The organism is Mycolicibacter sinensis (genome assembly GCF_001667375.1).
Classification (GTDB): domain Bacteria; phylum Actinomycetota; class Actinomycetes; order Mycobacteriales; family Mycobacteriaceae; genus Mycobacterium; species Mycobacterium sinense_A.
This window is the reverse complement of sequence record NZ_LZIN01000033.1, coordinates 56,694-169,609: the sequence shown is the minus strand read 5'-3', so window position 1 is coordinate 169,609 and position 112,916 is coordinate 56,694. Positions and strand designations below refer to the sequence as shown.

The window sequence follows — 112,916 nt, the reverse complement described above, 5'->3', positions numbered from 1 at the left end:
GGTGGCGGTCATCGATGTGAAACCGAATGATCACGAGGAGCTGGCCTTCGCGGCCGACGTCACCGACCGCGGACAGATCGACGCTGCCTTGACGCAGATCCGCAAACAGCTGGGGCCGGTCACCATCCTGGTCAACGCCGCCGGAAAAGACGGCTTCAAGAAGTTCAGCCACATCAGCTTCGAGGACTGGCAGCAGATCATCGACATCAACCTCAACGGTGTCTTCCACACCGTCCAAGCGGTGCTGCCCGACATGGTCGAGGCCGGCTGGGGACGCATCGTCAACATCTCCTCATCGAGCACACACTCCGGCACCCCCTATATGGCGCACTACGTCGCGGCCAAGTCCGCGGTGAACGGACTCACCAAGACCCTGGCGCTGGAGTACGGGCCGAGCGGCATCACCGTCAACGCCGTACCGCCGGGCTTCATCGACACCCCGATGCTGCGCAACGCCGACCGCCAGGGATTCCTCGGCAACATCGAGGACAACATCGCCAAGACCCCCGTGCGCCGGATGGGCAGACCCGAAGACATCGCCGCGGCGTGCGCCTTCCTGATCTCCGAGGAGGCCGGCTACATCACCGGGCAGATCCTGGGCGTCAACGGCGGTCGCAACACCTGACATTCGCCGCACCGAGGCATTCGATAACGAAAGGAACAGCTGTGGGACGCGTTGCCGGAAAGGTCGCATTCATCACGGGGGCAGCCCGCGGGCAGGGCCGCAGCCACGCGCTGCGGCTGGCCGAGGAGGGCGCCGACATCATCGCCGTCGACCTGTGCCAGGACATCGAGACGATCGGCTATCCGATGGCACGGCCCGAAGACCTCGAGGAGACCGCCAAGCTGGTCGAGAAGACCGGTCGCGGCATCGTCACCGCGCAGGCTGACGTGCGCGACGCGGCAGCGCTGAAGAGCGCACTGGACGCCGGGATCGCCGAGTTCGGCAAGCTCGACATCGTCGTCGCGCAGGCCGGCGTGGCCGGCATGAAGGGAAATCCGCCCCTGCAGGCCTGGATCGACGTCATCAACACCAACCTGGTCGGCACCATCAACGGCATCCAGGTCGCACTGCCCCACCTGGGCGAGGGGGCGTCGATCATCGCCACCTCGTCGGCGGCGGCGTTGATGGACGCCCACCAGAAGGCCAATCCCGGTAACGACCCGGGCGGCATGGCCTACATGACCTCCAAACGCCTTATCGCGCAGTACGTTCACGATCTGGCCACCGAGCTGGCGGTGCGCGGTATCCGCGCCAACGTCATCCACCCGACCAACTGCAACACCGACATGTTGCAGAGCGAGCCGATGTACCGATCCTTCCGCCCCGACCTGGAGCACCCGACCCGTGCCGACGCCGAACCGGTGTTCTATGTGCAGCAGGCGATGAAGGTCCCGTTCATCGAACCCGAGGACATCTCCAACGCGGTGCTCTGGCTCGCCTCCGACGAGGCCCGCTACGTCACCGGGATGCAGTTGCGGGTCGACGCAGGCGGATACCTCAAGTGGTACGACTACCACGTCTGATGCGGCGCCGGAAAATTCGGCACGTTCGATAGGAGCAGCATGAAAGTTTGGGTTGACCCGGAGCGCTGTCAGGGCCACGGCCTGTGCAAGATGATCGCGCCGGATTCCTTCGACCTCGACGACATCGACGGTCACTCCACGGCCGCAAACGAGGTCGTCCCCGCCGACCAGCAAGACCTGGTACGCGAAGCGGTCCGGTCATGCCCGGAGCAGGCCATCATCCTCACCGACGACGACAGTTAGTAACAAGGGAGACAATGCCTTGAGCATCAACGAAGCCGTCACCAACAGTGCTCACAAGAAGGAACGGGCCTACCACTTCGACCGGCACACCTCGGAGTATCGGCTGAACTTCCAGGCCATCACCGAAGAGATGCACGCCAAGTGCCCGATGGCGTGGACCGAGACCTACGACGGCCACTGGGTCGCGGCCGGCGCACAGGAAGTCTTCGAACTGGCCCGGTGCCCGCATGTCTCCAACGACCACGACGTCAACAACGAACGCAAAGGCTACAAAGGGATCTCCATCCCGCCGGCCAAACGAGCCGTCGGGGTACGTGGCGGCATGCTGGAAATGGACGGCGAGGAACACCGCTTCTACCGCAACGTGGTCAACCCGTACCTGTCCCCGGCCGCCATCAAACGCTGGGAACCCTTCATCGACGACATCGTGCGCGCCTGTATCAACGAGAGGATCGAGGAAGGCCACATCGACTTCGTCGATGACCTGGCCAACATCGCGCCCGCGGTGTTCACGCTGGCGATGCTCGGCATCCCGCTGAAGAACTGGACGATCTACTGCGAACCGGTCCACGCGGCGGTCTACACGCCCGAGCACGACCCCGACTCGGTGCGGGTCGCCGAACTGCACCGGCAAATGGGCATCGACCTCCTCACCAATTACTTTGAGATCAAAGAGAACCCGCGCCCGGGCATCGTCAATGCTCTAGCCACCGCCCGGATCGACGGCGAACCGGTTCCCGACATCGATGCCCTCGGCATGGTGGGGCTGGTCATCGGCGGTGGTTTCGACACCACGACGGCGCTCACCGCGCACTCACTGGAATGGCTCTCGGAGAATCCCGACCAGCGAGAGCTGCTCAGCACCAAACGCGACACGCTGCTGGACCCCGCCACCGAGGAGTTCCTGCGTTACTTCACTCCCGCCGCCGGCGACGGGCGCACCTTCTCCGAAGACGTCGAGGTGGTGGGAACCCCATTCAAGGAGGGCGAGCGACTCTGGCTGTCCTGGGCGATGGCCAACCGCGACCCTTCGATATTCGAGGACCCCCACAGCATCATCATGGATCGTAAAGGGAACCGGCACTTCAGCTTCGGCCTCGGTGTGCACCGCTGCATCGGCTCCAACGTGGCCCGCACCGTGTTCAAGTCGATGCTGACCGCGGTCCTGGACCGCATGCCCGACTACCGCTGCGACCCGGACGGCACCGTGCACTACGACACCATCGGTGTCATCCAGGGCATGCGGCACCTGCCCGCGACATTCACCCCGGGCAAGCGGATCGGACCGGGGCTGGAGGAGACCTTGGAGAACCTGCAGCGGATCTGCGACGAGCAGCAGTGCGCGCTGCCGATCACCGAGCGCAAGGAAGCCGTCGTTCTCGACTGAATCCTCGGTCAATTGTTTACGACACACGAAGGGGCGTAGGCGGCGGTGACGACACGGTGCTCCGGGAAGGTAGCTCTGGTCACGGGGTGCAGTCGCGGTCTGGGCAAAGCGATCGCCCAGCGCCTGGCCGATGAAGGCGCGACGGTGGTGCTGACCGCCCGAACCGCTCAACCCGATCCCAAGTACGACGGTTCGCTGGCGCAAACCCAGGCTGAGATCTCCGACCGCGGCGGTACCGCGATCGCTATCGCCGCAGATCTGTCCAAGGCCGCCGACCGCGAACGGCTGTTCGCCGAGACAGCGGCGCAGGTCGGCCCGCCCGACATCCTGGTCAACAACGCCGCCGTGACGTTTCTGCGCCCGCTGGATACCTTTCCCGAGCGGCGAATTCAGCTGATGCTGGACATGCACGTGCTGGCACCCTTGCATCTGGCGCAACTCGCGATCCCCGGCATGCGCGAGCGCGGCCGAGGCTGGATCCTCAACATCACCTCGGTGGGAGGCGACTTGCCTTCCGGCCCGCCGTTTTCCGAGTTCGACCGCACCGCCGGCTTCGGGATCTACGGCATGGCCAAAGCCGCCTTGAACCGACTGACGAAAAGCCTTGCCGCCGAACTGTTCGACGACGGGATCGCGGTCAACGCCGCAGCCCCCACCAACCCGGTGGCCACTCCCGGAGCCGGCAGCCTCGACCTGGCGAAAACGGATACCGAGGACATCGAACTGATCACCCGTACGGCCCTGCTGCTGTGCACCGCCGACCCGGCCACCATGACCGGCCGCATCGCCCACACCCAGTCGTTCCTGCGCGAGATGGGCGCGCTGAGCTGAGTGCCGATGTTCTCGCCGGCCTGCAGCAGCGGCTCGCTCCTATCTCGGATCTGGTGGCGCTGGCCGGCGGGGCGTCGAGCCTGACGTTCGCCGGTGCGCTCGCCGGACGCCGGGTCGTGGTCAAAGTCGCCCCACCCGGCCTGCCGCCGGTCGCCCACCGTGACGTGTTGCGCCAGGCCAGGATTCTTCGCACGCTCAGGGGCACGGCAGTACCGGTACCCGAGATCCTCGCCGAAGACCACGGCGATCCACCGGAAGTACCGCCGCTGTTCGTAATGTCCTTCATCGATGGTGCGGCGGCCGAGCCGCTCTTCGACGCCGTCGACGCGGGTCCCGCTGAGGTGATCGCGGAACGGTTTCAGCACGCCGCGCAGCTGCTGGCGGCACTGCATCGGCTGGTCCCGGCGGAACTCGGGCTGGACGATGAGCCTGTGGTGGCGCCGAGCGCCGAACTCGACAAGTGGTGCCGCAGCCTGACCACCGTGCCTCAGGAACTGGTGCCGGATTGGCAACGCGTCGCCGCGGCGCTGCGCTCGACGACTCCGGCCGCCGGTACGCCGGCACTTGTGCACGGCGACTTCCGATTGGGCAATCTGCTGTCCGTCGGCGGGCGCATCACCGCCGTCGTCGACTGGGAGATCTGGTCGGTGGGCGATCCGCGCGTCGACCTGGGCTGGTTCCTGATCAACGCCGACCCGGACACCTACGGCCGGGTCACGCCGTACCGCGGGCGCACTCCCCCGGTGCACGAGCTGGCCGCGCACTACCGGCGCGCCTTGGGGCGCAGCGTGCCCGATCTGGGCTGGTTTGCGGCACTGGCCTGTTTCAAGTCGACGGCGACCTGGTCGTTGATCGTCAAACACAACCGTCGCCGCACGACACCGGACCAGGAGCTCGAGAAGATGGCCGCGGCGCTGCCCCGGCTGCTGGGCAGGGCGCTGGACCACCTGGCGTGCTGAGTGTGCAGCGCAGCGCTATTCGCGCGGGATACCGGCGAGCTTGTCCGCGAACTTGGCTTCAGCGGCTGCCCGCAGCCGCAACAGGTGCTCGCTGGGGAAGACGTCCGGCGCCGGCGTGGTGTCGGCGAGCAGCAGCCGTGCCAGCGTCACCTTGTGCACCTCGGTGGGCCCGTCGGCCAGCCCCAGTACGAAGGACTCGGTCAGATACTGGACGAACGGCATCTCGTGCGAGGTGCCGAGCGAACCGTGGATCTGCAGCGCCCGCGCCGAGACATCATGCAGCACCTTCTGCATCATCGCCTTCACCGCGGAGATATCGGCGCGTACCGCGCGGTAATCGTTGTGTTGATCGATCTTCCACGCCGTCTGCAGGGTGAGCAGGCGGAACGCCTCGATCTCCATCCACGAGTCGGCGACCATCTCCTGGACCAGCTGCTTGCGGCTCAGCGATTCGCCTTGGGTGTAGCGCGAGACCGCCCGTTCGCACAGCATGTCGAAGATCCGCCGGACCAGGCCCACGGTGCGCATTGCGTGGTGGATGCGCCCGCCGCCCAGCCTGGTCTGTGCCACGGCGAAAGCTCCCCCGCGCGGGCCGAGCATGTGATCTGCCGGCACCCGGACATTCTCGTAGCGGACGTAGCCCTCCCGTCCCCCACCGCCGAGCGGCTGGTAACCCAGTCCGACATCGCGCAGCACGTTGATTCCCGGCGTTTCGGCCGGCACCACGAACATCGAATGACGTTGGTAGGGGGGCGCATCCGGGTCGGTCACGGCCATCACGATCAGAAACGACGCCATCGACGCGAACGATGAATACCATTTCTCACCGTTGATCACCCAGTGGTCCCCGTCGGGGACCGCGGCGGTGGTGAACACCTTAGGGTCGGCGCCGCCCTGGGGTTCGGTCATCGAGAAGCAGGAGATGATGCGGTTGTCCAGAAGCGGTTCCAGGTAACGGGCCTTGAGTTCCGGGGTGCCGTAGTGCGCCAAGATCTCGCTGTTGCCCGAATCGGGCGCCTGCGACCCGAACACGATGGGCGCGCATTCCGACCGGCCGAGGATCTCGTTGAGCAGAGCCAACTTGACCTGGCCGTAGCCCGGGCCGCCGAGGTGCGGACCCAGGTGAGTGGCCCACAGCCCGCGCTCCTTGACGATTTCTTGCAGCGGTGGAATCAGCGCCTGGCGCACCGGGTCGTTGAGGTCATGGGATTCCTTGACGATCAGGTCGATCGGCTCGCATTCCACACGGACGAATTCACTCACCCACTCCAGTTGCTCCGCCCACTCCGGATCCGTGGAGAAATCCCATGCCACTGAATCAATCCTCTCGCTACCGCTGTGTCCATTCACTGCGACGGGCACCGGCATCCTCGGTGGCGTGGCTGAGGACCTGGTTGCGGTTCTCCAGTTCCAGTGCCGCGCGCAGCCCGCCGGCATCGATATTGACCTGCAGGGCCCGCTTGGTCAGCTGCACTCCCAACGGCGCCAATCCGGCAACGTGCCCGGCGATTTCCAGCGCCCGGTCCATCAGCTCCTCCGGGCCGACCAGCTGGCTCACCAGCCCGCGCCGATCGGCCTCCTCCGCCGACACGGTGCGCCCGGTGAGCATCCAATCCGCCGCGACCGAGGCGCCGACAATGCGGGGCAGGTGATAGCTCATGCCCATCTCCGCCCCCGAGAGCCCGAGCAGGATCGCGGCGTTGCCGAACGTTGCGGCGGTGGAACACAGCCGGATATCGGCCGCCAGGCACATCGCCAGGCCGGCTCCCACGCACGGGCCGTTGACCGCGGCGATCACCGGCTGCGGCAGGGCGTGTATCGCGTGCGCCAAGCCGGCCATGGCCTCCTGGAAGCGCAGCCGGTCGATCGCCGGATCATCGGCGTCGAGCATCCCCGGCCCGAAGTCGCGCATATCGATACCGGAACAGAATCCACGGCCCGTCCCGGTGATCACCACCGCCTTTACCGCGGCATCGGCGGCGATATTCGCCAGTGTTGCCGTGATCTCGTCGCGCATGGTCTCGTTGACGGCATTGAGCCGGCTCGGGCGATTCAACCGCAACACCAGCACACCGGGAGCCGGGGACCCGATGTCGAGGGTTTCGGCTGTGGGCGTCATCAGATTCGCTCGATGATCGTCGCGGTGCCCATGCCGGCGCCGGTGCACATGGTGACCAGACCGGTAGCCAGGTCACGGCGCTCCAGCTCGTCGAGCAGTGTGCCGATCAAGATGGCGCCGGTCGCGCCGATCGGATGCCCCAGCGCGATGGCGCCGCCGTTGACGTTGACCCGTTCCGGATCCAGGCCCAGATCGCGAATCGTCTTGAGCGGCACCGCGGCGAACGCCTCGTTGATCTCCCACAGATCGATGTCTGCGACATCCATTCCCGCCTTGGCCAGGCATCGCTGCGCCGCAGGGCCCGGAGCGGTGAGCATGACGATCGGCTCGCTGCCGATCGCCGCGGTGGCCCGGATCCGGGCACGTGGGGCAACGCCGTGCGCGTTCGCCCAGCTGTGCGAAGCGATCACCGCCACCGCGGCGCCATCGACAACACCCGAAGAGTTGCCGGCGTGGTGAACGTGGTCGATCCGGTCGATTCCGGGGTAGCGGTTCACGCAGATCTCGTCGAAGCTCAGCTGCTCGCCGGGGACTCGGGCACTGCCGGCCTGCTCGAACGCCGGCCGCAGCGTCGCGAGTTTGTCCGCGGTCGTTCCCGGCCGCGGGTGTTCGTCGACACCGGCGATGATCTCACCGGACTCCGAACGGACGGCGATCAGCGACTTGTCGAAGTACCCTGCCGCGATGGCCTTCGCCGCGCGTTGCTGGCTCGACGCGGCGAAAGCATCCACGTCGGCTCGGGTGAAACCTTCCAGCGACGCGATCAGATCCGCCGAAACCCCTTGCGGAACCGTCGGGTACATCGCACGAAAGGACGGGTTGGCGCCGTCGATGGTCGGTACGCCGACGGTGACATCCCACCGGGACATCGATTCGACACCGCCCGCCACGACCAGATCCTGCTGCCCGGCGGCGATCCCGGCGGCGGCCACGGTGATGGCCTGCTGGCCTGATCCGCAGAACCGGTTCAGCGTCATTCCCGGCACGGTCTCCGGCCAGCCGGCCAGCAGCAGCGCCAATCGGGCGATGTCGTCACCGTGCTCACCGGCCATGATGCCATTGCCGGCGATCACGTCGTCGACGTCGGTCGGCTCGAAGCCCACCCGGTCGGCCGCCGCGGTGAGGCATTGGGCCAGCAGGTCCTGGGGATGAACACCGTGCAGCGCGCCGTCGGGACGGCCCCGGCCACGCGGTGTGCGCACCGCGTCAACGATTAGTGCATCCAAGATCTCCCAATCCTTCCCGTAGCGCAGACTCCCGCGGTGTCACAGCGGAAACCTAGTGCTAATACCGTTGAAGCGCTCCCACATCAGTGCGCGGCGCTCGGCCACCGTGACCCGCGCGGTATCGCGGGGCAATACCGCGCCGAGGTTGGCGTGTCTGACCAGCCGGGTTTCCAGCGGCACCGGGTGACCGGCCAGCATGTGCCGGTAGGTGAGGTTGCCGCGTTCGAAACCCTGCGTGTCGAGCCAGTTGCGCACACCCGGGTCACGATGCGCCAGCACCAGGCGCACCTTGCCGTCGGAGTCAACCGAGGCGCGGCTCGGGGTGTAGCTCACCGGCCGGTACAAAAAGTCCATGCTGGTGAAGAACACGCCCATGTTCGTCACCATCCACAGGCCTTCGTGGGCGTCGAACTCGACCACCAGCGCCTCGTCCGGCGCCAGCTCCCAGTACATGTTGGCGGCCGCACGACCGCGTTTGGCGTCCGCGTCCGTGGTGGTGATCTCGGGGAATCGGTTCGGGCGGGTCTCGTCGACTCCGCCGTAGGTGAAGGGGAACTCGGGCCAGTCGGCCATCGCCCCGGTGATGAACTCCGCCGCCCATCCCATCGCCTCGATCAACGCCTCGGGGCCGGGCACCGGTTTCGGTGCGGTCATGTCCACCCGCTCGATGCGCAGGCGCGCGGGCTGCTCATCCCAACGATCGAAGCCCTGGCGGATGAACAGTTTCCGCGTCTCCGGAGTGGTCGGCAGCCAGTTCGGCGCACGTTCGGCTCCACCGAGGTAGAGCTCGAAGGTGCCGTCCGGTTCGGCGGTCAGCTGGTGGCCGAAGAGGTTGGCTTCCGGCACATCGCCGAACGGCTCGTGGAGGACGCCAGGACCCGGCGGCCGCTGCCCCTGCACGGTGATATTGAAAAACGGTGCGGTGCCGCGGGTTCCGCTGATCCGGTAGGTGGATTCACCGTCGATCCAGGCTTGCTGGTAGGTGAAGTCGGCGCAGTCGCCGCCCAGTTTGCGGATCGGGTTGCAGAACGTGTGCAGCATCGGATAGCGGGTGTCGCGGGTCTCCAGCGCCAGGTCGAACGCCTGCCCGAGGTTCTGGGTGAGGAATCGGAACGCGTCGGCTCGCTGCACGCCGGCGGTCGCGTTGTAGTCCTTGAAGGCTTGGCGACCGGCCACTTTCAGCTGGTCGCAGAACCGGCGCCACGCCGCATCGAGCGCCACATCGTCGGGACCGTCGCCGAAAGCCATCGTCGAAATTCCTTCCTCAGCAGCCCAGTTCGGCGAGCATCGCGGTGACCGTTGTCCCCGCCCGCTGCGCAGCGGCCAGCGGTCCTTCGCGGTCGATTCGCGGCCCGAGCAGCTCGAGGTCGAACCCGAACGGGTAACCGGCGGCCAATGCTTGCGCCAGCACCGGCCGGATCGGAATCGCGCCGTCGCCGGGGACGGCGCGGGCCGGAAGCGCACGATCGCCGAGCACGTAGTCGCTCAGTTGGATCAGCCGGGTCCGGGGCAGCGCCCGGGTCAGCAGCCCGCTCAGCCCGGCTTCGGCCCAGCAGTGGAACAGGTCCACACAGATGCCCAGGCCCGCCATCTCGGCCAGGGTGATCGTGTCGCGCAGGCTGTGCCCCAGATGAAGGTCGGCGTACAGGCTTGACGCGTTCTCAACCGCGAGGTCGACACCGGCCGCCCGCGCGTGCCGGACACAGGGTTCGATTGCGGTGCTGAAGCGCTCGGCGGCCTGCTCCCAGGTGAGTTGGCCGCGGCCGCCAGTGAGCAGGTAGATGCACCGGGCCCGAGCGACTGCGGCGGCGTCGACCAGCCGCGCCAGCTCTGTTCGGGTGGTGCGGATCTGCTCGGCGTCCACCGGTACCCGGCCACCGCCGAACAGGTGATAGACCGCCTCGATGCGGTAGCCGCCGGCGGTGACCAAGCCGGTGAAGCCGCGATCGAGCAGTTGCGTATCCAGGATACTCAGGCGCCGCACCCCGAGCGTTTCCCAAAAACCGCGCAGCTCGGCGGGACTCGCGCCCAAAAAGGTGACGCTGTGCACCGACAGCCGCTCGTGCATCACCAACTCACTCGCGCTTCTCGATACGGACACCGAAACGTTCCCGGAACAGCGCGAATTCGTCGTGCAACGCGTCGAGGTCCTCCCCGATGTCGGTCAGCACGCTGGTCGAGTAGTGGAACTTGCCGTGCCGGTCGCCACGGTTGTGGGCCAGATAGTGGCGCATCGCGGTTTCGGCCTCGCCGGTCAGCGGCCGGCCGCAGAACCGGTAATAGCGTTGCACGGTCGCAACCGGGTCGGCGATGAAGTCGGTGTAGGGGACGTGCAGGATGCGCGGGTCGTCGACCAGGGGATGCGACATCGTGTTGGCGATGCCGGCCCGAGTCATTTCCAGGTGCTTTTTGGCCTCGACCGCCAGGTCGACCGGCCCCGCGATACCGTCGAGGATGTCGGCCATCATCATCGTGCGTGATGCCGCGACCTGTACCGGGTCCCGGTGCAGCCATACCAGGTTCGCATCGGGATAGGCGGCGAACAGCTCAGTGAGCCGAAAACCGTGGAACCCCTTGAGGACCCAGTACTTGTGCGGCCGGGCGTACTGGAATTGCTGCAGCATGGCCTTGTGCAGGCGGTACTGTGCCGCCGCGTCGACGGGCAGACCACCGACCACCGCCGGCATCGGCACCCGCCACCACGCCGTCGGGGTCATCACCCGGAAGTCGAACGCCCAGGTGCGTTCGTCCTCGGGCAGGCCGTCGCCGAGCATGTCGTTGTAGGGATGGCTGTGCAGCCACTTGGGCAGCCGGGCGTTGATCTCGCGCCAGTCCGCATCGGCGCGAGCACGGCGCGGGTCATCCGGCCCGGCCAGGCCCGGCGGCGGCGAGGGGTACATCACCTCCCAGAACCGCAGTGCGCGGGCGTTCGGATCCACCGACATCAGCGCGTGCATCAACGTGGTGCCCGAACGCGGTTCACCGGTGACGAACATCGGCCGGTTGATGACTTCCTCGGCGATCGGGTGCCGGCCGCGGTCGGCGATCAACTCCAGCCGGGAGGTGAGCAGCCAATGACAAACCTGCCGGGCTTGTTCGGCGCCGTCGGCGTCCAAGCCGAAACCATTCAACTGCGCCACGGCCACCGAGAAGCGCTCCGGCAGCGACAGATCGCCGTAGTCGTCACATCCGGTCTCGCGTTGGGCCCGGTCAAGCATCGCGGCGGCATCGAGTGTGCTCATGCGGTCCGGCCTTCGCACAGCGCCGCGAGTTCGTCTTCGGTCTGGCGGACCCGGGCCGCGGACGCGGCAGCGTAGTCCAGTCCGGCCATCGCCGAGTAGTCCAGGATCTTGGGCACCCGCAGGCCCGCATCGACGTAGCTCTTGATGATCCGGGCGACATCTTTGGATGTGCCGTGCGGCACGATCGCCAGCAGCGCCTCCGGCTCGAACCGATCCAGGAAGCCCAGAATGCGCTCACGCGTCAGCGCTGCCGGGTCGATGTCGTGGAAGCCGCCCCAGTCCTCGCCCATCGGATGATCGAACCCGAAGCGCTGCAACACCTTCGCGGACACCTGCAGCAGAAAGGACGCCACCAGCGGCGTCCGGGCGATCTCGGCAAGCGCGTCGTCGTCGTCGCCGATGAGACAGACCTGGACGAAGCACGGCGTGATCGCCATCGGGTCACGGCCGGCGCGCTGCGCCGATTCGCGCACTGCGCCAAGCATCTCGCCGTACTGCTCGGGGGTCCACGCCCCGGCCGGCCACCATCCATCGGCGTAGCGTCCGACGATGTCGAGCATCCGCGGGCCGCTGGCACCGATCCAAATCGGTGGGACACGCCCATCGTGGGGCTCGGTGTCCATTCGGGCACGGTCCAGGCGGTAGAAGGCGCCCTGGAAGTCCACCGGTCCGTCGCTGTCCCAGAGCAGCCGGATCACCTGCAGCGCTTCCTCGAAACGGCTCACCGGCCGGTCGAAATCGAAGCCGTACGGCACGATGTTCTCCCGCTCACCGCTGCCGAGTCCGAGGATGAAGCGGCCGCCGGACAAGTGGTCGATGGTCAGCGCGCTCTGGGCCAGCGATGCGGGGTGGCGGCGCACGGTGTCCACCACACTGGTGGCCAGGGGCACCCGCTCGGTCAGGACGGCTGCTGCGGCCGCGACTGCCAGGGCATCGAGATGGCGGTGCGGCGAAGGCGAGACGGTGGCCAGATCGGTGAATTCCGGTGTCCACAAGGCATCCGGCCAGAAGCTGACCATATGGTCGGGCATCCAGACGGAATGGTATCGGCCGGTGTCGAACTCGGTCAGCGTCGACAGGTCCAGGGGGAGGGTGGTCCGCAGGAACGCGGCCGGCCGAACGCATGACATCGGCGTCCTATCGCGTCAACCGCGGGGCAGGCCCAACACCTGCTGGGCGACGATGTTGCGGTGGATCTCCGAGGTGCCGCCGGCGATGGTGCCCGAGAAACTCCGGGCGTGCCGTTCGAACCAACTGGCGAAGTAGCTGTCGAGGTTCATCGGCGCATACGGCCCGGAATTGGCCGGATGGATCAGACCCGATGACCCCGCGGCGTCCAGTGCGTAACCGGTGGCGTACATCTCGGCTTCGGAGCCGAGCAGCTTGAGCACCGACAGGGCGGGCACGTCCTCCTCGCCGCGGGCGGCCCGGGCCAGCGCCCGGGAGCCGAGCAGGCGCAGCGCCTGATAATCCATGACGGCCGTGGCGAACTGGTCGCGTTCCAGCGCACCGTCGGGGCGAAAATCGGCGATCACATTGTCGAGTCGGTCGGCGAAACCCAGCCACATCATGGTGCGTTCGTGCCCGAGGGAACCGTTGGCCACCCGCCAACCGCCGTTGAGCGGGCCGACGAGGTTCTCCCCAGGCACCCGCACATCGGTGAAGAACACCTCGTTGAAGTCTTTGTCGTCGATCCCGCAGATGGTGGGGAACGGGCGGCACACCACGCCCGGGGTGTCGGTGGGGATCAACAAGACGCTGATGCCCTTGTGCTTGGGTGCATCGGGATCGGTGCGCACGAACGTCAGCAGCACATCGGCATCGTGAGCACCCGAGGTCCACACCTTCTGGCCGTTGACGATGAAATCCTCACCGTCGCGGTCCGCCCTGGTCCGCAGCGACGCCAGGTCCGAGCCGGCGCTCGGCTCGCTCATCCCCAGCGACGCGGTGATCTCGGCACGCAGAATCGGCACCGCCCAGCGCCGCTTCTGCTCATCGCTGCCGAACGAAAGCAACGACGCCGCAATGATATTCACACCCTGTGGATTGAAGCTGTGATAAATCCGGCGCCGACACAGTTCGTCGGCGTGGACGAACTGCTGCAGCAGGGTGGCGTTTCGGCCGCCGAACTCCGGCGGATTGCCGGGCAGCAGCCAGCCGTTGTCGAACAGCAACCGCTGCCAGCGGCGCGCCCACTCCGGCATGTGCGACACCGACCGCGGCCGCTCCAAGGTGTCGGCCTCGGCGGGCAGATTGGCGTCGAGGAAGGCCGCGAACTCGGCACGGAACTCCTCGACCTCGGGATCAAACGTGAGCTGCAAGGTACTCCTCTGCGATGGCCGCGCGGTGCTCTGCGGCACCACCGAGCATCAGCTCACCGGCTTTGGCCCGCTTGAGCGCGAACTGCAAGTCGTTCTCCCAGGTGAAGCCCATCGCGCCGAACAGCTGCAGCCCGTGCCGGAAGACCACCGACTGACATTCCCCGGCCGCCGCCTTCGCCATCGCCGACGCCATCCGCCGCCGGGGGTCGTCGGCCGCGATCGTCAGCGCCGCGAAATACGCCAACGCCCGGGCACGTTCGATCGCCACGTGCATGTCGGCCGCCTTGTGCTGGACCGCCTGGAACGAGCCGATCGGCACCCCGAACTGCTGACGACCGCGTACGTGCTCGAGTGCCAGATCGAGGATCCGCTGGCAGGCGCCGACCATCGTCATCGCCATCCCGGTGAGCGCGACATGGCGGGCCCGCTCGACGTCGACGCGCATCCGCGCGGTGTCAGGCACCTCGACTCCGCTGAACGACACGTCGGCCACGTGCAGCGTCGGGTCGAACACCGAGGCCGTCCGCGTCGTCACCGCGGCGGCGTCGACCAGAAACACCCCGGCATCGGCGACCACCGCCAGCCGTTCAGCCCGATCACCATCGAGCACGTTCAGCGCGGTTCCGTCCAGCACCCAGCCGGCGGCGTTGCGGTAGGCGCTCACGCCGCGGTATACCGCCGCGCCGGCCGAACCGTCGCCGCGATGGTGCTCACCGACCAGGGGGGCGAACTGGGTCATGGTCGCCAGGAACGGCGTGGGGTCGGTGGCGCGGCCCAGTTCTTCGAGGACGATCGCCAGCTCTACCGCGGTCTCCGGCTCGTGCAACTCGGTCCAGCCCAGATCGACGTAGACCTTCCACAACGAGTCGATCGCATCATCCGAGCCGGCCACGGTCTCGGCCACACCGCGCACCAGCGAGGGCGAGCATTGCTTGCCCACCACGTCGCGCACTGTGCCCTGCCACAGTCGCTGATCCGCATCGAACTCCAACAGCATTGCGTCACCTCCTCCACGCGCCCGTCGAGAATAACATTCTCGTTAGCGAATGTAACGATCTCAACCTGAGATACCGTGCTGTCACGCCATCGCGGGCTGGCAGCGGTCGCCGTGCCTGCTGGCTGCACCGACGGACCGTCCCGCGGATGAGAATCCAGTTCTTGCAAGCAAAGAATACAGCTATACAATGGGGTCCGGCTCGTGGTGACTCCCCGCAGCACGCTCCGTGGCGGGCGCAGGGTCCGGCGAATGAAGGGCGGAGTTGATGATCGAACACCCGGACGGCACCGGGACGCCCGTCATCGACGCCAGCGTGCACATCTTCGCGGCGTCGAACAAGGATCTGCGCAACTACCTGCGCGAGCCGTACCGCAGCCGCGGCTTCCCCGACTACGAGATGGACTGGTATGGGGCGCCGGGCGGCGAGTACGCCCCCGGCACCGAGGGCGCGGAAGGCCAGTACCCGGGCTCGGACCCCGACGTGGTGGCCCAGCATCTGTTCGCCGACCGCGGTGTCGACGTGGCGGTGCTGCACCCGATGACGCGCGGAATCATGCCCGACCGGCACCTCGGGTCGGCGATCGCCGCGGCGCACAACGAGATCCTGGTGTCACGCTGGCTGGACCACCCCGAGCACGGCGAGCGCTTCCGCGGCACGATCCGGGTCAATCCCGACGACATCGCCGGCGCGCTGAAGGAGATCGACCGGTGGAAGGACCACCCGCGGGTGGTGCAGATCGGCGTCCCGTTGCAATCCCGTGAGCTGTTCGGCAAGCCGCAGTTCTGGCCGCTGTGGGAGGCGGCGATCGACGCCGGCCTGCCGGTGGCCGCGCATATCGAGGTCGGCTCGGGCATCGCCGCCTCGCCGACGCCGTCCGGTGTCCCGCGCATCTATGAGCACTACGTCAGCTTCATGGCGTGCAATTACCTGTACCACCTGATGAACATGATTGCCGAGGGCGTCTTCGAGCGGATGCCGGCGCTGAAGTTCGTCTGGGCCGACGGCGGCGCGGATCTGCTGACCCCGTTCATCTGGCGGATGGACACCTTCGGCAGACCGCACCTGGAGCAGACCCCGTGGGCCCCCGAGATGCCCAGCGACTACCTGCCCGAGCACGTCTATTTCGTCCAGGGCGCCATGGACGGTCCCGGGGACACCGAGTTCGCCGGGGAATGGCTCGGTTTCACCGGCAAGGACGACATGGTGATGTACGGGTCGAGCTATCCGCACTGGCAGTCCAACGAATTGGCGGTGCCGAGCGCGTTCAGCGCCGAACAGCGCGACAAGCTGTGCTGGCGCAATGCCAGCCGGCTTTACGGGATCGACGTTCCGGCCGCCGCGGGCGCACACTAGAGAACAGCTGGGATCAAGGGAGAGCACCATGACCGTGACAGCCACAGAGCGCAAGCCGGCGGCCGAGCGCGTTGCCGTGCGATGCGTGGACTCCGACGTCCATCCGGTGCCGCGGCGCGGGGAGCTGACCCCGTACATCCCCGAGCCGTGGCGTAGCAAGTACTTTCTGACCCGCCGGGTGGGCGAACAGATCTACTACGACGCCCCCGACTACGCGCACGCGTTCGCGATGCGCGTCGATGCGTTCCCGGCCGACGGCGAGTTCCCCGGCAGCAGCCCGGAGTTGGCGTTCAAACAACTGATCATGGAGGCGGGCTCCGACTTCGCGATCCTGGAGCCCGCCGCCTACCCGGCGCGGATCCCCGAAGCCCAGCACGCGATGTCGTGTGCGCTCAACGACTGGCAGGCCAACCACTGGCTGGACAGCCACAACAACTGGCATCAGCGGTGGCGCGGGTCGATCTGCGTCGCGATCGAGGACCCCTCCGGCGCGGCCGCCGAGATCGAGAAGTGGGCCGGCCACCCCTACATGGCGCAGGTCCTGATCAAGGCCGAGCCGCGCCCGTCGTGGGGCGATCCCAAATACGACCCGATCTGGACCGCGGCCACCAAACACGACATCACCGTCAGCTGTCACCTGTCGCGCAGCCACCACGAGGAGCTGCCGATGCCGCCGGTGGGGATGCCCAGTTACAACCACGACTTCATGGTCACCTACTCGCTGCTCGCGGCGAACCAGGTGATGAGCCTGGTGTTCGACGGCGTATTCGACCGGTTCCCGACCTTGCGCATCGTGCTCGTCGAACACGCCTTCACCTGGATCCTGCCGCTGATGTGGCGCATGGACGCCATCTACGAGGCGCGCAAGTCGTGGCTGGACATCAAACGCAAGCCCAGCGAATACGTCAAGGACCACATCAAATTCACCACCCAGCCGCTGGACTACCCGGAGGACAAGACCGAGCTGATGCGCGCTTTCGAGTGGATGGAGTGCGAGAAGATCCTGCTGTACTCCTCGGACTACCCGCATTGGACGTTCGACGACCCGCGCTGGCTCGTCAAGCACCTGCCCAAGGCGGCCCGCGAAGCGGTGATGTTCAAGAACGGCTTGAAGACCTACCACCTTCCCGACACGGTCCCGGCCCTCGAGGGTCAGGTACGGGTGTTTTAGAATGAGCCACGACGACCAGCGGCCCCGGCTGGCCCAGGGCCGCGAGCACATCGTTGCCACCGTCGACGAAATCCCGCCCGGCACCCATAAACTCGTGCCGATCGGGCATCACGGCGTGGGCGTGTACAACATCAACGGGACGTTCTACGCGATCGCGAACTTCTGTCCGCATCAAGGCGGACCGCTGTGCTCCGGGCGGCTGCGCGGTCGCACCGTCGTCGATGAGACCGCGCCGGGAGACGCCGCCATGGTCCGAGACCTGGAATACATCTACTGCCCCTGGCATCAGTGGGGTTTCGAATTGGCCACCGGCACCACCGCGGTCAAACCCGAGTGGAGCATCCGAACCTACCCGGTGCGGGTCGTCGGCAACGACGTCCTGGTCCAGGCCTAGCACACAGGAGTATTCGGTGCCCGCTGTCGAAATCAACGGTGGAAACGTCGTCTACGAGATCCTCGGTAACACAGGCGATCTGATCGTCCTGACCCCCGGCGGCCGGTTCTCCAAGGAGATCCCCGGGTTGCGCCCGCTGGCCGACAAACTCGTCGAGGGTGGCTACCGGGTGCTGCTGTGGGACCGCCCCAACTGCGGGGCGTCCGATGTGCAGTTCTACGGCCAGTCCGAATCGCATATGCGCGCCGAAACGCTGCACGGACTGCTCACCGCCCTGGACACCGGACCCTGCATCATCGCCGGCGGCTCGGGCGGTGCCCGGGACTCCATGCTGACCACCATGCTCTACCCCGAGCTGGCCACCAAGCTGGTGCTGTGGAACATCGTCGGCGGCGTGTACGGCTCCTTCGTGCTGGGGTCCTACTACGTGGTGCCCAACATCCTGGCGGTACGCGGCGGCGGCACCCAGGCGCTGGTGGGGCTGCGCGAATGGCAGGAACGGATCGAGGAGAACCCGGCGAACAAGCAGCGACTGCTCGAGCTGGATTCCGACGAGTTCCTCAAGGTGATGCTGCGCTGGCTGAACGCCTTCGTCTCCAAGCCGGGGCAGACGATTCCCGGCGTCGACGACGAAATGTTCGACCGCATCACGGTTCCCACGCTCATCATCCGCGGCGGCGAGAACGACTGGGACCACCCGAAACGCACCTCGCTGGAGGTGAGCTGCCTGATCAAGGGGTCCGAGCTGATCGACCCGCCGTGGCCGGAGGACGCCTGGGAGCGGGCCGGCGAGGAGCGTGCCGCCGGAAAAGTCAGTCACTTCAACATGTTCGACACCTGGGTGCAGGCCGCCCCGGCCATCCTGGAATTCCTGGGCCGCTGATGACCTCAGCGGGTGTGGATATGGACCTCGCAGTTCAGCGAGGCCTCCAGCGCGGTGTGGATGCGACTCTCGCCGACGCGCTGCAGATCCGGTTCGGCCAACGTCACGTGGACGACGTCCAGACCGTTCGTTCCCGGCGTCCGGCCGATCTCGCCGGTCAGTCCCAGCCCGGCCAGCACTCCGTGCACGTCATCGTCGGTGCCCCTGCTCACGTAGGTCACCACCCCGGGCGTCGGCGCGGTGCCGAACGCGCTGGCGCACAAGCGTGTTCCGATGTCGACGATGTCGATGTCGGCCCCGCTGATCAGCAGCCGGACCTGGCGCCGGCCCACCGGCATGGCCGCAACATCGGTCTCCACCAGCTCGACACCCGCTTGCCCGGCCAGGTCACGCAGCGTCGCCATGCCGGCCGTCAACTGCTCAGGTATCAGCTGACCGGTCGGGTCGACGTCGACACGCACCACCGCTGTTCTCACGTCCGCGAGCCTAGCCAAACGAGGTGGCAATGACGACAACTGCCGCGCGACCGGATATCACAGTCGCCGCCTGGCCGGACTGTGCACTGCGCCTGCTGCGTGACGGCGTCGAGGACGGTGCAACCTACATCGCCGAGGGCGGCTACCGTGCGCTTGCCGACGCCGACGCGTTCCTTCAGGAGGTGGAACGCAGCGGGCTGCTCGGGCGCGGGGGCGCGGGCTTCCCGCTGGGAGTCAAGCTGGCGTCGGTGCGCGCCGCCGCCGCCCGCCGCGGCCGGGACGCCGTAGTCGTCGCCAACGGCGAGGAGGGCGAACCGGCGTCGGTCAAGGATCGCTGGCTGCTGCGCAACCGCCCCCACCTGGTGCTCGACGGGCTGCGACTGGCGGCCGCGGCCGTGGCCGCCAGCCGCGCCTACGTCTACGTCTCCGACCCGGCGGCGGCCCGCAGTATCGAGCACGCGCTGGCCGAGGTCGGCACGGAAGTCTTTGCTGGGATGGCTATCAGCGTGTTCACCGTCGACGCGGGTTATGTGGCCGGTGAGGAGACCGCGGCGGTGCGGGCGATCAACGGCGGACCGGCCAAACCGACCGACAAGCCGCCGCGCCCCTACCAGCACGGGGTGGCGCAGCGACCGACACTGGTCTCCAATGTCGAGACGCTGGCGAACCTTCCGTATCTGCAGCAGCACGGCGCGGCGGCGTTCCGCTCGGCCGGGACCGCGTTGTCACCGGGAACGTTTCTGGCGACGGTGACCGGCGGTGGCCGGCCGCCCGTGCTCTACGAGCTGCCGCACGGTATCGCGGTCTCCGAACTGCTTCAGCTGCACGGGATTCCGCTCGACCAGGTCCGCGGGTTGCTGATGGGCGGCTACTTCTCCGGCCTGCTGAACCGCGAAGCGCTGGACGCCACGCTGGATCACGAGACCCTGCGTGCCGGCGGCAGCGGCCTGGGCTGCGGGGCGATGGCGGTGCTCACCGACGACTGCCCGGTCGCGGTGGCGGCTTCGGTGCTGGCCTATTTCGGGCGGGAGAACGCCGGCCAGTGCGGGTCGTGTTTCAACGGCACCGCCGCGCGGGCGGCGGTCGCCGAGGCGCTGCGCGATGGTGCCGCGACCGCGGAGGAGGTCGAGCGGCTGCAGCGCTGGGCCGGGGTGCTTCCCGGGCGCGGCGCCTGCGGCACGCTGGACGGCGCCACCAATGTGGCGGCGAGCCTGTTGATCCGCTTCCCGGAATCGGTGGCCGAGCACCTCGACGGCGCCTGTGCGACCTGCCGTGGCGGCGCCTTCCGGGCCGAACGTCCCTACGCGGTCGAGGAGGCGACGCCATGAAGGTCCGGCTGGATCGCACCATGTGCGACGGATTCGGGTTCTGCGCCAAACACGCACCGAAGTACTTCTCGCTGGACGACTGGGGCTATGCGTCCCTGACCGGCGACGGCACGGTGGACGAGGCAGACGAGCATGACGTCATGCGGGCCCTGCTGGACTGTCCGGTGCACGCCATCATCGAGATCGATGCGGAGGACGACGATGTATGAGAAGCCCCGTATGAGCGCACCGGGCCGACCACTGCCGGCGATCACCATCGAGAACGAATTCTTCTGGACCGCAGGCGCCGACGGGGTGTTGCGACTGCAGGAGTGCCGGGACTGCGCCGCGCTCATTCATCCGCCGCAACCGGTGTGCCGGTACTGCCACAGCACCGAGATGGGCGTGCGTGAGGTCTCCGGGCGGGCCACCTTGGCCGGTTTCACCATCAACCACCGGTTCAGCCTGCCCGGCATGCCGGCGCCCTACGTAGTGGCGCAGGTCGTGATCGACGAGGATCCGCGAGTTCGGCTGACCACCAACATCATCGACTGCGATCCGGACCAACTGGAACTCGGCCAGCAGGTGGAGGTTGTCTTCGAGAACATCGAGGACGTGTGGCTGCCGCTGTTCCGCCCGGTGCCGGACAGTCCGGAAATCAGACCGCTGCCCACCGACGAGATCGCCCCCGAGGACTTCGCGCAGCACGTGCGCCCGATGGCCAGCACCGAGAAATTCGAGGACAAGTCGGCGATCACCGGGATCGGCGCTTCACGACTGGGCCGTCGGCTCATGGTTGCACCGCTGGCGTTGACCGTGGAGGCATGCCAGGCGGCCGTCGCCGATGCCGGGCTGACCTTCGACGACATCGATGGGCTCTCAACGTATCCGAGCTTGGACGTAGCCGGCATGGGCGAAGGCGGCGTTACGGCGCTGGAGGGCGCGTTGGGATTGCGCCCGACATGGATCAACGGCGGCATGGACACCTTCGGGCCCGGCGGCTCTGTCATCGCCGCGATGATGGCCGTTGCCACCGGACTGGCTCGCCATGTGCTGTGTTTCCGAACCGTGTGGGAATCGACATTCAGCGAGCTGCTCAAGGCCGGTAAGGCCTCGCCGCCGGGCGGAAAGCGCACCACCGGCTGGCAGATTCCGTTCGGGGCCACCTCGGCGGCGCACACCTTGGCACTTAATGCCCAACGGCACTTCCACCGCTACGGCACCACCCGCGAGACGCTGGGCTGGATCGCGTTGAACCAGCGAGCCAACGCCGCGCTGAATCCGACAGCGATCTACCGCGACCCGATGAGCATGGACGACTATCTGTCCGCCCGGATGATCACCACCCCGTTCGGGCTCTACGACTGCGACGTCCCCTGCGACGGCGCCGTGGCGGTGATCGTCTCCGCGATCGACACAGCCCGCGATCTGGCCAAGCCACCGGTCCTGGTAGAGGCGGTCGGCACCCAGATCATCGAGCGCACCGACTGGGACCAAAGCACCTTGACCCACGAACCGCAGGTGCTGGGCCAGGCCGCGCACCTGTGGTCGCGGACCTCACTGCGTCCAGCCGATGTCGATGTCGCGGAACTCTACGACGGGTTCAGCTTCAACTGCCTGTCCTGGATTGAGGCGCTGGGTTTTTGCGGCATCGGCGAGTCCAAGAGCTTTCTGGACGGCGGCACCAACATCGCCCGGGACGGCGTGCTTCCGCTGAACACCCACGGCGGTCAGCTCTCCCATGGCCGCACTCACGGGATGGGGCTGATCCACGAAGCTGTCACCCAGTTGCGCGGCGAGGCGGGCAAGCGTCAGGTGGCCGGCGCCCGGGTCGCGGTGACGAGCAGCGGCGGGCTGACCCCCAGCGGGGTCATGTTGCTGCGGATGGACACATGAGCCCAGCAGTTCGCCCGCGCACGGTCAGCGCCGACGGCATCCCGATGTCGGCGCTGTTGGCCGAAGTTTCCGAGCCGCGCGCCGTCGTGGTCGCCCTGCACGGCGGCGGCACGACGTCGGCGTATTTCGACTGCCCGGGCCATCCGCACCTGTCCCTGCTGAGAGCCGGTGCCGCGCTGGGCTTCACGGTGGTCGCACTGGACCGCCCGGGGTACGGCGCTTCGGCGCTGTATCCGGAGTCGGTGGACGCCCCGGAGCAGCGCGTCCGGCTCGCCTACCGGGCGCTCGACCGGATCCTCGGCGATCGGGACCGGGGCGCCGGACTGTTCGTCCTGGGCCACTCCAACGGGTGCGAACTGGCGTTGCGGATGGCCGTCGATGAACGCGGCGACGAATTGCTCGGCCTGGAACTGGCCGGCACCGGGCTGCACTACCAGGCCGCCGCGCGCGACGTGCTGAGCAAGGCCGGTCCCGGCCAGCGACCGGTCGGCCTACGCGAACTGCTCTGGGAGCCGGCATCGTTGTATCCCGACGCGGTGCTGCGCGGAATCATCCACGCCTCTCCCGGTGCAAACTACGAGGCCGCCATGGTGGCCGCTTGGCCGCGCAGCGCCTTTCCGTCGCTGGCCGGCCAGGTGCACGTCCCGGTGCGCTTCACCTTCGCCGAACACGAGAAGATCTGGGCTGCCGACCCGGCCGCGCAACACGAGATCCGCGAAATCTTCACCGCCACACCGCGCTTCACCAGCAACGACGAGCCCGGGTCCGGGCACAATCTCAGCGTCGGTTTCGGTGCGCAGCGCTACCACGAGTCGGTGCTGGCATTCGTCGAGGAGTGCGCCGCAACCGCCGGCGCCGAACAGGATTCGGAGATCAGCTGATGCGCGTCGGTTTCATCGGACTGGGCAGTCAGGGCGCGCCGATGGCGCGACGCATCGTCGAGGGCGGCTATGCCATGACGCTGTGGGCTCGTCGGCCCGAGTCCCTCGAACCCTTCGCCGACACCACGGCCGCCGTCGCCGACACCCCTGCGGAGCTGGGCCGGGCCAGCGATCTGGTCTGCCTGTGCGTGGTCGGCGACGCCGACGTCGAGGAGGTGATCCACGGCGAGAATGGCGTATTGGCCGGGTTGCAGCCCGGCGGCATCATCGCGATCCACAGCACGGTACACCCCGACACCTGTCGCCGGTTGGCCGAACACTGTGCTGATCACGGCGTTTCGGTAATCGACGCACCGGTCAGCGGTGGTGGGCCGGCGGCCGAAGCCGGAACGCTGCTGGTGATGGTCGGCGGGGACGAGGACGTGGTGCAGAAGTGCCGGCCGGTGTTCGACACCTACGCCGACCCGGTCGTGCATCTCGGCGGGATCGGATCGGGGCAAGTAACCAAGTTGCTCAACAACCTGTTGTTCACCGCGAATCTGGGCACCGCCGCCACCGCTCTGGCGCTGGGCGAACAGCTCGGGGTGTCGGCGGGCCGACTCGCCGAGGTGGTGTGTCGCGGCAGTTCGAACAGTTTTGCGCTCAACAGCATCCGTGGCTCCGGTGGCAGCCTGGATCGTCTCGCCGGAATGGCCGGGGCGCTGTTGCGCAAGGACGTGCGACTGGTAGCCGATTTGGCGCAGCAGGCCGCGGCAATGCCCGGCGCGGTTCTCGACGCCGCCGACGCCGCACTGTCGCTGATGGATCATCCGCGATGATCGCGCGACTTTGGCGAATAACCTTCCGGCAGCTACCCGTATGTCTTACAGTTGGACCTACGGTCTGACGGCCGGTCACGGCGCTTTATCCAGCCGCTTCTTGCCGCTGAGGAGGATTCAATGACCAAGCCGAAGCTCGTCTTCGACCCGTTCTCCGAAGAGTATTTCAACGATCCGTTCGACATCTATCGGCGAATGCGCGCCGAAGCTCCCCTTTACTACAACGAGGAAGAGGACTTCTATGCGCTGAGCCGCCACGAAGACGTGGCGGCGGCGCTCAAGGACTTCGAGACCTATTCGTCGGCCCGCGGCTGCGACCTGGCGATGGTGCGGTCGAACGAACCCCCACAGAAGTCGATCATCTTCATGGACCCTCCGGATCACCGGCACATGCGCAGCCTGCTCAACAAGGCATTCACTCCCCGCGCGATGCAGGCGCAGCGCGAGACCATCATCGGGCAGGTCGAACGGTTCCTCGGCGCCGCGGACCCGGATCGCTTCGATGTGGTGCAGGACTTCTCCGGGCCGTTCCCGGTGGAGGTCATCACCAGGATGGTCGGGGTGCCCGACGAGTTCCGGCAGCAGGTGCGGCACTGGATGAACATCTCGCTGCACCACGAACCCGGGCAGATCGAAATAAGCGAAACAAACATGCAGGCCAACATCGATACTGCGATGTACTACTACGGGTTGGTCCAGGAGCGGCGGGTCAACCCGCAGGACGACATGCTCAGTAGGCTGATCGCCGCCGAGATCCCCGGCGAAGACGGTCAGCCGCGCCGGCTCGACGATATCGAGATCACCGGCTTCGCCGCGCTATTAGGGGGCGCGGGCGCCGAAACCGTCACCAAGCTCGTCGGAAACGCGGCGGTGCTCTTCGCCCGATACCCGGAGCAGTGGCGGAAACTGCTCGACGACCGCAGCAAGGTTCCCGCTGCCGTGGAGGAGCTACTGCGCTACGAAGGCCCGGTGCAGTACAACGTTCGCTACACCCTGAAGGAGGCGCACGTCAGCGGCGGCACCATCCCGGCGGGCAAGCCGGTGTTCTTGCTGAACGCCGCGGCGAACCGGGACCCGGAGGCATTCACCGACGCCGATACCTTCGATATCGATCGGGATCAGACCGAGGCACAACACCTCGGCCTCGGCTATGGGATCCACAGCTGCCTCGGAGCGGCCCTGGCCCGGATGGAGAGCACCATCGCGCTGGAGAGGTTGTTGGACTTCATGCCTCGCTACGAGGTGAATTGGGACGGCCTGCAACGGGTTCACATGCAAAACGTGGCCGGCTGGCAGAACGTTCCGGTCCGGGTCCTGCGGTAGGGGTATCAATGGCCAGACGACGGCAAGTGGTAGTCGATTACGGGCTGTGCGAGGCCAACGCGATCTGCATGGGCATCAACCCCGAGGTGTTCGACCTTGATGACCAGGACACCCTGCACATCCTCAAGCCGGACATCACCCCGGAGACCGAAAGCGATGTCCACGAAGCGGTCCGCAGGTGCCCCCGGCAGGCGCTGTCGATCGTCGAGGAAGGCGACTAGCGCGCCGGGAAGCCGGAGAGGATGACCGCGTTGCAGTCCGCGGCGGCCTGGCGCAGCTTCGCGGCCTGCTGGTAGCCCTCGGAGTGATACCAAGCCCGGGCGGCTTCCACCGATTCGAACTCCAAGACCACGGTCTGGTTGCCGTGCCAGTCGCCCTCTACCACCTCGGGCTGGGTCTCGACGGCCAGGATCGTCGCGCCACCCGAGGCCATCGTCGGCTGGGCGGCCTTACCGTAGGCGACCATGCCCGACGGGTCGTTGATGGCCTCGGTCAGAATGACATATCCCTTGGGCCCGTTGGACATCAGTTCTCCTCTTGCGAATCGGTGACTTCGTCGATGGCGTGTTCGGGGCACTGCTTGATGGCATCGCGAACCGCGTCCTCGAACTGCGGCGGCACCTCGTCGACGGTGACCTCCGAATACCCGTCGTCGTTGATGGCGAACACCTCGGGGCAGATCGTGGTGCAGATACCGTGCCCGGCACAGCGGTCCGGGTCGACCCAGGCCTTCATCGCGCGGCCTTCGCGGCGGGCGTGAACTCCAGGTTCAGATCGATCAGACCACGCAGGATGTAGGTCGGAATGTAGCTGAACCGCCGTGCGTCGGGCGGACCGTGCCGCTCTTCGGAGATGCTGATCTCGGCGGTGCGATCCAGCAGACGCTCGATCGCGATCCGGGTTTCGGCCCGGGCCAGCGGCGAACCGGGGCAGCTGTGGATGCCGCGTCCGAAAGTGATGTGCTGGCGGGCGTTGGTGCGGGCGGGATCGAAGGTGTCGGGGTCGGTGAAGCGGCGCGGATCCCGGTTCGCGCCGGCGCTGATCACCATCAGCGTTGTGCCGGCGGGGATGTCGACTCCGCCGACCTCCGTGTCGACCCGGGAGAGCCGGAAATCGCCCTTGACCGGGCTTTCGAAGCGCAGCACCTCTTCGATGAAGTTCGGGATCAGGCTGCGGTCGTCGCGCAGCCGCTGCTGAATCTCGGGCTGCTCCCCGATGATCCTGAGCGCGGAGCCGAGCAGGCGCACCGTGGTCTCCTGGCCGGCCGAATAGACGTTGGCGGCCACCCGGGCCACATCCATCGGGTCCGGGACGGAGCCGTCGGGGAAGGTCGCCTCGGCCATGCCGGTGAGTACGTCCTCGCGCGGCGTGCGGCGGCGATCAGCGATGTAGTCGGCGAAGGTGGCGTAGAGGAACTCCAGCGGACTGTGTGCCAGCGCTTTGGCATCGGTGCTGCCGATCCCGCCGCCGACGTTGTGATGCATGTTCTTGACGAACTCGTCCCGGTCCTCGTCGGGGACGCCCAGCAGGTCGGCGATGACCAGCAGGGTGAACGGCGCCGCGAAGCCGCCGATGAACTCACCGGCACCGGGCGCGAGGAATTCGTCGAGTACCGCATCGGCGAGCTCCCACATGGCGTCCTCGTTCTCCTTGAGGCGCTTGGGAGTGAGCAGCCGCATCAGCAACGCCCGATGGTTGGTGTGCGTCGGCGGGTCCAGCGTCGGCAGCTGGTCACTGAACGGCAGTTCATCGCGGTGCTTGTCGATCAGACCGGACACCGTCGCACCGCCCAGGTCACCGTCGAGTGGCACCGGGAAGCCGGGGAACGGGCCGGTTACCGCGATGCACGAGGAGAACACCTCGGCGTTGCCGGCCACCGCGCAGGCCTCTTCCCAACCGGTCACCATCATCACGTTGTGGTGCGGCTCCCGGGTGACCGGCGAGCGCTCCCGCAGTGCGCGCAGGTACGGGTAGGGATCGGCCACCACCGCGGCGTCCTGAAAGAAGTCAATCGTGTCTGGATCCATCACGAGCCGGCTGCACTCCCTCCAAGCAACACTCTCATATCCGAGAATGCGATTCTCACCTGTGGTCAACAGACTTTCACACGGGCGGGTGCCCGTCAACGTCGGCCCTGCTCAGCTGTTGGACCGCGCGGCGTCCATCAACGCGTTCGCCTGGCGGTCGCCGTGCTTGTGCTGGCTGAGCGCGCGAATCTGAACGTCGTGCCCCTCGGCGGCTTTGCGCAGCGCGCCCACAGTGGCCTGATCGCGGGCGATGTGGGCGAAGGGGTCGAACGAGTACCAGCGCATGGCGTTCTCGTGGGTCATCTTGTTGATCTCGGCATCGGTGGCGTTATTGGCCGACAACACGTTCCACAGCTCCTCGGGCGCGCCCGGCCACATCGAATCGCTGTGCGGGTAGTCGGCCTCCCAGGCGATGTTGTCGATGCCGATCTCGTGGCGAAGCTTGACCCCGACCGGGTCGGAGATGAAGCAGGTCAAAAAGTGCTCCCGGAACACTTCGGACGGAACCTTGCCGCCGAAATCCTGACCCGTCCAGACCGAGTGCATCTCGTAGGTGCGGTCCACCCGCTCCAGGAAGTACGGAATCCACCCGGTGCCGCCCTCAGACAGCGCGATCTTGAGATCCGGGTATTCCTTGATCGGCCGGGACCACAGCAGGTCGGCTGCCGCCTGGACGATGTTCATCGGCTGCAGGGTGATCATCACGTCCATCGGCGCATCGGGTGCGGTGATAGCCAGCTTTCCCGACGACCCGATGTGCACATTGAGCACGGTGTTGGTGTCACACAGCGCCCGCCACAACGGGTTCCAGTATTCATCGTGGAAGCTCGGGTATCCCATCGCCGCCGGGTTCTCGCTGAAGGTCAGGGCGTGCACGCCCTTCTTGGACACCCGCCGCACCTCCTCGGCACACTTCTCGGCGTCCCAGATCACCGGCAGCGCCATCGGGATGAAGCGCGCGGGATACGCCCCGCACCACTCGTCAATGTGCCAGTCGTTGTAGGCCCGCACCAGCGCCAACGAGAAGTCCGGGTCGTCGGTGGCGAACAGCCGGCCGGCGAAGCCGGGGAACGACGGAAAGCAAATCGAGCCCAGGATGCCGCCGGCGTTCATGTCCTTGACCCGCTCGTCGACGTTGTAGCACCCGGGGCGAATCTCATCCAGGCCTTGGGGCTCCAGGCCGTACTCCTCCTTGGGACGCCCCGCGACCGCATTGAGCGCGACATTGGGGATCACCACGTCGCGGAACTGCCAGGTGTCGGAGCCGTCGGCGTTGTGCACCAGCCGCGGCGCGTCATCGAGGTACTTGCGCGGAAGGTGATTGGCGAACATGTCCGGCGGCTCAACGGTGTGGTCATCGACGCTGACCAGAATCATGTCGTCCTTGTTCACGGCCATCCTCCGATCCGGGCCGGCGCGGCCGGCCGACCCCACGACGTCTCTAATGAAAACTAGCTTCCCGTTTTCGGAGAATCAACCTTCTGGGCAATCCGGCGGTTCGGGACGCCCGCGCGGTCAGGCGACACCCGAGAAACAGCCCTCCGCGCGGTCCTACCTGCATCGACGGCGCAGTGTTGACCAATCGCGGGAAACATGGAAATCTGTTGGTCAAATATGAGAATGTGATTCTCGCATGCGAGGAGGAACGATGCGCTTGACTCCGCTGTCGGCGTCCCAGTGGGACGACGAGGAGGTTCAGCGTGCTCTCGCCCAGGTGCTGACCGCGGATCGGCGCAACTCGCGCGACGCCGGCTCAGCGATGACCATGCTGGTCCATCATCCGAAGCTGGCCAGGGCGTTCCTCAAGTTCAACGTTGAGCTGCTCTACCGCGGGACGCTCCCCGGCCACTTGCGCGAACTCGCGATCCTGCGCACCGCTCACCGCCGCGGCTGCGAATACGAGTGGGTTCACCACATCACGATCGGCAAGCAAGCCGGCCTCACCGACTCCGACATCGAAGACCTGCAGCACGGCGCCGGCCGCGACGAACTGCACCAGGCGGTGGTCAACGCCGCCGACGAACTCGACGAGGCCTCGCGGCTGTCCCCCGCCACCGAGGCCGTCCTCACCGAACACCTGGACGAGCACCAACTGATGGAACTCGTCTTCACGGTCGGCTGCTACAGCATGTTGGCCATGGCCTTCAACACTTTTGGCGTTGAACTCGATGAAGAACCCGAATCAGGGAGGTAATTTCCGTGGCACATTTCCCCAAGCCGGCGGCCGGTAGCTGGACGCAGGCCTATCCCGAACTCGGCACTGAGCCGGTCGATTACACCGACTCGTTCGACCCGGCGCATTTCGCCGACGAGCAGGAGGCGATCTTCAAGCGCACCTGGCTACAGGTCGGGCGAGTCGAGCGGCTGCCCAAGACCGGCAGCTACTTCACCCGGGAACTGCCCTCGGTGTGCAAGGGCACCTCGATCATCGTCGTCAAGGGCAAGGACGGCGTGGTCCGGGCGTTCCACAACATCTGCCGCCACCGCGGAAACAAGTTGGTGTGGAACGACTTCCCCAACGAGGAGACCGAGGGCACCTGCCGCCAGTTCACCTGCAAGTACCACGCCTGGCGCTACAGCCTGGACGGCGACCTCACCTTCATCCAGCAAGAGGGCGAATTCTTCGACGTCGACAAGAGCCAGTACGGCCTGGTCCCGGTGCGCTGCGAGGTCTGGGAAGGTTTCATCTTCGTCAACTTCGACGACAACGCCGGCCCGCTCAACGAATACCTCGGTCCGCTGGCCAAGGGCCTCGAGGGCTACCCGTTCGGCGAGATGACCGAGGTCTACTCGTACAAGTCCGAGATCGGCAGCAACTGGAAGTTGTTCCTCGACGCGTTCGTGGAGTTCTACCACGCACCGATCCTGCACCAGGGCCAGTACACCAAGGAAGAAGCCGCCAAGATCCAGAAATTCGGCTACGAAGCGCTGCACTACGAGCTGGCCGGACCACACAGCCTGCAATCAACGTGGGGTGGTCAGTCGCCGCCGGCCGACCTCAACATGGTCAAGCCGTTGGACCGGGCGCTGCGCAGCGGACTGTTCGGCCCTTGGGACAAGCCGGATCTCATTGCCGACCTCAAGGAATTGCCACCGTCGGTGAACATCAAGCGAGTGCCGCAGTGGGGCATCGACTCGTTCGTGTTCTTCCCCAACTTCATGATTCTGATCTGGGAGCCGGGCTGGTACCTGACCTACCAGTACTGGCCGACCGCTGCCGACAAGCACACCTTCGAAGCAAGCCTGTACTTCGTGCCGCCGCGCAATGCCCGGGAACGTCTGGCTCAGGAACTGGCCGCGGTGACCTTCAAGGAGTACGCGCTGCAGGATGCCAACACCCTGGAAGCAACCCAGACCATGATCGGCACCAAGGTCGTGGACAACTTCTTGCTGTGCGACCAGGAGGTCCTGATTCGACACCTGCACAAGACCGCCCGTGACTACGTATCCGAGTACAAGACCAAGGAGCACGCCAATGGCGCTACCGTCTGACTTCGCTGACCTGCAGCCCTACGCCGACTGGGCGCTGGCGACCGAACCGGAGCGCTACGCCAAACGGCTGGCCTCCACCATGCCGCAGATGCAGGAGTTCTACGACGCGGCGTTCGGGCGACTCGAGGACGCCATCACCTACTTGGACAAGTTCGATCTGAATGACCTGCCCGACGACGCGCGGTCGTTGATGCACCTCATGCAGTCGCTGGTGATGGTTTCCTTCCCGATCGAGGCCTGGAAGCAGCCGCGCGTGCCGGACAGCGGCGCGGCCTGGATCGACTGCATCAAGGAACCGGTCGTCTAAAGGTGCTGACGCTCAAGGCAGCCGGGCTGCTCGACGTCGACTCCGGTGAGATCATCCGGCCCGGGGTCATCCGGGTCGAGGGCGACAAGATCGTCGGCATCGGCGGATCCCCGGCGTCCGGTTCGGACGACGAGGTGCTGGATCTGGGCGACCTGATCCTGCTGCCCGGGCTGATGGACATGGAAGTCAACCTGCTGATGGGCGGCCGGGGTGAGAACCCCGGCCTGTCCCAGGTGCAGGATGATCCACCGACCCGGGTGCTGCGTGCGGTGGGCAATGCGCGCCGCACGCTGCGGGCCGGCTTCACCACGGTGCGCAACCTCGGGTTGTTCGTCAAGACCGGCGGGTACCTGCTCGACGTCGCACTGGGCAAGGCGATCGACGCCGGCTGGATCGAAGGCCCGCGGGTGGTGCCGGCCGGCCACGCGATCACCCCGACCGGGGGCCACCTGGATCCGACGATGTTCGCGGGTTTCATGCCGGGCGTATTGGAGCTGACCATCGAGGAGGGCATCGCCAACGGCGTCGACGAGATCCGCAAGGCGGTCCGCTACCAGATCAAGCACGGCGCGCAGCTGATCAAGGTGTGCTGCTCGGGCGGTGTGATGTCGTTGACCGGAGAGGCCGGCGCTCAACACTATTCGGACGAAGAGCTGCGCGTCATCGTCGACGAGGCGCACCGGCGCGGCCTGCGGGTGGCGGCGCACACCCACGGCGCCGAAGCGGTCAAACACGCGGTCGCCTGCGGGATCGACTGCATCGAACACGGGTTCCTGATGGACGACGAGGCGATCGCCATGCTCGTCGAGCACGACCGCTTCCTGGTCACCACCCGGCGCCTGGCCGAGGCGATGGACGTCTCCAAGGCCCCACCCGAACTACAGGCCAAGGCGGCCGAGATGTTCCCCAAGGCCCGCACCTCGATCAAGGCCGCCTACGAGGCGGGGGTCAAGATCGCCGTCGGCACCGATGCGCCGGCGATCCCGCACGGCCGCAACGCCGACGAACTGGTCACCCTGGTCGACTGGGGCATGCCGCCCGCCGCGGTGCTCAAGGCGGCTACGGTGACGGCGGCCGAGCTGATCAACGCCGCCGACCGCGGCCGGCTGGCCCAGGGACTACTCGCCGACATCATCGGGGTGCCGGGAGATCCGTTGTCCGACATCAGCGTTACCCAGAACGTGAGGTTCGTCATGAAAGGCGGTCAAGTGTATGTCAACAAGAACTGACGAGCTCGTCGAGATCCAGCAACTACTCGCCCGCTACGCGGTGACGATCACCCAGGGCGACATCGACGGGCTGGTGGGGGTGTTCACCCCGGACGGCACCTACAGTGCTTTCGGCGAGACCTATTCGCTGGACCGGTTTCCGGTGCTGGTCGACGCCGCCCCCAAGGGCTTGTTCCTGACCGGAACCCCGGTGATCGAGTTGGACGGCGACACCGCGACCGGCACCCAACCGCTGTGCTTCATCGACCACGCCAGCCACGACATGCGGATCGGCTACTACAACGACACCTATGTGCGCACCGCGGACGGTTGGCGGTTGAAGACCCGGGCGATGACGTTCATCCGCCGCAGCGGCGTACACGACTCCGGCCGGCCGCACGCGATCGGTCGCCCGTCATCGAAATGAATGTCTCTGAATTCCAAGCAGATCTGCGCGCATGGCTCGACGACAACGACCTGACCCCGGGTGCGGATCACTCCCTGGAAGCCCACATCAAACAGTTCGGCCGGGTCTGCGCCGCGCTGTATGACGCCGACTGGATGCGGTACGGCTGGCCGGTCGAGGCCGGCGGCCTGGGGGGTCCGGTGATGCTGCGGGCGGTCGTCGGTGAAGAGGTCGTCGGCCGCGGGCTCGCCGAGCCGGGCCCCTACTCGATGCTGGAAGTGCTGGCGCCGACCATGATCGACTATGCGCCGCCGGAACTCGCCGCGGAGATGGTGCCCCGGTTGCTCTCCGGCCGCGAACTCTGGTGCCAGGGCTTCTCCGAGCCGGGCTCCGGCAGCGATTTGGCATCGCTGTCCACCCGCGCCACCCCCGACGGCGACAACTGGATAATCAAGGGCCAGAAAGTCTGGACCAGCTTCGCCCAGTATTCGACGCGCTGCGTCCTGCTGACCCGCACCGCTCCCGGACATGACGGCATCACCGCGTTCTTCGTCGACATGGACACCCCCGGCATCACCGTGCGCCCGCTGCGGACGATGCACGGCGTGGACGAGTTCTGCGAGGTCTACTTCGACGACGTGGTGGTCCCCGCCGAGCGCATGCTCGGCAAGCCCGGCGACGGCTGGCGGCTGGCGATGGATCTGCTGCCCTTCGAGCGCTCCACCTGCTTCTGGCAGCGAATCGCCTACCTGTACTCGCGGATGGATCGACTCATCGCCGAGACGACCGAGACCGATGATGCCGAGTTGGGCGAGGCCTACCTCGCACTGCACACGCTGCGCTGCCGGTCCCGCGCCACCCAGCACCGGCTGGACGGCGGCACCCGGCTGGGCCCGGACACCTCGATCGACAAGGTGCTGCTGGCCACCGCCGAACAGAAGCTCTTCGATACGGCGCGCGGCATGTTGCCGGGCGCCATCGAGCTCAACGATTCATCCTGGCGCACCGAGTTTCTTTACTCCCGCGCGGCGACCATCTACGGCGGCACCTCGGAGATCCAGCGCAACATCATCGCCCGCCGACTGCTCGACCTCGGGAAGGAATGACGATGGCCACCGGGATGGACACCGCTTCGGTCGCTCTGCTGGAAGACGCCCTGCGCAAGACCATGGCCTCGTGCTCCGGCGCCGAGCTGGACCAGGCCCTCGCCGAACTGGGTTGGGCCGAAATGCTTTCCGAGGATCCGGACCTGGCCATTCCGCTGGTGTTCCGGCTGCTCGGCGAAACCGGGGCACACGCCTCGGTGCTCAACGACGTGATACTGGAGACCATCGGCGGCCTGCCCGGCGGTACTCCCCCCATGCCCTACGCCGGCGGCAGCTGGGTGATCTGGGAACGGAGGGAAGGCGAGGGCAATCCCGGCGATCCCGTTCTTGGCGGGCTGCCACTGCGCGTAGTGCCCGGCGGGGAACTGATGCGCGTGGGTGAGGCACAGCGCGCGCTGGGCTGGTGGCTGGTCGGCTCGGCGCGGGCAATGCTGGCGCTGGCCCGCCAGCACGCGCTGGACCGGGAGCAGTTCGGTAAGCCGATCGCCTCCTTCCAGGCCGTCCGGCACCGGCTCGCCGAAACCCTGGTCGCCATCGAGGGCGCCGAGGCCACCCTCACCGTGCCCGTCAGCGAAAGCCCGGACCTGACCTCCATGCTGGCCAAAGCCGCCGCCGGCAAGGCCGCGGTGACCGCGGCCACGCACTGCCAGCAGGTGCTCGGCGGCGTCGGATTCACCGCGGAACACGAGCTGCACCGCCACATCGAGCGCGTGCTGGTGCTGGACGGATTGCTCGGCAGCGCCCGGGAATTGACCCGCCGGGTCGGCGGCGGACTGCGCGCCCGCCGCTCGGCGCCGCGACTGGTCAATCTCTAGCCTCGAGCGCTGGTTTTACCGCGGGAGCCCGAGCACCCGCTGCGCGATGATGTTGCGCTGGATTTCCGAGGTGCCGCCGGCGATCGTCCCGGAGAAGCTGCGCAGGTAGCGATCGAACCAGCTCGAGGTCGCGTAGTCCTCGTTCATCGGCGTGTAGGTCCCCGAGTTGGCCGGATGCGTCAGGCCGCTGCTGCCGGCCGCGTCGAGCGCGTGCTCGGCGGCGGACTGCACCGCCTCGGAGCCCAGCAGTTTGAGCACCGAGAGCGCCGGGACGTCCTGCTCGCCGCGAGCCGCCTGCGCCAAGGCCACCGAGCCGAGCAGCCCCAGCGCCTGGTTGTCCATCAACAAGGTGGCGAAGCGGTCGCGGTTGAGCGCACCGACCGGCCGCAGGTCATGGATCAGGTCGCGCAGCCGGTCGGCGAAGCTCATCCACAGCAGGGTGCGTTCGTGTCCGAGTGAGCCGTTGGCCACTCCCCAGCCGCCGTTGAGCGGACCCACCAGGTTCTCGGCGGGCACCTGGACATCGGTGAAGAAGACCTCATTGAAATCGACGTCGTCGTGGCCGCATGCCGAGGCGAAGGGCCGTCGCACTACTCCCGGGGCGTCGGTCGGTATCAGCAGCACGCTGATGCCCTTGTGCTTCGGGGCATCCGGGTCGGTGCGGACGAACGTCAACAGTACGTCGGCGTCGTGGGCACCCGAGGTCCACACCTTCTGGCCGTTGACCACGAAGTGGTCGCCGGTCAGCACCGCGCGGGTCTGCAATCCGGCCAGATCCGAGCCCGCGCCGGGCTCGCTCATGCCCAAGGAGGCGGTGATCTCGGCCCGCAGGATGGGAACGGCCCACCGCCGCTTCTGCTCCTCGGTGCCGAACGACAGCAGGGACGCCGCGATGATGCCGACCCCTTGCGGGTTGAAGCTGGGGTAGATCCGCCGGCGGGAGAGCTCCTCGGAGTGCACGTACTGCTGCAGAATGCTGGCGTTGCGGCCGCCGAATTCGGGCGCGTTGCCGGGCAGCAGCCAGCCGTTGTCGAACAACAGGCGTTGCCAGCGCCGCGCCCATTCCGGGACGTGCGAGCACGACCGGGACCGCTCGAGCGCCTCGGCTTCGGTCGGCAGGTGCTCGTCGAGGAACGCCGAGAACTCGGCGCGGAAACTCTCGACGTCGGCATCAAAGGTGAGTTGCACCGGCACTCCTCGACTCGTGCGCCCGGGGTCTTCCGCTGGCGGACCGGCTCGGATCTTGCGAGTCCGCTTCCATAGACGCACCGATGAGAATATCATTCTCGAATGGAGAAGTTGCGATCTCTGAATCGTCATCCCCTAGTCGGTGGCCTGCGGCGCCGGCAGGTTACCGTCCAGTACAGTTGCGCTGTGCCTCGCCTACCGCACACCAGGCCGGAGCGCCGGTGACCAGCCCGAGCGAAGAACCCGCCTGGAAGCAGCGCGCGGTCGAACGCTCGATCAAAACCGCGAAAATTCGTGCGGCCCAACGTGTCCAGCGCTTTTTGGATGCTGCGCAGTCAATCATCATCGAAAAGGGCAGCACCGACTTCACCGTCCAGGAAGTCGTCGACCGCTCGCGGCAGTCGCTGCGCAGCTTCTACCTGCAGTTCGACGGCAAGCACGAGTTGCTGCTGGCGCTCTTCGAGGACGCCCTGAGCCGAGCGGCCGAACAGATCCGCGCCGCGACGGCGAACTATCCCGACCCGCTGGAACGCCTCAAGGTCGCGGTCGAGCTGCTGTTCGAGTCGTCCCGCCCGGACCCTGCCGCCAAACGGCCGCTGTTCACCGATTTCGCCCCGAGCCTGCTGCTGACCCACCCCGCCGAGGTCAAGGTCGCCCACACCCCGCTGTTGGCGTTGCTCGCCGAGCTGACCGAGCAGGCGGCGGCCGCCGGGCAGCTGCGCGCCGGCCCCAACCCCAGGCGGGTGGCCGCGATGATCATGCAGACGGTCATGTTCAACGCCCAATCCAGCCCGGCCTCAACGGATCCGGCGGTCAAGCCGCTGACCGCTGACGAGGTCTGGGACTTCTGCGCACACGGCTTCGCGCGCAGCTGAGCGGCCGCCCCCGCACGCCCGTCGGCGCCGCCGCTGATGCCGTCCGGCGGCCCCGAGACTATCTTTCCCCGACGCTGCTTCGCGGCGCACCGCCAACCCTGGACTTCCCATGCCGAAACGCATAACCTCATTCTGCAAACGTAATTATCGCTGAATGAGAAGGTGATTATCCATGTCGGTGCGCACGGTGTTGGACGACATTCGGAAGGTCCCCGGCACCGGTGACGTGATTCCGATCATCGACCCGGCCACCGAAGAACAGCTCACCGAGTTCACCGACTGCGGTCCCGAAGCCGTCAACGACGCCGTCGCCCGCGCCAAGGCCACCGCCGAATCCGGGGTGTGGTCGCAGATGGCCGACTACGACCGGGCCAAAGTGCTGTGGCGGATCGCCGACCTGATCGACGAGAACGCCGAGATCCTGGCCGAACTCGAGTCGGTCAACGCGGGCATCCCCGCTTCCCAGGCCGCGATCATCACCAAGGTCGGATCGGAGTGGTTCCGCTACTACGCCGGCTGGTGCACCAAGATCGACGGGATCGCCCGCGACGTCAACACCGGCGGCCTGACCGGCATCGAGTCACATCAGCACGTCTACACGCTGCGCGAGCCCTACGGCGTGGTGGGGCTGATCTTCCCGTGGAACGGTCCGGTCTTCAACTTCTGCGCCAAGCTGGCCCCGTCGCTGGCCGCCGGCTGCAGCAGCGTCGTCAAGCCCGCCGAGGAGACCCCGCTGTCTGCGCTGGTCTTGAACCGGATCCTGTCCGAAGCCGGAGTGCCCGACGGCGTGGTCAACATGGTGCTCGGCTACGGCCACACCGCCGGCGCGGCGATCACCGCCCATCCCGACGTCGAGAAGGTCGCCTTCACCGGATCGACCGAAGTCGGCCGGGAGATCGTGAAAGCCTCGGCCGCAACCAATCTCAACAAGGTGACCCTGGAACTCGGCGGAAAGTCGCCGGTGCTGATCTACGACGACGCCGACCTGGACATGGCCATCACCATGGCGGCGTTCGGCACCTTCGTGCACTCCGGGCAGGCCTGCGTCTGCGGGTCGCGCATCTTCGCCCAGCGCGGCGTCTACGAGCGCGTCGTGGAGGGCATCGCCAACATGGCCAACAGCATGCAGCTCGGCGGCCCCAACGACGACGGCGTCATGGTCGGGCCGCTGATCAGCCAGAAACAGCTCACCCGGGTGCTGGGCTATCTGGAGCAGGGCAAGGCCGACGGCAATGAGCTCGTCACCGGCGGGCACCGGCTGGACCGCAAGGGCTACTTCGTACATCCCACCGTCGTCACCGGCGTCGACCCCGACTCCAGCCGGCTGTTCCAAGAGGAGATCTTCGGGCCGGTCGTCACGATCCTGCCGTTCGATGACGACGACGAGGCAATCGCGTTGGCCAACAACAGCACCTACGGTCTGGCCGCCACCGCGTGGACGTCCAACCTGGGCCGGGCCCACCGGCTGGCCAAGCGGCTCAAGGCCGGAACGGTTGGCCTGAACTGCCAGATGCAGTTCGACCACTCGATGCCGTTCGGCGGCTACAAGCAGTCCGGCTGGGGCTACGAGTCCGGCAAGGCCGGCATTGAAACCTACCTCCAGACGAAGATCGTCTGGGCGCAGATGTAGCGAAGGCCGAGAACACGAGGTGATGCACATGCCCACTGTCCCTTACCGAATCGTCCAATGGACCACCGGAAACGTCGGGAAGAGCTCCGTCCGGGCGATCGCGGCCAATCCGGATTACGAGCTCGTCGGGCTCTTCGCGTGGTCGGACGACAAGGTCGGTCACGACGTCGGCGAGCTGGCCGGCATCGACCCGCTCGGCGTCGCGGCCACCAACGACACCGCGGCGCTGCTGGCGCTGAAACCCGACTGTGTCGTCTACAACCCGATGTGGATCAACGTCGGCGAACTGGTCGAGATCCTTTCGGCGGGCGTCAATGTCGTGACGTCGGCATCGTTCATCACCGGCCGCAATCTCGGCGAGGATCGAGCCCGGCTCGACGAAGCGTGCCGCAAGGGCGGGTCCACCCTGTTCGGTTCCGGGGTCAGTCCCGGCTTCGCCGAGCTGCTGGCGATCGTGGCGGCCACGGCCTGCGACCGGATCGACAAGATCACCATCACCGAATCGGCCGACACCACGCTGTATGACTCCCCCGACACCGAGCGTCCGGTCGGCTTCGGCGTCGCGATCGACGACCCGGAGCTGGCGCCGATGGCCGCCAAGGGCACCGCGGTGTTCGCCGAGGCGGTGCAGCTGGTCGCCGACGCGATCGGCGTCGAGCTCGACGAGATCACCTGCGTCTCCGAGTATGCGCAGACCACCGAAGATCTGCCGATGGCGTCGTGGACCATCCCGGCGGGCCATGTCGCGGGGGTGTTCGCCAGCTGGCGGGGAATCGCAGGCGGCGAGACCGTGGTCGACATCAACGTGCGGTGGCGCAAAGGCCAGACGCTGCAGCCGGATTGGGAGATGGACGGCGACGGCTGGAAGATCACCATCGACGGCCGCCCGACGGTGAACATGCAGGTCGGCTTCACCCCGCCACCGGACATGATCGCCGCCGCCAAGTCCATCGACGATTTCTTCGAGCTCGGCCACATCATGACCGCGATGCCGCCGATCAACGCCATTCCGGCCGTGGTGGCCGCCGAGCCCGGCATCGCCACCTACAACGATCTGCCGCTTCCGCTGCCGCGCTGGTCGGCCCGCAACCGGTCGTAGAACTACTCGCCGCCGGGCGAGAGCAGCCGCTCGGCCGCCGAGTACGGGTCATCGCTTCCATCGACGACCAACTCGGCGAGCCGGTGCAGCGCCGGGTGGGTCCGCAGCCGGGTCTGGGCCAGCGACAGGATCTGTGACCGCGCCCGTGCCAGCCGGCGCTCCCGGCTGTCGGCGCGGTGGTGGGCCTCGATGGTGTCCACCAGCTCACCGACCCCCTCGCCTCGCGCGGCGATCAGCGTGAGAATCGGTGCGCCGGTGTGCTTCAGCTCGACCCGCAGCTCGCGGACGGTCTGCTGGGCACCCTCGCGGTCGGCCTTGTTGACCACCACGATGTCGGCCACCTCCAGCAAGCCGGCCTTGGCGGCCTGGACCGCGTCGCCGGCACCGGGATTGAGCACGACGACCGTCGGGTCAGCGATCGCGGCGATCTCGATCTCGGATTGGCCCACCCCGACCGTCTCCAGCAGCAGCACGTCGTAACCGAGTCCGGCCAGCAACTGAAGGGCCGCGGGCACCGCTTCGGCCAGACCGCCGAGGTGGCCGCGGGAGGCCACCGACCGGATCAGCACCGCCGGATCGTTGATGTGCGCGGCCATACGGATGCGATCGCCGAGCAGCGCGCCGCCGCTGTAGGGCGAGGACGGGTCGACGGCGAGCACCCCGACCCGCAGCCCGCGTTCCCGATACGCCCCGACCAGTGCGGCGATCGTGGTGGACTTGCCCGCGCCCGGCGGCCCGGTCACCCCGATGACCCGGGTGGTGGCCGGCCCGACGGCGGACAGCACCTCGACCCGCCGGCCGCTTTCGACCAGGCTGAGCAGCCGCCCCGTCGCCCGGACAGATCCGTCACGCGCGGCGGCGAGCAACTCGGCGATCGTCATCGCAGCATCAGTTCTTGTTCGCGGTGAGCCGATCGATGATGTTGTTGAAGTCCTCGGTCTTGAACGACTGGTCTTCGGCCATGTTCGCGAAATCCAGGGTGGCCAGCACCGAACGCTCCAGGTGGATGTTGAGCAGCCGTTTGGTGCTCTCGACTGCCTGTCGGGGCAGTTCGGCGATGCGCTTGGCGCACGAGATCGCTTCGGCCAGTGGGTCTTTTACGACGTGGTTGGCCAGGCCGAGCTCCGCCGCCCGCGCGGCCGGGATGCGGGCCCCGGTCAGCGCGTACTCCTTGGCGTGCAGCAGGCTCATCTGCAGCGGCCAGGTCAGCGGGCCGCCGTCGGCGGCGACCAGACCCACCTGCACGTGCGGGTCGGCGAGATAGGCGGATTCGGCCATGTAGACGATGTCGCTGAGTGCCACCAGGCTGCAACCCAGCCCGACGGCGGGACCGTTGACCGCGGCAATGACCGGTTTGCGGCAGCGGGCCATACCCAGCACGATCTCACGGCCGTGCAGGATCGTCTTGGCGCGCATCTTCTCGTCGCCGCGCAGCTCGTCGAGGTAGGCGAAGTCGCCGCCGGCCGAGAATGCCCGGCCACTGCCGGTGATCACCGCCGCTCGGGCGTCGTGGTCTTCGTCCAACTGCGCCCAGATCTTCGCCAAGCCGGTGTGCAACGCGTCGTTGACGGCGTTGAGTGCGTCAGGGCGGTTGAGCGTGATGATCCGCAGCGGGCCGTCGGCGCGCACGTCGATTTCGTCAGGAAGGTCATACATTTCAAACTCCTTCAATAGTCGTGATCCGCTTCACCCGGGCTTCGCCCGCGTTCGCGATCACTCCCTAAATCCCAGGATTCGGCCGGCAATGATGTTCTTCTGGATCTGCGAGGTCCCGCCCATGACACTCTGGGCCCGACTGTAAAGATAGGCGCTGAGCAGGTCGGGATCGTCGACACCGCCGACCGCCAGCGCGGCGTGGCCCACCGACTGCTCCACCCAGGTCATCAGCAACTTGTCCAGCGAGCCTTCCGGTCCGTGCGAGAGCCCGTCGAGCTGTTCGGAGAGCCGACGGCGCACATGCAATCGCAGCATCTCTGTTTCCACTGCCGCCCAGGCTAATTCCTCCGGAACATCGCCCCCGGCACCCTCGACGCGCGTCGCCATCTGGCGGACCAGCTTGCCGTAGCGGGCGGAGTACCCCAGGGTGGACGGCTCGCGCTCATGGCCGACCACCGTCATCGCCAGCGCCCAGCCCTCCCCCGGCGCGCCGACCATCTGACTCGCCGGGACGGTGGCACCGTCGAAGAGCACCTGCCCGAATTCGGTGGTGACGCCGTTGATCATCTTCAGCGGCCGCTGTTCGATGCCGGGCTGGTGCATGGAGATGATGAACGCCGAGATACCGCGGTGCCTCGGGGCTTCCTTGTCGGTGCGGGCCAGCAGCAGACACCAGTCGGCGACGTCGGAGTAGCTGGTCCAGATCTTGTGTCCGTGAATGACGTAGTTGTCGCCGTCGCGGGTCGCGGTGGTGGTCAGCGACGCCAGATCCGAGCCGGCTCCGGGTTCGGAGAAGCCCTGGCACCAGCGCTGGGTGCCGTCGATCATGCCGGGCAGGAATCGTTGCTGTAGTTCGGGACTCGCGTGCCGGCCCAGTCCGACGACCAGGTAGCCCAGGCTCGGGCGCGGCGCAGCACCGGCGGCCGCCAGCTCCTCGTCGATGATCACGTCATAGACCGGCGGCAGCTCCTGGCCGCCGTATTCGCGCGGCCAGGACACCCCGAAGAATCCGGCGCCGTAGAGAGCCTGATGCCATTCGCCTTGGCGCGCCCAGTACTCGTCGTCGCCGGCGGCGGGGAAGGTGCCGGCCCGCTCGCTCAGCCAGGCCCGAAGCCTGCTGCGGAACTCGGCTTCGGCGGGCGAGTCACGAAAGTCCATCAGCGATCTCCCTAATCGTCACGGGCCACAGGGCCGTCGAGGTCAGTGCCCGCCGCAGGTACACGTGCGCCAGGCATTCCCAGGTGTTGCCGATACCGCCGTGCACCTGAATCGCGGTCTCGCAGACCGTCCGAGCGCTGCGGGCGCAATAGATCTTGGCGATACGGGCGGCGCGCACCGCCTCGGCCGCCTCGGCTTCGTCGACCGCCCAGGCGGCGTGGCGCAGCACGCTCACCGAGCCTTCGATCAGCGCCAGCCCTTCGGCGAGCAGGTGGGCGATCGCCTGAAAGCTCCCGATGGGTTTGCCGTACTGCTCCCGAATCTTGGCGTAGTCGCACGCCACGGCGTGTGCGCCGCGCGCGGTGCCGACCAGATCGGCGGCGGTCGTCGCCAGTGCCAGCGCCTGCCAGCGCAACGCGTCCTCGGCGCCGAGCTCGCCGGTCTGCTGCAGCGCACCGGCCAGGTCGGCCCCGGTTCGGGTCAGGTCGGCACCGCTGCGCGGGGCACCGACCGGGGCGGTCAGCACCGCGTGCTCGCGCAGCGTCACGGCGCGCGCGGCGCCGCGGGCGTCGATCGCAACCTCGTCGAACGCGACGGTGGTCGGCCCTTCCCCCAGGGGTACGTGCCGGCTCAGATCGTCGGCGAGCACCGGCCCGAGCAACGGCACGTCGACCAGGCCGCGCCCGAACTCCTCGGCGACGATCACCACCTCCACCCCCGACGCGCCGTCGGAGCGCAGCGAACGCCAACCGGTCTGGGCGACAGCCTTTTCCAAGCGTGCCAGCCGAGCCGCGTCGTCGAGCTCGGCAACCGAGCCCGGCCCCAAATCGTCGGCGAGTTTCGCTGCGGCATCCCGCAGTTGGCGCTGCTCAGCATTCAGCCGGACATCCATAGGCGCTCCTTCAATAGTCGACGCAACAGCTTTCCGGACGGCAGCCGGGGAATCTCGGGCACGACCACCACCCGGCTGAGTCGTTTGTAGGACGCCAGACGCTCACCCACCAGCGCCGCAAGCTCGGCTTCGTCGACCGGCGCGCGCAGGGCCACCACCGCGACGACGGCCTCTCCGCCGGCGGCATCGGGCACCCCGAACACGCCGCAGTCGACCACCGCCGGATGCTCGTGCAGCACCGCCTCGATCTCGGCGGGAGCGACCTGGAAGCCGCGCACCTTGATCATCTCCTTGCAGCGGTCGGTGATCCGCAACCAGCCGCCGGCGTCCAGATAGCCGATGTCACCGGTGTGAAACCAGCCGTCGCGCACCACTTCTGCGGTCGCGTCGTCGGGAAGGTAACCGGCCATCAGTGAATCGGAGCGGGCGCGGATCTCACCTGCGACGCCGGGCGGCAGCGGCTCGCCGCTCTCCACATCGACCACTTCCAGCTCGACCCCGGGCACCGGCCGCCCGACGGTGTCGAGGCGCGCGGTATCGGTCGGACCGCAGGCGAGCACCGGCAGTTCGCTGGTGCCGTAGGCCGGCACCCAGCCGACCCCGGTGCGCCGGGTGACCTCCTCGGCGACCGCCGCGGTGACCGGGGTGGCGCCCCACATGATGAAACGCAGCGACGACAGGTCGAACGCCTCCAGGTCCGGATGCCCGGCGATGGCCAGCGCGATCGGTGCGACCGCCATCTCCACGGTGATCCGGTCTTCGCCGATCGTTGCCAACATCACGTCGATGTCGAAACGGCGATGCAGGCGCACCCGCGCCCCGACACTCAACGCGGTCAGGATGTTGAGCAGACCGAGGATGTGCGACGGCGGCGTCGCGACCTGGATCCGGTCGTCGGCGGTCAGTCCCAGCGCATCGCGCCAGTGCCGCACCGCGGCGGCAAGCGAGGCGTGGGTGTGCCGCACGGCTTTGGGCAGCCCGGTGGTGCCGGAGCTGAACACCAGCAGTGCGTCAGCGCCGGGATCGGCCGGCGACGGCCCGGCGGCCGGGGCGGCAGAGACCGGTTCGTCCAGGTGCCGCATCGGCATCAGCTCGGCGAGCACCGGATGGTCGCCGAGCGCGTGGCCGGGTTCGGCCAGGGCCAGGGCGTGCGCCACCTCGTCGCGCTTCCAGGCGGGGCTGATCAGGGCGGCGACCGCCCCCAGCCCCCAGATGGCGCGCACGGCGATGACGAACTCGGGCCGGTTCGACGCCATCAGTGCCACCCGGTCGCCGGGGCGGACACCGTCGGCGGCCAGGGCGGCTGCCAGCGCATCGGCGCGTGCGCCGAGCTCCGGCAACGGCCACTGCCGGTCCTCGAACGCGAGCACCGCCGTGGATGGCGCAGGCAACCCAGACAACATTTGAGAAGATCCTATCGGTTTGAGAGAATAGTATTCTCTGTAACGAAGAACGCAAACCGGAAGGGGTGGTCATGGCGGTCACTCATGTTTTCCAGCGGGCAACCGTGACCCGCATCGTCAAAGAGACCTCCGACGCGTACACGTTCGTGCTGGCGCCGCACCAGACTCCGTTCGCCTACCGAGCCGGCCAGTACGCGACGTTTCAGGTCAACGTCGGCGGCGAGGAGCTCTACCGGTCCTACTCGATGTCGAGTGCGCCGGAGACTGACTCCGAGCTGATGACCACAGTCAAGCGGGTCCCCGGCGGGAAGGTGTCGAACTGGCTGCTGGACAACGTCGCCGAAGGCGACGAACTGACCATGACCCGCGCGGCCGGCACCTTCTGCCTGGATTCCTCGGACGCTCCGCTGCTGGGCTTCTCCGGCGGCAGCGGGATCACCCCGATCCTGTCGCTGGCCAAGAGTGCGCTGGCCGGCACCGAGCGCACTGTGCGGCTGCTCTGTGCCGACCGGGACTCCTCGTCGGCGATCTTCGACGATGCGCTCAGCGAGCTCGCTGACCGCTACCCGGGCCGGCTCTCGGTGCAGCGCCACCGCGACGACACCGACGGACTGCTGGATGCGGCCGCCGTCGCCGCGTTCGTCGGCGACGACACCGGCGCCGACTGCTACCTGTGTGGCCCGGAGGGCTTCATGGCGGTGGTGCGGGGGAACTGGCCGGGACCGGGCCGGCTGTTCGTCGAGGACTTCGACACCACGGCTACACCGGAGACGCCGGCTACCGAAAGCTCGAGCGACATCGCGGCCGAGGTGAGCGGGACGGTGACGATTCACCTGGGGCGCAAGCAGGCGTCGGTGCCCCGGGTCGCCGGCGAGACCCTGCTGCAAAGCGCCCGGCGGGCCGGGCTGGCGCCGCCGTTCTCCTGCGAGGCCGGCAACTGCGGAACCTGCATCGCCCACATCAGCGAGGGCTGCGCGAAGATGATCGCCAACACCGCGCTCGACGACGACGAGGTCGCCGACGGCTACATCCTGACCTGCCAGGGCGTGCCCGAAGGCGGCTCGATCACCGTGCACTACGAGTGATTTCGGGCCTCAGCCCGCCGCGGTGCCGCACCCCAGGGTGCTCTTGATCTCCAGGTACTCCTGGAACCCGGCGTCGCTCCATTCCCGGCCATTGCCGCTGCGCTTATAGCCGCCGAACGGCGCGTTCATGTCGAAGGCGTGGTTGATGGTCACCCACCCGGCCCGGATCCGCCGGGCCACCGCACGCGCGGTATCCGCGTCGGCGCCGGAGACGTAGCCGGCCAGACCGTAGTCGGTGTCGTTGGCGATCTCCACCGCCTCGTCCACGTCGTCGTAGCCCAGGATGCACAGCACCGGCCCGAAGATCTCCTCGCGCGCGATCGTCATCTGGTTGTTCACGTGCGCAAAAACCGTCGGTTGGACGTAGTAGCCGGTGTCGAGGCCGTCCGGACGCCCCGCGCCGCCGGCGGCGACCGTCGCGCCTTCGGCGATGCCCTTCTCGATCAGACTCTGCACCTTCTCGAACTGCGTCCGGGAGGCCACCGGCCCGATGGCGCGCGCATCGTCGGGATCGCCCACCTTCACCTGTCCGGCCACCGCGTTGGCGATCGCGATCGCCTCGTCCATTCGCGAGTTCGGCACCAGCATGCGCGACGGCGCATTGCAGCTCTGCCCGGAGTTGACCATCATGTTCACCACGCCGGCGGTGACGCTGTCGACGAACGCGTCGTCGTCGAGCACGATGTTGGGACTCTTCCCACCGAGCTCCTGCGTCACCCGTTTCACCGTGGGCGCGGCGTTCTCGGCCACCGAGACCCCGGCCCGGGTCGACCCGGTGAACGACACCATGTCGATGTCGGGGTGCTGCGCCAGGGCCACCCCCACGCCGGGGCCGTCGCCGTTGACCATGTTGTACACCCCGCCCGGAACGCCTGCGGCGGCCATGATCTCGGTGAAGATGTAGGCGGAGAACGGCGCCACCTCCGAGGGCTTCAGCACCATGGTGCAGCCGGTGGCCAACGCCGGATAGACCTTCACCGCGATCTGGTTCAGCGGCCAGTTCCACGGGGTGATCAGCCCGCACACGCCGATCGGCTCCCGGGTCACCAGCGTGTCACCGCGCTGTTCTTCGAAGGAGAAATTCTTCAGCGCGTCGATGGCGGTGAGCATGTGGCCGATGCCCAGCTGCACCTGAGCTCCGGCGGCCAACGCCGGCGGAGCCCCCATCTCCTCGTGCACCGCGTCGGCGAGATCGGCGCTGCGGCGCTGGTATTCGGCCAGGATCGCCTGCAGCAGATCCAGCCGCTCGGTGCGGCTGGTCTGCGACCAGCTCGGGAAGGCCCGGCGGGCCGCGTCGACCGCGCGGTCGACGTCGGCGGACGAACCCAGTGAGATCGTGCCGCAGCGCTGCTCGGTAGTGGGGTTCTCCACGTCGAAGGTCTTCGGCTCGGCCGGGTCCACCCATTGCCCGTCGATGTAGAACTTGAGGTATTGGCGCATCACTACTCTCCTTCGACTACTGGGTTTGCTCGGGCTGAGGTCGGCCGGCGTGCGCCAGACCGAAGCTGTAACGGATGTGGTCGGCGTGACCGTCGGGCACCACCGGGAAGATCACCGGGGCACCGACATCCCGGATCTCGTCGATCCGTTCGCCGACCTGGTCGATGGTCCACGACGGCTGGTACACGCCGGGACTTTCGGCCACCACCGCCCGGGCCACCCGGCCGGCCAGCGCGATCAGCACTTCGCCGGTGACCGAACAGGATTCGTGCGCAAGCCAGCCCACCACGGGTGCGACCAGCTCCGGTTGCATCGGCGGATAGCCGGAGGTGTCGATGCCCTCGGCCATCCGCGTCACCGCCGCCGGAACCACGACATTGCACCGGACCCCGGCGGGTGCGCCCTCCAGAGCCGCAACGTTGCTCAGCCCGACCACGCCGGCCTTTGCGGCCGCATAGTTGGCCACGCCGCAGTTGCCGTAGAGGCCACCGATCGAGGAGGTCAGCACGATGCGACCGTAGCCCGCATCGCACATCACCGGGAAGGCCGGGCGCACGACATGGAACGCGCCCCGCAGGTGCACGTCGAGGACGGCGTCGAAATCCTGGTAGCTCATCTGCCGCAATGAGCCGCGGCGGACGTTGCCGGCGTTGTGGATCAGCACGTCGAGCCGGCCGTAGTGCTCGATTGCGGCGGCGATGATGTCCTGCCCGCCTTGCGGTGTCGCGACCGAGGCGGTGCACGCGATCGCGTCGCCGCCGGCCGCCCGGATCTCCTCGGCTACCTCCTCGGCCGCCTCGACCCGCACGCCGTCACCGGTGAGATCGGCGCCGGTGTCATTGACGACGACGCGGGCGCCCCGCTCGGCCAGCAGTTGCGCGTAGGCGCGCCCCAGCCCCCGCCCGGCACCGGTCACGACGGCGACGCGGCCGTCGAAACCGGGCTCGTGAGGTCTGCTCAAGCGAACGGTTCCTCGCCGGCGAGCTTGGTCCGGTGCAGCATCCGGCCCGAGGCGGGATCGTAGGGGCGGGCCCGGTGCAGCGTCCCGGTGTTGTCCCACATGACCAGGTCCCCGACCGACCACTGGTGCCGGTAGACGAACTGCGGATGGGTGGCCCAGTCGCGCAGCCGGACGAGGGTTTTGGTGCTCTCGGAGTACTCCATCCCGACGATGTGGCTGGCAGTGCAGCCCAGGATCAGCGACTTGCGCCCGGAGCGGTGCGTCCAGACCAGCGGCAGCTCGCACTGGCCGATCGCCATCATCTGTCGCAGCGTAGCGGCTGCCGGCTCGGGGTCGTAGTACAACAGTGAGTTCCACGCCGAGTGCATCGCCCGCAGCGAAGCCAGCTGCTGCTTGTCCTCCTCGGGCAGCGCATCGTAGGCGGCGTAGGTGTTGCAGAACTCGGTGTCACCGCCGCCGCCGGCCGGCAGCACCTTGCTCGAGAGTAACGACGCGAGGATCGGCACCTCGTTCATCGTGCCGTCCAGGTGCCAGTAGAAGGAGCCTTTAAGGTAATCGGCCTGCTTGTTGACATTGGTGTCCAAGGTGACGTCGTAGACGGCCTCCCCGTCCCGCTCGGGTGCCAGTGTGCCCAGCGTTTCGGTGAAGGCGATCTGTTCGGCGTCGGTGAACCCGATCTGCGGGAACACCAGCACGCCGCGCTGTTCGAGAAGCTCGCGGATCGCCCCGGCATAGTCGCCGGACAGCAGCGCTTCCTTGTCGGCGCGGACCTCGGTGGCGATGTGCTCGGTGAGGTCCCGTGTCGGCAACGTGGTCGTGGTCTTCGATGTCACTGCAGTTCCATACCTTTCAGGTCGCCCGCCTCGCGCCAGTGCTTCAACAGATCATCGAAGGCGTAGAAGCCCGGTGAGTACACCTCGCCCAGGAACGAGCGGCTGGCGTCGCCGAATCCCCGGCCCTCGTTGTTGTAATAGCCGGGCGTGCACGACAAGTCGAACGCCGAATTGTCGAACGCCAACTCCCGGATGGTGTTCACCCAGGCGTCCTGCCCCTCCTGACTGGGCTCGACGACCGTCGCTCCCCGTTTGAGAGCCTCGGCGATGATGTAGGCGATGTGCTCGGCCTGCTGCTCGAACATCGCGGTGGTGTTGGCAGACACGCCGCCCTGGATGAAACCGGTGTGGAACTGGTTGGGGAACCCGCGGCTGGTCATCCCATGCAGGGTCTGGAACCCGTCGCGCCAGTGGTCGAACAGCGATACCCCGTCGCGGCCCTCGATGACGTCCATCGCGTACCGACGGCTGATCTCCGTGGAGATCTCGAAGCCACTGGCGAAGATGACGCAGTCGACCTCGTACTCGACCCCGCCCGCGACAATGCCCCTTTCCGTAAGTCTTTCGATGCCCTTGGATTCAGCCACGTCGACCAGCGTGACGTTGGGCCGGTTGAACGCGGGCAGGTAGGTGTCGCTGGAGGTCGGGCGCTTGCACATGAACCGGTAGTACGGCTTGAGCGCCTCGGCGGTCTGCGGATCCTCGACGATGTCGGCGATCCTGCGCCGGAGCCGCTCCATGATCCTGTAGTCCTCCTCCTCCCGCATCGCCATGATCTCCTCGACGCCCAGCGCCGTCGGGTCGGGACTGGCGCCGATGCGAGCGGTCAGGTTGCGGCCCAACTCGGTCCAGAAGTCGCACACCATATCGGGGGCGTCGAACACCACGCCCTCGAACGGCGACCAGCGATGAAAGTTGCGCTTGCGTTCGGCCTGCCAACCCGGCTGCAGCGACGCGGCCCACTGCGGGTCGGTGGGCTCATTGCCCCGGAAGTCCACCGATGACGGTGTTCGCTGGAAAACGTAGAGCTGCTTGGCATCCCGCCCCAGGTGCGGGACCAGCTGCACACCGGTCGCGCCGGTCCCGACCAGTGCCACGCGCTTGTCGGCCAGCTTGTCCAACCCACCATTGGCGTCACCGCCGGTGTAGTCGTAATCCCAGCGGGCCGAGTGGAAGACATGGCCGCCCGCGGTCATGAAGTCCTTGATGCCTGCGATACCGGGCAACTTGGGCCGGTTGTAGGAGCCCTGCGCCATCACCACGAAACGCGCCCGCAGGTCGTCGCCCCGGTTCGTCGTCAGCCGCCAGCGCTTGATCTCCTCGTCCCAGCGGACGGTACGTACCTGGGTCGAGAAGATCGCCCCGTCATAGAGGCCGAAGTGCTTTCCGATGTTCTGGCAGTGCTGAAAGATCTCGGCGCCGTCGGCGAACTTCTTGGACGGAATGAAGTCGAGCTCTTCGAGCATCGGGATATAACAGTAGGCGTCATTGTCGCACTGGATTCCGGGGAAGCGGTTCCAGTACCAGACGCCGCCGAAGTCACCGGCCATCTCGATGACCCGCACCTCGGCCACGCCGGCCTTCTTCAGGTAGGCGCCGGCCAGCAGTCCGGCGATGCCACCGCCGAGGACCACGACCTCGATGTCGGCATCGATGGGTTCGCGCGGAGTCACCGCGGTGTGCGGATCGACCTCGGCGAACTCCACGAAATCATCTTTGAGTTCAAGGTACTGACTCGAACCGTCGGAGCGAATGCGTTTAGCCCGTTCGGCGGCGTACTTGCGCCGCAGTGCTTCGATGTCGACGTCGTCCGGCGTCTGGGTCGGCGGGCAGTCGGTCATCGGTGGTTTCCTGTCGGGAGTTCTCGGGGCGCGCCGGCCCCCATATACTTCGCCAACTGGTGGTGCAGGTTGACGATGGCGCGTTCCCGATACGGGTTGGGCCTGGCGCCTTGGTAGCCAAGCGATTTCATACCCTGCTGAACCGCGGCCATGTTGGAGAAATCCTGCGGCAGCACCGAACGCCAGCCCGGATCGCCCACCGGGGTGTACTCCCATTGTGTCTGCGGCTCTTCGCCTTTTCCGAACAGCTCGAAGACCGAGACCTCGAAGATGCATTTGTCGGGGTTGTAGCTGGGGTGCGGCCGAGCGCTGTAACACAGTGCGCTGGTGAGGCCCTGGCCGATCTGGAAATTCGGGAAGATCTGCCACGCGGTGCCGGCCTGGCCGAGCACGTCGGCCGGGATCGTCGGCCAGATGACGCCGCGGGCCTCGTCGTCGCGGCGTGCCGAGGCCAGCCAGTGTTCGAGGACCTTGTCGGCCGGGGTGCCCTCGGGAAGCTCGTCGACCAGCCGCTTGGCCGCGTTCACCAGGGTCGCCGTGGTGGTGGCGTTGGTCTCCTCCATGGTGTAGATCTGCATCTCCGCGGTCGACACCCGGGGGTCGGCGCCGGTGCCCAGCCGGATCTTGGACTTGGTGGTCTCCAGGTCGTCGGGAGCGTCGTAACCGATGTTGCTGTGCTTGCCCTGCACTTTGGCCCAGCCCTTGAATTCGCCGAACTTGTTGAACTCCGGATGGGTCGTATAGACGTGGTAGGTCTCGTTGAAGGCCTCCATGGCGACCTTCCAGTTGCAGTCGAATTCCAGCCACTTGCGCCACTTGTAGCGCATGTTCTCCAGGCCGAACGGGTCGAGGATCTTGGCCGCCGGGAACAGGTAGTCGGCCAACGATTCGCAGTCGGGATCCATGTTGATCCACACCCAGCCGCCCCAGGTGTCGACGCGCACCGGTCGCAGATGGGTGTTCTCCGGTGTCAGCGCGCCCTGCCAGTCGTCCTGTTCGCGGATGTGGGTGCACGCGCCGTCCAGGCTGTAGGTCCAGCCGTGGAAGCCGCAGACGAACGACTTGCGGGTGCGCGCGCAGGCGTTCTTCGCCCCGGCGGGGGTGTCGACCAGTCGGCGACCGCGGTGCATGCAGACGTTGTGGTGGGCTCGAAAAGAGTCCGAGCCCGAGTTCGACCCGGTGCGCACCACGATGATCGAGTCGTCGAGGATGTCGTAGGTGAGGTAGCTGCCCACCTCCGCCAGCTCCTCGACCCGCCCGACCTGCAGCCAGACCTTGCGCCACAACTTGTCCCGCTCGGCGCGGGCGTAGTCGCCACACGTGTAGGCCTCGACGCCGATGGTCATCGGTTGCGAGAGTTCTTCGGCCGCTTGTGGATCGGTCATCACATCCTCCTCATCGCCGCGCGGAAGGTTTCGTCCTTGAGGAACAGCGAGGTGTTGTCGGCGGCGAGGTGGCTCCATTTGAGGTCGAGCCCGCCGTCGACCAGCAGCGTCTGCCCGGTGATGTAACTGGACAGCTCGGACAGCAGAAACAGGATCGGGCCGGCCTGCTCCTCGGGCCGCCCGCGGCGCCCCATCGCGATCGCCTGCCGGTCGCGGTCGGGATCGTCGTCGACATAGGTCCCGGACGCCGCCGTCTCGGTGACCCCGGGGGCCACCGCGTTGACCCGGATTCTCGCCGCGGCGAGCTCGAGCGCCATGGTGCGGGTCATCGCGACCACGGCGGCTTTGGCGGTGCCGTAGGCGATATGGAACGGCGCGGTGTTCATACCGCTGATCGAGGAGATCGACACGATCGAGCCCGGTCGCTGCCGGGACACCAGCTCGGCGGCGACCGCGCGGCTCATGAAGAACGCCGTTTCGAGGTTGTGCGCGAAGATCTCCCGCCACTCCGAGCGCGCCACCCGGGTAGCGGGCATCCAGGTCGACGGCGCGGCGCCACCTGCGACGTTGACCAGGCCGTAGAGCTCACCGTCGGCGCGGCGTGCCGCATCGAGCACCGCGGCGATGCCCTCGTCGGTGGCGGCGTCGGCGGCCACCGGCAGCACCGGCAGGCCCTGGGCGGCCAGCGGCGCGACGTGTTCGTCAAGGTTGTCCGTCGAGCGGCTCACCGCGATCACCGTGGCTCCGGCGCGTGCCGCCATCGCGGTGATCGTCGTGCCGATGCCCCCGCCACCGGCTCCCGACACCACGATGACGCGACCTTCAAGGCCCAGGAGGTCCACGTGGCCCAGGAGGCTGGAGTGATCCGCCATGACCCGCTTTCTCCTGGCACCGACCGCAGATCCGCACGCACCCGGCGGTCTCAGGCACCGGATATGCGGATTTGTCCGGACAACATACGTGATTCTTCGTTCTGAAGAACACTATTCCGCAGCAGTGTGCGCGTAGTCAAGGGCGCCAGCGGGCCACCCGGCGGTTTTATTGTCTGGACTAACGCCGTCCGCGAGCCGCTGCCGGCCGGCGCTGCGCCCGTCGTCTCGCTGAGCGCGCGGCAAAACATCGGACGTAACCGCCGCACCGGCGACTACGATCGTTGGCTACATGGACCTTTAGGAGATTGAAGTGCCGTCCGGTCAACGCCGGGGCCGTTGGTCTGGGGTCCCACTGGAAGACCGTCACGCCCTACGCCGTGACGAATTCATCGCCGCCGGCGTGCAACTGCTCGGCGCCGAAAGCGGGCCCACACTCACCATCCGGTCGGTCTGCCGCGCAGCCGCGCTGACCGAACGCTATTTCTACGAAAGCTTCGCCGACCGTGATGAGTTTGTGCGCGCGGTGTACGACGACGTGTGTGGGCGGGCCATGGCGGCACTGCTGTCGGCCCACACGCCGCGCGAAGCCGTGGAAGGCTTCGTCGCCTTGATGGTCGACGACCCGGTGCGCGGTCGGGTGCTCCTGTTGGCCCCAGAGAGTGAGCCGGTGCTGACCCACTCCGGGGCGCGCTGGATGCCCAACTTCATCGAGATGCTGCAGCGCAAACTCACCCGGATCGCCGATCCCGCGGTGCAGAATATGGTGGCGACCGGGCTGATCGGCGCCCTGACCGCGTTGTTCACCGCCTATCTCAACGGGCGGCTCGCGGCCAGCCGCACGCAGTTCATCGACTTCTGCGTCGACATGCTGCTCAATACCGGCCGGCCCGATGATGCCGATGTGTGACACAACACAGGCTTGCGAAACTTGCTGCTACCGACATACACAGATATATTGCCTGCAACTAGCGGACACAGATACTCAGGAGCTGTTATGACGCGTGAGTGGACCGACCTGGAGTTACTGCACGAACTCGAGCCGGTCGTCGAGAACGCGGTCAACCGCCACTTCTCCATGACCAAGGACTGGAATCCCCACGACTACGTGCCGTGGTCGGAGGGCAAGAACTACTACGCCCTCGGCGGCCAGGACTGGGACCCCGAGCAGTCGAAGCTGTCCGAGGTCGCCCGCACCGCGATGATCCAGAACCTGCTGACCGAGGACAACCTGCCCTCGTATCACCGCGAGATCGCGATGAACTTCACCATGGACGCCCCCTGGGGCACTTGGGTCAACCGGTGGACCGCCGAGGAGAACCGGCACGGCATCGCGCTGCGGGACTACCTCGTCGTCACCCGCAACTGCGACCCGATCGAACTGGAAACCTTGCGGATGGAGACCGTCAACCGCGGCTTCAGCCCTGGGCAGAACCACCAAGTCTCCGGCGACCTGTTCGCCCAGAGCCTGTTCGACTCGGTCGTCTACGTGACCTTCCAGGAGCTGGCCACCCGGATCTCGCACCGCAACACCGGCCGGGCCTGCAATGATCCGGTCGCCGACCAGCTGCTGGCCCGCATCTCGGCCGACGAGAACCTGCACATGATCTTCTACCGCGACATCAGCGCGGTCGGCTTCGACATCGCCCCGGAACAGGCGATGTACTCGCTGCACCGGGTGCTGGCCAACTTCCAGATGCCCGGCTACGTGGTGCCCGAATTCCGCCGGAAGGCGGTCATCATCGCCGTCGGCGGCGTCTACGACCCGCGCATCCACCTCGACGACGTGGTGATGCCGGTGCTGAAGAAGTGGCGCATCCTCGAGCGCGACTTCACCGGCGAGGCCGCCCGCTACCAGGACGAGATCGGCAAGATCGTCACCGAGCTGGAAGAGACGTGCGATAAGTTCGAGGTGGCCAAGCAGCGCCGGCTCGAGCGGGAGGCCAAAGTGGCCGAGAAGCGCGCCGCCAAGGCCTCCACGAAGGTGCTGGAGCCATCAGCGCCGTAGCCGACGTGGCAGCGCGGCCTGCGCTGCGGATCGGTTCGATCGAACTCGCCAGCCCCGTGGTGCTGGCCCCGATGGCCGGTGTCACCAACGTCGCATTCCGCACGCTCTGTCGCGAGCTGGAGCAGTCCCGGGCCGGAACGGTCAGCGGACTGTACGTGTGCGAGATGGTGACTGCCCGGGCGCTCGTCGAACGCCACCCGGCCACTTTGCACATGACGACGTTCGCGCCCGAGGAGTGCCCCCGCTCGCTGCAGCTCTACACCGTCGACCCGGACACCACCTACGCCGCGGCCAAGATGATCGCCGACGAAGGCTTGGCCGATCACATCGACATGAACTTCGGCTGCCCGGTGCCCAAGGTGACGCGACTGGGCGGCGGGTCGGCGCTGCCCTACAAGCGCCGGCTGTTCGGCAACATCGTCGCGGCGGCGGTTCGCGGCACCGACGGCACCGACATCCCGGTGACCGTGAAGTTCCGGATCGGCATCGACGACGCCACCCACACCCATCTCGACGCCGGGCGGATCGCGGAATCCGAGGGCGCCGCGGCGGTGGCCCTGCACGCCCGTACCGCGGCCCAGCGCTACTCCGGCACGGCCGACTGGGAGCAGATCGCCGCGCTCAAAGCCCAGGTGCGCTCGATCCCGGTGCTCGGCAACGGGGACATCTTCGAAGCCGGTGACGCGCTGGCCATGATGGCGGCCACCGGCTGCGACGGCGTCGTCATCGGCCGGGGTTGTCTGGGGCGGCCCTGGCTGTTCGCCGAGCTGTCCGCGGCCTTCGCCGCCCGCCCGGTCCCCACCCCGCCCACGCTGGGCGAGGTCGCCGATGTCATCCGCCGCCACGGCGAGTTGCTGGCCTCGCATTTCGGCGAGGACAAAGGCATGCGGGAGATCCGCAAGCACGTCGCCTGGTACCTGCACGGCTTTCCGGCCGGATCGGAGTTGCGCCGCGCGATGGCCATGGTCACCACGCTGGCCGAACTCGACGTACTGCTCGAGCAGCTCGACGGGGCGGTCCCGTTCCCGGCGGCCGCGACCGGGCCCCGCGGCCGACAGGGCTCACCGGCCAAGGTCGCGCTGCCCGACGGCTGGCTGGCCGATCCAGACGATTGCGCGGTGCCGGACGGGGCGGACATTATGCACTCGGGTGGCTGAAATGAGACGTTCTCGACATCGCGTGTCTGGAAACTTCTCAGTAGAATAAGTAGTTTGTTGTCCCAGGTGGGGTTGTCCCCTGCGGGGGCGGAACAGGTACGGAGACTCAACGGTGATCATCCGTGCCGCGCTGACGTGCGATCGACGCCGTCAGTCCCGAAGACTCGGAGGCCCGTGAGGACATGAGTGACGGCGACAACGCCACTCCGGGCCGCTGGGCGCCAGACGGCCGAGACGACGGGACTCATCAGCTGCTGACGATGGCGGCACCCGGTCCCGCACCGTGGGAGCGGTGGCAGAGCCCCGCCCAGGACGCCGCCCCGGCCCCGCGTCGTCCGGTCGCGTCGCGCCGCCGCAGCGGCGGTGACGGCTCGGTGAGTGTCGCGGACCTGATCGCCAAGGTCAACGGCGGCGTTCCGCCCTCTGGCGGCCGCAGCCGGCGTCGTGCCGCCCCGGAGCCGGAAGAAGACCTGACGCCCGAAGAGCGGGAAGACGAATCCACGCCGGAGCCAGCAGCCGAATCCCGGCCGGCCTTCGACGTCGTGGACGCACCGGATTTCGAGGCCCTGGAGGACTCAGCGGCCTTGGAAGCCACCGACATCGCGAAGGTGGCCTATCCCTCGGAGCTGCCCGACCTCGACCTGATTCACGGCACGCAGCCCGACGGCGCGGCCGAGCCCGATTGGGCGCACTGGGACGGATTCGAGCCCACCACCGAACTGCCGGACGTGGCACGCGAGATCCTGCGCATCGACCCGCCGGGCGGCGATTACGAAGCCGAGGTCGCCGGCGACGAACCGCCCCCGCACAAGACCCGCCGTCGGGCCATGGTGGCCGGCCGGATGGTGGCGGCCATGATGGCGGTCCTCGCCCTGGTGCTGACCGGTTCGGCCTGGGAGTGGAGCACGTCGAAGAACCGCAGCCTCAACCACGTCAACGCGCTGGACCCCAACTCACAGGACATCCTCGACGCGGCCGGTCAGTACGGCGACGAGAACTTCCTGATCGTGGGCGCGGACACCCGCGCCGGCGCCAACAGCCAGGTCGGCGCGGGCACCACCGCGGACGCCGAGGGCGCCCGATCCGACACGATCATGCTGGTCAACATCCCGGCCGACCGCCGACGCGTGGTGGTGGTGTCCTTCCCGCGCGACCTGGCGATCACGCCGATCAAGTGTGATGTCTGGAATCCCGAGACCGGTACCTACGGCTCGATCTACGACGCGGATACCGGCACCTACAGCGCCGAGACGGTCTACACCGAGACGAAGCTGAACTCGACGTATGCCTTCGGCGGGCCGAAGTGTCTGGTCAAGGAGATCCAGAAGCTCTCCGGGCTGGCGGTCAACCGGTTCATGGCCGTCGATTTCGTGGGCTTCGGCAAGATGGTCGACGCGCTGGGCGGCGTCGAGGTGTGCACCACCAGCCCGCTCTACGACCTCGAGTTGGGCAGCGTTCTGGAGCACAGCGGACGCCAGCGGATCAATGGGGGGACCGCGCTGAGCTACGTGCGGGCCCGCAACGTCACCACCGAGGACAACGGCGACTACGGCCGCATCAAACGCCAGCAGCTGTTCCTCTCGTCGCTGCTGCGCTCGCTGATCTCCACGAACACGTTCTTCTCGCCGACCAAGCTCAACAACGTCGTCAACATGTTCATCGGCGACAGCTACGTGGACAACGTCAAGACCAAGGACCTGGTCAACCTCGGGCAGTCGCTGCAGAAGGTGTCCGCCGGGCACATCACCTTCGTCACCGTGCCGACCAGCGAAACCGACGAGAACGGCGACGAGGTCCCGCGGATGGACGACATGCGGGCATTGTTCGACGCCATCATCAACGACGACCCGCTGCCCGGCGAGAACGACCACAACGCCACGGCGGTCTCGACCACCACGGCCAACCCCACCACGCAGTCCCCCGCCCAGTCCTCGGCGACCCCGGCCGGGCCGGCCGCCAAGCCGCCGAGCGAGCAGGTGCCAGCGGTCGCCACTGCCCCCGGCGACGTCACCGTGCGGGTGTCCAACGCCACCGACGTCTCCGGCCTGGCCGCCTCCACTTCTGAAGGCCTGCAGCGGTGGGGTTTCGACGTCGACAGCGCCGACGACTACCCGGGTACGGTCAAGGCCACCAAAGTGCTGTTCTCCCCCGGCAACGAGCAGGCCGCCGCCACCGTGGCTTCGGCCTTGTCGGGCGCGCCGATCGAACGGGTCACCGGCTTGGGCAGCATCGTGCGCGTGGTCCTGGGGTCGGACTTCCGTAGCGTCACCAAGCCGGCCGCCACCGGCGCCCAGCTGAACGTGCAGCTCAACCGCGGCGCCAGCGTCGAGCCGACCGAGCTTCCCGACGATCTGACGGTCACCAACGCAGCCGACACCACCTGCGAGTGATCGCCGCGGCGGCTGCCGGAGCGAGGCCATCGGGCGCGAGCCCAGGTTAGTCTTGAGGGCATGCGTACCGCCTACCATGAGCAGCTCTCGGACCTCGCCGAACAGCTCGGCACCATGTGCGGCCTGGCAGGAAAGGCCATGGAACGTGCCACGCAGGCGCTCTTGCAGGCCGACCTCGTGGTGGCCGAGCAGGTGATCAGCGACCACGAGAAGATCGCCGCGATGAGCGCCCGCGCCGAGGAGAGCGCCTTCGTGCTGCTGGCGTTGCAGGCGCCGGTCGCCGGAGACCTCCGGGCCATCGTGAGCTCCATCCAGATGGTCGCCGACATCGACCGGATGGGCGCGTTGGCCCTGCACGTCGCCAAGATCGCCCGCCGCCGGCATCCGCAACACGCACTGCCGGAAGAGGTCAACGGATACTTCGCCGAAATGGGCCGGGTGGCAGTCGATTTGGGCAACAGCGCTCAAGAGGTGCTGCTGTCCCGCGACCCGGAGAAGGCCGCCCGGATTCGCGAGGAAGACGACGCGATGGACGACCTGCACCGGCATCTGTTCTCGGTGATGATGGACAAGGAATGGCGACACGGAGTGGCGGCGGCCGTCGACGTGACCCTGCTCGGCCGGTTCTACGAGCGGTTCGCCGACCACACCGTCGAGGTCGCCCGCCGGGTGATCTTCCAGGCCACCGGCAAGTTCCCGGACGAGAACACCCTGCCCTCACCCGAATAGAGCGGCTAGCGCCCGCCCGGTGTATGCATATCCTGTTAGTCTTCTCCACAGCCCGTGCCGTACCCGAATTTGTGGTTTCGCGGCCGGGCCGATCCGGTGATACAGCGGGTGTGTTCATCAACCCTGACTTCGACCGAAAGGCCCCGAGATGAAACTGAACGGTTACGGTGCGGCATTGGGAATCCTGGCTACCAGCACGCTGGCATTGTCCGGCTGCGGCAGCGACAGCAACACCACTTCCCACGGCAGCGCCTCCTCCGGAAGTTCCTCGGCCAGCAGCGACTGCGGCGGCGCCAGCACGTTGAAAGCGAGTGGATCGACGGCCCAGCAGAATGCGATGGCCAGGTTCGTCAAGGCGTTCATCGCGGAATGCGCCGACCAGACGGTGAACTACACGGCCAACGGGTCAGGCGCCGGTATCCGCGAATTCGTCGGCGGCCAGACCGATTTCGCGGGCTCTGACGTGCCGCTCAAGCCCGAGGAGGCCGCCGAGGCGGAGCAGCGCTGTAAGTCCCCGGCGTGGAACCTTCCGGTGGTTTTCGGCCCGATTGCCATCACCTACAACGTCGCCGGTGTCGACGACCTGATCCTCGACGGCCCGACGGCGGCAAAGATCTTCAACGGCGCGATCACCAGTTGGGATGACCCGGCGCTCAAGGCCCTCAACCCCGACGCCGCACTGCCCGCCGCGCCCATCCATGTGGTGTTCCGCAGTGACGAATCCGGTACCACCGACAACTTCCAGCAGTACCTGGACGGCGCATCGGACGGTGCGTGGGGCAAGGGCGCCGGCAAGACGTTCAACGGCGGCGTCGGCGAAGGCGCCAAGGGCAATGACGGTACCGCCGGCGCGATCAGCACGACCGACGGTGCGATCACCTACAACGAGTGGTCGTTCGCCCAGGCCAAGGATCTGCGGACCGCGAAGATCGTCACGTCCGCCGGCCCGGATCCCGTCGCGATCAGCACCGAATCGGTCGGCAAGACGATCGCCGGGGCCACCATCGCAGGTCAGGGCAACGACCTGGTGCTGGACACCGCGTCGTTCTACAAGCCGAGCCAGGCCGGTTCGTACCCGATCGTGCTGGCAACCTACGAGGTGGTCTGCTCGAAGTACCCCGATGCCGAAGTGGGCACCGCCGTGCGGATGTTTTTGAAGTCGACCATCGGGCCCGGGCAGTTCGGTTTGGATGAGAACGGATACGTGCCGATCCCGGACGCTTTCAAGCCGCGCTTGTCAACCGCCGTCGACGCCATCGAGTGACCGTTCGTCAACGGTCACCTCGGGATGGAGGCCGTTTTCGCCGGACTGACGACAACTCGAACTCGTCGTTACCCGAAGTGGCCGGCAGGACGAGCGGGTCCCTGGGGGAACGGATCTTTCGGGCGATCGCGGTGGCGGCCGGTTCGACGGTCGTCGTCGCGATCGCTCTGATCGCTGTCTTCCTGCTGATTCGCGCCGTGCCCTCACTGCGCGCGAACACCGCGAATTTCTTCACCGCCGCCACTTTCAGCACCGGCGGCGCCGGCGGTCTGGCGTTCGGGATCCGGGACCTGCTGATGGTGACGGTATTGAGCTCGCTGCTCGCGTTGGCGCTGGCGGTGCCGGTCTCGGTCAGCATCGCGGTATTCATCACCCGGTATGCGCCGCGCCAACTGTCGCGGCCGTTCGGCGTGATGATCGACCTGTTGGCGGCGGTCCCGTCCATCATCTTCGGGCTGTGGGGGATCTTCGTGCTGGCGCCGATGCTGTATCCGGTGGCGCGATTCCTCAACAATCATCTGGGCTGGCTGCCCCTGTTCGCCAAGGGCAACGTGTCCCTGGCCGGCGGCGGCACGATTTTCACCGGCGGAATCGTCCTGGCGGTGATGATCCTGCCGATCATCACCTCGGTAGCCCGCGAAGTGTTCCGACAGACGCCGACCGCACACATCGAGGCGGCCCAGGCACTGGGCGCCACCCGGTGGGAGGTGGTGCGGATAGCAGTGCTGCCCTACGGTCGCAGCGGCGTCATCGCCGCGTCGATGCTGGGGCTGGGCCGTGCCCTGGGCGAGACGATCGCCATGCTGATCATCCTGCGCGCGGCGCCGCGCCCCGGGAATTGGTCGCTATTCGACGGCGGGTACACGTTCGCCTCCAAAATCGCCTCCGCCGCCTCCGAGTTCAGCGCCCCCCTGCCGACCGGCGCCTACATCGCCGCGGGCTTCGCCCTGTTTGTCCTAACATTCGTCGTCAACGCCGCCGCCCGCGCGGTGGCCGGAGGCAAGGTCAACGGATGAGCACCCCCGCACTGGAAAGGCCGGCCAAGGTCCGCGAGGCCAGCCACATCAGCCTGCAGCGCCGGATCAAAGACCGATTTGCCGCGCTGATATTCCTGGTCTCGTTCGCCATCGCGACCGTGCCGCTGATCTGGCTGCTGTGGGTGGTGATCGCGCGCGGCTGGCGGGCCATCGTCCACACATCCTGGTGGACCCACTCGCTGCGCGGCGTATTGCCCGATGAGTTGGCGGGCGGGGTCTATCACGCGTTGTACGGAACGCTGGTGCAGGCCGGGGTGGCGGCCCTGCTGGCGGTACCGCTCGGCCTGATGACCGCGGTCTACTTGGTCGAGTACGGATCCGGCCGGTGGGCCCGGCTGACCACGTTCATGGTCGACGTGCTCGCCGGAGTGCCCTCCATCGTGGCGTCGTTGTTCGTCTTCAGTCTGTGGATCGCCACCCTGGGTTTCGAGCAGAGCGCGTTCGCCGTGTCCCTGGCCCTGGTCCTGCTGATGCTGCCCATCGTGGTGCGATCCACCGAGGAGATGCTCCGACTGGTCCCCGACGAGCTGCGCGAGGCCAGCTACGCGTTGGGCGTGCCGAAGTGGAAAACGATCATCCGGATCGTGATTCCGACCGCCTTGTCCGGGATCGTGTCCGGAACCTTTCTTGCCCTGGCCCGCGTCGTCGGTGAGACCGCGCCGGTGCTGGTTCTGGTCGGCTACAGCCGCTCGATCAACTACGACATCCTGCACAACAACATGGCCTCACTACCGTTGCTGATCTACAGCGAGCTGGCCAACCCCGAAGCCGCCGGCCACGCCCGGGTATGGGGTGCGGCGCTGACCTTGATCCTGGTCGTCGCGTTCAGCGCCGTGCTGGCGGCGGTGGCGACCCGGCTCACCTCGGTCCGGCAGCGCTAACCGACCCGCCTACCGCGGTGGTCACCGGTTCGCTATGAGCCGGGGACCAGCTTGACCACCCGGTTGTTGCCGCGGTCAGCCACGAACAACCCGCCGTCGGCGTCGACCACCACCTGCAACGGAGTGTTGAGGCCGCTGAACGGCAGCTTGGTCTGGTTGTTGGTGCCGGCGTCCAGTTTCAACACCTTGTGGTTCTCGTGGTTGGTGACGTAGACGTTGTCGCTGCGATCCACCGAGACGCCCCACGGTGAGGCCAGTTCGGTGAACGGCAGGTCCGTCTGGGCGTCCGACCCGGCGTTCAGGCGCACCACCCGGTCATTGTCGGTGTCGGTGACGTAGACGTTCCCCGCGCTGTCGACGGCGACATCGTCCGGGTTACGCAACCCGGTGAAGGGCAGCACGACCTGCGCGGCGGACCCGGCCGGCAATTTGAGCACCCTGTTGTTGCCGCGGTCGGCGACGTAGACGCTGCCCTGGGGATCCACCGTCACGCCCTCGGGGTAGTTGAGGCCCGCGAATGGCAGTTCGGTCTGCTCGCCGGTGTCCACCACCAACTTCACCACTCGGTTGTTGAAGTCGCTGACGTACACCGAACCGTCGGCAGCGACGGCCACCCCCTGCGGCTCATAAAGGCCGGTGAACGGCAGCACTTCCGGGCTGTTCGATCCCGGCGCCAGTTTCAGCACCCGGCCGTACATGCTCTGATTGGTGATGTAGAGGTTGTCATTGCGGTCCAGCGCCAGGCCCCCCGGGGAGAGCCGAAAACTCAGCCCCTCCAACGGCACAACGCTCTGCCCGTTCGCCGAGGCCACCTGAGCCGGACTCGACTCGCGAGTGAGCGCGTATCCGCCGGCCAGGCCCACGACGGCCAGCACCGCCGCGGCTGCCGCGGCAGGCAGCAGCCACTTGGGTCGGCTCTTGCGCCGGGCCGCCGGGGCCAGCGACTGGCGCTGGAACCCAGCGGGTGCCGGATGACGTTCGGGTGCCGGCCGCTCCCGCCACGAGTCGTCGGCCACCACCGGACGGGCCATGGTCGGGTCGAATTCGCCGGTGTGACCGGGTTGCCCGCGGAAACCACCCGAGGGCCGATCGGATCTGCCGGCGACCGCGATACCGGCGACGCTGACCGCACGGTTGGCTTCCTCGCCCTGCCGCACGATCATGGCGGCCCGATGCTGCTCCGCCACGGTCAGCGCGTCGTGCGCCGCGTGAGCCAGATCGCCGGCGCTGCTGTAGCGGTCCCACGGGTTTTTCGCCATGCCTCGGGCGATCACCTGGTCCAGGGCGATGGGCACGACGCCCGGCCGCAGCTGGCTGGGCCGCGGCGGGGGCTCCATCAGGTGGGCGGTGATCAGCCGCTCGACGCTGTTGGACCGGTACGGCGGCAGCCCGGTCAGGCACTCGTTGAGCACACAGGCCAGCGAATAGATGTCGGAGCGGTAGGTGACCTCCTCAGCGCCGAACCGTTCCGGGGCCATGTAGTTGTAGGTGCCCACCGTGGTACCGGTCTGGGTGATGCCGGGATCGCTGGCGGCGCGCGCGATCCCGAAGTCGACAAGGTAGGCGAAATCGCGGTGGGTGATCAGAATGTTCTCGGGTTTGACGTCGCGGTGCGTCACCCCGTTGTCGTGGGCGGCGTCGAGCGCGGCGGCCACCTGATCGATGATCGCCACCGCTCGGGCCGGATTCAGCGGGCCGGTCCGCCGCAGCACGGCGGCCAGATCCTCCCCGTCGACCAGCTGCATCGCGACGAACATCTGCCCGTCGATCTCGCCGTAATCGAAAATGGGAATCACATGGGGTTCCCTGAGCTGGCCGGCGGCATCGGCCTCTCGTTGCATGCGGGCCCGAAATAGCGGATTCCCCGACAACGGCGGCGAGATCAGCTTCAGCGCAACCGACCGACGCTTGCGGGTGTCTTCGGCTTCGTAGACCTCACCCATTCCGCCACGACCAAGCAGCCGCAGCAGCCGATAGGGGCCGAATTGGGTTCCTACCAGCGAGTTCGCCTCACGACTGTCCACAACACTCCCTTCACCCGGTGACATCAGCGGCACCGACGCGACTTGCTCTCTGCAGGGCACCTGCAGTCACCGTCCCGATGAAGGGCAGGTTAACTAAAGGTTACAGGTCGACCTTAAGGAATGGCTACTTTCCAGGTCAGAAATAAATTCAGAAGAACCACGAATTCATTTCAATAAAAGGCATGCGCAGACCACCGGTCGCACGAAGACCGGTCGGCTATTGGATCGCGTCGATCGCCGTCCGCAATTTTGATCGGAACGTGTCCGGCAACGGGATGTAGCCGTACTGATCCAAATCCTCCTGGCCGGCACCGATCGCCGCGTTCATGAATGCCTTGACCGCCTGCGCAGTAGCGGAGTTCGGGTATGTCGAGCAGACGATCTCGTAGGTCACCAGCACAATCGGGTAGGCCCCGGCCTCCGTCGGCCGGTAGAACGACGAGGTGTCGACGACCAGGTCGTTGCCCTCGCCGATGAACTTGGCCCCGGCAATGGTTTTCTCCACCGAGTCGGTGGAGATCGCCACCGGTTCCGGGCCCGCCGAGGTGATGATTCGGGCCATTTTCAACTGCCGCCCGACCGCAAAAGACCATTCGTTATAGGTGATCGCACCCTCGGTGCCGCGGAGCAGCGCGGAACTGCCGTCATTCCCGGTAGCGCCGACACCGACACCGCCCTTGAAGGATTTACCGGCGCCCTTGCCCCAGGCACCGTCGGACGCGGCGTCGAGATACTTCTGGAAATTGTCGGTGGTGCCGGACGAGTCAGCGCGGAACAACACGTGGATCGGCTCGGCCGGCAGCGAGACACTCTTGTTGAGCGCCGCCACCGCAGGGTCGTTCCACGTGGTGATGCTGCCGTTGAAGATCTTGGCCAGCGTCGGCCCGTCCAGATTGAGCTCACCGACACCGCTGACGTTGTACGTGACCGCGATCGGACCGAAGACCGTGGGCAGATGCCAGGCCGGCGATCCACAGCGGGCGCCCACCCGTTGCGGCTCGCCCGTCGAGGGGTCCAAGGGTGAGTCGGACCCGGCCAGCTCGGTGTGGCCGCTGGCGAACTGCGCCACCCCCTGGCCGGATCCGTTGGACCGGTAATCCAGCGTGTACTCCGGACAGGCCCGAATGTAGGCGTAGACGAACTGCTCTATCGCGTGAGCCTGCGCGGTCGACCCGCTGGCGAGCAGCTTCTTCTTGCCGCCGCACTGCACCGGTATGTCCGAAGCGGAGTCCGAGGACGCCGAGCTGCCGCAGCCGGCGACCAGCAGAAGGCCCGTCATCAGCAGACTCAACGCGACGACGAAACGATTGGACTTCACAGCATCCCTCCCGGCGGTGCAGCTCACCACACAGTAGTCGTTCTTGCTGGCAAAAAAACCGGATAGATGCGCAATGGTTCGCCGGGGTTCACCCGAAGCGACCTGAGATGTAGTCCTCGGTCTCGCGACGGCTCGGGTTGGAGAAGATCTTCTCGGTGCCGTCGATCTCGATCAGCCGGCCGGGCTTGCCCACCGCCTCGAGGTTGAAAAACGCGGTCTGGTCACTGACCCGGGCCGCCTGCTGCATGTTGTGCGTGACGATGACGATGGTGTAGTCCTGCTTCAGCTTGGCGATCAGCTCCTCGATCGCCATCGTGGAGATGGGGTCCAACGCCGAACAGGGTTCGTCCATCAAGAGCACATCGGGCTGCACCGCGATGGCCCGGGCGATGCACAATCGCTGCTGCTGACCGCCGGACAGCCCGCCGCCGGGCTTGTCCAGCCGGTCTTTCACCTCGTTCCACAGGTTGGCGCCGCGCAGCGAGTGCTCCGCGGTCTCGTCGAGCAACCGGCGGTTGCGGACACCCTGCAATTTCAGCCCGGCCACCACGTTGTCCCGGATCGACATCGTCGGGAACGGGTTCGGACGTTGGAACACCATGCCGATGGCTTTACGCACCCCGACCGGATCGATCGCCGAACCGTAGATGTCCTCGCCGTCGAGCAGCACCGATCCATCGACCCGCGCACCGGAGATGACCTCATGCATCCGGTTCAGGGTGCGCAACACCGTCGACTTACCGCATCCGGACGGCCCGATGAACGCGGTGACACTGCGCGGCGCGACCGACAGCGTTACGTCGGCGACAGCATGGAAGGCCCCGTAATAGATGTTGAGATCGGTCAGGTCCAACCTTTTAGCCACCGTGCAGCTCTCCTATTCATCGCCCACCGCTTCGCGTTGGATCGCGGACAGCCTAGAACTTCTTGGGCGCGAACACCCTTGCCCCGAACCGCGCCGCGATGTTCAGTATCCCTATCAGCACGATCAGCGTGAGCGCGGCACCCCAGAGACGATCGGTGGGCACCGCACCGGTGCCCGCGCCAGCCGACGTCTGGTCGTACATCATTCCCGGCAACGATCCCATGAAGCCGTGGAACATGTCGAAGTTCATCGCCTGCGCGTAGCCGACCAGGATCAGCAGCGGCGCTGTCTCGCCCATCACCCGGGCCAGCGCGAGCAGGATCCCGGTGACGATTCCCGACAGCGCGGTCGGAATGACGATGCTGACTATGGTCTTCCACTTGGGCGCGCCCAATGCGTAACTGGCTTCCCGCAGGTCCATCGGGATGATCCGGAGCATCTCTTCGGTCGCCCGCACGATCACCGGCACCATCAGCAGCACCAGCGACAGCGAAACCGCGAAGCCGGAGCGCTGAAATCCCAGGGTGGCCACCCACAGCGCATAGATGAACAGCGCCGCCACGATCGACGGCACCCCGGTCAAGATGTCGACCATGAAGGTGGCGACCTTGCCGAGCCGGGTGCCGGCACCGTATTCGACCAGATAGATGCCCACGAAAACACCGAGCGGGATCGACAGCGCCGCGCACACAGCGCCTTGCAACAGGGTCCCGACGATCGCGTGGTAGGCGCCGCCGCCGGGCGCGAAGGCCGTCATACCGGCCTGCGAATGCGTCCACCAGCGACTGGAGACGACTGCCGGAAGGCCGTGATCGATCACCGAATACATCACCCACACCAGCGGCACCAGCGCCGCGGCCATGGCGAGGGTGACCAGCACCGTCGCCACCTTGTTCACCAGCCTGCGCCGCAGGCTGACCGTGGCGAAAGTCCGTTCCTTGACGGGCCGATCCAGTAGGGCGGTCACTGGTGCACCCTGGTGATGGCGGCGCGCGCCAGCGCGTTGACGACCAGGGTGAGTACGAACAGCACCAACCCTGCGGCGATGTAGGCCCCCGCCTTGTACTGGTCGTTGAACTCCGATGCGGTGGCGGCGATCTTGGTGGCGAAGGTGGAGCCGCCGTCGAACAGCGACCAACCGAATGCCTTCTGGGTGGCCCGGAGAATGATCAACAGCGCGACCGTCTCACCGAGCGCCCGCCCCAGCCCCAGCATTGCGGCGCTGATGTAGCCCGATCGCCCGAACGGCAGCATCACCATCTTGACCACTTCCCAACGAGTCGCGCCCAGTGCCAGCGCGGCCTCGATCTGACCCCCGGGGGTCTGCGCGAACACCTCGCGAGTGACCGCGGTGATGATCGGCAGGATCATCACCGCCAGCACGATTCCGCCGGTGAAGATGGTCCCTCCGCCGGCGACCGACGCGTTGCCGGTGGCGAACAGGAACACCCCGCCGAAATTCTCGTTCAGCCATTGCGCGCTGCCCCGCAGCTGCGGCGCCAGCACATACAGCCCCCACGCCCCATAGATGATCGACGGCACCGCGGCCAGCAGTTCGACCAGGTACGCCAGCGGCCCGACCAGGCGCCGCGGCGCGTACTGGGCGAGGTACACCGCCACGCCCAAGGCCACCGGCATGGCCAACAGCAGGGCGAACAGTGAGACGAACACCGTCACCCGCAGCAGTTCGGCGATGCCGAAGTGCATCGCCGAGGTGTCGGTGGTGACCCAGCTGCCGGCGTAGGTGAAGAAGTTCTCCTTGTTGCGCCGCAACGCCGGGATGGCGCGCAACAGCAGGAAGCCCCCGACGGCAGTGATCAAGACGATGATCAACACGCCTGACCCCTCGGCCATCAGGCGGAACACCCGGTCGGTCAGGTGGCCCCCGGCGGAGCGGCTGGTCGACGAAGTCACCGGCTGGACCCCCCTTCGGTTGCGCAGGGCCCGGCTACTGAATCGCGTCGATCGCAGCACTGAGTCGCCGCTTGAGCGGTTCAGGCAACCGGACGTAGCCCGCCTCCGCCAGTCCGTCCTGGCCGGAGGTCGACGCCGTCGTCAAGAAGGATTTCACCGCCGCCGACGTGGCCGGGTCATAACCCTTGGAACAGACGATCTCGTAGGTCACCAGCACCAGCGGGTACGCGGCGGGTTGCCGGGTCCCGTAGAGCGAGCGCAGGTCCAGTTGCAAGTCGTGGCTGTCTTCGGCGACGAACCCGGCCGCCTGGATCGCAACACCGGCCGCTTCGTCGGTTGCGGCGACCACCCCGGCTCCGGAATCGATCATCGCGGACTGCAGGTTGGCTTGGTCGGCGAAGCCCTTCTCGACGTACCCGATGGCGCCCGGCGTGCTCTGCACCGCCTGCACCACACCGGCGGACTTCTGCGCGCCCTCGCCGACGCCGCCCTGGAACTCGCTGCCCTCGCCCTTGGTCCAGCTCTGCGGGGCAGCCGCGCTGAGGTACTTCTGGAAGTTGTCGGTGGTGCCCGAGGAATCCGACCGGTAGATCGGGGTGATCGGAGCGGCCGGCAACTGCACTCCCGGGTTCAGAGCCACCAGTGCCGGGTCGTCCCATCTGGTGACCGCGCCGCTGAAGATCCGCGCCAGTACGTCGCCGTCGAGTACCAGGTGCTCGACCCCGTCGAGGTGGTAGGCCATGCTGACCGGGCCGAACACCAGCGGCAGATGCCACGCCGGATTGCCGCCACCGCACCGGTCGGCTGCCGCGGAGACCTGAGCGTCGGTGAGCGGCGAGTCGGATCCGGCGAAGTCGACATGCCCGGCGATGAACTGTTCCCGGCCGGCACCGGATCCGGTCGGGTTATACGACAGGTTCTTGCCCGCGCACTCCTTGCCCCACGCCTGGTTGAACACGGCGATCGCGTTCTGCTGGGCGGTCGACCCTTCGGCGGTCAGCGCGTTCTTCCCGCCGCAATCGGCGGAACTGGATGCGCCGCCGGCGGTTTCCGGGCCGGCGTTGTCGTCACTGCCGCATCCGGTCAGGCCCAGGCCCGTGACCGCGGCGGTCAACAGCGCAAAGGCCGCCGTCCTGGATTTCATCGCTTCTCGCTTCCTCGCCCGGGGTTCAACCCACCCGGAACCTAAACGGCACTCATGGATGGCGTCCACCCGGCAGGTGAACGCATGGTGAACAAATCGATCGGCGGCCGTGCTCAGGTCCCGTAGGCGGTGTCCACGTTGTGCACGGCAAACCCCAGTTGTCGGTAGGTCCGTAACGCCGCGGCGTTGTCCGCCTCGACGTAGAGCAGCACGGTGGGCGAGGCGGCCTCGGCGAGCCGGTCAGCCAGGTGGACCAGGCCCACCTCGGTGAGTACGCGTCCCAGCCCGCGCCCCTGCGCGGCCGGATCGACCCCGACGACGTAGACCTCACCGATGGGCTCGGCGCCGGAGTGGATCTTGGTCCAGTGGAAGCCCAGCAGCGTCCGGTCGGCGGCCTGGTCGAACGCCAGAAAGAGTCCGTGCGGATCGAACCACGGCTCGGCACGCCGTTCGGCCAGATCCGCCGCGGTCCAGCCGCCCTGCTCCGGGTGCCAGGCGAAGGCGGCGTTGTTCACCCGGAGCAACTCGGCGTCGTCGGCCTCCCCCGCATAGCTGCGGATCACCACCCCGGGCGGCATCGAGGGGTCCGGCAGCCCGCGCAGCGACCGCCGCATCTGCAGCAGTTCGCGCACCGCGGTCAGGCCCAGCGCCGCGGCGGTGGCCTGGGCCGCGGGCAGCGTGCCGTGCGCCCAGAATCGGTTACGGCCTTCGGTTTTCGCCAACGCGGCGCGGGCCATCGCGGACCCGATGCCACCTCGACGGGCCTGCGGCGCCACCACCAGTTCCGCCATGGTGTTATCGGGGCTCAGGTTCAGATAGCCCAGCACCGCACCGCCGTCCTCGGCGATCAGATGCCCGGCACGGTCAGCGGCGAGCTCGCGCAGTACCTGCTCACCGACCGGGGCAACACCGTCGTGGTCCCCGGCGGCGGCGATCAACTCCCGAACCTGCCGCTGCTCGTCGTCGGTGAGTGCGGCCCGCCACCGCGGGGCGGTCACTGACTGGCCAGCGACTCGGGTGCCCCGTCATCAGCGGAGTCGGCGCCCCTCTCCGCCTCCTCCGCACCGCCGGCGTCGTCGGACACGTCCGCGGGTTTGCCACGCACCGGCCGGACCGCCTTGTACCCGACGTTGCGGACCGTGCCGATCAACGACTCGTACTCCGGGCCGAGCTTGGCCCGAAGCCGCCGGACGTGCACGTCGACGGTGCGGGTGCCGCCGAAGAAGTCATAGCCCCACACCTCCTGCAGCAGTTGCGCGCGGGTGAAGACCCGGCCGACGTGCTGGGTGAGGTATTTCAGGAGCTCGAATTCCTTGTAGGTCAGGTCCAGCGGCCGGCCCCGCAGGCGCGCGGTGTAGGTGCCTTCGTCGATAACCAGCTCGCCGAGCCTGGTCTGACCGGAGGCCTGGTCGGCGGCCGGCGCGACCCGGCGGCCGGTCAACAGCCGCAGCCGGGCGTCGGTCTCGGCCGGTCCGGTTACCGGCAGCAGGATCTCGTCGACACCCCACTCGGCGTTGACGGCGACCAGCCCGCCCTCGGTCACCACCGCCACCACCGGCACCGAGCCGGCGGTGGTGCTCAGCAGTCTGCACAACCCGCGGGCCCCGGCCAGATCGGTGCGCGCGTCGACGAGCACCACCTCCGCCGAGCCGGCCTCGAGCAGCGCAGAAACCTCCGGCGACGCTGTCCGCACGGTGTGTGCCAGCAGCGACAGCGACGGCAGCACCGCTTCGGGGTGCAGGTCAGCGGTCAACAGCAGTAGCTCCAACGAGGCCTCCAGCGTCCCAGGTGATCTAACGATAGCGTGCGACCTGCCAGAATGACCGGGTGCGCAGGGTGCTTATCGGGATATCGGCCGTGATCACGGCTCTGGTCGTCGCCGCCGCCGGAGTCGATTTCGGGACCAGCGTCTACGCCGAATACCAACTGTCCCGGGCGGTTCGCCGGGCCGCCGCCCTGGGCTCGGATCCCTTCGTGGCGATCCTCGGTTTCCCGTTCGTCCCGCAGGCGCGGCGGGATCACTACGACGAGGTGGAGATCAAGGCCCCCGCCGTCGAGCTGCCGATGATCGGCAAGGCGATGCTGGAGGCCACCATGCATTCGGTCGACCTGAGCGAGGCGTCCTGGCGGTTCCGCCCCGGCGCCAAGATCCCGGTCGCCAAGCTGGAGAGCCGGATCATCATCGGATCGGTGTATCTGGGCCGCTACCTGGGCATTCGCGACCTGATGGTGGAAGCGCCCCCGAGCGAGACCAACGACGCCACCGGCGGCACCACCGAGTCGGGGATCTCCAGCAGTCGCGGGCTGGTGTTCACCGGCACGCCGGCCGGCTACGGCAAGCGGGTCAGTGTCGCGGTGGACCTGTCGATCGCCGGCGCCGACCACAGCACCCTGGTGATCACCCCGACCGGGGTGCTCACCGGGCCGGACACCGCCAACCAGCACGTTCCCGAAGAGCAGCGGGCCGCGGTGCTGGCGGCCTTCCGCAGCAGCCTGCCGCAGCAACGGCTACCGTTCGGGCTGGTTCCCACCAGCCAGGGGGCCCGCGGCTCCGACGTGATCATCGAGGGCATCGCCGGTGACATGACCATCACCTTGCCGGAATTCCGCCAGCGGTGAGCATGATCGCGATCGTCGCCGGGTGTGCGCTCGCGAGCGTGATCGGCTGGTGGCTGAACCGCCGGGCCGGGGTGCTCCGGACGGTAGCGGGCAACGACTCCGGCGCCGGCGACGACACCGCTGCCTCGTTTCTCGGGCTGACGTCCAGCGGGCCGACGGTGGTGCACTTCTCCGCGCCGTGGTGTGGGCCGTGCGCCGGGGTGCGCCGGGTGGTCGACGGCGTCTGCGACGAACTGGGCGTCGCCCACCGCGAGATCGACATCGACGCAGATCCCGCTGCGGCGCGCCGGTTTTCGGTGCTGTCGCTGCCCACCACGCTGATCTTCGACGCCGACGGCCGGCAGCGCTACCGGGCTGCCGGCGTCCCGACGGCCGCTGCCCTGCGATCCGCGCTGCAGCCGCTATTGGCTTGAACGCCCCGGCATTGGGTAGGCTGTACGCCGTGTTCGCCCGCCTTGAGCTTGTGCTCACCAAGCGCCGCACAGTCGACCTGTGCCGCACCGCGGGCTGCTGCTGTTGTCGCTGTCGCTGAGTCGGCGCTTTTTCGCGTCGCTCGGGAGCGCAGCCCGGGAAATCCGTGGCATGTCTCCACCAGCCAATTCGCCACGACAGCCAGGGAGCAGCAACCATGCCGAGCACCGACCCCGCTATCAGCCAGGTAGACGTCCGCGGTCCCAGATTCAGCGCCTGGCTCACCACCGCGGTGCTGGTGGCCGTCCTGCTCCTTTTCGAGTCGAGCCCGGCCGTCGCCACCGTCGTGCTGGCCGGTCAGGCCGTGGTGTTCGCGGCCGGTGCGGTGTGGGGCCCGCGCCGCCACCCCTACGGCGTGCTCTACCGGCGAGTGGTGGCGCCGCGGCTGGGTCCGGTGACCGCTCGTGAGCCGGTGGCGCCGCTGCGCTTCGCGCAGCTCGTCGGGCTGATGTTCGCCGTGATCGGAATCGCCGGCTTCATCTTCGCCCCGGCGGTCGGGCTGACCGCGACGGCCTTCGCGCTGGCAGCGGCCTTCCTCAACGCGGCCTTCGACATCTGCCTGGGCTGTCACCTCTACCCGCTCGTCGTGCGCCTGCGCCGGGCACCAGCCGCAGGGCTCCCCACCACCTCGTTCGCTTCGAAGTAATCGGAAAGGATTGCCCGCCATGGCTCGCTCCGACGTCCTGGTCTCCACCGACTGGGCTGAGAGGAACCTCGACGCATCCGGCACGGTCTTCGTCGAGGTCGACGAGGACACCAGCGTCTACGACACCAACCACATCCCGGGCGCGATCCGGCTGGACTGGCGCCAGGACCTGCAGGACCCGGTCCGGCGTGATGTCATCGACGCCCCCGCGTTCTCCAAGCTGCTCTCCGACCGCGGCATCTCCGAAGACGACACCGTAATCCTCTACGGCGGCAACAACAATTGGTTCGCCGCGTTCGCCTACTGGTACTTCAAGCTCTACGGGCACCGGAGCGTCAAGCTGCTCGACGGTGGCCGCAAGAAGTGGGAGCTCGACGGGCGCCCGCTGTCCGGCGAGAAGGTCACCCGGCCCGCGACGTCGTACACGGCCAAGCCGCTGGACGAGTCGCTGCGGGCCCGCCGTGACGAGGTGGTCGCCGCGATCAACACCAAGAACCTGGTGGATGTGCGCTCCCCCGAGGAGTTCTCCGGCAAGATCCTGGCGCCGGCGCACCTGCCGCAGGAGCAGAGCCAGCAGCGCGGGCACATCCCGAGTGCGATCAATGTGCCGTGGAGCCGGAGCGCCAACGAGGACGGCACCTTCAAGTCCGACGAGGAACTGGCCGCGCTGTACGCCGGGGCCGGCCTGGACGGCGAGAAGGAAACCATCGCGTACTGCCGGATCGGGGAGCGTTCGTCGCACACCTGGTTCGTGCTGCGCGAGCTACTCGGCCACCGCAACGTCAAGAACTACGACGGCAGTTGGATGGAATACGGCTCCCTGGTGGGCGCCCCGATCGAATTGGGAAGCTGATATGTGCTCTGGACCGAAACAAGGACTCGCCTTGCCGGCCAACGTCGACCTGGAGAAGGAGACGGTGATCACCGGCCGGGTGGTGGACAGCTCCGGGGCGACCGTCGGCGGCGCGTTCGTGCGGCTGTTGGACTCCTCTGAGGAGTTCACCGCGGAGGTCGTCGCCTCGGCTACCGGCGACTTCCGGTTCTTCGCCGCACCGGGTGCGTGGACGGTGCGGGCGCTGTCCACGGCCGGCAACGGTGACGCCGTGGTGACGCCGTCGGGTGCGGGCCTCCACGAGGTCGATATCAAGGTCGCCTGACCGCTCGGGATAGACTGCCCTCGTGGTGCTGTTCTTCGAGTTATTGCTGGTGGCGGCTACTGGGCTGATCACCTGGTTTGCGCTGTACACCCTGTATCGGCTGATCACCGACGAGATGTGAGTGCCCCCGACGGTGACGAGCGTGCGGTCATCCCGGGTTCGGGCGACCGTGCGGTAGCCGCCGCTGCGGAGCGGGCCCAGCAGACCGCGGCCCGCAACATCCCCGTCTTCGACGACCTCCCGGTCGCCGACACCGCCAACCTGCGCGAAGGGGCGAACCTGCACGACGTCCTGTTGGCGCTGCTGCCGTTGGTCGGGGTGTGGCGCGGCGAAGGCGTGGGCCACGGCGCGCACGGCGACTACCGGTTCGGCCAGCAGATCGTGGTCTCCCATGATGGTGGCGACTACTTGAACTGGGAAGCCCGCTCCTGGCCGCTAGATGAGGCCGCGGGGGGTCCCGCCCTGCGGGAGACCGGCTTCTGGCGGTTCATCGACGACCCCGCCGATCCGGACGAGACGCAGGCCATCGAGCTGCTGCTGGCGCACTCGGTGGGCTACGTGGAGTTGTTCTACGGGCGCCCGCACGGTCCGGCGTCCTGGGAGCTGGCCACCGACGCGTTGGCGCGCAGCAAGTCCGGGGCGCTGATAGGTGGCGCCAAGCGGCTCTACGGCATCGTCGAGGACGGCGATCTGGCGTATGTAGAGGAGCGGGTGGACGCCGACGGTGAACTGGTGCCGCACCTGTCGGCCCGGCTGGCCCGCTTCGTCGGCTAGCCGGCAATCGCCGCATCCACCAGATCGGCGAACTCGGTACCGGGCATGGCGGGCTTCAGCGCCCGGCCGTCGAGGGTGTGCACCCGCGCGGCCAAGGTGATGCTGGAGACCAGCCAGATATCCTGCCCGCCAAGAAGATCCGCTGCCCGCAGCGGCGCGTACTCGCACTGATAGCCGGCACCGCGAGCCACCTCGAACAGCGCCTCGGCGGTGGTGCCGCGCAGAATCGGTTGCGACGACGGTGGTGTCACCATGCGCCCCGGGCCCACCAGGACGACCGTGGAGCGCGGACCTTCCAGGACGTAGCCGTCGGAGCTGATGAAGATCACGTCGTCCGCGCCCTGTTTGGCGGCGTGGCGCAGCGCCGCCATGTTGACCGCATACGACAGGGTCTTGGCCCCGGCCAGCAGCCACGGCATCGCCGGTCCCTGCGCCGGCACGCCGCGGTCCAGGCTCACCACCGCCACGCCCTGCCGGCGGGCCTCGGCGATCCGAACCGGCAGCGGGGTGATCATCACGTACGCCGTTGGCTGCGGGTGGTTTTGGGAACCGCTTTCCCGGCCCCGGCTGTAGATCATCCGCAGCGCGCCCTCGCCGGCCCGCGGCCACTGACGTACCGCCTCCTCGACGGCATGGCGCCAGGCCCCCAGATCCGGGGCGGGCAGATCCATCAGCTCGGCCGAACGGGCCAGCCGCTGCAGATGGGCATCGAGCAGACATGCGGTGCCGTCGCGCACCAGCAGGGTTTCGAAGACGCCGTCGCCCCGCAACACCGCCAAGTCGTCGGCATGCAACAACGGGTCATTCGGCGCGACCGGCCCGCCGCCCACGGTGACGATCGTCACGGCGTCATCGGCGGGCATGGCCCCTGAGCGTAGCGGCTCCGTAGAGTAGACCTGTGTCTGCGGTACCCGCCCCCGATCCCGGCCCCGATGCCGGCGCAGTCTGGCACTACGGCGATCCGTTCGGCGAACAGCGAAGCGCCCAAACCGAAGCCGTAGTCGTGGACCGATCTCATCGGGCCGTGCTCGCCGTCGGCGGCCCGGAACGCAGGACGTGGCTGCACACCCTGTGCACCCAGCACGTGGCTGAACTTCACGACGGCGCCAGCACCGAGAACCTGACTCTGGACGGCAAAGGCCACCTCACCAATCACTGGGTCCAGACCGAACTGCGCGACACCATTTATCTCGACACCGAGCCGTGGCGCGGCGACCCGTTGGCCGAGCACCTTCGCAAGATGGTGTTCTGGGCCGACGTGACGGTCCAGCCCGCCGATCTCGCGGTGCTGTCCCTGCTGGGTCCCCGCCTCGCCGATCCGGCGGTGCGCGACGCGCTGGGGGTGGGCGCGCTGCCCGGCACCGATGCGGTGGCGATCGGCGACTCGGGCGCGTTCGTGCGGCGCGGCCTCGGCGAACATGCGCTGGAGCTGCTCGTGCCGCGCGCCGAGAAGGCCGATTGGCAGCGCCGGCTGATCGGGGCCGGGCTGAAGCCGGCCGGAGTGTGGGCCTACGAGGCCGAGCGGGTGGCAGCGCGTCGGCCGCGGCTGGGCCTGGACACCGATGAGCGCACCATCCCGCACGAGATGAACTGGATCGGCGGCCCGGGCGTCGGCGCGGTGCACCTGGACAAGGGGTGCTACAGCGGGCAGGAAACCGTGGCCCGGGTGCACAACCTGGGCAAGCCGCCCCGGATGCTGGTGCTGCTGCACCTGGACGGGGCGGTGGACCGGCCTTCGACCGGCGACCCGATCACCTCCGGTGGCCGCCCGGTGGGCCGGCTGGGCACCGTGGTGGATCACTTCGAACTCGGACCGATCGCCCTGGCGCTGCTCAAGCGCGGACTGCCGGCCGACACCCCGTTGTCGACCGGCCCCGGCGGGGAGGTCAGCGCGGTGATCGACGCCGAATCGATGCCACCGCCGGATGTGCGGGGCGCGGGGCGCGTCGCCGTCGACCGGCTGCGGGGCCGGGTTTGACGGCCGTCACACCGGCACAGGCCAGGTCGGCGGTCGAGCGGACCACCGGGTAAGCTGTCGGCAGGACAATACACACACTCAGATCGGAGCCGCCTGCTCGTGGGGCCGCTCCGTTATTGCGCGAGGGGGTCCCCCCATGGGCCGCGGCCGGGCTAAGGCGAAGCAGACCAAGGTTGCACGAGAGCTGAAGTACAGCTCACCGTCGACCGATTTCACCCAGCTCCAACGTGAGCTGGCGGGAGCTGAGGTCAAAGACCCCGACGGTGACGACTCGTGGAGCGGTGACGACGACTGGCGCCGCTGAGCGCTGAGGCCTGAACCACCTCTCCTCCGTCGAGCCTCGCTGGGCCGCCGGGTTGGGCCGCCGGGTCGTTAGAACCTCGGGTGCTGCCCGACCAGCTTGGCGCCCGCGCCCGCAGCGTCTTCCCCAGCGGTCTTGCCGGCCTTGGCCACCGTGCCCAGCGGCCAGCAGTCGACGTGGCGGGCGGTCAAAATCGCCAGCGCCCGGTCGGTGTCCTCCGGCGCGACGATGGCGACCATGCCGACACCGAGGTTGAACGTCTTCTCCATCTCGTCGCGGCTCACCCGGCCGCGCTGCGCGATCATCGCGAACACCGGGGCCGGGGTCCAGGTGCCGCGGTCCACCTCGGCGACCAACCCCTCCGGGATGACCCGGGCCAGGTTGCCGGCCAAGCCGCCGCCGGTGACGTGACAGAAGGTGCGCACCTGGGTCTCGGCGGCCAGCGCCAGACAGTCCTTGGCATAGATGCGGGTCGGCTCCAGCAGCTCCTCGCCCAGCGTGCGGCCGAACTCCTCGACGTGGCCGGCCAAATTCATCCGGTCAATGTCGAGCAGCACCGCCCGGGCCAGCGAGTAGCCGTTGGAATGCAGGCCCGAGGAGCCCATCGCGATCAGCACGTCACCGGGGCGGACCCGGTCCGGTCCCAGCACGTCGTCGGCTTCCACCACGCCGACGCCGGTCGCGGAGATGTCGTAGTGGTCGGGTTCCATCAGGCCGGGGTGCTCGGCGGTCTCCCCGCCGAGCAGGGCACAGCCGGCCTGCACGCACCCTTCGGCGATCCCGGAGACGATCGCGCTGACCCGTTCGGGCACCGTGCGGCCGACGGCGATGTAGTCCTGCAGGAACAACGGCTCGGCGCCGCAGACCACCAGGTCGTCGACCACCATCGCGACCAGGTCGATGCCCACGGTGTCGTGTTTGTCCATCGCCTGGGCGATCGCCAGCTTGGTGCCCACGCCGTCGGTCGAGGACGCCAGCAACGGCTCGCGATAGTCGTTGCGCAAGGCGAACAGCCCGGCGAATCCGCCGAGCCCGCCGTGCACCTCCGGCCGGGTGGCCCGGGCGGCCAGCGGTTTGATCAGTTCGACGGCCCGGTCACCGGCGTCGATGTCCACACCTGCCGACGCGTAGGTGACGCCCTGGGCGCTCGAGTGTGCTGCGGGATCCGTCATCGCGGTAAAGGCTACCGTGCTCGCGGCAGTCGCGGTCAGGCCCGGTTGTGTCGGACCTGGTTGAACGGGACACCCCGATCGGCGGCGTATTCGCGGGGCAGGCCCAGGACGCGTTCGGCGATGACATTGCGCGCCATCTCGTTGCTGCCGCCCCCCAGCGCCACTGTCTGGCGGGACAGGTACCGTTTGCCGGCTTTGAGCAGCTGCGCCTCGCCGTCGACGACGCCGAGCGGCCCGGCGACCTCGGTGGCGGTGTCGACCTCCAGGAATGTCACGTCGGAGTGGAACAGCCGGATGAGCGAGCCGGCGGCCGGTGGCAGCGCCCCGGTGCGCGTGGCGCGCCCGACGTAGTCGACGAGACAATCGCGCACCATCCGGCGGGCGAGCACCCGGCCGATCTTGTCCTGGGTCAGCGGGTCGTCGGCGGTCCCGGCGTCGGCGGCCAGGGCCAGGAAGTCGCCGGCGGCCATTTCAGTGCGTTCGGGGCCGCGGCCGCTGGCGAACTCCGAGCCCTGTCCGACGGCGCGGCGTTCGTGGAACAGCAGCCGGGAGGCGACGTCCCAGCCCTTGTTGACCTCCCCGACCACCGCGTCGTCGCCGAGGCGCAGGCCGTCGAAGAACTCCTCGCAGAACTCGTTGGAGCCGTCGACCTGTTCGATGCGCCGCAGCGTGACCCCGGGCGCCTCGATCGGCATCAGGAACATCGTCAGGCCGTCGTGTTTGGGCACCGTCGAGTCGGTGCGGGCCAGCAGCAGCCCGTAGTCGGCGGCGAAGGCACTGGTGCTCCAGGTCTTGGCCCCGCTGATCACCCAGCTGTCCCCGTCCCGATCGGCGCGGGTGATCAGCCCCGCCAGATCGGATCCGCCGCTGGGCTCGGAGAGCAGCTGGACGAGCACCTCCTCCCCGCGCAGCGCGGCGTGAATGTGCCGGCGCTTCTGCTCCTCACTTCCGGTGTCCAGCAGTGTCGCGCAGCAGATGGTGAAGGTCGGGACGTTGAGGATCAACGGCATCTCGTAGCCGTCGGATTCGACGTTGAAGGCCTTCTGATAGCGGATGTCCAGGCCGAGACCGCCGTATTCGCGGGGGAAGCAGATCCCGGCGAAGCCGCCGTCATAGAGCCGCCGCTGCAATTCCCGAGCACGCTGCCACGCGCCCTCGTCGTCGCGACCGTTGCGGGGCGGCTGCTGCGGGTCGAGTCGCGGCATGGTGGCGGCCAGCCAGCTGCGCGCCCGGGCCGCGAACTCCTCGACGGTGAGCTCTGCAGTCCGGCTCATGCGGCCGGCTCCGTTGCGCTCGCGGCCCTGGTGATGGCCTGATGGTGTTCGGCGGCGGTGCCGAACAGCCCGGCGTACAAGGTGATGCGGCGCAGATAGAGGTGCAGGTCGTGCTCCCAGGTGACGCCGATACCGCCGTGCAGCTGGACGCATTCCTGGACCAGCAGCCCGGCGTGCTCGCCGAGATAGGACTTGGCGGCGCCGGCCCACATCGCGGCGTCCGCGGCGCGCGCGGCCACCTTGTCGACGGCGCCGGCGGTGACGGCGCGACCGGCGTGCAGCCACATGGTCATGTCGGCGAGCCGGTGCTTGAGCGCCTGGTAGGACGCCAGCGGCCGGCCGAAGCTGTACCGGTCCCGACTCCACTCGAGTGTCATGGCCAGCACCGCATCCAGGATGCCCACGGTTTCGGCGCAGGTCAGGACGATCGCCACCTGGGCCTGGCGGTCGATGAGTTGCGTTGTCTGCGCTGCGCTGCCCACGACTGCCTCGGTCTCGACGTCGGTGAGCTCGATCCGCGCGTACTGCTTGACCAGGTCGATGCAGGCCTGCGGACGCACCGACACCCCGGGGGCGTCGGCGCGGATCAGGAACTGCCGCAGCGCGCCGTCCTCGGTACGGGCGCCGACGAGGAACAGATCGGCCTGGGCACCGGCCTCCACCCGGTCCTTGACGCCGTTGAGCCGGTACCCGGCAGCGGTTTTGGTGGCGGTGGCACGGGGCTGGTGCGGCCGGAAGGCCCGGCCCGGTTCGTCTGCCGCCCAGGTCGCCACCTGCTCACCGGAGACCAGCGCCGCTATGGCCGCGGCGTGCTCGGCGCGGTTGTCCGCGTCGACCAGACCCGCCAGCACGGTGCTCACCGGATACAGCGGCCCCGGCGCCACCGTGCGCCCCATCGCCTCGGCGATCGCCGTGAGGTCGTGCAGACCGCTCTCGGAGACACTGCCCCCGCCGAGTTCCTCGGGCACCAACAAGCCGGCCCAGCCCAGTTCGGCGGCTTGGGTCCACCACTGCGGGTCATAGGCGCGGCCTTGTGCGTGCAACTCGCGCTGCGCGGTCAGCGCCGCGTGTTTGTCCAGGAATGCGCGTGCTGTATCGACGAACAGCGCTGTCTCCGAGGATAGTTCGGCCACCGAGCCTCCTTCGTGCGGTTGGGCCGTCACTGAATCGGCTCGTCGCCGAGCACCGTGGTGCGCAGCATCTCACGCGGCGAGTCGGGGGCGTACGGGGCGGCGCGATGCAGCACGCCTCGGTTGTCCCAGATGACGGTGTCGCCCACCGACCACGTGTGCCGATAGACCTTGTCAGGCACCGTGGCGCGCCTCAGCAATTCGGCCAGCAGCGCGCGGCCCTCATCGAGATCCATGCCGACGACGTAGTCGGTGGAGGCGCCCAGCACCAACGACTTTCGGCCGGTGCGGTGCGTCCACACCAGGGGATGTTCATGGGTGGGCCGGGCCCGCCACCTCGCCAGCTCTTCCGGTGTCGGATCGGGTGTGACCCGGCGCTGGGACGCTTCCAGCGAGTGCACCACCCGCAGCGTGCCGAAGCGCTGTTTCTCGTCGTCGGTGAGTATTTCGTAGGCGGCGTAGGAGCTGGCGAACTCGGTCTCGCCGCCCCGCTCGGCCACCTGCACCGCGGAGAGCACGGTGGCCTTCTGCGGGCACTCGTCCCCCGTCGGCGTGCAGCCGTCGATATGCCAGTCGAAGGTGGCGCGCAGGTAGCTCGCTGCCGAATTCTTCGCCGTGTTCAACGTGATCGGATAGATGCCGGCGACCTCGTGATGGCCATCCGAGGAGAAGTCGACGCTGCCCAGCCGCCCGCCGAACGCAACCTGATCCCGGGGCCCCAGCTGCAGGTCGCGGAAGACCAGGACCCCGTTGTCCTCCAGTGCGTCGAGCACCGCGGCCGCGAGCTGATCATCGTCGACCAGCCGTTGCGGGTCGACGCCGACGACCTCGGCGCCGACGGAGGAGGTGAGCTTGTTGACCGTGAGCAGACTCATCGGCTGCATCCTTTCGGCGATGGATTTCCGGCGGTCACGGAACCGGCCAGCCGGTGCGGATCATGACCGCGTCGGCGGCGTCGACGGGGGCGGGCTGGCCCATGACTTCCACCGCCATCGCCACCATGACCAGCGAATAGATCAGATGGAGCAGGTTGAGCGCGTCCTCGGGGAGCTCGTCCAGCGCGAATTTGTCGCAGTAGTCGATCGCTTCCTCCAACCGCGGGAAGAACGCCTCGTAAAAGACCCGCAACTCCGGGATGGTACTGGCCAGTCGCTGGTTGAATCGTTCGGTCTCGGTTGGCAGACACCAGATTTCGGCGAACTTCTCCAGTTCGGCGAACGCGCTGGGCAGCCTCTTGGCGGTCATCGGGACGCTCCCGCACCGGCGTGGTCGTTCCGGTAGTCATCCACCCAGTCGTTGACCACCTTGTGCAGGTGCCGGACCAGGATCTCCTGATCGTTGAGGGGAAAATCGTCGACGATGCCGTACTCCAGCGCAGCTTGGGTACCGCCGAGCATGCCGGCGTCCTGCAGGGCGAACTCCTTGAGCACCACCGAGGCCACCTCGTGCTCGATGCGCTCGCGCACGGTGCGGGCCGGATGGAAATAGGTGTGGGCCTCGAACCGGTGGGTGTTGTGCGAGGTGGGCCAGTACCGATACAGCAGGTACCAGCCGCCGTAGATGAGGATCTCGGTGTTGGGGAAGATCTGGAAGTTGCTGATCCCCCACGGTTCGATGCCGCCCGGATTCACCCCGGCCGGCACCTCGCCGATGTCGGGGGTCTCCCAGGGCCCGACCAGCCCACTACGGGTGGCCCGCTCGATCGGGTACATGTACTCCGGCGGCAGCAGCCAGCGCGGCGGCCCGGCGGTGGACACCAACCGGTGCGGCCCGTCGAGCTGGAAATGACCACAGGTGAAGCCGGCGTCGGGTACCCGCACGGCAGCGGGCACCTGCTGCGAATGCAGCGCCGGCACATGGTAGTACTCCTGGAAGGCGTCGGCGAAGATCTTCCAGTTGCTGTTGTTGTGGGCCACCCAGTCGTAGCGTTCGGTCAGCTTCTGAAACGGGTAGTCGTCGAGACCGGCGATCATCGGCCCGAGGAAGTCGCGCAGGCCCTGCCGCGGTTCGCCGGCGAAGTTGATGAAGATGAAACCGTTCCAGATGTCGCAGTGCACACCGATGAGATCCGGGGCGGCTCCGTCGAATCCGTGGCTGCGGCGGCAGCGCTTGCAGGTGAACTCCTGACATTGCCCGACGGTCTCGCGATCCGGGAAGTCGTCCCAGACCAGCTTCGTCCCGCACCGCGGGCAGACATTGTGGAATGCGCGAATCCCCCGGTCCGCGTGGACCAGGATGACCGATGCCCGGGCCGCTTCGATCTCCTTGGTGGCGTAGCTGCCGTGGTCGGGCGCCTCCTCGACGCGGCCGACGTTGAGCCAGGCGCGCTTGAACACCGCCTCACGCTCGACCTCGTAGAACTCGCGCGAGGTGGAATCGGCGAACGAGACCGGACCGGTGCCGAGATCGTAGTGCTCGGTCCATGAACCCTCCGCGGGCCTACCGGATCGTTGCATCTGAGCCTCCCTGTTTGCCTGGTGCCGGCGAAATCCGCTGTGTCACATCACTGACCCGCCGTTGACGCCCAGCACCTGACCGGTGATGAAACCGGCTTCCTGCGAGCACAGGAATCCAACCGCCGCGGCGATGTCGGCTCCGCTACCCAGCCGGCCCAGCGGGATGTTCGCGGCGATCTGCTCATTGGGCGGCAGGTAGCCGGCTGCCTGCGATTGGTGCTGCATGGGTGTCTCGATACCCGAGGGCGGGATGTTGTTGACCGTGATGCCGTGCGCGGCGTACTCGCGGGCCAGCGATTTGGTCAAGGTGATGACCGCGCCCTTGGATGCCGCGTAATGGGCGGCGAACGGCGATCCGCGCTGGGCGGACGACGAGGAAATCATCACGATGCGTCCCCAGCCGGCGTCGACCATGTCCGGCAGCGCGGCCTGGCAGCAGTGGAAGGTGCCGGTGAGGTTGACGTCGATGATTCTCGCCCACTCCTGGGGGGTGATCTCGGCGAAGGCGGAGTAGCCGAATACGCCCGCGCTGGTGACCAGAGCGGCGACCGGCCCCAGCTGGCTGCGTACCTTCGCGAAGGCGTCGTCGACGGCGGCCCGGTCGGTGACGTCGACTCCGATGCCCAGCGCCGTCGCGCCCTCGCCGCGCAGGTCGTCGGAGACCCGCTGTGCGGCATGGTCGTTGATGTCCAGGACAGCGACCTGATAGCCACGCCGGCCCAGTTCGTGACAGGTGGCCTCGCCCATGCCCGAGGCTCCGCCGGTGACCACGGCGACCCGCGGCGGCACCACTGTGGTCATTCCCATCCCCTTCGGCGCCGTTCGGCGGATCGCGAGCTCGACATCGCGAGAATATTATCAAGTACTTGTCATTGATCTCAAGTGCTGGCGATCTGCGCTGTGAACATCGCCTCAGGGCAGCTTGATCATCGAGACGTACATCGCCACGATCGGCCGGTAGAGATCGACGTCGTCGAGCTGACTGGCCAGCACGGCGGAATCGCTGGTGGCTACCAGTACCTGGGCCAGCGTCTGCGCCGGAATCAGCAGAGTCCCGCCGAGCCGTTCGACGCCCGCGACGATGAACGTCGCCAGCTGCTCGACGACCTCGGCCCGCTTGCCGGCGACCCGCTCGCGGGCCTCGGGGTTGCGCAGTAGATACAGCGCGAACTCATGCCCGAGCGCGGCGTGCTCGGCGCCATGGTCCAGGCTCAGCTGCCGCCACCGCTCCGCGATGTCGTCCAATTCCCGCGCCCCGACCTGACTCGCGTTCGCCATCACGTCGGCGAAGTTGTCGAAATAGCGCCGCCAATACCGGTCGCTGACAGCCAGAAAGAGCTCCTCCTTGCCGGCGAAGTGCTTGTAGATGGCACCCTTGGTGTAGCCGGCGGCTTGGGCAATGTCATCGAGAGTCGCCGTATTGAAGCCCTTTTCGGCGAACACTTCCTCGGCGGCGTCCAGCAACAGCGAACGGGTGTGCGCCAGCCTGCGCTCCCGAGTCCACCGCTCCACCATGACCAAGATTATCCCACAGAATCTGCGATACCCCTTGGCAACTGAGATACCAGTGAGTATATTCTGGCGAACTGCGCCAGCCGGAAAGGGACTGCATCATGAGTAGCGGCGTGTCGAGTCGAAAGAACGTTGTCGCCGAGCCGAAATCCTCCGGCCCCCGGGGCGGCGTCCGGATCTGGGCCGCCGCCGGCGGGATGCTGCTGGCGCTGCAGCTGTATGTCTGGGCGCGGTGGATCACCGGACCGTTCTTCGAACGCGTCCCGGTAGGGCCGAACGATCCGCCGATGTACATGAAGGTGCCCCTGATGGCCAACGCCGTCGTTTTGTGGGTCGGCCTGCCGTTCGCCATCTGGTGGTTCTTCATCCGGCCCTGGCGCCGCGAGCGGCGAATCACGCTGGACGGCATGCTGTTTGCATCGATGGGCCTGATGTTTTTCCAGGATCCGCTGCTCAATTACTTCAACACCTGGTGCACCTACAACACCTGGCTGTTCAACCGGGGTTCGTGGACGTCGCACATTCCGGGATGGGTGTCCCCCGAGGAACCGGGTCGCCAGGTCGCCGAGCCGCTACTGACGAACGTGCCGGGATACGCCTACGGGGTGCTGCTGATCACCATCGTCGGATGCGCGGTGATGCGCAAGATCAAGGCGCGCTGGCCGGGCATCAGCAATCTGCGCCTGATCGCCGTCACCTATGCGATCGCGTTCGTCTTCGACTTCGTCATGGAGGGCTTGGTCCTGCTCCCGATCGGCATGTACACCTATCCCGGGGCCATCCGATCCGTGTCGATCAATGCCGACACCTACTACCAGTGGCCGGTCTACGAGGGACTGATGTGGGGAGCCGTGCAGGCGGCGCTGTGCTGTCTGCGTTACTTCACCGATGATCGCGGCCGCACCGTCGTCGAGCGCGGACTCGATCACGTCCCGGGCGGATTCGCGAGGCAGCAGTTCACCCGGTTCCTGGCAATCTTCGCCGGGGTCAGCGCTTGTTTCTTCGCCTTCTACATGGGACCCGCGCAATGGATCGCCCTGCACGCCGATCCCTGGCCGCAAGACCACCAGCAGCGCTCCTACTTCACCGGCGGCATCTGCGGTGACGGCACCGACAAGCCGTGCCCGCATCCCGCCCTGCCGATACCGACCAATCGTTCCGGATACATCAATGTCGACGGCGAACTGGTGATGCCCGAGGGTGTTTCGGTGCCCCCGATCGTGCCCTTCGAGCGCGGGAACTAGAAAGATCATGTCCAACAGCCAGTGCACGACCATTGAACGTCCTTCCGGAGCACCGTTTTACCGCGGAGTCGGCGATGAGGTCGAGGTCTTTCGGGCCGCGGCGAGCCGCGGCCTGCCGGTGTTGTTGAAGGGCCCCACGGGATGCGGGAAGACCCGGTTCGTGGAGGCCATGGCCCATCAGCTGGGCCGCGACCTGATCACCGTCGCCGGTCACGAGGACATGACGTCGGCTGATCTGGTGGGCCGATTCCTGCTCAAAGGCTCGGAAACGGTCTGGGTGGACGGCCCGTTGACCCGCGCCGTGCGTGCAGGCGCCGTCTTCTACCTGGACGAGGTGGTGGAGGCCCGCCAGGACACCACCGTGGTGATCCATCCCCTGGCCGATCACCGCCGTGAGCTTCCGGTCGATCGACTCGGCACGACAGTGCCTGCGGCGCCGGGGTTTCAGCTGGTGATCTCCTACAATCCCGGGTACCAAAGCGTGCTGAAGAACCTCAAGGAGTCGACCCGTCAGCGGTTCGTCGCCATCGAGCTCGGCTTCCCTCCGGCCGAGATCGAGGTTGGGATCGTTGCGCACGAAGCCGGGATCGATGCGCAGACCGCGCATGCGCTGGTCACGCTCGGCAACGCCATCCGGAACCTGGACGGCTCACCGCTGCGGGAAGGCGCCTCTACCCGGATGCTGATCCTGGCCGGCGGCCTGGTCGCCGAGGGCCTGAACCTGCGCAGCGCCGTCCGGTCCGCCATCGTCCAAGTCCTCTCCGACGACGCCGACGTCATCCGCGCACTCGGTGAACTCGTCGACGCTGTGCTGCCCCCGATGTGACCGATTCCGACGATCCCGAGAACCCCGACCGGCTCAGGTTTCTCGCCGGCTACCTGGCGGGCCGGACGGTCGGCGTCTCGTTGGCGCCGGCGGGCGAGCCCGCATACACCGACGGCCGTGTCGTCTTCGTGTCGGCGGGGGCCGGGTGCGCGCAGCAGCGCCGCGAGTTGCTGGTCCAAGGCGCTCTGCTCGGCGCCCGCAGCCTGGATCCGCGGCTGGTCAAAGCACTCCGGTCACGCCCATCGGTGGCGCGGCGCTACCTGGCACTCGAAGGCGACCGGGTGCTGGCCGAACTCGCCGACCGGCTTCCGCTGGCAGCGACGCTTCGCTCCGGGGGGCGCCCGCGTACGGCGTCTGCCGATGAATCACTCCGGGCGGCCAAGGGCCGGGCGGAGGTCGCGGATCCGCCGGAGTGGTTCGGTGTCATCAGACCCTCTCGGCTGTTGGCCTCCCGCTCTGCCGCCGGCGGGCGGGCCACCGATGCGGACCTACGCTCGGCACTCAACGTCACCGAGGCGCCCGACGATGACGACGGGGACGGTGACGGGTCGGGCGAAAGCAGAATCCTCAAACTCTTCGACAATCCGGTCTTCAATTCGCAAGCGTTCTCCGAGTTTCTGCGAAAGCTGCTCGGCGGCTCGCGTTCGGCCGGGGACAGCAACTCTGGCGGGGAACTGCCGGTGCGCTCGCTGCGGCGGACGCAGCCGGGCGGAGCGAACGCCCGGGGACTGCCCAAGCGGATCCGATTCACCGACGAGCGGCCCGCCGCAACGGTGGGCGTCGGCGGCGCCTGGTATCCCGAGTGGGATGTCTTCAACAACACCTACCGGCACGACTGGTGCCGGGTGTTCGATTTCCCGTTCACTGCTGACGTAGACACCTCGGAAGCCGGTGTGATCCACGACGATGTGCTTCGACGACGTCTGTCGCGCGTCGGCTTGGGACCCAAGGCATTACGCCGCCGCTCAGACGGGGACGAGCTGGACCTCGAGGCGCTCATCGAGTTGGTCGTCGACCTGCGATCGGGCTATTCGCCACCGGAAGACGTCTACACCGAACGGCGCAAGCTGGCGCGTAATCTCGGCGTGCTGATCCTGCTGGATGCCTCCGGGTCGGTAACCGATACTGATCCGGATGGCTTTGCGGTACACGACCATCAGCGAAGGGCGGCGGCAACCCTGGCCGCGACGCTCGAAGAGCTCGGCGATCGGGTGGCCGTCTACGCGTTTAAGTCGCAGGGTCGGCACTCGGTTCAGCTGCCGGCGATCAAGACGTTCGAACAACGTTTCGGCGCCGTCGGGCGAGCCCGACTGAACCAACTTCAACCGTCGGGCTACACCCGGCTCGGCGCTGGAATCCGGGGCGCCGCCGAGATTCTCAAGGCGGAGGCGGGCACTCCGAATCGTCTGCTGCTGGTCCTGTCGGATGGTTTCCCCTACGACGTCGGGTACGAAGGGCGTTACGCCGAAGCCGATGTCGGCAAGGCCATTGAGGAACTCCGCGCGGACGGCGTTGCCTGCCTCTGCCTTACCATCGGAGCCGCGGAGGCCGGCCGGGAGGTCTTCGGCTCTGTCAGCCATGCCAGCGCCATGACACTGGCCGAGTTGAGCCCGCGGATGGACGAGTTGTTTTCGGCTGCCCTGGCCGAACTCGCCGTGCCGAAGCCGGCCTCCCGATGAATGCTGACCTCAGCTCTCTACATGGTCGCCGAACAGGGTATGTCCGGTCCCCTGCTCGACCACGCGGGTCAGCAGCGCGCGCAGCGTCTCCTGCTCGTCCGCAGTCAGCACCCCGAACACCTTGTTGTGCGCGGCGATCGCGTCGGCGACCACCGCCGAGGCCACCGAACGCCCCTCCTCGGTGAGATAGGCCCGCAGAATCCGGCCGTGCCGAGGATCCTGCTTGCGCTCCACCAGACCGCGACCCTCGAGCGCACTCAACGCCAGCTGCACTCCCTGCGGGGTGATCAGCAGCCGGCGGGCCAACTCGGCGCCGGAGAGCCCGGGTTCGCCGGACAGTTGGCGTAACAACCCGATCTGCGCGGTGCTCACCCCGTGATCGCTGATCGCCTCGTTCACGGTCGTCAGCGAATAGTAGAAGGCCTGCTTCAGCAGCCACAGGGTGTTGCGGGTGAGATCCATGTGCTCACTTCCCGGTCAGCTGCGCTTGTAGATTCGGCCGTCCTTCATGACAAAACGCACGTCACCAGTAGTGCCGATGTCCCGGGTCGGATCACCCGGTACCGCGATGATATCGGCGCGGTAGCCGGGCGCCAGCCGCCCCAGTTCGTCCGCGGCGTCGATGAGCTCGGCGCTGGTGACGGTCGCCGCGCGCAGTGCCTGCAGCGGTGTCATGCCGCGCTGCACCAGCGCGGACAGCTCCTTGGCGTTCTGGCCGTGCGGGATGGCCGGCGCGTCGGTGCCGCACGCGATGCGTACGCCCGCCTCGATCGCCCGGGGCAACATGGCCTTGGCCTGCGGGAACACCTCGGCGGCCTTCTTGCGCAGTTCGGGAGCGATCCGGTCGACGGCCATCGCGTCGGTCAAGTAGGTGGTGGAGACCAGGAACGTACCGTGCTCGACCATCATCTCCAAGGTGGCGTCGGTGGCCAGGAAGCCGTGCTCGATGCAGTCGATGCCGGCCCGGATACACGCCCGGATCGCGCTGTCGCCGATAGCGTGCGCGGCGACCCGCCTCCCGGCCCGGTGCGCCTCGTCGGCGATCGCCGCGAGCTCGGCATAGGAGTACTGCTGGGCTCCCGGGGACGTGCTGTGTGACATCACCCCGCCGGAGGCCGACACCTTGATCAGCTTGGCGCCGTGGCGGATCTGATAACGCACGCAGGCGGTTACGTCGGGCACGCCGTTGGCGATGCCCTCGGCGACCGAAAGTGGCATGACCCCCGGCGCGAGCCGTTGGAAGACCGTCGGATCCAGATGGCCGCCGTAGGGCGTGACGGCGTGGCCGGCCGGATAGATTCGGGGACCGACGTGCCAGCCCTGGTCGATGGCGCGCTGCAGGGCGACATCGAGGAGATAGCCGCCCGTCTTGACCATCAGCCCGAGGTTGCGCACCGTGGTGAACCCGGCTTCCAAGGTGGTTCGTGCGTTGACCGCGGCCCGCAGGGTGCGGTAGGCCGGATCATCCTGCACGCCGTGCATCGGCGTGGGAAGTCCTTCCGGGCTGCCCGGCCCGCCGATGAGCAGGTTGAGCTCCATGTCCATCAGGCCCGGCAGTAGCGTGACATCGCCGAGGTCGAGCTCCTCGGCGGAATCCGCAACCGGTGCTTCGGGATTGATCGCCGTGATGCGACCGTCGTCAATCGCCACGACCGCGGGGGAACGCACCACCCCGGCATCGATATCGAGCCACCGGGCGGCACGCAACACGGTGGTCGCCGGAAGGCTCACGGGAAGGGCTCGGAGACGCACTCGATGACGGCGGCACCCGAGTCGGGGACTCGCGGCTGCTTCCAGGATTCAGCCGGAAACGCCACCGTGATCATGGAATACAGCAGGTGCATCAGGTTCAGCACGTCTTCGGGAATGTCGTCGAGGCTGAACTTGTCGCAGTAGGCCAGTGCGTCTTCGGCGCGGGCCGTGATGGCGTCGTAGAACGCCTGCATGTCCGCCATGGAACTGTTCATGCGCTTGGCGTAGCGCTCGGGTTCAGACCCCAGACACCAGTCGTTGAACGGCTCGAGGTCGGCGAATTCCGTCGGCAGCATAGTGGTCATTAACACTCACACTCTCACGTTCGAGTATTCGTATTCGGCGATCCACTTGGCGGTTTCGCAGTGGAAGTGCCGGATCAGTACCTCCTGGTCGTTGAGCAGGAAATGTTCCACCGCGCCGGTGCCGAGCATCGTGTGGGTCGCCTCCAAGGTGCTGGCATCCTGCAACCCGTACTCCTTGAACGACACCGCCGCAAGTTCCTGCGCGACCCGCTCCCGCGGCGTGCGCGGCCGCGGAAAGTACAGCGTCCCTTCGAAAATATGCGAGTCATGTGACGTCGGCCAGTAGTGGTAGGTCAGATACCAGCCCTGGCCCCAGAACAGGATCGTGAAGTTGGGGAAGATCTGGAACGAATCCAAGCCCCACGGATCGCATTTGGCCGGGTTGAGGCCCTCGGGCATCGGGCCCATGTCCGGCGCGTCCCATGGGCCGAACAGCCCGCTCTGGCAGATCTCCTCGATGGGCTTGCGCATCTCTGCCGGCATCTCCCAGGCCCGCACCCCCGAGGTGCTCACCAGCCGATGCGGCCCCTCAAGACGGTAGTGGGGCGCTTCGAAGCCGGCTTCTTCGGCGGCTACCCGGAAGGCCACCGGCGTCTGGTTCCCGTGCAGCACCGGCGCGTGATAGAACTCCTGGAACGCGTCCAGGAACAGCTTCCAGTTGGAGTTGACGGCCGATCGGTACTGCCACCGCGAGGTCATTTCCCCGAACGGGTAACCCTCCAACGCCGTGACCATCGGCCCGAGGAATTCGCGCAGCGATTGCTCAGGCTCCCGCGCGAAGTTGACGAAGATGAAGCCTTCCCAGACTTCGCAGTGCACGCCGACCAGCCCGTAGCGGCTCTTGTCCAGGTCGAAAAACTCCTCTTCCTGCTGCACGTAGGTCAGGTTGCCGTCGAGGTCGTAGCGCCAGCCGTGGTACTTGCAGGTGAACTGGCGGCAGTTCCCGCTGGTTTCCTCCAGCGGCATGGTGTCCCAGACCAGCTTGTTGCCGCGGTGACGGCAGACGTTGTGGTAGGCCTTGACCTCGTCAGATGTCGTGCGCACCACGATGATCGAGGTGTTGACGACCTTGAGTTCCTTGGTGTAATAGCTTCCCTTTCGCGGAAGCTGTTCTACCCGACCGACATTCAACCAGGCGCGCCGGAAGATCGCCGCCCGCTCCTTCTCGTAGACCTCCGGCGTGATGGAGTCCCGGTACGACACCGGTTCGGTACCGAGTTCGGGATAGTGCTGGGTCCAACTGCCCTCGGGCGGCTTGGGAAAACGCGCCACAACCACTCCTGTCGGTCTCAGGTCACGAGCCTCGATGGCGCCGACGTTATCGACCGGCCGATCTAATGTCAAGTAGTTGATACTTACGTCAGCTGGAGCCGCGAGGTGCTGCGGGAGACGGGGTTTGGTTAGGACTGGCTCAGCGCCGGGTCGCCTGTGTCGGCCTGCCTCGCGGTGGTGGCCAGCATCTGCTCGACCACGTTTTTGCCCAGGGCGCTGTCGCCGGGCAGCTCGATCGGATAGTTGCCGTCGAAACAGGCGCTGCACAGTCGCGAGCGGGGCTGCTCGGTGGCCGCGATCATGTCCTCCAGCCCGACGTAGGCGAGGCTGTCCGCGCCGATGGCGCGCCGCACCGCCTCGAGCATCTCGGCTTCGTCCTCGACGACGTTGGCGATCAGCTCGGCCGGCGAGGCGAAGTCGATGCCGTAGAAGCACGGCCACTTCACCGGCGGAGAGGCGATCCGCACATGCACCTCGATGGCGCCGGCTTCCCGCAGCATTCGCACCAGCGCCCGCTGGGTGTTGCCCCGCACGATCGAGTCGTCGACGACGATGAGCCGCTTGCCGCGGATGATCTCCCGCAGCGGGTTGAGCTTGAGCCGGATGCCGAGCTGACGGATGGTCTGCGACGGCTGGATGAAGGTCCGCCCGACATAGGCGTTCTTGGTCAGGCCCTGCCCGTAGTCGATGCCGGACTCCTGGGCGTACCCGACCGCGGCGGGGGTGCCGGACTCCGGCACCCCGATCACCAGGTCGGCGTCGACGGGATGCTGGCGGGCCAGCCGCCGGCCGATGTCCACCCGGGTGGCGTGCACCGACCGGCCGCCGATGGTGCTGTCGGGCCGGGCCAGATAGACGTACTCGAACACACAGCCCTTGGGGGTGGGGTTGGCGAACCGGGTGGAGCGCACCCCGTCGGCGTCGATCGCCAGCAGCTCACCGGGCTCGATATCGCGGACGAACGAGGCGCCGACGATGTCCAGCGCGGCGGTTTCCGACGCCACCACCCAGCCGCGGTCCAGCCGCCCCAGCGACAGCGGGCGCACTCCCCATGGGTCGCGGGCCGCGTACAGGGTGTTCTCGTCCATGAACGTCAGGCAGAAGGCTCCGCGCGCCGTCGGCAGCAGCTCCAGCGCCGCCTGCTCCAAGGTGAGGTCGGCGGCCCCGTGCGCCAGCAGCGCGCCCAGGATGTCGGAGTCGGTGGTGGCGACGCCGGGACGGCGGGTGTCGATCAGCCCCAGCTCGCGGGCGCGGCGGGCCAGTTCGGTGGTGTTGACCAGGTTGCCGTTGTGGCCCAGCGCCACCCCGGTGCCGGCCGCGGTGTTGCGAAACACCGGCTGGGCGTTTTCCCAGGTGGTGTCGCCGGTGGTGGAGTAGCGGCAGTGCCCGATCGCCACATGGCCGGGCATGGCCGCCAGGGTCTGCTCCTCGAACACCTGACTGACCAGGCCGAGGTCCTTGAACACCAGCACCTGGGATCCGTCGCCGACCGCGATCCCGGCGGCCTCCTGGCCACGGTGTTGCAGCGCATAAAGGCCGTAATATGTGAGCTTCGCTACTTCTTCACCCGGAGCCCAGACACCGAAAACACCGCATTCTTCGCGTGGCGGATTGTCAGGGTCGTCCACCTGCTGGTCAAGCACGTTGTGTCTGCTCCCGGGGGCGCGCGTAGATGACAGCGTTCAGTCTACGGGCTGTCGGCGCCGAGTTTCACCAACGGCAGCCTTTCGCCGATTTCGGCGGCCCGCGAGCCGGACAGCCGCAGCGTTCCGGCCGCCGTCGCGTCGTCCGCGGCGAGCAGCCCGGTGGCCAGCAGCAGCCAGCTGCGCGGGTCGGTCTCGACGACGTTGGGCGGGGTGCCACGGGTGTGCCGCGGGCCGGCGATACACTGCACGGCCACGAACGGCGGCACCCGCACCTCGACGCTGGCTCCCGGGGCCAGCTCGGCCAGGGTGCGCGCGGTCAGGCGAACAGCGGCGGCCAGCTCGGCCCGATCGGGGGCGGGCAGGCTCTCATCGTGCAACCAGTCGGCGAGCGCCAGCACGGCGGCGCGGGTCTGCGCGGGGTCAACCGGGGCGGGCATGCGCCCATGGTATTCGGGCCACCTCTTACCCGACGAGTGTGCGGTTCAGGCGGCAAAATCGCGAAAATCCAGCCCAAAGCGCACAGTCGGCGGGGGCAATGCGCGCAGCTAGGCGACCGCGCCCTCGGTTCCGCGGTCCTTCCGCAGCGCCTCCCGGATCCGCTCGGTGTCATCCGCCTGCCAGCCGTCCGGCGGCAGCACGGCCACCCAGCCGTCCAGGATCGTGTCCGCATAGTTGTGGCCGTGCCCGGTCGGCATCGACTCGCCGTGCGCCAGATCGGCGCTGACCTGCCAGAACGTCACCACCGGATACCAGCGCATGGACGCGGTCCGATCCGGGCCGGGCGGCTCGGTCAGCCAGTCCGGCCGGGCGAACAGCAGATCCGGCGACCACCAGACCACCGGATCGGAGGCGTGCTGCAGAAACAGCACCCGGGGGCCCACCCACGGCGGCGCGGCGATCCGGGCGATCTCGGACGGCAACGTGGCCTGGGAGAACCGCACGGTACGGCCGTTGTCGTAGCGCGGCAGCGTCGCCGGGCTGCCCGGGTCGCGGCGCACCAGCAGCGCGTGCCACAGCGGGCTGGCCTGCGGGGGCCCCACCCACAGCACCGCGTCGAACCCCATCTCGGCGATGTCGGGCAGCCAGTCGAACGCGGCCTGACCGGCCATCGACCCGAGGCTTTCGCCGTAGAGCACCAGCTTGGGCCGGTGCTGCGCGGGCAGGCGTTGCCAGCGATCGGCGATGGTGTGCACCAGCAGGCGGCCCGAGTCCATCGATTTGCGCTGGTCGGCCAGGAACGAGATCCAGCTCGGCAGGTAGGAGTACTGCACGGCCACGATCGCGGTGTCGCCGTTGTAGAGCATCTCCACTGCGTCGGCCGCGGCCGGATTGACCCAGCCGGTACCGGTGGTCGGCACCACGACCAGAACCTGCCGGTCAAAGGCGTGCGTGCGTTCCAGTTCGTCGACCAGCAGCTCCATCCGGGCCCGGTCGTCGCCGGCGCTGTGCAGGCCGGCGTAGACGCGAATGGGCTCGCGGGCGGGCCGGCCGTTGAGCCGGCTCAGTTCGGCGGCGTGCGCTCCGCCGGCGACGAAGCTGCGCCCCTGGCTGCCCAGCGTGTCCCACGGCGCCAGCGACGCCGGGCTGCCGGAACGCTCCGGTTGCTGTGGCTGGACGGCCCAGGGCTTGGTGGCGCTGTTCTCGGGCTGGAACACCGCGCTGGCGCCGGCGAAGAAACCGCGAATCAGCACCCCGTTGATCAAGGTGACCAGCATGACGACGACGATCGCGGTGCCGATGAACAGGGCGACCTCACTGTGCAGATGCCAGCGCCGGATCAACGCGCGCGCCACCAGCCGGATGATGTCGATCAGCGTCCGCCACGCCGCCACCAGCGCCGCGGCCACACCGATCGCGACGGCGAGGGTGCGCAGATAGCCGAGCGTGGCCGGGCCCTCGATACCCAGCAGCTCCGAGACCTGCCGTTGCCAGCCGGCGGCCGGGATCACCATCAGCACGCACGCGGTCGGCGCCGCCACCACGACGGCCGCCTTCAGCCCGAGCAGCACCCGCTGCGGCGGCGGCCACCAACGGGCACCGCGTAGCACCAGCCGGTCGACCAGCGCGCCGATCAGCACGCCCAGGCCGTAGCCGAAGGCGGCGTTGATGCCGCCGATCAGCCCTTGGAACACCCAGTCGCGCGGCAACAGCGACGGGGTCAGCGACAAGCAGAAGAACAGCGCGCCGAACGCCACCCCGACGAACTTCAGGCGCAGCAGCCCCCATGCCCACGCCAGCAGCGGGTGACTGGCCGGTGCCTGCATGGCGCCCCGATTATCCGAAGATCCCCGGCAGCACTGCCTCGGACGTGCTGCGCAGCTCCGCCAGCGACACGCTGAACTGGCCCTGGACCTCCACCTCCTGCGAGGCCTGGTCCACCACGCCGACCCGGGTGACCGGCAGCCCGCGTGCCTCGCACATGGACCTGAACCGGCTCTCCTCGGTACGCGGCACGGCCACCAGTGCCCGCCCCGCCGACTCGGAGAACAAGAAGACGAACGGATCAACATCTTCGGGAAGCAGGACGCGGCAACCGGTTTCGCCGGCGATGGCCGACTCGACCACGGCCTGGATCAAGCCGCCCTCGCTGAGGTCGTGCGCTCCGGAGGCCAGGCCGTCGCGGGAGGCCGCGCACAGCACCTCGGCGAGCAGCTTCTCGCGCTCCAGGTCGACTTTCGGGGGCAGCCCGCCCAGATGGTCGCCCGTCACCTGCGCCCAGATGGAGCCGTCGAACTCGTCGCGGGTGTCACCGAGCAGCATCAGGGTCTCCCCCGGTTCGACGCCGAACGCCGACGGCAGCCGTCGCTCCACGTCGTCGATGACGCCGAGCACACCGACCACCGGGGTGGGGTGGATCGGGGTCGCGCCGGTCTGGTTGTAGAAGCTCACGTTGCCGCCGGTGACCGGAATACCCAATGCCGCACAGCCGTCCGCCAACCCGCGCACCGCTTCGGCGAACTGCCACATCACCCCGGGGTCTTCGGGGGACCCGAAGTTCAGGCAGTTGGTGACCGCGATCGGGGTGGCCCCGGTGACGGCCACGTTGCGGTACGCCTCGGCCAGCGCCAGCTGGGCGCCGGCGTAGGGATCCAGCTTGGTGTAGCGGCCGGAGGCGTCGGTGGAGATGGCGATCCCGCGCCGGGAGGTCTCGTCGATGCGCAGCATTCCGCCGTCGGCGTGCTCGGCCAGCACGGTGTTGCCGCGCACGTACCGGTCGTACTGCTCGGTGATGAACGCCCGGCTGCACAGATGCGGGCTGCCCAACAGCGCAAGCAGAGTCGCGCGCAGCTGCTCGCCGGTGGCCGGCCGCGGCAGCGTGTCCGAGCGGTTGGCGTTGAGCGCGTCCTGGGTGTCCGGGCGGGCCACCGGCCGGTGGTAGATCGGGCCCTCGTGGGCCACCGTGCGCGGCGGGACGTCGACGACGGTCTCTCCGTGCCAGGTGATCTGCAGCCGGTCGCCATCGGTGACCTCACCGATCACCGTGGCCAGCACGTCCCACTTGGCGCACACCGCCATGAAGGCGTCGACGTTCTCCGGGGCCACCACCGCGCACATGCGCTCCTGCGACTCACTGGACAGCACTTCGGCCGGGGTCATGTTCGCCGCGCGCAGCGGCACCTTCTCCAGCTCGATGGCCATACCACCGTCACCAGCAGACGCCAGTTCCGAAGTGGCACAAGATAATCCGGCACCGCCAAGATCCTGAATACCGACTACCAGCCCGGCGGCGTAGAGCTCCAGGCAGCACTCGATGAGGACCTTCTCGGTGAACGGGTCGCCGACCTGAACCGACGGCAACTTTTTACGCCCGGCACCGGACTCGTCGCCGCCGAAGGTGTCCGACGCCAGCACCGAGACACCGCCGATGCCGTCGAGGCCGGTGCGCGCACCGAACAGGATGATCTTGTTGCCGGTACCCGATGCGAACGCCAGGTGCAGGTCCTCTTTGCGCAGCACCCCGACACAGAGCGCGTTGACCAGCGGGTTGCCGGCGTAGCAGGCGTCGAAGACGGTCTCGCCGCCGATATTGGGCAGCCCGAGGGAGTTGCCGTAGCCGCCGATACCGCGCACCACCCCGTCGAGCACCCGGCGGGTGTCGGGGGCGTCGGCGGCGCCGAAGCGCAGCTGGTCCATCACCGCGACCGGGCGGGCGCCCATCGCCATGATGTCGCGCACGATCCCGCCCACCCCGGTGGCCGCGCCCTGATACGGCTCGACGTACGACGGGTGGTTGTGCGACTCCACCTTGAACGTCACCGCCCAGCCGTCGCCGATGTCGACCACGCCGGCGTTCTCACCGATGCCGGCCAGCATGGCTTTGCGCATCTCGTCGGTGGTGGTCTCGCCGAAGTACCGCAGGTGCACCTTGGAGGACTTGTAGGAGCAGTGCTCGCTCCACATCACCGAGTACATGGCCAGCTCGGCGTCGGTGGGGCGGCGGCCCAGGATGTCGCGGATGCGCTGGTACTCGTCGTCTTTGAGGCCCAGCTCGGCGAACGGTTGCGGTTGATCGGGGGTGGCCGCGGCGTGTTCGACGGTGTCGAGCGGGGTCGGGGATGTCACGGCCACAGTGTATGGCACCGATTTCGGCTCAGTCGGGAGCCAGGAAGGCCGTCAGAGCCGCCGCATACAAGCTCACGTCGCGCGCGCCCATCAGCTCGCGCGCCGAATGCATGGCCAGCTGCGGTGCGCCCACGTCGACGGTGGGGATGCCGGTGCGGGCGGCGCTCATCGGACCGATGGTGGATCCGCACGGCAGGTCGGCGCGATGCTCGTAGCGCTGCAGGGGCACTCCTGCTTGGTGGCAGGCCAGGGCGAACGTCGCGGCGGTACGACCGTCCGTGGCATAGCGCAGGTTGGGTTGCACCTTGAGCACCGGCCCGGCGTTGACCGCGATCTGGTGGCCCGGTTCGTGACGGTCCGGGTAGTTGGGGTGGGTGGCGTGCGCCATGTCGGCCGAGGCCAGCGTCGAGCCGGCCAGCCGCCGCAGAAAATCCTCCCGGTCCCCGCCGGCGGCCAGGGTGATCCGCTCCAAGACGGTCGGCAGCAGATCGGACTGGGCGCCGTGATCCGAGGTCGACCCGACCTCCTCGTGGTCGAACAGCGCCAGCACCGGCAGGAAAAGCCCCGGCTCGCCGGCCAGCAGGGCTTCCAGCCCGGCGTAGCAGCTGGCTTGGTTGTCCAGCCGCGGCGCGCTGACGAACTCCTGGCCCGCCCCGGTCACCGCCGACGACGCCAGGTCGTGGGTCATCAGGTCGACACCCAGCACGTCGCGCGGTGCCACGCCGGCGCGTTCGGCCACGTAGTCGAGGAAGTCGCGGGGCGCGCCGCCGGCGGACCAAACCGCGTTGAGGTGACGCTGGGGATCCAGCGTGACCGACCGGCGATCGTCGGCCAGGTGGATGGCCAGTTGCGGCACCCGCAGGATCGGCTCGTCGATGCGGACCAGGTGGTGGGTGATTCCGGTGCCGGCCCGCACCGAGAGGCGCCCGCTGACACCCAGGTCGCGGTCCAGCCAGGAGTTCAGCCAGGCACCGCCGTAGGGCGCCAACGCCACCAGCTGCCAGCCGGCCACCTCGCGGGCGGGATGCTGCTTGACCCGCAGGTTCGGGCTGTCGGTGTGCGCGCCGATGATCCGGAATGGCCACCCGGGGCCGTCGTGCGCAGAACCATTCCACGCCACCAGCGACCCGGCCCGCACCAGGAAGTACCGACCGGGTGCTGCCGGCCAGCGGTCGGTCTCGGCCAGCTCGGTGTAACCGGCGGCATGCAGCCGTTCGGCCACGGTCGCGCACGCGTGAAACGGCGACGGTGAGGCGTCGATGAACTCGCATAATCCGGTTGCGGTGGCCGCCATGTGCTCAAGTCTTTCGCATCTGGAGCGCAGCGGGGAGGTTAGGGTCGATACCGTGCCGTCCGTTCAGCCCGTCATCGCGCCCTTGACCTGTGCGGCGATTTTTCTGGTCGCCACCATCGATGAGGGTGGTGAGCCGACCGTGCACGAGGCGTTGCCGGAGCTGGCCGGTTTCGCCCGGGCGATCGGCTTCCGCGACCCGACCAAGCGGCTGTCGCTGGTGACCTCGATCGGCTCGGACGCCTGGGACCGGCTGTTCAGTGGGCCCCGCCCGGCCGAGCTGCATCCTTTTGTCGAGCTGACCGGTCCCCGCCACAGCGCGCCGGCCACCCCGGGCGATCTGTTGTTCCACGTCAAGGGCGAGACGATGGACGTCTGCTTCGAGCTCGCCGGCCGCATCGTCAAGGCGATGGCCGGTGCGATCACCGTGGTCGATGAGGTGCATGGCTTCCGATTCTTCGACAATCGCGACCTGCTCGGCTTCGTCGACGGCACCGAGAACCCGGTCGGCGACGAGGCGCTGGACGCCACCGCCGTCGGCGACGAGGATCCGGACTTCGCCGGCGGCTCCTATGTGCACATCCAGAAGTACGTGCACGATATGGCCGCCTGGGAGGCGCTGCCGGTCACCGAGCAGGAGCGGGTGATCGGCCGCACCAAGGCTGACGACATCGAATACGACGACGCGGTGAAGCCGGCCAACTCCCACGTCGCGCTGAACGTGATCACCGACGAGGACGGCAACGAACTGGACATTGTGCGGCACAACATGCCGTTCGGCTCGGTCGGTGCCGGCGAATCCGGCACCTACTACATCGCCTACGCGCGTAGCCCGCAGGTCACCGAGCAGATGCTGCGCAACATGTTCCTCGGTGACCCGCCGGGCAACACCGACCGCATCCTGGACTTCTCCACCGCGCTCACCGGCGGGCTGTTCTTCACCCCCACCGCCGACTTCCTCGACGATCCGCCGCCGCTGCCGGGCCTGGCGGCGGCCCTGACCACCGCTGAGCCCGTCGAACCCGCCGGCGTTGATGGCTCACTGAATATCGGCAGCCTGAAAGGAATCTCGCAATGAACAACCTGTATCGCGATTTGGCCCCGGTCACGGAGGCGGCCTGGGCCGACATCGAGCAGGAGGCGGCCCGAACGTTCAAGCGGCACATCGCCGGACGCCGGGTCGTCGATGTGAGCGAGCCGGCCGGCCCGACGGCGGCCGCGGTGGGCACCGGTCGGCTGACCGGGATCGGCGCCCCGGCCGACGGCGTGGTCGCCGAGCTGCGCGACAGCAAACCGCTGGTGCGCCTGCGGGTTCCGTTCACCCTGTCCCGCGCGGAGATCGACGATGTCGAGCGCGGTTCGCAGGATGCCGACTGGGACCCGGTGAAAGCCGCTGCCAAGAAGCTGGCGTTCGCCGAGGACCGGATCATCTTCGATGGCTACCCGGCCGCCTCGGTGGAGGGCATCCGCAGCGCGAGTTCCAATGCCGAGTTGACGCTGCCGGACGACCCGCGCGATATCCCGGATGTGGTCAGCCAGGCGCTGTCGGCGCTGCGGCTGGCCGGGGTGGACGGCCCGTACTCGGTGCTGCTGTCCGCCGACGCCTACACCAAGGTCGCCGAGACCTCCGATCACGGCTATCCGATCCTCGAGCACCTGCGCCGGCTGGTCACCGGCGACATCATCTGGGCGCCGGCGATCGGCGGCGCGTTCGTGCTGACCACCCGCGGCGGCGACTTCGATTTGCGGCTGGGCACCGACGTGTCGATCGGCTATGAGTCCCATGACGCCGAGCACGTGCAGCTCTACCTGCAGGAGACGCTGACGTTCCTGTGCTACACCGCCGAAGCCGCGGTCGCGCTGACCTGCTAGCCCCGGCGCTGGGCTCAGGCCGCGAGCACCGCGTCCAGCGCGGAGTAGAACAGCCCCAGCCCGTCGTCGCTGGGCCCCGTCAACGCCTCGATGGCGTGCTCGGGGTGCGGCATCAGCCCCACCACCCGGCCGTTGGCCGAGCTCACCCCGGCGATGTCGCGCATCGAGCCGTTGAGGTTGTCCAGGTAGCGGAACACCACCCGGCCCTCGCCCTCCAGCTCGTCGAGCACCGCTTCGGAGGCCACATAGCGGCCCTCGCCGGACTTCAGCGGCACCAGCAGGTCGGCGTCGGCGTCGAACCGGGAGGTCCAAACCGTCTCGGTGGAGGCCACCCGCAGCCAGACGTCGCGGCAGACGAAGTGCAGGCCGGCGTTGCGGGTCAGCGCGCCCGGCAACAACCCGGCCTCGCACAACACCTGGAACCCGTTGCAGATGCCCAGCACCGGCAGACCGCGCCCGGCCGCCGCGATGACCTCGCCCATCACCGGCGCGAACCGGGCGATGGCACCGGCACGCAGGTAGTCGCCGTAGGAGAAACCGCCCGGGACGACGACGGCGTCGACCCCCTTCAGGTCGGCGTCGGCGTGCCACAGGTTGACCGGTTCGGCACCGACGTAGCGGACCGCGCGCACGGCGTCGACGTCGTCGAGGGTGCCGGGGAAGGTGATGACACCAACCCGGGCGCTCACACCGTCTCCCGGCTGACGGTCCAATCCTCGATCACCGTGTTGGCCAGCAGCGTCTCGGCGATCTCGGCGAGCGCGGCGTCGTCGACCGAATCGTCGACCTCGAGCTCGAAGCGCTTGCCCTGCCGCACCTCCGACACGCCGGTGTGCCCGAGCCGGGCAAGCGCGCCGACGATCGCCTGACCCTGCGGGTCGAGGATCTCGGCTTTGGGCATCACGTGCACAACCACCCGGGCCACGCGCGCTCCTACTGTCGACGGGAATCGGTCGGCTCAACAATACCGATGCCCGTTCGCGGCGCCGGAGCGCACAATCGAAGGCATGCGATTGACCCACTTCGGCCACTCCTGCCTGCTCGCCGATTTCGTCGACACCACGGTGCTGTTCGACCCGGGCAACTTCTCGCACGGCTTCGAGGGCATCACCGGGCTGTCGGCGATCCTGATCACCCATCAGCACCCCGACCACGTCGATACCGCGAGGCTGCCGGCGCTGCTCGAGGCGAATCCGCAAGCCGCGCTCTACGCCGACCCGCAGACCGCCTCCCAGCTGGGGCCGCCGTGGCGACCGGTGCATGTCGGGGATTCCTTCGAGCTCGGCTCGGTGCGGGTGCGCGGGGTCGGCGGGCAGCACGCGGTGATCCATCCGGAGCTCCCGATGATCGACAACATCTCCTACCTCGTCGGCGACGCCGGGCATCCGGCCCGGCTGATGCACCCCGGTGATGCATTGTTCGTGCCGGACGAGCCGGTGGACGTGCTGGCCGCCCCGGCCGCCGCACCGTGGATGAAGATCGCCGAGGCGGTCGATTACCTGCGGGCCGTGGCACCGCGGGCCGCGGTGCCCATCCACCAGGGCATCATCGCCGACGACGCCCGCGGCATCTACCACGGCCGGCTCGCCGAGATGGGACGCACCGACTTTCAGGTGCTGCCCGCCGAAAGCGCCGTGGCGTTTTAGGTGCCTTCCTACCGCCGAACGTGAAGTTAGCTTCACGCTGAGGGGTCGAACGTGAAGCTACCTTCACGCTCGGCGGGGATGCGGGTGGCGCGGGCCGACGCTAGGTGATATCGCCGGCGGCGCCCCGGCCGGCGGCCCGGCCGGAGAAGATGCACCCGCCCAGGAAGGTGCCCTCCAGCGCCCGATAACCGTGCACCCCGCCGCCCCCGAAACCGGCCACCTCACCGGCGGCATACAGCCCGTCGATCGGCTTGCCGTCGGCGCCCAGCACCCGGGAGTCCAGGTCGGTTTCCAAGCCGCCCAACGTTTTCCGGGTCAAGATGTGCAGTTTGACCGCGATCAGCGGTCCGGCCTTGGGATCGGTCAGCCGGTGCGGGGCCACCACCCTACCCAGCCGGTCGCCCAGGTAGGCCCGGGCGCCGCGGATCGCGGTGATCTGGCCGTCCTTGCTGAACCGGTTGGCTACCTCGCGGTCGCGTGCGGTCACCTCGGCGGCCACCGTCGCATAGTCCAATGGCAGCACATCGGGCAGGTCGTTCATCCGCGCGACCAGATCCCGCAGCGAATCGGCATGGACGAAATCCACCCCGCGGTCGACGAACGCCTGCACCGGGGGCGGCGGCCCCGAGCGGGCCCGAGAGGTGATCAGCTGGCGCAGGCTGCGCCCGGTCAGGTCCGGGTTCTGTTCCTGACCCGACAGCGCGAATTCCTTCTCGATGATCTTCCCGTTCAGCACGAACCAGGTGTAGTCCTGCCCGGAACGGGCGATGTGCTCCAAGGTGCCCAGGGTGTCGAAGCCGGGATACAGCGGCCCGGGCAGTCGGTTGCCGGCCGCGTCCAGCCACAGCGGCGACGGGCCGGGGATGATCCGGATGCCGTGGCCCGGCCAGATCGGGTCGTAGTTGGTGATGCCCTCGGTGTAGTGCCACATCCGGTCCCGGTTGATCACCCGCCCGCCGGCCGCCTCGGTGATCCCGAGCATCCGGCCGTCGACGTGGGCGGGCACCCCGGCCAGCAGCTGCGCCGGCACGCGGCCCATCCGCTCCGGCCAGTTCTGCCGCACCAGCTCGAGGTTGCCGCCGATGCCACCACTGGTCACCAGCACCGCGGACGCCCGGAATTCGAACTCCCCCACCGAGTTCCGTGACGACGCCACACCGCGCGCCGCGTACGACGGTTCCAGCACACTGCCCCGCACGCCGGTCACCCGGCCGTCTTCGACGATCAGCTCGTCGACCCGGTGCCGGTGCGCGAAGCGGACTCGCGAACGGCCCCGCAACCGGCTCGCGAAGATCTCGACCAGGGCCGGCCCGGTCCCCCAGCTGATGTGGAACCGGGGCACCGAATTGCCGTGCCCGATCGCGCCGTAACCGCCGCGCTCGGCCCAGCCGACCAGCGGGAAGATCTTCAGCCCGCGCGCGGTCAGCCAGCTGCGTTTCTCCCCGGCGGCGAAGTCGACGTAGGCGTGCGCCCATTGCCGCGGCCAGTAGTCGCACGCGCGGTCGAAGCCGGCGGTGCCCAGCCAATCCTGCAGCGCCAGTTCGTGGCTGTCGCGCACCCCCAGCCGCCGCTGCTCGGGGCTGTCGACGAAGAACAGGCCACCGAAGGACCAGAACGCCTGCCCGCCCAGGTTCGCGCTGTTCTCCTGGTCGACGATCAGCACCCGCTGGCCGCGTTCCACCAGTTCGCAGGCCGCCACCAGGCCGGCCAAACCCGCCCCGACGATGATCGCGTCGGCGTCCGCCTTACCGCTCATGGCGGTCCAGCGTAGCCAGTCAGGCGCTCAGCCCGGAGGCCACATCGGCCGCGAGCGGCCACCGGTAGCGCTCCGGGCGGCAGCCGTGGCCCAGCGCCGCATCCACCGCGTCCAGCATGGCAGCCGACACGCCCGGATCGCTCAGCTGCCGAGCGCCCACCGACAGCCGCACCACCCCGCCGCGGCGCGCGATACGCTCACTGGTCGCCACCACCATCCGGCACCACCAGGGCGCGGTCAGAAAACCGGCTCCGACGCCGACCACCCGGGCCCGTACGGTGCGGTCGAGCACCAGATCGGTCACCGTGTGCAGACCGGCCAACAGACGAAAACCGTTGCGCGGCAACACCCGTACCGTTCCCGGCGAGACCATCCAGCCGGGCGCGGCGAACAGTCGGGTGCGCAAACCCAGGTGCTCCAGCACGCGGTCGGCCCCCAGCAGCCGCAGGTTGGCCTCGTGGGCACCCAAGGTGGCGAACTCGCCGCGGCGCTTCTTGGTGGCGGCCTCATCGAACCCGTGCAGCACGATGGCTGCGCCGCCGGCCCGCCGGTGCACCAGCCAGTCGACGGTGCGCGGGTCGCGGTCCAGCCGGTAGTCCGCCCCCAGCCGCGGTGCCGCCAGCAGTGACACCGGCACGGCGCGGGTGTCCAGTTGCGCGCAGAACGCCTCGGCGTCGGCGCAGGTCCGTTCGCCGATCCCCGAGACGGAGACGATCAGCTGTCCGGTCATGCCACCAGTGTGGCCGGTGCAGGTGTCCGGCCGGTGACATCCAGGCAGACACCGGCTGGCGTTACAGGCTCAACCGGCGCCGGCGGCTGTGGTTGGCCGGGTCGGTGCTGTTGGCCGCGATCGCCCGCAGTCGCGCCAGGTCGCGTGGATGCAGCCCGGGCGCCTTGGCCAGTGATTCCAGCAGCAGGTCGGCCTGCTCACGCAGTGCCGGAATGTGTTCGGTCCGGCCCTGCTCTTCGACGTGGACGACCAGCATCCGTATCACCCGCAGGATCGTCGCCGCCACCAGTGGCTGAGACGGTGCCACCTGACGGAGCTGATCGAAGCCGTGCCCGATGTACTCCTTGGCATTGAGGCCCCACGGCCGTAGCAGGATCCGGCCCTCCGAGCCGGCCACCGCCACCAGCGGCAACGGCACCACCAGCAGGCGGCGCAACAGGCTGCCGACGCGCAGCGTGGCCTCGACCGCGGTGGTGGGGTCGTTGATCGCCGAGCTCAGCGCGCGCAGCCCGATGTCGACGAGCTGACGGAACGCGAAGTCGATGTCCTCCTGCATGGTGCGGCTGTCGCTGACGGCGATCGCCCGGGTCAGCTTCTGGCGCACCCGGTCCGGGTGCGCCGGCGGCGGCCAGATCGTGACCAGCGGCTGGCCCAGGTGGATGTAGGCGCCGACCCGGGTGTCCAACCGGATCTTGGTGTTCGGCGGGATGGCAGCCAACAACCGGCGGGTGTCGACCCGGCTGATCCAGCCGTTGCCGGGCGAGGTCAGCCGCAGCGCGTCCGGCGGAGCGTCCATGTCGGTTTCGGGGGCCGGCTGCTCGTCGGCCGCGGCGGCCACCACGGTGTCGATCACCATCGAGCCCTCCGCGGCGATCTCCCGCACCACCTGACCGACCTCCAGGCGGTGGGCCAGGTGATCGACGTGGGCGATGATGGTGATCACGGTGACGATCGTCAGCACCACGGCGACGGTCACCGTCAGCGGCGGCGCGGGCCCCGGACGGGATCCGTCCAGATCCGGCAGGCTCAGCACGCAGTACACGAAGGTCGCGACCAGCAGGCCGATCACCACCTGGCTGAGCCGGTCCCGGATGAACCAGCGCATCACCCGCGGCGACAGCTGGGAGCTCGCCAGCTGCAGGCTCACGATGGTCAGCGAGAAAATGACCCCCGCGGTGGTGATCGTCGCGCCGGCGATCGTGGACAGCAGCGTGGTGGCCACCCCGCTGTCCATCTTCAGCAGGAAACGCGGCGACGGCCCGATACGGCGGTCCGCCGCACGGCTGAGAACGGCCAGCAGCATGCCGCCGAACACGATCACCAGCGGCAGCAGAAAAAGACTCTCGCGGAACCGATAAGCCAGCGCCAACGCCCGAACACTCGGGAAGCGCTCCGAGCGGGTGCGCATCAGTTCGGCAGTACGGCCTCGATGGCGGTAATCACCTCGGGCGCGTCCGGCACCGTGGTGGGCCGGAACCGGTTGACCACCGTCGCCCCGGGCGCGAGCAGAAACTTCTCGAAGTTCCATTGCACGTCACCGGCGGTCCCCTCGGCGTCGGCGGTCTTGGTCAACTCCGCGTACAGCGGGTGGCGGTCATCGCCATTGACGTCGGTCTTGGCCAGCAACGGAAACGTCACCCCGTAGGTGGTGGAGCAGAAGGTCTGGATCTCCGTAGGCGTTCCGGGCTCCTGGCCCATGAACTGGTTGCAGGGCACGCCGAGCACCGTCAGCCCGCGCTCGGCGTAGTCCTGGGCCAGCTTCTCCAGGGCGCTGTACTGCGGGGTGAGCCCGCATTTGGAGGCGACGTTGACGACCAGGACCGCGCGGTCGGCGTAGTCCGCCAGCGAGGTGGACCGGCCATCGAGGGTAGTCAGCGGGATACCAGCAAGGCTCATGGCCGCGAGGGTACCCGGTGGCGGTGCCGGGGGTGCCCTGTCAGTGTTTCCCGGGAACCTCGCAGCCGGCCGTCGCCAGCAGCCAGGCGTATTGGAACGCGATCTCCTTCCAGCGTTCGTAACGCCCGGAGATGCCGCCGTGGCCGGCGTTCATCTGGGTTTTCAGCAAGACCTGGTTGGCGTCGGTCTTGGTGTGCCGCAGTGCCGCAACCCATTTCGCCGGCTCGACGTAGTACACCCGGGTGTCGTGCAGTGACGTCATCGCCAGGATCGGCGGGTACTCGCGGCGGGTGATGTTCTCATACGGCGAGTAGGACTTCATGTAGAAGTAGACGTCCTTGTCCTCCAACGGATTTCCCCACTCGTCCCACTCAGTGACGGTCAGCGGCAGCGACGGGTCCAAGATGGTGGTCAGCGGGTCGACGAACGGGACCTGCGCCACCACGCCGGCGAACAGCTCCGGCGCCAGGTTGGTCACCGCGCCCATCAACAGCCCGCCCGCGCTGCCGCCCATCGCCACCAGCTGCCCCGGCCGGCAGATTCCGGCCTCGATCAGATGGCGGCCGACGGCGACGAAGTCGGTGAAGCTGTTCTTCTTCTGCAGCAGCTTGCCGTGCTCGTACCACAACCGGCCCAGCTCGCCGCCGCCGCGGACGTGCGCGACGGCGAACACCATGCCGCGGTCCAGCAGGGACAGCCGAGCGATCGAGAACTGCGGGTCCTCACACATCTCGTAGGCGCCGTAACCGTAAAGCAGTGTCGGAGCTGGCAATTCGATCCCGGCCCGGTGCACGACCGACACCGGGACGCGGGTGCCGTCCTCGGCGTAGGCCCAGTCGCGGTACTCGACGTAGTTCTCGCGGCGGTAGTCGCCGAGCACCGGCTGCTCACGCAGCAGGGTGCGTTCGCCGGTCGCGAGGTCGATGTCGTAGATGCGTACCGGGGTGATGAACGACGTCGCGCCCACCCGTAGTCGCGGGCAATCCCAGTTCGGGTTGGCCGCCAGGCCCGCGGAGGTCAACTCGGTGTCGAAGGTGATCTCCTGCGGCGCCAGGTAGTCGCCGCCGCTGTCGATCGGCCACAGTTGCAGGCGCGGCAACCCGTCGGCTCGGTAGCCGACGACGAGGTGGTGCGCGAAGGCGTCCACCCCATCGAGCCGCACGTCATCACGCCCGGCGATCAGGGTCTGCTGCGCGGTCGGATCGCCCACCGGAGCCTGCACCAGGGTGAAGTTGACCGCGCCGTCGTTGTGCAGCACCAGGAATCGGTCTTCGCCGCCGACGACCGCGTGCTCCACCGAGTACTCGACGCCTTCGCGGCGGGGCAGCACCACGGTGAACTCCGCCCGCGGGTCGGCCGCGTCGGCGTAGCGGACCTCGGAGGTGATCGACGACCCGGCCGCGATCAGCACGTAGGCGTCGCTGCGGGTGCGGCCCACCGACAACCAGAACCGCTCGTCGTCCTCGTGGTAGACCTGCTCGGCGGGCCGGTCCGCGCCGATCCGGTAACGCCACACGGTGTCCGGGCGCCAGGCCGCATCGACGGTGACGTAGTAGACGGTGCGGTTATCGGTCGCCCAGGTCACCCCGGCGCCGATTCCGGCGATTTCGTCGGACAACAGCTCGCCGGTGGCCAAGTCTTTGAACCGCAGCGTGTAGCGCTCGTCACCGACGACATCGACGGAGTAGGCCAGGATATTGCCGTCCGGGCTGACGGCGGCGGCGCCGAGCGCGAAGAAGTCGTGACCCTGCGCCTCGGCGTTCTGGTCCAGCAGCACCTGTTCGCCCGGGATCTCGGTGGCCTCATCGAGTTGGGGCGGATCCCAGTCGTCGGAAGAGCCGACGGGACAGCGGCATTGAACGCCGTACTGCTTCCCCTCGTAGGTGCGCCCGTAGTACCACCAGTCGCCGCGCCGTGCGGGCACCGACAGGTCGGTTTCTTTGGTACGGGCTTTGATCTCGTCGAAGATGTTCTGCCGCAACGGTTCAAGGTGCTCCGTCGCAGCATCGGCATAGGCGTTCTCGGCTTCCAGGTGGGCGACCACCGCGGGGTCGGACTTGTCCCGCAGCCATTCGTAGGGATCGACGAAGACGTCCCCGTGATGGACGCGGGTGGTTTCGGCCCGCTTGGCCGAAGGAGGATCCGGCAGCGGGCGTGCGACGTCGGTCATGCGGCGGGGCCGACCCAGTCGTCGAAGGACAAACCGGAAATCCGTTCGTAGGCTTCGATGTAACGGGCGCGGGTGGCGGCGATGATGTCATCCGGCAGCGCCGGGGGCGGCTGGGTACCGGCCCGGTCCCAGCCGGATTCCGGGCCGGTGAGCCAGTTGCGGACGAACTGCTTGTCGAAGCTTTGCTGCACTTCCCCGGCTTGATAGTGATCGGCCGGCCAGTACCGCGACGAGTCGGGGGTGAACACCTCGTCGGCAAGCACCAGATTGTCATGTTCGTCGACACCGAACTCGAACTTGGTGTCGGCGATGATGATTCCCTTGGTCAGGGCGTGGCCCGCCGCCAGCACATAGGTTTCCAAGGTGCGGTCGCGCAGCTGGCCGGCCCACACCGGGCCCACCAGGTCGATCACCTGCGCGAACGAGATGTTCTCGTCGTGTTCGCCGATCTCGGCCTTGGTGGCCGGGGTGAACAGCGGATTGGCGAACTTGCTGGCCTCCACCAGACCCGGCGGCAGCGCGATGCCGCAGACCGAGCCGCTGTCCTGGTAGTCCAGCAGGCCCGAGCCGGTCAGGTAGCCGCGCGCTACGCACTCGATCGGCAACATCTGCAGCTGGCGCACCACCAGGGCCCGACCCAGCACCTCCTCGGGGATGCGCGGGTCGTCGGGCGGGCCGGCCAGGTGATTGGGAACCTTGACGAGGTCGAAGAAGAAGACACTCATCGCGGTCAGGATCCGGCCCTTGTCCGGGATCTCACTGTCCAGGATGTAGTCGAACGCGGAGATCCGGTCGGTGGCGACGAACAACAGGTGCTTGTCGTCGATCCGATACAGTTCGCGGACTTTACCGCTGGCCAGGTGCTGATAATCGGAGAGCGCGGGACGCGACATTGGGCCAGCTTAGCGGCCCGCATTGTGCTGGGATCGGATCCATGACTTCACGGTTGCTGCCCTACGCCACCTCCCCCGGCCGCCTGCTGGCCCAACTGCTCAGCGACGCCGTCGTCGCGGTGTGGACCTTCCTGTGGGTGCTGGTCGCCCTCGCCGTGCACGGTGCGGTGGCCGCCATCGCCGGGGTCGGGCGGCAGTTCGAGCACGGCGCCAACGGCGTGGCCGAAAGTCTGACCTCGGCCGGGCACAGCGCGCATCGCATCCCGCTGGTGGGCGATGCGGTGAGCAAGCCGCTGACCGCAGCCGGTGAGGCGGCCGTCGACATCGCCGGCGCCGGCCACGACCTGAACACCACCGCCGGCTGGCTGGCCTACCTGTTGGCGATCGCGGTCGCGGCGCCGCCAGTGCTGGCAGTGGCGATGCCCTGGCTGGCGCTGCGGCTGCGGTTCTTCCTGCGCAAGCGAGCGGTGCTGGCGCTGGCCGCGGCCCCGGCCGGCCAGCAGCTGATGGCGCTGCGGGCACTGACCAACCAACCGCTGCGCAGGCTGGCCGGCGCCGGCAGCGATCCGGTCGGCGCATGGCGGAACAATGATCCCCTCGTCATCAGCCGGCTGGCGGGTCTCGAACTCCGGTCTGCCGGACTGGCGCGACGCCACCAACCGGGCGCCGCCGGCGGCTAGGCTGCCGGTGTGAACCTCGAGAAGGTGGTTTTCGGTTTCTTTGTGCTGCTGGCGGCGACATTGAACTTCGGATTCTTCGTCGGTGACATCGGCGATCCGGTCATTCACAATCCGTGGGAGCTGTTCCTGGCGCTCATCGTGGCGCTCATCACCACCGTCCTGAAGTTCGGTGACCGCACCCAATTGGGTGCGGTCCATCTGTCCACCAGCCTCGTCGCACTGCTCCAACTCGCCGCCGCGGCAGCAATGTGGGTCTATTACACCCACGTCTCGACCTTCGGACTGGACCGGCACGCGACGGCGAGCGTGGTGTCCCTGTCGGGCGGAGCGCTGCTGGCCAACGTCGTCTCGGTAACCCTGCTCGTGGTCGAAACCGCGTCGTTCCGGCGCCGATAGCCAGCCCCGACAGCCGATGCCGAATTCGCTGCACCTGTTCTCGTTCTGGAACCGCCGGCGATCGCGGCAGAAACTCAAGCCGGTCCGGGTGCCGACGGCGGTACCGACCAGCGACGTCATCTTCTTGTTCATGCGGCGAATGCGTGCGCCGTTCATCGTCGTGATCACCACCTTCAGCATCTGCAGCACCGGACTGATGCTGATGCCCGGCGTCGATGCGCAGGGAAACCCCTACCGGCTCACCGTGTTCGACGCCTTCTACCAGATGACGATCACCTTGACGACGGTCGGCTACAGCGAAGTGCCGCACGCGTTCAGCTACCCGCAGCGGATGTGGCTGTCGATGTCCATCTACCTGGTCGTGATCAGCTGGGCCTATGCCATCGGCGTCTTCTTCGCCCTGGTCAACGACTCTGCCTTCCAGGACGCCCTCGCCGCCCAGCGTTTCCGCCGGCAAGTCCGCCGGCTGGTCGAGCCGTTCGTCATCGTGGCCGGCTACGGACACGCCGGCCGAGCCGTCGGCGCCGAACTCGACGAGCACGGGCACCGATTCGTCGTCATCGACAAGCAGGAGTCCCGAGTCCAGTCGGTGGTCGCCGAGCAACTCAGTTTCGACGTCCCCGCGGTCGAAGGCGACTGCGCCATTCCGGCAATGCTCGGCATGGCCGGCCTCGCCCATCGCGACTGCGAAGGCGTGCTCGCCCTGACCGACGACGACGCCACCAATCTGGCGGTGGTCATGACCGTTGCGCTGCTGCGACCCGAGGTGCCGGTGTTCGCCCGCTGCACCGACGGCCACATCCAAGCTCAGATCGAGCATTTCTCACCGGCGGCGGTCATCAACGCCGACGACAGATTCGGCGAATACCTCGCGCTGTCGATCCACCGCCCGATCAATCATCAGTTGTTGCGCTGGCTGATGGACAACGACGAGGACGAGATGCCGACGCTGCGGCGGGGTTTGGCCGACGGCAGATGGGTGGTGTCCGCGGGCACCGGATTCGGCCGCGACGTGGCCGCCGACCTCATCGCCAGCGGACTCAGTGT

The 112,916-nt window shown here is 67.8% G+C and carries 114 protein-coding genes (2 of these 114 cut by a window edge); 54 read left to right on the top strand and 60 right to left on the bottom strand.

Annotation, left to right across the window (positions count from 1 at the left end; genetic code table 11):
* The 6 genes in view from A5771_RS06380 to A5771_RS06355 are tightly spaced (at most 45 nt apart) and all read left to right on the top strand, a layout consistent with a single transcriptional unit that may run on beyond the window.
* Positions 1 to 625, top strand: partial view of an SDR family NAD(P)-dependent oxidoreductase gene (locus A5771_RS06380; protein WP_064854417.1) — the 3' portion only. It extends 80 nt beyond the left edge of the window; only the last 625 of its 705 coding nucleotides appear in the window; its start codon lies off the left edge, out of view; it ends in the stop codon at positions 623 to 625.
* 41 nt (positions 626 to 666) lie between these two features.
* Complete coding sequence (locus A5771_RS06375; protein ID WP_064854349.1) at positions 667 to 1,527, top strand: mycofactocin-coupled SDR family oxidoreductase; 861 nt, start codon at positions 667 to 669, stop codon at positions 1,525 to 1,527.
* A gap of 39 nt (positions 1,528 to 1,566) precedes the next feature.
* A complete protein-coding gene (locus A5771_RS06370; RefSeq protein WP_064854348.1) occupies positions 1,567 to 1,770 on the top strand; it encodes a ferredoxin in 204 nt (67 codons plus the stop codon).
* Between the two features lie 19 nt (positions 1,771 to 1,789).
* Positions 1,790 to 3,157 carry a cytochrome P450 gene (locus A5771_RS06365; RefSeq protein ID WP_064854347.1) on the top strand — a complete coding sequence of 456 codons (1,368 nt, stop codon included), beginning with the start codon at positions 1,790 to 1,792 and terminating at the stop codon, positions 3,155 to 3,157.
* Between the two features lie 45 nt (positions 3,158 to 3,202).
* Positions 3,203 to 3,988: an SDR family NAD(P)-dependent oxidoreductase gene (locus tag A5771_RS06360; RefSeq protein ID WP_064854346.1), complete on the top strand. Its 786-nt coding sequence runs from the start codon at positions 3,203 to 3,205 to the stop codon at positions 3,986 to 3,988.
* Positions 3,985 to 4,947: a phosphotransferase family protein gene (locus A5771_RS06355; RefSeq protein ID WP_064854416.1), complete on the top strand. Its 963-nt coding sequence runs from the start codon at positions 3,985 to 3,987 to the stop codon at positions 4,945 to 4,947. Before A5771_RS06360 ends, A5771_RS06355 begins: the two co-directional genes overlap by 4 nt.
* Positions 4,948 to 4,962: 15 nt before the next feature.
* Here the strand turns inward: A5771_RS06355 and A5771_RS06350 are convergent, their stop codons facing one another.
* From A5771_RS06350 to A5771_RS06310, 9 genes are read right to left on the bottom strand one after another with little or no spacing between them, the layout of a single operon-like run.
* Positions 4,963 to 6,261 carry an acyl-CoA dehydrogenase family protein gene (locus A5771_RS06350; protein WP_064854345.1) on the bottom strand — a complete coding sequence of 433 codons (1,299 nt, stop codon included), beginning with the start codon at positions 6,259 to 6,261 and terminating at the stop codon, positions 4,963 to 4,965.
* A gap of 16 nt (positions 6,262 to 6,277) precedes the next feature.
* Positions 6,278 to 7,066 (bottom strand): enoyl-CoA hydratase/isomerase family protein, encoded by a 789-nt coding sequence (locus A5771_RS06345; protein ID WP_064854344.1) that lies wholly within the window; start codon positions 7,064 to 7,066, stop codon positions 6,278 to 6,280.
* Positions 7,066 to 8,280 carry an acetyl-CoA C-acetyltransferase gene (locus tag A5771_RS06340; RefSeq protein ID WP_267887461.1) on the bottom strand — a complete coding sequence of 405 codons (1,215 nt, stop codon included), beginning with the start codon at positions 8,278 to 8,280 and terminating at the stop codon, positions 7,066 to 7,068. Before A5771_RS06340 ends, A5771_RS06345 begins: the two co-directional genes overlap by 1 nt.
* Before the next feature lie 51 nt (positions 8,281 to 8,331).
* Positions 8,332 to 9,540 (bottom strand): DUF1214 domain-containing protein, encoded by a 1,209-nt coding sequence (locus A5771_RS06335; protein ID WP_064854343.1) that lies wholly within the window; start codon positions 9,538 to 9,540, stop codon positions 8,332 to 8,334.
* Between the two features lie 16 nt (positions 9,541 to 9,556).
* Positions 9,557 to 10,360: a sugar phosphate isomerase/epimerase family protein gene (locus A5771_RS06330; RefSeq protein ID WP_064854414.1), complete on the bottom strand. Its 804-nt coding sequence runs from the start codon at positions 10,358 to 10,360 to the stop codon at positions 9,557 to 9,559.
* Positions 10,361 to 10,367: 7 nt separating this feature from the next.
* Positions 10,368 to 11,534, bottom strand: coding sequence for a sulfotransferase family protein (locus tag A5771_RS06325; protein ID WP_064854342.1), 1,167 nt, complete (start codon positions 11,532 to 11,534; stop codon positions 10,368 to 10,370).
* Entirely contained in the window at positions 11,531 to 12,664 is a 1,134-nt protein-coding gene (locus A5771_RS06320) for an LLM class flavin-dependent oxidoreductase (protein ID WP_064854341.1), read from the bottom strand. The genes A5771_RS06325 and A5771_RS06320 overlap by 4 nt, the downstream gene beginning before the upstream one ends.
* A 15-nt stretch (positions 12,665 to 12,679) precedes the next feature.
* Complete coding sequence (locus A5771_RS06315) at positions 12,680 to 13,855, bottom strand: acyl-CoA dehydrogenase family protein (RefSeq protein ID WP_064854340.1); 1,176 nt, start codon at positions 13,853 to 13,855, stop codon at positions 12,680 to 12,682.
* A complete protein-coding gene (locus tag A5771_RS06310; RefSeq protein ID WP_064854339.1) occupies positions 13,839 to 14,852 on the bottom strand; it encodes an acyl-CoA dehydrogenase family protein in 1,014 nt (337 codons plus the stop codon). Before A5771_RS06310 ends, A5771_RS06315 begins: the two co-directional genes overlap by 17 nt.
* 265 nt (positions 14,853 to 15,117) lie before the next feature.
* Here A5771_RS06310 and A5771_RS06305 point away from each other — a divergent pair, with 265 nt between their 5' ends.
* From A5771_RS06305 to A5771_RS06290, 4 genes are read left to right on the top strand one after another with little or no spacing between them, the layout of a single operon-like run.
* Positions 15,118 to 16,206: an amidohydrolase family protein gene (locus A5771_RS06305; RefSeq protein ID WP_207545395.1), complete on the top strand. Its 1,089-nt coding sequence runs from the start codon at positions 15,118 to 15,120 to the stop codon at positions 16,204 to 16,206.
* Between the two features lie 28 nt (positions 16,207 to 16,234).
* Positions 16,235 to 17,377 carry an amidohydrolase family protein gene (locus tag A5771_RS06300; RefSeq protein WP_064854337.1) on the top strand — a complete coding sequence of 381 codons (1,143 nt, stop codon included), beginning with the start codon at positions 16,235 to 16,237 and terminating at the stop codon, positions 17,375 to 17,377.
* A 1-nt stretch (position 17,378) separates the two neighbouring features.
* Positions 17,379 to 17,771, top strand: coding sequence for a Rieske (2Fe-2S) protein (locus A5771_RS06295; protein ID WP_064854336.1), 393 nt, complete (start codon positions 17,379 to 17,381; stop codon positions 17,769 to 17,771).
* Positions 17,772 to 17,787: 16 nt separating this feature from the next.
* On the top strand, positions 17,788 to 18,654 hold the full coding sequence (locus A5771_RS06290; protein ID WP_064854335.1) for an alpha/beta fold hydrolase: 867 nt from the start codon (positions 17,788 to 17,790) through the stop codon (positions 18,652 to 18,654).
* A gap of 5 nt (positions 18,655 to 18,659) precedes the next feature.
* On the opposite strand, the gene A5771_RS06285 is transcribed toward A5771_RS06290, so the two are convergent.
* Positions 18,660 to 19,130, bottom strand: a complete 471-nt coding sequence (locus A5771_RS06285; RefSeq protein ID WP_082947078.1) for a hypothetical protein — start codon at positions 19,128 to 19,130, stop codon at positions 18,660 to 18,662.
* Between the two features lie 29 nt (positions 19,131 to 19,159).
* Here A5771_RS06285 and A5771_RS06280 point away from each other — a divergent pair, with 29 nt between their 5' ends.
* The 7 genes from A5771_RS06280 (at position 19,160) to A5771_RS06250 (ending at position 25,576) form a co-directional block, all read left to right on the top strand.
* On the top strand, positions 19,160 to 20,458 hold the full coding sequence (locus A5771_RS06280; protein WP_064854333.1) for an NADH-ubiquinone oxidoreductase-F iron-sulfur binding region domain-containing protein: 1,299 nt from the start codon (positions 19,160 to 19,162) through the stop codon (positions 20,456 to 20,458).
* Positions 20,455 to 20,667, top strand: a complete 213-nt coding sequence (locus A5771_RS06275; RefSeq protein ID WP_064854332.1) for a ferredoxin — start codon at positions 20,455 to 20,457, stop codon at positions 20,665 to 20,667. The genes A5771_RS06280 and A5771_RS06275 overlap by 4 nt, the downstream gene beginning before the upstream one ends.
* A gap of 10 nt (positions 20,668 to 20,677) precedes the next feature.
* Complete coding sequence (locus A5771_RS06270) at positions 20,678 to 22,333, top strand: thiolase C-terminal domain-containing protein (RefSeq protein ID WP_064854331.1); 1,656 nt, start codon at positions 20,678 to 20,680, stop codon at positions 22,331 to 22,333.
* Positions 22,330 to 23,214 carry an alpha/beta hydrolase gene (locus tag A5771_RS06265; protein ID WP_064854330.1) on the top strand — a complete coding sequence of 295 codons (885 nt, stop codon included), beginning with the start codon at positions 22,330 to 22,332 and terminating at the stop codon, positions 23,212 to 23,214. The genes A5771_RS06270 and A5771_RS06265 overlap by 4 nt, the downstream gene beginning before the upstream one ends.
* Positions 23,214 to 24,032 carry an NAD(P)-dependent oxidoreductase gene (locus tag A5771_RS06260; protein WP_064854329.1) on the top strand — a complete coding sequence of 273 codons (819 nt, stop codon included), beginning with the start codon at positions 23,214 to 23,216 and terminating at the stop codon, positions 24,030 to 24,032. The genes A5771_RS06265 and A5771_RS06260 overlap by 1 nt, the downstream gene beginning before the upstream one ends.
* Before the next feature lie 120 nt (positions 24,033 to 24,152).
* The gene (locus tag A5771_RS06255) at positions 24,153 to 25,355 is read left to right on the top strand and encodes a cytochrome P450 (protein ID WP_064854328.1); all 1,203 of its coding nucleotides are present in this window, start codon (positions 24,153 to 24,155) and stop codon (positions 25,353 to 25,355) included.
* 8 nt (positions 25,356 to 25,363) lie between these two features.
* Positions 25,364 to 25,576 carry a ferredoxin gene (locus tag A5771_RS06250; RefSeq protein WP_064854327.1) on the top strand — a complete coding sequence of 71 codons (213 nt, stop codon included), beginning with the start codon at positions 25,364 to 25,366 and terminating at the stop codon, positions 25,574 to 25,576.
* On the opposite strand, the gene A5771_RS06245 is transcribed toward A5771_RS06250, so the two are convergent.
* From A5771_RS06245 to A5771_RS06230, 4 genes are all read right to left on the bottom strand, one after another.
* On the bottom strand, positions 25,573 to 25,881 hold the full coding sequence (locus tag A5771_RS06245; protein ID WP_064854326.1) for a DUF1330 domain-containing protein: 309 nt from the start codon (positions 25,879 to 25,881) through the stop codon (positions 25,573 to 25,575). The two genes, A5771_RS06250 and A5771_RS06245, sit on opposite strands and share 4 nt — an antisense overlap.
* A complete protein-coding gene (locus tag A5771_RS06240) occupies positions 25,881 to 26,090 on the bottom strand; it encodes a ferredoxin (protein ID WP_064854325.1) in 210 nt (69 codons plus the stop codon). Before A5771_RS06240 ends, A5771_RS06245 begins: the two co-directional genes overlap by 1 nt.
* Entirely contained in the window at positions 26,087 to 27,382 is a 1,296-nt protein-coding gene (locus A5771_RS06235) for a cytochrome P450 (protein ID WP_064854324.1), read from the bottom strand. Before A5771_RS06235 ends, A5771_RS06240 begins: the two co-directional genes overlap by 4 nt.
* Positions 27,383 to 27,493: 111 nt before the next feature.
* Positions 27,494 to 28,774 carry an amidohydrolase family protein gene (locus A5771_RS06230; RefSeq protein ID WP_064854413.1) on the bottom strand — a complete coding sequence of 427 codons (1,281 nt, stop codon included), beginning with the start codon at positions 28,772 to 28,774 and terminating at the stop codon, positions 27,494 to 27,496.
* 256 nt (positions 28,775 to 29,030) lie between these two features.
* Between A5771_RS06230 and A5771_RS06225 the strand changes: the two genes are divergently transcribed.
* The 7 genes from A5771_RS06225 to A5771_RS06195 are packed head-to-tail and all read left to right on the top strand — an operon-like array spanning position 29,031 to position 34,716.
* Positions 29,031 to 29,576, top strand: coding sequence for a carboxymuconolactone decarboxylase family protein (locus A5771_RS06225; protein ID WP_064854323.1), 546 nt, complete (start codon positions 29,031 to 29,033; stop codon positions 29,574 to 29,576).
* A 5-nt stretch (positions 29,577 to 29,581) separates the two neighbouring features.
* Positions 29,582 to 30,874, top strand: a complete 1,293-nt coding sequence (locus A5771_RS06220; protein ID WP_064854322.1) for an aromatic ring-hydroxylating oxygenase subunit alpha — start codon at positions 29,582 to 29,584, stop codon at positions 30,872 to 30,874.
* Positions 30,858 to 31,181, top strand: a complete 324-nt coding sequence (locus tag A5771_RS06215) for a hypothetical protein (RefSeq protein ID WP_064854321.1) — start codon at positions 30,858 to 30,860, stop codon at positions 31,179 to 31,181. Before A5771_RS06220 ends, A5771_RS06215 begins: the two co-directional genes overlap by 17 nt.
* A gap of 2 nt (positions 31,182 to 31,183) precedes the next feature.
* Positions 31,184 to 32,410 carry a metal-dependent hydrolase family protein gene (locus A5771_RS06210; RefSeq protein WP_064854320.1) on the top strand — a complete coding sequence of 409 codons (1,227 nt, stop codon included), beginning with the start codon at positions 31,184 to 31,186 and terminating at the stop codon, positions 32,408 to 32,410.
* Entirely contained in the window at positions 32,394 to 32,816 is a 423-nt protein-coding gene (locus A5771_RS06205; RefSeq protein WP_064854319.1) for a nuclear transport factor 2 family protein, read from the top strand. The genes A5771_RS06210 and A5771_RS06205 overlap by 17 nt, the downstream gene beginning before the upstream one ends.
* Complete coding sequence (locus tag A5771_RS06200) at positions 32,813 to 33,901, top strand: acyl-CoA dehydrogenase family protein (protein WP_064854318.1); 1,089 nt, start codon at positions 32,813 to 32,815, stop codon at positions 33,899 to 33,901. The genes A5771_RS06205 and A5771_RS06200 overlap by 4 nt, the downstream gene beginning before the upstream one ends.
* Entirely contained in the window at positions 33,898 to 34,716 is an 819-nt protein-coding gene (locus A5771_RS06195; protein ID WP_064854317.1) for an acyl-CoA dehydrogenase family protein, read from the top strand. The genes A5771_RS06200 and A5771_RS06195 overlap by 4 nt, the downstream gene beginning before the upstream one ends.
* Before the next feature lie 15 nt (positions 34,717 to 34,731).
* On the opposite strand, the gene A5771_RS06190 is transcribed toward A5771_RS06195, so the two are convergent.
* Positions 34,732 to 35,904, bottom strand: coding sequence for an acyl-CoA dehydrogenase family protein (locus A5771_RS06190; RefSeq protein ID WP_064854412.1), 1,173 nt, complete (start codon positions 35,902 to 35,904; stop codon positions 34,732 to 34,734).
* A gap of 221 nt (positions 35,905 to 36,125) precedes the next feature.
* On the opposite strand from A5771_RS06190, the gene A5771_RS06185 reads away from it, so the two are divergent.
* From A5771_RS06185 to A5771_RS06175, 3 genes are all read left to right on the top strand, one after another.
* On the top strand, positions 36,126 to 36,779 hold the full coding sequence (locus tag A5771_RS06185; RefSeq protein WP_109401044.1) for a TetR/AcrR family transcriptional regulator: 654 nt from the start codon (positions 36,126 to 36,128) through the stop codon (positions 36,777 to 36,779).
* Between the two features lie 172 nt (positions 36,780 to 36,951).
* On the top strand, positions 36,952 to 38,409 hold the full coding sequence (locus A5771_RS06180) for an aldehyde dehydrogenase family protein (RefSeq protein WP_064854315.1): 1,458 nt from the start codon (positions 36,952 to 36,954) through the stop codon (positions 38,407 to 38,409).
* A gap of 28 nt (positions 38,410 to 38,437) precedes the next feature.
* Entirely contained in the window at positions 38,438 to 39,508 is a 1,071-nt protein-coding gene (locus A5771_RS06175) for an NAD(P)H-dependent amine dehydrogenase family protein (RefSeq protein WP_064854411.1), read from the top strand.
* A 2-nt stretch (positions 39,509 to 39,510) separates the two neighbouring features.
* On the opposite strand, the gene meaB is transcribed toward A5771_RS06175, so the two are convergent.
* Genes meaB through A5771_RS06150 form a run of 5 tightly spaced genes read right to left on the bottom strand, consistent with a single transcriptional unit; the run spans position 39,511 to position 44,617 of the window.
* Complete coding sequence (gene meaB, locus A5771_RS06170) at positions 39,511 to 40,389, bottom strand: methylmalonyl Co-A mutase-associated GTPase MeaB (RefSeq protein WP_064854314.1); 879 nt, start codon at positions 40,387 to 40,389, stop codon at positions 39,511 to 39,513.
* Positions 40,390 to 40,396: 7 nt separating this feature from the next.
* Complete coding sequence (locus tag A5771_RS06165; RefSeq protein WP_064854313.1) at positions 40,397 to 41,164, bottom strand: enoyl-CoA hydratase/isomerase family protein; 768 nt, start codon at positions 41,162 to 41,164, stop codon at positions 40,397 to 40,399.
* A 57-nt stretch (positions 41,165 to 41,221) separates the two neighbouring features.
* Positions 41,222 to 42,322, bottom strand: coding sequence for an acyl-CoA dehydrogenase family protein (locus A5771_RS06160; RefSeq protein WP_064854312.1), 1,101 nt, complete (start codon positions 42,320 to 42,322; stop codon positions 41,222 to 41,224).
* Complete coding sequence (locus A5771_RS06155) at positions 42,309 to 43,214, bottom strand: acyl-CoA dehydrogenase family protein (protein ID WP_064854311.1); 906 nt, start codon at positions 43,212 to 43,214, stop codon at positions 42,309 to 42,311. The genes A5771_RS06160 and A5771_RS06155 overlap by 14 nt, the downstream gene beginning before the upstream one ends.
* Positions 43,199 to 44,617 (bottom strand): class I adenylate-forming enzyme family protein, encoded by a 1,419-nt coding sequence (locus tag A5771_RS06150; RefSeq protein ID WP_064854310.1) that lies wholly within the window; start codon positions 44,615 to 44,617, stop codon positions 43,199 to 43,201. Before A5771_RS06150 ends, A5771_RS06155 begins: the two co-directional genes overlap by 16 nt.
* A 71-nt stretch (positions 44,618 to 44,688) precedes the next feature.
* Between A5771_RS06150 and A5771_RS06145 the strand changes: the two genes are divergently transcribed.
* Complete coding sequence (locus A5771_RS06145) at positions 44,689 to 45,702, top strand: ferredoxin--NADP reductase (protein ID WP_064854410.1); 1,014 nt, start codon at positions 44,689 to 44,691, stop codon at positions 45,700 to 45,702.
* Between the two features lie 9 nt (positions 45,703 to 45,711).
* Here the strand turns inward: A5771_RS06145 and A5771_RS06140 are convergent, their stop codons facing one another.
* Genes A5771_RS06140 through A5771_RS06115 form a run of 6 tightly spaced genes read right to left on the bottom strand, consistent with a single transcriptional unit; the run spans position 45,712 to position 53,034 of the window.
* Positions 45,712 to 47,142 carry an aldehyde dehydrogenase family protein gene (locus A5771_RS06140; protein ID WP_064854309.1) on the bottom strand — a complete coding sequence of 477 codons (1,431 nt, stop codon included), beginning with the start codon at positions 47,140 to 47,142 and terminating at the stop codon, positions 45,712 to 45,714.
* Between the two features lie 16 nt (positions 47,143 to 47,158).
* Positions 47,159 to 48,103, bottom strand: a complete 945-nt coding sequence (locus A5771_RS06135) for an SDR family NAD(P)-dependent oxidoreductase (RefSeq protein ID WP_064854308.1) — start codon at positions 48,101 to 48,103, stop codon at positions 47,159 to 47,161.
* Complete coding sequence (locus A5771_RS06130) at positions 48,100 to 48,936, bottom strand: TauD/TfdA dioxygenase family protein (RefSeq protein WP_064854307.1); 837 nt, start codon at positions 48,934 to 48,936, stop codon at positions 48,100 to 48,102. The genes A5771_RS06135 and A5771_RS06130 overlap by 4 nt, the downstream gene beginning before the upstream one ends.
* Positions 48,933 to 50,777 carry a flavin-containing monooxygenase gene (locus A5771_RS06125; protein WP_064854306.1) on the bottom strand — a complete coding sequence of 615 codons (1,845 nt, stop codon included), beginning with the start codon at positions 50,775 to 50,777 and terminating at the stop codon, positions 48,933 to 48,935. Before A5771_RS06125 ends, A5771_RS06130 begins: the two co-directional genes overlap by 4 nt.
* Positions 50,774 to 52,162 carry an aromatic ring-hydroxylating oxygenase subunit alpha gene (locus A5771_RS06120; RefSeq protein ID WP_064854305.1) on the bottom strand — a complete coding sequence of 463 codons (1,389 nt, stop codon included), beginning with the start codon at positions 52,160 to 52,162 and terminating at the stop codon, positions 50,774 to 50,776. The genes A5771_RS06125 and A5771_RS06120 overlap by 4 nt, the downstream gene beginning before the upstream one ends.
* A complete protein-coding gene (locus tag A5771_RS06115) occupies positions 52,162 to 53,034 on the bottom strand; it encodes an SDR family NAD(P)-dependent oxidoreductase (protein WP_064854304.1) in 873 nt (290 codons plus the stop codon). Before A5771_RS06115 ends, A5771_RS06120 begins: the two co-directional genes overlap by 1 nt.
* Before the next feature lie 310 nt (positions 53,035 to 53,344).
* On the opposite strand from A5771_RS06115, the gene A5771_RS06110 reads away from it, so the two are divergent.
* The 8 genes from A5771_RS06110 to pstA (A5771_RS06075) all read left to right on the top strand — a co-directional run bounded on the left by A5771_RS06110 (position 53,345) and on the right by pstA (A5771_RS06075) (position 62,497).
* A complete protein-coding gene (locus A5771_RS06110; RefSeq protein WP_064854303.1) occupies positions 53,345 to 53,941 on the top strand; it encodes a TetR/AcrR family transcriptional regulator in 597 nt (198 codons plus the stop codon).
* Between the two features lie 87 nt (positions 53,942 to 54,028).
* Complete coding sequence (locus A5771_RS06105; protein ID WP_064854302.1) at positions 54,029 to 55,039, top strand: acyl-ACP desaturase; 1,011 nt, start codon at positions 54,029 to 54,031, stop codon at positions 55,037 to 55,039.
* A 5-nt stretch (positions 55,040 to 55,044) separates the two neighbouring features.
* Positions 55,045 to 56,196: a tRNA dihydrouridine synthase DusB gene (gene dusB, locus A5771_RS06100; RefSeq protein WP_267887460.1), complete on the top strand. Its 1,152-nt coding sequence runs from the start codon at positions 55,045 to 55,047 to the stop codon at positions 56,194 to 56,196.
* Between the two features lie 182 nt (positions 56,197 to 56,378).
* Positions 56,379 to 58,586 (top strand): LCP family protein, encoded by a 2,208-nt coding sequence (locus tag A5771_RS06095; protein ID WP_064854301.1) that lies wholly within the window; start codon positions 56,379 to 56,381, stop codon positions 58,584 to 58,586.
* 60 nt (positions 58,587 to 58,646) lie between these two features.
* A complete protein-coding gene (gene phoU, locus A5771_RS06090; protein WP_064854300.1) occupies positions 58,647 to 59,315 on the top strand; it encodes a phosphate signaling complex protein PhoU in 669 nt (222 codons plus the stop codon).
* A 148-nt stretch (positions 59,316 to 59,463) separates the two neighbouring features.
* Entirely contained in the window at positions 59,464 to 60,579 is a 1,116-nt protein-coding gene (gene pstS, locus A5771_RS06085; protein ID WP_064854299.1) for a phosphate ABC transporter substrate-binding protein PstS, read from the top strand.
* A 77-nt stretch (positions 60,580 to 60,656) separates the two neighbouring features.
* Entirely contained in the window at positions 60,657 to 61,595 is a 939-nt protein-coding gene (gene pstC / locus A5771_RS06080) for a phosphate ABC transporter permease subunit PstC (protein WP_064854298.1), read from the top strand.
* Positions 61,592 to 62,497: a phosphate ABC transporter permease PstA gene (gene pstA, locus A5771_RS06075; RefSeq protein WP_064854297.1), complete on the top strand. Its 906-nt coding sequence runs from the start codon at positions 61,592 to 61,594 to the stop codon at positions 62,495 to 62,497. Before pstC (A5771_RS06080) ends, pstA (A5771_RS06075) begins: the two co-directional genes overlap by 4 nt.
* Before the next feature lie 32 nt (positions 62,498 to 62,529).
* On the opposite strand, the gene A5771_RS06070 is transcribed toward pstA (A5771_RS06075), so the two are convergent.
* The 8 genes from A5771_RS06070 to A5771_RS06035 form a co-directional block, all read right to left on the bottom strand.
* Positions 62,530 to 64,545, bottom strand: coding sequence for a serine/threonine-protein kinase PknD (locus tag A5771_RS06070; protein WP_064854296.1), 2,016 nt, complete (start codon positions 64,543 to 64,545; stop codon positions 62,530 to 62,532).
* A gap of 193 nt (positions 64,546 to 64,738) precedes the next feature.
* Positions 64,739 to 65,839: a phosphate ABC transporter substrate-binding protein PstS gene (pstS, locus tag A5771_RS06065; RefSeq protein ID WP_207545393.1), complete on the bottom strand. Its 1,101-nt coding sequence runs from the start codon at positions 65,837 to 65,839 to the stop codon at positions 64,739 to 64,741.
* A gap of 88 nt (positions 65,840 to 65,927) precedes the next feature.
* Positions 65,928 to 66,704: a phosphate ABC transporter ATP-binding protein PstB gene (gene pstB, locus A5771_RS06060; protein WP_064854295.1), complete on the bottom strand. Its 777-nt coding sequence runs from the start codon at positions 66,702 to 66,704 to the stop codon at positions 65,928 to 65,930.
* Between the two features lie 52 nt (positions 66,705 to 66,756).
* Positions 66,757 to 67,671 carry a phosphate ABC transporter permease PstA gene (gene pstA / locus A5771_RS06055; protein ID WP_064854294.1) on the bottom strand — a complete coding sequence of 305 codons (915 nt, stop codon included), beginning with the start codon at positions 67,669 to 67,671 and terminating at the stop codon, positions 66,757 to 66,759.
* A complete protein-coding gene (gene pstC / locus A5771_RS06050; protein ID WP_234782969.1) occupies positions 67,668 to 68,558 on the bottom strand; it encodes a phosphate ABC transporter permease subunit PstC in 891 nt (296 codons plus the stop codon). The genes pstA (A5771_RS06055) and pstC (A5771_RS06050) overlap by 4 nt, the downstream gene beginning before the upstream one ends.
* Before the next feature lie 94 nt (positions 68,559 to 68,652).
* Positions 68,653 to 69,762 carry a phosphate ABC transporter substrate-binding protein PstS gene (gene pstS, locus A5771_RS06045; RefSeq protein WP_064854292.1) on the bottom strand — a complete coding sequence of 370 codons (1,110 nt, stop codon included), beginning with the start codon at positions 69,760 to 69,762 and terminating at the stop codon, positions 68,653 to 68,655.
* 113 nt (positions 69,763 to 69,875) lie between these two features.
* A complete protein-coding gene (gene mshD, locus A5771_RS06040; protein WP_064854291.1) occupies positions 69,876 to 70,760 on the bottom strand; it encodes a mycothiol synthase in 885 nt (294 codons plus the stop codon).
* A complete protein-coding gene (locus A5771_RS06035) occupies positions 70,757 to 71,530 on the bottom strand; it encodes a winged helix-turn-helix transcriptional regulator (protein ID WP_064854290.1) in 774 nt (257 codons plus the stop codon). The genes mshD and A5771_RS06035 overlap by 4 nt, the downstream gene beginning before the upstream one ends.
* A gap of 59 nt (positions 71,531 to 71,589) precedes the next feature.
* Here A5771_RS06035 and lmeA point away from each other — a divergent pair, with 59 nt between their 5' ends.
* From lmeA to A5771_RS06005, 7 genes are all read left to right on the top strand, one after another.
* Positions 71,590 to 72,381 carry a mannan chain length control protein LmeA gene (lmeA, locus tag A5771_RS06030; RefSeq protein WP_064854289.1) on the top strand — a complete coding sequence of 264 codons (792 nt, stop codon included), beginning with the start codon at positions 71,590 to 71,592 and terminating at the stop codon, positions 72,379 to 72,381.
* Positions 72,382 to 72,383: 2 nt separating this feature from the next.
* On the top strand, positions 72,384 to 72,794 hold the full coding sequence (locus A5771_RS06025) for a thioredoxin family protein (protein WP_064854288.1): 411 nt from the start codon (positions 72,384 to 72,386) through the stop codon (positions 72,792 to 72,794).
* A 29-nt stretch (positions 72,795 to 72,823) separates the two neighbouring features.
* Positions 72,824 to 72,913, top strand: coding sequence for a putative leader peptide (locus tag A5771_RS24630; protein ID WP_369127102.1), 90 nt, complete (start codon positions 72,824 to 72,826; stop codon positions 72,911 to 72,913).
* Positions 72,914 to 73,009: 96 nt separating this feature from the next.
* Positions 73,010 to 73,498, top strand: a complete 489-nt coding sequence (locus A5771_RS06020) for a DUF4395 domain-containing protein (protein WP_064854287.1) — start codon at positions 73,010 to 73,012, stop codon at positions 73,496 to 73,498.
* 19 nt (positions 73,499 to 73,517) lie between these two features.
* Positions 73,518 to 74,351, top strand: coding sequence for a sulfurtransferase (locus tag A5771_RS06015; RefSeq protein WP_064854286.1), 834 nt, complete (start codon positions 73,518 to 73,520; stop codon positions 74,349 to 74,351).
* A 1-nt stretch (position 74,352) separates the two neighbouring features.
* Positions 74,353 to 74,655, top strand: a complete 303-nt coding sequence (locus tag A5771_RS06010) for a DUF1416 domain-containing protein (RefSeq protein WP_064854285.1) — start codon at positions 74,353 to 74,355, stop codon at positions 74,653 to 74,655.
* Positions 74,656 to 74,772: 117 nt separating this feature from the next.
* Positions 74,773 to 75,429: an FABP family protein gene (locus A5771_RS06005; protein ID WP_064854284.1), complete on the top strand. Its 657-nt coding sequence runs from the start codon at positions 74,773 to 74,775 to the stop codon at positions 75,427 to 75,429.
* Here A5771_RS06005 and A5771_RS06000 read toward each other — a convergent pair.
* Positions 75,426 to 76,292, bottom strand: a complete 867-nt coding sequence (locus tag A5771_RS06000) for an aminodeoxychorismate lyase (RefSeq protein ID WP_064854283.1) — start codon at positions 76,290 to 76,292, stop codon at positions 75,426 to 75,428. The two genes, A5771_RS06005 and A5771_RS06000, sit on opposite strands and share 4 nt — an antisense overlap.
* A 35-nt stretch (positions 76,293 to 76,327) precedes the next feature.
* Here A5771_RS06000 and A5771_RS05995 point away from each other — a divergent pair, with 35 nt between their 5' ends.
* Positions 76,328 to 77,407, top strand: coding sequence for a YgfZ/GcvT domain-containing protein (locus A5771_RS05995; RefSeq protein WP_064854282.1), 1,080 nt, complete (start codon positions 76,328 to 76,330; stop codon positions 77,405 to 77,407).
* A gap of 136 nt (positions 77,408 to 77,543) precedes the next feature.
* Positions 77,544 to 77,711, top strand: coding sequence for a DUF3073 domain-containing protein (locus A5771_RS21770; RefSeq protein ID WP_082947077.1), 168 nt, complete (start codon positions 77,544 to 77,546; stop codon positions 77,709 to 77,711).
* A 68-nt stretch (positions 77,712 to 77,779) separates the two neighbouring features.
* Here A5771_RS21770 and purM read toward each other — a convergent pair whose 3' ends face one another.
* The 8 genes from purM to A5771_RS05955 all read right to left on the bottom strand — a co-directional run bounded on the left by purM (position 77,780) and on the right by A5771_RS05955 (position 85,255).
* Positions 77,780 to 78,880: a phosphoribosylformylglycinamidine cyclo-ligase gene (gene purM / locus A5771_RS05990; protein ID WP_064854281.1), complete on the bottom strand. Its 1,101-nt coding sequence runs from the start codon at positions 78,878 to 78,880 to the stop codon at positions 77,780 to 77,782.
* Positions 78,881 to 78,915: 35 nt separating this feature from the next.
* The gene (locus A5771_RS05985; RefSeq protein ID WP_064854280.1) at positions 78,916 to 80,154 is read right to left on the bottom strand and encodes an acyl-CoA dehydrogenase family protein; all 1,239 of its coding nucleotides are present in this window, start codon (positions 80,152 to 80,154) and stop codon (positions 78,916 to 78,918) included.
* Positions 80,151 to 81,287: an acyl-CoA dehydrogenase family protein gene (locus A5771_RS05980; RefSeq protein ID WP_064854407.1), complete on the bottom strand. Its 1,137-nt coding sequence runs from the start codon at positions 81,285 to 81,287 to the stop codon at positions 80,151 to 80,153. Before A5771_RS05980 ends, A5771_RS05985 begins: the two co-directional genes overlap by 4 nt.
* Before the next feature lie 26 nt (positions 81,288 to 81,313).
* Entirely contained in the window at positions 81,314 to 82,159 is an 846-nt protein-coding gene (locus tag A5771_RS05975; protein ID WP_064854279.1) for a TauD/TfdA dioxygenase family protein, read from the bottom strand.
* A 34-nt stretch (positions 82,160 to 82,193) separates the two neighbouring features.
* Positions 82,194 to 82,529 carry a hypothetical protein gene (locus A5771_RS05970; protein ID WP_064854278.1) on the bottom strand — a complete coding sequence of 112 codons (336 nt, stop codon included), beginning with the start codon at positions 82,527 to 82,529 and terminating at the stop codon, positions 82,194 to 82,196.
* Entirely contained in the window at positions 82,526 to 83,740 is a 1,215-nt protein-coding gene (locus A5771_RS05965) for an SRPBCC family protein (protein ID WP_064854277.1), read from the bottom strand. The genes A5771_RS05970 and A5771_RS05965 overlap by 4 nt, the downstream gene beginning before the upstream one ends.
* A 42-nt stretch (positions 83,741 to 83,782) precedes the next feature.
* Complete coding sequence (locus A5771_RS05960; protein ID WP_064854276.1) at positions 83,783 to 84,541, bottom strand: SDR family NAD(P)-dependent oxidoreductase; 759 nt, start codon at positions 84,539 to 84,541, stop codon at positions 83,783 to 83,785.
* A 111-nt stretch (positions 84,542 to 84,652) separates the two neighbouring features.
* Entirely contained in the window at positions 84,653 to 85,255 is a 603-nt protein-coding gene (locus A5771_RS05955; protein WP_064854275.1) for a TetR/AcrR family transcriptional regulator, read from the bottom strand.
* A gap of 98 nt (positions 85,256 to 85,353) precedes the next feature.
* Between A5771_RS05955 and A5771_RS05950 the strand changes: the two genes are divergently transcribed.
* The 3 genes from A5771_RS05950 to A5771_RS05940 are packed head-to-tail and all read left to right on the top strand — an operon-like array spanning position 85,354 to position 89,001.
* Positions 85,354 to 86,496: a spirocyclase AveC family protein gene (locus A5771_RS05950; RefSeq protein WP_064854274.1), complete on the top strand. Its 1,143-nt coding sequence runs from the start codon at positions 85,354 to 85,356 to the stop codon at positions 86,494 to 86,496.
* Between the two features lie 7 nt (positions 86,497 to 86,503).
* Positions 86,504 to 87,322, top strand: coding sequence for a CbbQ/NirQ/NorQ/GpvN family protein (locus tag A5771_RS05945; protein ID WP_064854273.1), 819 nt, complete (start codon positions 86,504 to 86,506; stop codon positions 87,320 to 87,322).
* The gene (locus A5771_RS05940; protein ID WP_064854272.1) at positions 87,319 to 89,001 is read left to right on the top strand and encodes a nitric oxide reductase activation protein NorD; all 1,683 of its coding nucleotides are present in this window, start codon (positions 87,319 to 87,321) and stop codon (positions 88,999 to 89,001) included. The genes A5771_RS05945 and A5771_RS05940 overlap by 4 nt, the downstream gene beginning before the upstream one ends.
* Positions 89,002 to 89,010: 9 nt before the next feature.
* Here the strand turns inward: A5771_RS05940 and A5771_RS05935 are convergent, their stop codons facing one another.
* From A5771_RS05935 to A5771_RS05895, 9 genes are all read right to left on the bottom strand, one after another.
* On the bottom strand, positions 89,011 to 89,463 hold the full coding sequence (locus tag A5771_RS05935) for a MarR family winged helix-turn-helix transcriptional regulator (RefSeq protein WP_064854271.1): 453 nt from the start codon (positions 89,461 to 89,463) through the stop codon (positions 89,011 to 89,013).
* 15 nt (positions 89,464 to 89,478) lie between these two features.
* A complete protein-coding gene (locus tag A5771_RS05930) occupies positions 89,479 to 90,732 on the bottom strand; it encodes a metal-dependent hydrolase family protein (protein ID WP_064854270.1) in 1,254 nt (417 codons plus the stop codon).
* The gene (locus A5771_RS05925) at positions 90,729 to 91,058 is read right to left on the bottom strand and encodes a hypothetical protein (protein WP_064854269.1); all 330 of its coding nucleotides are present in this window, start codon (positions 91,056 to 91,058) and stop codon (positions 90,729 to 90,731) included. Before A5771_RS05925 ends, A5771_RS05930 begins: the two co-directional genes overlap by 4 nt.
* Before the next feature lie 6 nt (positions 91,059 to 91,064).
* Positions 91,065 to 92,330, bottom strand: coding sequence for an aromatic ring-hydroxylating oxygenase subunit alpha (locus A5771_RS05920; protein ID WP_064854406.1), 1,266 nt, complete (start codon positions 92,328 to 92,330; stop codon positions 91,065 to 91,067).
* A 128-nt stretch (positions 92,331 to 92,458) separates the two neighbouring features.
* Positions 92,459 to 93,973, bottom strand: coding sequence for an amidophosphoribosyltransferase (gene purF, locus A5771_RS05915; protein ID WP_064854268.1), 1,515 nt, complete (start codon positions 93,971 to 93,973; stop codon positions 92,459 to 92,461).
* Positions 93,974 to 94,017: 44 nt separating this feature from the next.
* Entirely contained in the window at positions 94,018 to 94,413 is a 396-nt protein-coding gene (locus tag A5771_RS05910; RefSeq protein ID WP_064854267.1) for a sterol carrier family protein, read from the bottom strand.
* A 108-nt stretch (positions 94,414 to 94,521) separates the two neighbouring features.
* Complete coding sequence (locus A5771_RS05905; protein WP_064854266.1) at positions 94,522 to 96,240, bottom strand: alpha/beta hydrolase; 1,719 nt, start codon at positions 96,238 to 96,240, stop codon at positions 94,522 to 94,524.
* Positions 96,241 to 96,250: 10 nt separating this feature from the next.
* A complete protein-coding gene (purL, locus tag A5771_RS05900) occupies positions 96,251 to 98,557 on the bottom strand; it encodes a phosphoribosylformylglycinamidine synthase subunit PurL (protein WP_064854265.1) in 2,307 nt (768 codons plus the stop codon).
* A 10-nt stretch (positions 98,558 to 98,567) separates the two neighbouring features.
* Positions 98,568 to 99,833, bottom strand: a complete 1,266-nt coding sequence (locus A5771_RS05895) for a M18 family aminopeptidase (protein WP_064854264.1) — start codon at positions 99,831 to 99,833, stop codon at positions 98,568 to 98,570.
* A gap of 52 nt (positions 99,834 to 99,885) precedes the next feature.
* Between A5771_RS05895 and A5771_RS05890 the strand changes: the two genes are divergently transcribed.
* Together A5771_RS05890 and A5771_RS05885 are read left to right on the top strand one after the other, a co-directional pair.
* Complete coding sequence (locus A5771_RS05890; RefSeq protein ID WP_064854263.1) at positions 99,886 to 100,908, top strand: Dyp-type peroxidase; 1,023 nt, start codon at positions 99,886 to 99,888, stop codon at positions 100,906 to 100,908.
* Positions 100,905 to 101,702, top strand: a complete 798-nt coding sequence (locus tag A5771_RS05885; RefSeq protein WP_064854262.1) for a family 1 encapsulin nanocompartment shell protein — start codon at positions 100,905 to 100,907, stop codon at positions 101,700 to 101,702. Before A5771_RS05890 ends, A5771_RS05885 begins: the two co-directional genes overlap by 4 nt.
* 14 nt (positions 101,703 to 101,716) lie before the next feature.
* Here the strand turns inward: A5771_RS05885 and purQ are convergent, their stop codons facing one another.
* Positions 101,717 to 102,391, bottom strand: coding sequence for a phosphoribosylformylglycinamidine synthase subunit PurQ (purQ, locus tag A5771_RS05880; RefSeq protein ID WP_064854261.1), 675 nt, complete (start codon positions 102,389 to 102,391; stop codon positions 101,717 to 101,719).
* Entirely contained in the window at positions 102,388 to 102,627 is a 240-nt protein-coding gene (gene purS, locus A5771_RS05875) for a phosphoribosylformylglycinamidine synthase subunit PurS (RefSeq protein WP_064854260.1), read from the bottom strand. The genes purQ and purS overlap by 4 nt, the downstream gene beginning before the upstream one ends.
* An 82-nt stretch (positions 102,628 to 102,709) precedes the next feature.
* Here purS and A5771_RS05870 point away from each other — a divergent pair, with 82 nt between their 5' ends.
* Positions 102,710 to 103,348 carry an MBL fold metallo-hydrolase gene (locus A5771_RS05870; protein ID WP_064854259.1) on the top strand — a complete coding sequence of 213 codons (639 nt, stop codon included), beginning with the start codon at positions 102,710 to 102,712 and terminating at the stop codon, positions 103,346 to 103,348.
* A gap of 100 nt (positions 103,349 to 103,448) precedes the next feature.
* On the opposite strand, the gene A5771_RS05865 is transcribed toward A5771_RS05870, so the two are convergent.
* The 6 genes from A5771_RS05865 to A5771_RS05840 all read right to left on the bottom strand — a co-directional run bounded on the left by A5771_RS05865 (position 103,449) and on the right by A5771_RS05840 (position 110,793).
* Positions 103,449 to 105,104, bottom strand: coding sequence for an FAD-binding dehydrogenase (locus A5771_RS05865; protein WP_064854258.1), 1,656 nt, complete (start codon positions 105,102 to 105,104; stop codon positions 103,449 to 103,451).
* 19 nt (positions 105,105 to 105,123) lie between these two features.
* Positions 105,124 to 105,834: a DUF2334 domain-containing protein gene (locus A5771_RS05860; RefSeq protein ID WP_064854257.1), complete on the bottom strand. Its 711-nt coding sequence runs from the start codon at positions 105,832 to 105,834 to the stop codon at positions 105,124 to 105,126.
* Between the two features lie 61 nt (positions 105,835 to 105,895).
* Positions 105,896 to 107,242, bottom strand: coding sequence for a DUF2254 domain-containing protein (locus tag A5771_RS05855; protein WP_064854256.1), 1,347 nt, complete (start codon positions 107,240 to 107,242; stop codon positions 105,896 to 105,898).
* Complete coding sequence (locus A5771_RS05850) at positions 107,242 to 107,730, bottom strand: glutathione peroxidase (RefSeq protein WP_064854255.1); 489 nt, start codon at positions 107,728 to 107,730, stop codon at positions 107,242 to 107,244. Before A5771_RS05850 ends, A5771_RS05855 begins: the two co-directional genes overlap by 1 nt.
* A gap of 40 nt (positions 107,731 to 107,770) precedes the next feature.
* On the bottom strand, positions 107,771 to 109,900 hold the full coding sequence (locus A5771_RS05845) for a S9 family peptidase (RefSeq protein ID WP_064854254.1): 2,130 nt from the start codon (positions 109,898 to 109,900) through the stop codon (positions 107,771 to 107,773).
* Positions 109,897 to 110,793 (bottom strand): phosphoribosylaminoimidazolesuccinocarboxamide synthase, encoded by an 897-nt coding sequence (locus A5771_RS05840; protein WP_064854253.1) that lies wholly within the window; start codon positions 110,791 to 110,793, stop codon positions 109,897 to 109,899. The genes A5771_RS05845 and A5771_RS05840 overlap by 4 nt, the downstream gene beginning before the upstream one ends.
* 41 nt (positions 110,794 to 110,834) lie before the next feature.
* On the opposite strand from A5771_RS05840, the gene A5771_RS05835 reads away from it, so the two are divergent.
* The 3 genes in view from A5771_RS05835 to A5771_RS05825 are tightly spaced (at most 16 nt apart) and all read left to right on the top strand, a layout consistent with a single transcriptional unit that may run on beyond the window.
* Positions 110,835 to 111,473 carry a hypothetical protein gene (locus A5771_RS05835; protein WP_064854252.1) on the top strand — a complete coding sequence of 213 codons (639 nt, stop codon included), beginning with the start codon at positions 110,835 to 110,837 and terminating at the stop codon, positions 111,471 to 111,473.
* Between the two features lie 9 nt (positions 111,474 to 111,482).
* Positions 111,483 to 111,869 (top strand): DUF6394 family protein, encoded by a 387-nt coding sequence (locus A5771_RS05830; protein WP_064854251.1) that lies wholly within the window; start codon positions 111,483 to 111,485, stop codon positions 111,867 to 111,869.
* A 16-nt stretch (positions 111,870 to 111,885) separates the two neighbouring features.
* On the top strand, positions 111,886 to 112,916 hold the 5' portion of the coding sequence (locus A5771_RS05825) for a potassium channel protein (protein WP_064854250.1). Its footprint extends 718 nt past the window's final position; 1,031 of the gene's 1,749 nt are visible here — the first part of the coding sequence; the start codon lies at positions 111,886 to 111,888; its stop codon lies off the right edge, out of view.

What these genes read in the sequence shown, in the direction of transcription:
- A5771_RS06370 (WP_064854348.1), top strand. Translation starts at nt 1,567, where the DNA reads ATGAAAGTTTGGGTTGACCCGGAGCGCTGTCAGGGCCACGGCCTGTGC.
- A5771_RS06345 (WP_064854344.1), bottom strand. Translation starts at nt 7,066, where the DNA reads ATGACGCCCACAGCCGAAACCCTCGACATCGGGTCCCCGGCTCCCGGT.
- A5771_RS06335 (WP_064854343.1), bottom strand. Translation starts at nt 9,540, where the DNA reads ATGGCTTTCGGCGACGGTCCCGACGATGTGGCGCTCGATGCGGCGTGG.
- A5771_RS06330 (WP_064854414.1), bottom strand. Translation starts at nt 10,360, where the DNA reads ATGCACGAGCGGCTGTCGGTGCACAGCGTCACCTTTTTGGGCGCGAGT.
- A5771_RS06325 (WP_064854342.1), bottom strand. Translation starts at nt 11,534, where the DNA reads ATGAGCACACTCGATGCCGCCGCGATGCTTGACCGGGCCCAACGCGAG.
- A5771_RS06320 (WP_064854341.1), bottom strand. Translation starts at nt 12,664, where the DNA reads ATGTCATGCGTTCGGCCGGCCGCGTTCCTGCGGACCACCCTCCCCCTG.
- A5771_RS06310 (WP_064854339.1), bottom strand. Translation starts at nt 14,852, where the DNA reads ATGCTGTTGGAGTTCGATGCGGATCAGCGACTGTGGCAGGGCACAGTG.
- A5771_RS06305 (WP_207545395.1), top strand. Translation starts at nt 15,118, where the DNA reads ATGATCGAACACCCGGACGGCACCGGGACGCCCGTCATCGACGCCAGC.
- A5771_RS06300 (WP_064854337.1), top strand. Translation starts at nt 16,235, where the DNA reads ATGACCGTGACAGCCACAGAGCGCAAGCCGGCGGCCGAGCGCGTTGCC.
- A5771_RS06295 (WP_064854336.1), top strand. Translation starts at nt 17,379, where the DNA reads ATGAGCCACGACGACCAGCGGCCCCGGCTGGCCCAGGGCCGCGAGCAC.
- A5771_RS06280 (WP_064854333.1), top strand. Translation starts at nt 19,160, where the DNA reads ATGACGACAACTGCCGCGCGACCGGATATCACAGTCGCCGCCTGGCCG.
- A5771_RS06275 (WP_064854332.1), top strand. Translation starts at nt 20,455, where the DNA reads ATGAAGGTCCGGCTGGATCGCACCATGTGCGACGGATTCGGGTTCTGC.
- A5771_RS06270 (WP_064854331.1), top strand. Translation starts at nt 20,678, where the DNA reads ATGAGCGCACCGGGCCGACCACTGCCGGCGATCACCATCGAGAACGAA.
- A5771_RS06265 (WP_064854330.1), top strand. Translation starts at nt 22,330, where the DNA reads ATGAGCCCAGCAGTTCGCCCGCGCACGGTCAGCGCCGACGGCATCCCG.
- A5771_RS06260 (WP_064854329.1), top strand. Translation starts at nt 23,214, where the DNA reads ATGCGCGTCGGTTTCATCGGACTGGGCAGTCAGGGCGCGCCGATGGCG.
- A5771_RS06255 (WP_064854328.1), top strand. Translation starts at nt 24,153, where the DNA reads ATGACCAAGCCGAAGCTCGTCTTCGACCCGTTCTCCGAAGAGTATTTC.
- A5771_RS06250 (WP_064854327.1), top strand. Translation starts at nt 25,364, where the DNA reads ATGGCCAGACGACGGCAAGTGGTAGTCGATTACGGGCTGTGCGAGGCC.
- A5771_RS06245 (WP_064854326.1), bottom strand. Translation starts at nt 25,881, where the DNA reads ATGTCCAACGGGCCCAAGGGATATGTCATTCTGACCGAGGCCATCAAC.
- A5771_RS06240 (WP_064854325.1), bottom strand. Translation starts at nt 26,090, where the DNA reads ATGAAGGCCTGGGTCGACCCGGACCGCTGTGCCGGGCACGGTATCTGC.
- A5771_RS06235 (WP_064854324.1), bottom strand. Translation starts at nt 27,382, where the DNA reads ATGGATCCAGACACGATTGACTTCTTTCAGGACGCCGCGGTGGTGGCC.
- A5771_RS06225 (WP_064854323.1), top strand. Translation starts at nt 29,031, where the DNA reads ATGCGCTTGACTCCGCTGTCGGCGTCCCAGTGGGACGACGAGGAGGTT.
- A5771_RS06215 (WP_064854321.1), top strand. Translation starts at nt 30,858, where the DNA reads ATGGCGCTACCGTCTGACTTCGCTGACCTGCAGCCCTACGCCGACTGG.
- A5771_RS06205 (WP_064854319.1), top strand. Translation starts at nt 32,394, where the DNA reads ATGTCAACAAGAACTGACGAGCTCGTCGAGATCCAGCAACTACTCGCC.
- A5771_RS06200 (WP_064854318.1), top strand. Translation starts at nt 32,813, where the DNA reads ATGAATGTCTCTGAATTCCAAGCAGATCTGCGCGCATGGCTCGACGAC.
- A5771_RS06195 (WP_064854317.1), top strand. Translation starts at nt 33,898, where the DNA reads ATGACGATGGCCACCGGGATGGACACCGCTTCGGTCGCTCTGCTGGAA.
- A5771_RS06180 (WP_064854315.1), top strand. Translation starts at nt 36,952, where the DNA reads ATGTCGGTGCGCACGGTGTTGGACGACATTCGGAAGGTCCCCGGCACC.
- A5771_RS06175 (WP_064854411.1), top strand. Translation starts at nt 38,438, where the DNA reads ATGCCCACTGTCCCTTACCGAATCGTCCAATGGACCACCGGAAACGTC.
- meaB (WP_064854314.1), bottom strand. Translation starts at nt 40,389, where the DNA reads ATGACGATCGCCGAGTTGCTCGCCGCCGCGCGTGACGGATCTGTCCGG.
- A5771_RS06165 (WP_064854313.1), bottom strand. Translation starts at nt 41,164, where the DNA reads ATGTATGACCTTCCTGACGAAATCGACGTGCGCGCCGACGGCCCGCTG.
- A5771_RS06160 (WP_064854312.1), bottom strand. Translation starts at nt 42,322, where the DNA reads ATGGACTTTCGTGACTCGCCCGCCGAAGCCGAGTTCCGCAGCAGGCTT.
- A5771_RS06155 (WP_064854311.1), bottom strand. Translation starts at nt 43,214, where the DNA reads ATGGATGTCCGGCTGAATGCTGAGCAGCGCCAACTGCGGGATGCCGCA.
- A5771_RS06150 (WP_064854310.1), bottom strand. Translation starts at nt 44,617, where the DNA reads ATGTTGTCTGGGTTGCCTGCGCCATCCACGGCGGTGCTCGCGTTCGAG.
- A5771_RS06145 (WP_064854410.1), top strand. Translation starts at nt 44,689, where the DNA reads ATGGCGGTCACTCATGTTTTCCAGCGGGCAACCGTGACCCGCATCGTC.
- A5771_RS06140 (WP_064854309.1), bottom strand. Translation starts at nt 47,142, where the DNA reads ATGCGCCAATACCTCAAGTTCTACATCGACGGGCAATGGGTGGACCCG.
- A5771_RS06125 (WP_064854306.1), bottom strand. Translation starts at nt 50,777, where the DNA reads ATGACCGACTGCCCGCCGACCCAGACGCCGGACGACGTCGACATCGAA.
- A5771_RS06120 (WP_064854305.1), bottom strand. Translation starts at nt 52,162, where the DNA reads ATGACCGATCCACAAGCGGCCGAAGAACTCTCGCAACCGATGACCATC.
- A5771_RS06115 (WP_064854304.1), bottom strand. Translation starts at nt 53,034, where the DNA reads ATGGCGGATCACTCCAGCCTCCTGGGCCACGTGGACCTCCTGGGCCTT.
- A5771_RS06105 (WP_064854302.1), top strand. Translation starts at nt 54,029, where the DNA reads ATGACGCGTGAGTGGACCGACCTGGAGTTACTGCACGAACTCGAGCCG.
- A5771_RS06095 (WP_064854301.1), top strand. Translation starts at nt 56,379, where the DNA reads ATGAGTGACGGCGACAACGCCACTCCGGGCCGCTGGGCGCCAGACGGC.
- phoU (WP_064854300.1), top strand. Translation starts at nt 58,647, where the DNA reads ATGCGTACCGCCTACCATGAGCAGCTCTCGGACCTCGCCGAACAGCTC.
- pstS (WP_064854299.1), top strand. Translation starts at nt 59,464, where the DNA reads ATGAAACTGAACGGTTACGGTGCGGCATTGGGAATCCTGGCTACCAGC.
- pstA (WP_064854297.1), top strand. Translation starts at nt 61,592, where the DNA reads ATGAGCACCCCCGCACTGGAAAGGCCGGCCAAGGTCCGCGAGGCCAGC.
- A5771_RS06070 (WP_064854296.1), bottom strand. Translation starts at nt 64,545, where the DNA reads ATGTCACCGGGTGAAGGGAGTGTTGTGGACAGTCGTGAGGCGAACTCG.
- pstC (WP_234782969.1), bottom strand. Translation starts at nt 68,558, where the DNA reads ATGGCCGAGGGGTCAGGCGTGTTGATCATCGTCTTGATCACTGCCGTC.
- pstS (WP_064854292.1), bottom strand. Translation starts at nt 69,762, where the DNA reads ATGAAATCCAGGACGGCGGCCTTTGCGCTGTTGACCGCCGCGGTCACG.
- A5771_RS06025 (WP_064854288.1), top strand. Translation starts at nt 72,384, where the DNA reads ATGATCGCGATCGTCGCCGGGTGTGCGCTCGCGAGCGTGATCGGCTGG.
- A5771_RS06020 (WP_064854287.1), top strand. Translation starts at nt 73,010, where the DNA reads ATGCCGAGCACCGACCCCGCTATCAGCCAGGTAGACGTCCGCGGTCCC.
- A5771_RS06015 (WP_064854286.1), top strand. Translation starts at nt 73,518, where the DNA reads ATGGCTCGCTCCGACGTCCTGGTCTCCACCGACTGGGCTGAGAGGAAC.
- A5771_RS06010 (WP_064854285.1), top strand. Translation starts at nt 74,353, where the DNA reads ATGTGCTCTGGACCGAAACAAGGACTCGCCTTGCCGGCCAACGTCGAC.
- A5771_RS06000 (WP_064854283.1), bottom strand. Translation starts at nt 76,292, where the DNA reads ATGCCCGCCGATGACGCCGTGACGATCGTCACCGTGGGCGGCGGGCCG.
- A5771_RS21770 (WP_082947077.1), top strand. Translation starts at nt 77,544, where the DNA reads ATGGGCCGCGGCCGGGCTAAGGCGAAGCAGACCAAGGTTGCACGAGAG.
- purM (WP_064854281.1), bottom strand. Translation starts at nt 78,880, where the DNA reads ATGACGGATCCCGCAGCACACTCGAGCGCCCAGGGCGTCACCTACGCG.
- A5771_RS05985 (WP_064854280.1), bottom strand. Translation starts at nt 80,154, where the DNA reads ATGAGCCGGACTGCAGAGCTCACCGTCGAGGAGTTCGCGGCCCGGGCG.
- A5771_RS05975 (WP_064854279.1), bottom strand. Translation starts at nt 82,159, where the DNA reads ATGAGTCTGCTCACGGTCAACAAGCTCACCTCCTCCGTCGGCGCCGAG.
- A5771_RS05970 (WP_064854278.1), bottom strand. Translation starts at nt 82,529, where the DNA reads ATGACCGCCAAGAGGCTGCCCAGCGCGTTCGCCGAACTGGAGAAGTTC.
- A5771_RS05965 (WP_064854277.1), bottom strand. Translation starts at nt 83,740, where the DNA reads ATGCAACGATCCGGTAGGCCCGCGGAGGGTTCATGGACCGAGCACTAC.
- A5771_RS05960 (WP_064854276.1), bottom strand. Translation starts at nt 84,541, where the DNA reads ATGACCACAGTGGTGCCGCCGCGGGTCGCCGTGGTCACCGGCGGAGCC.
- A5771_RS05955 (WP_064854275.1), bottom strand. Translation starts at nt 85,255, where the DNA reads ATGGTGGAGCGGTGGACTCGGGAGCGCAGGCTGGCGCACACCCGTTCG.
- A5771_RS05950 (WP_064854274.1), top strand. Translation starts at nt 85,354, where the DNA reads ATGAGTAGCGGCGTGTCGAGTCGAAAGAACGTTGTCGCCGAGCCGAAA.
- A5771_RS05945 (WP_064854273.1), top strand. Translation starts at nt 86,504, where the DNA reads ATGTCCAACAGCCAGTGCACGACCATTGAACGTCCTTCCGGAGCACCG.
- A5771_RS05935 (WP_064854271.1), bottom strand. Translation starts at nt 89,463, where the DNA reads ATGGATCTCACCCGCAACACCCTGTGGCTGCTGAAGCAGGCCTTCTAC.
- A5771_RS05925 (WP_064854269.1), bottom strand. Translation starts at nt 91,058, where the DNA reads ATGACCACTATGCTGCCGACGGAATTCGCCGACCTCGAGCCGTTCAAC.
- A5771_RS05910 (WP_064854267.1), bottom strand. Translation starts at nt 94,413, where the DNA reads ATGCCCGCCCCGGTTGACCCCGCGCAGACCCGCGCCGCCGTGCTGGCG.
- A5771_RS05905 (WP_064854266.1), bottom strand. Translation starts at nt 96,240, where the DNA reads ATGCAGGCACCGGCCAGTCACCCGCTGCTGGCGTGGGCATGGGGGCTG.
- A5771_RS05895 (WP_064854264.1), bottom strand. Translation starts at nt 99,833, where the DNA reads ATGGCGGCCACCGCAACCGGATTATGCGAGTTCATCGACGCCTCACCG.
- A5771_RS05885 (WP_064854262.1), top strand. Translation starts at nt 100,905, where the DNA reads ATGAACAACCTGTATCGCGATTTGGCCCCGGTCACGGAGGCGGCCTGG.
- A5771_RS05870 (WP_064854259.1), top strand. Translation starts at nt 102,710, where the DNA reads ATGCGATTGACCCACTTCGGCCACTCCTGCCTGCTCGCCGATTTCGTC.
- A5771_RS05865 (WP_064854258.1), bottom strand. Translation starts at nt 105,104, where the DNA reads ATGAGCGGTAAGGCGGACGCCGACGCGATCATCGTCGGGGCGGGTTTG.
- A5771_RS05860 (WP_064854257.1), bottom strand. Translation starts at nt 105,834, where the DNA reads ATGACCGGACAGCTGATCGTCTCCGTCTCGGGGATCGGCGAACGGACC.
- A5771_RS05855 (WP_064854256.1), bottom strand. Translation starts at nt 107,242, where the DNA reads ATGCGCACCCGCTCGGAGCGCTTCCCGAGTGTTCGGGCGTTGGCGCTG.
- A5771_RS05850 (WP_064854255.1), bottom strand. Translation starts at nt 107,730, where the DNA reads ATGAGCCTTGCTGGTATCCCGCTGACTACCCTCGATGGCCGGTCCACC.
- A5771_RS05845 (WP_064854254.1), bottom strand. Translation starts at nt 109,900, where the DNA reads ATGACCGACGTCGCACGCCCGCTGCCGGATCCTCCTTCGGCCAAGCGG.
- A5771_RS05840 (WP_064854253.1), bottom strand. Translation starts at nt 110,793, where the DNA reads ATGTCGCGTCCCGCGCTCTCCGATTATCAGCACCTGGCCAGCGGTAAA.
- A5771_RS05835 (WP_064854252.1), top strand. Translation starts at nt 110,835, where the DNA reads ATGACTTCACGGTTGCTGCCCTACGCCACCTCCCCCGGCCGCCTGCTG.